Below are 115,343 nucleotides of genomic sequence, written 5' to 3'. Positions count from 1 at the left end.
TCTGTTCTTCGTGTAATTGAGCTGGTTAGAGCGCATCACAAGCTCATGAATTCTATCAATCTCTTCAAGGCAATTTCTGTTTATGCTTATCCTTATATCACTGTCATACAAAAACTTTTCTTCTGACTCAGAATTTATTTTCTCTTCATTCTTTCTTTCAAGAAGCTTGTAACTTTCAAGTCGCGTATGCTTTTCATCTCTTGCTTTCGTTCTGGCAAAATAAGTAGAAAGATATGGTATGATCTGCGGTCCCGCCGTCATAAGCCCATCGCAATAATACCTTGCCTGCTCAAGATTTCTTACATTATCATCTATAAAAAGAACATTCTCCGGCCTGAGATTCATAGTCTCGATTTTGTTTTTTATTTGAATTCCTTTTTCATCCCAGTTAATATTGTTAAATACAAACAGATTTGAAATACCCGCTTTTTCCAGTTCATCAATGACTTTTTCTTCGTCATTTTTAGATGATATGCTATTTACAACACCATGATCGGTAATGCTTTTAATCAGCTCAACATTTGACATGGGTAAAATAACTTCACCTTCCGAAAGTATCCCCTGCCAGAAGGTATCATCCATATCCCAGACTATCATCTTGATATTTTCATATGGAAATTCCTCAAGCTCACAATCTTTGATAAGAACTATGCAGTCTTTCATGAGTATTCCTGAAAGCTTTTGCTTTAATTCATCACTCATTGCCTGAAGATCATTTTTTTCTATTATCATTATATTGATAAAAGGTGCAGGACTATTGCTCAAAAGTTCATCTGCGGAGCTATATATTTTTTCAGTTGCTTTCGCAATGTCATACAGTTCTTTTTTTGGCTCTATTCCAATACATTCGCTGTTTGGGAACAAGCTTCTTATAGCCTTTAGTTCAGCTCCCAAGCCGCATCCATAGTGAAGTACGGTAAAAAATGCATTTTTTCCATATGGAATTTGAGAAATCACTGTTCCATCGGCATATGCATACTTCATTATGTCAAATTTATATTTCTCTTTAAAAAGGGCATAGTTTTTTTGAATAATACTGTTATAATCAGTTTTTATAAAACTCTCTGAACCCGCATGATAAATAAAACTATTCCTTACTACTTTCATGCGGTAGCCACGCCTTAGTATTTCCATTGACAAGGCATCATCTTCAAAGTATCCGGGAACAAAATCTTCATCAAATCCGCCGACTTCATCCCACACTTTTCTTTTTATGAGCATAGAAAATCCCGACAGCCTGACTCTTTCCAGACAGGAATCTTTCATCGGTACATTGACTTTCTCTCCATAATCTATATACTCATCAACCGTATCAAATTCAACATCAATCATTTGCTTGTTTCCGGCATAATTTGATACACTACCAACTGCTCCAACATCTTCTGCTGAATACAAAGCTTTTTTTAAGAAGTAAAGTGCATCAAAAACAAGTCTGGTATCGTTATTTAAAAGAAATACATCATACTTTTCATATTCGGTTCCGATTGTAGCCTTTACAGCCTGATTACACGCAGGACCAAAACCTACGTTTTTCTCATTGCGTATATAAATGATATCTTTCTGCTCCGAAAGATATTTATCCACTCCATCAGTTGAACCATTATCAACAACAACAATTTTATAACTGTCATCCGGAAGACATTTCCGTATACTTTTCAGATTTTCCTGCATAAAGAACATAGCGTTATAAGACACCACTACTATTAGTGTCTTATTATCATTCTCACTGCTCATATAATATCCGCCTATTTTTACATTGGCTTTTGAAATATCTTCCGTATCATCTTCCCATACTTCTTTATATCCATCGCGGTATTCCATCTGAGCTATCTGTAACATCTTTTTTGCAGACAATTTTTGTTGATATTCCGGATTATCAAATAGATGACGATTGGTTTTTATTTCATCCTGTCCCCTTTCAAATGAAATGGCATCAAAATCCCGCCCCAGCCATTCAAAATCTCTGTCACAAATGGTATTAATATCAAAAAAGCTCCCTCCAAGTCTAAAGGAATGCCATTCTCTAAGTTTGTACACTTCCGGAAACTTAAACGCAACATAAGTTCCATAGGTTTCAAATTCACTAAACGATGAGTCATATATTTTCTCAGGTTCTATTGCATTAATTATTTTCTCCCAAAATGTATTCCCCTCTATTGAAGAATTATTCTCTATATCTGCAATGAGATTCTGCATTATATCTTTTCTTATCAGCATATGCTCGGAAATAAATGATCTCTCAATAGCCTTGCGAAATCCCGGTAATATCTTTGCAAGTGTATCAAAATATTCAGGATGATATTCGTGCTTAAGATCAAGATATGGCTGTCCGCTGTCTTTGCTAAACATATTTATTGTTCTGCAAGGCACAGTATCTCCATCCCATACCATATAGTAATCATCCTCGCAGCTTGATGAATACTGCATTTTTAAAAACTGCTGATAATACCAGCCTGTGACTCCTCTTGGAAGTTCCTGACCATTTAGCTGATCTTTTAACCGTCCAGAAATATGGCTATGCACTGCATCAAAAGGAATAACATCATCTTCATTTATCCACAACGCTTTTTGACTTAAGTTTTCATCCTCACCTATAATATCTTTTACACCTTTAGTTCCTATAAAGCATATTTTTCCATATTTGAAACAATCAATTAGTCTTGGATAAAGTGGTAAAAGACGTTTACAATCACTAGGTGTAACAATTATCAGAGCATTAAAATGAATTTTACTATTCATACAGTTTCAATCCTTCTCATCAGATAATCCCTGCTATACTAAACATTTTGTATAATTTATCCTCATACCTGAAGTTTTTCTTAACATTTTCATATCCGGCTACAGCTATTTTTCTCCGTTCATCGTCATGTTTTAAATAATAGCCGGCTAAATCGAGTGCTTCATCAATACTGTCGAAAATTACAACTTCCTTTTTATCCTCAAAAAACTCACAAATCTCCGGTTGGGGATTAGTCATCAAAAAAGCTCCGCATCCCATAATATCCAAAGCCCTTAATGGTATTGCACTCTGAGCCGATCTTAGACTACTGTTAAGATTAATCTTACTTGACTTAAACATAACCGGCATTTCATTCTCATAATCTACTGCGCCGTGTCTTTTAACATTCTTTAATATTCTTTTCTCCTGTTCACCGTAATCAAGTGTGTACAAATGAACCTCAAATCGCCGCCCGAGCATTTCAAGAAGCATGGTTCTGTCCATCCATGTAATATACTCTGCAATCGTATAAGATAACTGCTGTTTTACCAGTTTTAAATTATTGCCGTTTGCTTCATATTGTCTGTTTATTTCATCAATAATGGGCTGCGTGATCAGATCATCCACAATCCATTTGTCCTTCATTTTCCTTTGGACTTCAATAACTTTATCAATATACTCATTTATTTCTCCGGACAGTCCCTCTTTGATATATGCTATTTGTGATCTGTAAAGTTTCCCCATGAAAGAAATATCAGCCTTGTACTTTTTATCCGGTGTGAATATGTCATACTTCGTAGTATTTACAGCCAAAGGCATATGCCAAAATCGGTCATAACCGTATTTTTCATACTTCTCTACCTCTTTTTTATCAAAGTGAAATATATAATTTGTCTCATATCCCATTTCCTCACAAGGAAGAACATTCATTGGCGCATCGTATGGCCATGAAATATATTTAATTCTCTTCTCATAACATATCCTGGCTATCACAGGATAAAAAACCGTAGACATAGCAACGTCATATTTTAATGTGGTCAGTCTATTTTCAAATTCAATGTTAAACTCCTCATTTACATAAATATTTTTCCCCTTAAAGTCATAGTAAAGTTCATCTACAGAACTACTCCCAAATATCTTTTTAAGAAAAAAAAGCATATCCTTATTTACGAATGAAGCTGATTTCACCATTAAAATCTTCACGTTGCGTAGTTCTCCTCACTAATATAGTCAAGTAAAAGCCTTGCTCTTTGCCCCCATGTGTCCTCATTTTGAGCTCTTTGGTAGGCTTTATCTGCTATCATTTTTCTTTTGTCTTCATCCTTTAAAAGTTCTTTTAATCTTGCCGGGAGTCCGGAAATATTATCAAGCTTAAATAATATTATTTCTTCCCCATTACTATATTGTTCCTTAAGACATGTACTCATATCACTTACTACAACACTTCTGTTGAGCATACTGTTCGCAATTCTTTCAGTAAATCCATCTTTATGCCATAACATGATATTTAACGACAATTTAGATATACTGTACTCATAAAGGCTTTCCTTTGGAGTTACCGCTGGCTTAATCAAAAGATGCTCATTCCCATAAAACGGACTACTCTCCCAGCTATTACCATAAACGGTCACATCTATATCACTTTCCAGCAATGTCCTTATGACCTTTTCCCTATAATAATATGCAATACATTTCACTATTATTTTCAGGCTGTCCAACACTTCAATAAACTTTTCATCGTCATATTCAATTTTTTCTTCATCCAATACCATTTTTAGGTTTTCTTCGGCAGTCTTATTGATATTATGTTTCAGTTTGCATAAGAATGAGCATGCTAAATGTTTTAAGGCTTTATCACTTTTTCTTATTACAGGGAAAATATTTCTATAATTTTCATATGTTCCCATAAAAATAATGTCTTGTTTCTTCTCTTCTGCTGAATTTTCTGATTCCGTTCCTCCCGGTGGAAGTAAATACACCCCGGCAATATTTCTGTAATATTTTCCTATGAACTCTGCATAATTCCTATCATGTGTGAGAACATAATAGTTTAGCGGAACATTTTTCAGCTGCCTGCTCAGCCAAATCGGATGGTCAAAACAAAAATTAAATTTAGGGCCTTCTATCAAATCATGAAGATAACAATTTTTTGATTGAAGATAGATTTCAAATATTTTTGTTTGAAAGCCTATTATCGCAACATATTTTTCTCCTATAAGATCAGTAATTGAAGACAATCCTTTTTCTATGTCATAGTAAGTCACGCTAAAGCCCATGTATATAAAAGCATTTCCTAATTGCTCTGCCATGTGATCCAGTATGTTATAGCAAACATCCGAACCTTTGTATATCAATACCTTTTCGTTTGACATTGTGCCTCTTTTTTACAAATCACGAGATTTTAAACTCAATAATAGTGTATAATTCTCACCTACTTAATAATCTCACACCAATCAGCAATATCTTCTTTTTCTGATTCTGAAAGATACTCATTTCGGTTATAATCAGAAAAATTATCTTTCATATAATTAACTAATAATTCTATGTTATCCATTGGCAGTTCTTTGAATTCAGCTGAAACATAAAGAATAATGTTTTTAAAAACTTTTATGTAATATGCGTATTCTAGTTCTCTATAAAGTGCATTAAAAAGATTCAGCTCTTTGTATTTGTCAACAGCCATAGCAAAAACTTTAAATACATCCATATAATAGTCCTTTATAGCTGAAGACTTCATTATGCCTTCACTATTCTGATAGTATAAATAGCCATTATATTTAATATGTAGCCAGAAGTCTGCTTTAGCCACAACTGTGTAAGTGAATAAGATATCCTCCATCCTATACCCTTCCGGAAATAAAAGGTCTATATCACCTTTTAAAAAATCACGATTAAACAATTTAGCCCAGGCTGAATTAAAAAATAGATTATCTGCCAAAAGCTGTCTTCTATCAAATTCACTTTCAACAACTGTATAATATCCCTCCACATATGCTTCATCCTGTTTAGTAGGAAGCTTATCATCAAAAATGTCAAAATCGCATGAAACTACGTCAGTCTTATAACATAGTGCATTCAACAACAGCTTTTCCAACATATCCGCCCTAATATAATCATCCGAATCAACGAATGAAATATAGTCTCCAGTAGCATATGTAAGCCCTATATTCCTTGCCCTGCTCAAACCACCGTTTTCACTGCAATTCACCATACATAATCTATCCGGGTATTTCTTTTCATACTTTTCCAAAATATCTATTGTATGATCCGTCGAACAGTCATTTACAGCAATTATCTCTAATCTTTCCAGCCCAACAGTTTGATTAATAATACTGTCCAGACACCTACCTATATATTTTTCAACATTGTAGCAGGGCACTATAACGCTTATTCTATCTTTAATGATTGGTTTTAATGCACCTAATTCATGTGACACTACTCTTCTGCCATTTACAGCGGCATATATTTTGGCATAAAAATCAAATAGTGCAATTTCATCTTTATAGTCAAATACGGATTCCCGACACTTTTTTTCTGACGCAAAAGTTATTCTTTCATTTGCTATATCATCAAGAATACAAGCCAAGCCCTCTATATCGTTATCCTCATAAAGACATCCTGTTTCATTTTGTATTATCACTTCTCCTACCCGGCTTGAATGGTTTGCTATTATCGGAAGTCCGCAGCTTAGCGCTTCAATAGCTACAAGCGGAGAGCCTTCAAACATAGATGATAAAACAAGCGCAGTTGTACCCTCTGCATATTTCCATGGATCATCAGTCCATCCCATAAAACTAATTCTATTTGCTACGTCAAATTCATTGGCAAGGTTTATAAGTTTTTCTTTTTCATCCCCATCACCAATTATATCCAGCTTCCATTCTGTTCTTGCAAGTGCTATTGCACCGATAATTATCCCGATATTTTTTTCTTCAGATAACCTTCCTACAAAAAGTAATGTTCCTTTATTTCTTCTCTCAATAGGGTGAATTTTGGATAAATCAACCGGATTGTTTACACGATAGATAATTCCATCAGGATCTGCATTTCTTATAGCCCCGGCTATTTCATTACTAATTGCAAAGTGAAGATCAGCATACTTTACATAGTCTCCCCCTCCAAAATTTGATGCCTCATACATACTTAATGGTGCATGTAGCCAAGATGCAACAATAAAATTTTTATTTAGCTCTTGAGATGTCCTTTTAGCAACATATGACATCATCGGCCATGCAGTTGCTAAAACCAGATCAGGAGCACCATGATGCTTAATATAATTAGTATATTCTGATATAAAATCATGCAATTCGTGATCTTCTCTGGAAGGAAAAATAAAACTATATTCCATGCATTCATCTGCCCACTTCACTCCCTCATATATCATCTGTATGACTCGAACACGGAAGCCTTTTTGGCACAAGTATTTGCCAACCATATTAATGCAGTTTTCCCCTCCACCTCTGGCTGCTACTGCAACAAGAACATCTATTACCGGTTTTTCAATCGTCCTAATATTCTGTCTCATTATGCACCATCCAATAATATATCTATAATAAATTATAATCTATATACCGTTTTTATGCTATACTAAAAAGTGATAAGTGATATTTGAGGAAAAGGCCATGAAAATTATTTCGGTTGACAAATCATCTTTGTTGACTATCCGTAATCAGCAGTGTAGTCAACTATTAAAAATTGCTATATCTAATACTAATGGTCAAACTGTTTTTGACTATTCTAACGAGAATGATGTTAATAAAATAGCGGAATCAATAGACTATATACTAACTTATTTAATAACAGGTGACGTAAATATTACAGTTACACTTAAATAAGTGGAGAATATGTAAATGAATTTTTTTGAGATTACCGGTGGTTTAGGCAACCAAATGTTTCAATATACATTCGCAAGATATGTGGAATCATTAACAGGTCAGGCTTCTGTTTTATATCTTAACTTCTATGATTACGTCAAAAATGATCCTGCCTTAGCCAACAGAGATTTTGACCTATCAAAATATAATACAGACTTTATTTCAGTTAAGGGAAGCGTTGGATACAGACGGCTTATTTATGAACCTGATCTAACAGATATTTCAGATGATTATTTCCTTGATTTTTTTAAAGGATACTGGCAAGACAAAAAATTCCTTGAAACAATCTATCCTTCAATAAAGAAAGAACTAACTTTAAAAGATAGCTTTATTACTGATGAACTCAGACAAATATCTTCAGATATGCAAAATACTTTATCCGTATCTATGCACATAAGGCGAACAGATTACCTGCATAGTGGAAACTTTGAGATGTTTACTCAATTGTCCCCTTTGTATTATGAAAAAGCATTAAACATTCTTTCTGATTTTGTAGGAGACGATATTATCTTATATATTTTTTCGGATGATCCTGATTATGTAGCAGAAAGCTTTCAATTCATATACAATTACAATTATTTTCTCATGCCATTAAGAAAAGCATACCAGGATATGTACCTTATGTCCCACACAAAATATCATATTATAGCAAATTCAAGCTTTAGTTGGTGGGCTGCGGCCTTATCAGTTCATCCTGAATCTATCACAATAATTCCAAACAAATGGTTTAACAACGCCCCTGCGCCTGACATCTGTCTTAGAGGCTGGATTTCGATTTGATTTTTACATAAGAAATTGTACGATTTTTATCATATCGTGAAAAAACGACTCCGGAAAATCCGGAGCCGCTTTTGGTAGTCGCAATGTATGCATCAGAATGCTTAATACTACGAACCAATAAATTAGCCGAGAAGTGAAAGTACTCCCTGATTTGACTGGTTAGCCTGTGCCAGCATTGACTGTCCAGCCTGTGCAAGGATGTTGTTATTTGAGTACTTAACCATCTCTGCAGCCATATCTGTATCACGAATCAGTGATTCAGCTGCTGTTGTGTTCTCATTGACATTGTCAAGGTTCTTGATTGTGTGCTCAAGTCTGTTCTGGATAGCACCGAGATCTGCTCTCTGGCTGGAAATTGACTTAATAGCTGTCTTAATAGTATCAATCGCAGAACGTCCATTAGATCCGTCTGAACCTGTTACCTTAATGTTAGATACACCGATTGTATCAGCAGACATATTAACGATAGAAACTTTGATATAATCGTTAGGTGACTGGTCTGCACCAACCTGAATTTCTTTTGCTGTGAATGATCCATCAAGAAGTTTTGTGTCGTTGAAACTTGTTGTTGTAGCAGTACGTGTAATCTCAGAAAGAAGGTTATCTACTTCCTGCTGGATGTAGTCACGATCCTGAGACTGAAGTGTATCTGTACCAGCCTTAGTTGCAAGTTCATCCATTCTCTGAAGCATATCATGTACTTCAGTAAGTGCTCCTTCAGCTGTCTGTACTGCTGAAATACCATCCTGAGCGTTAGCAGAAGCCTGTGTAAGACCTCTGATCTGACGTCTCATCTTTTCAGAAATTGCAAGACCTGCTGCATCATCTGCTGCTCTGTTGATCTTGTAACCTGATGACAACTTCTCACTTGACTTTGCCTGAAGTCCAGTTGTGATACCAAGCTGTCTCTGTGCATTCATCGCTGTTACGTTGTGTTGTACTACCATATTATTATCCTCCTTGAATTTGTACGGCAGCATCCTTGCTGCTCGTTTAGTAGTTTCCGAAATGACTTTAACGCTGGCTTAAAATCATTCCTTTTTTGTTACACTTTTATTATCGACTATAATTCTAAAAACTTTACCCCTAATTTTATAAATAAAGTATTAATTTCTTCTCGAAAAAAGAACCTTGAGAAAATCCCAAGGCTCTTTAGTAAAATATTATATTATTGAAGTAGTGACAAAACTCCCTGATTTGTCTGATTTGCCTGAGCAAGCATTGACTGACCAGCCTGTGCCAAAATATTGTTATTTGAATATCTAACCATTTCAGCGGCCATGTCGGTATCACGAATCTGTGATTCTGCTGCAACTGTATTCTCATTTACATTATCAAGATTCTTGATAGTATGCTCAAGTCTGTTCTGAACAGCACCAAGATCTGCTCTCTGACTTGAAATTGATGTCAGAGCAGTTTTAATTGTATCTATTGCTGATCTTCCAAGAGAACCATCCGTACCTGTCACCTTAAGGTTAGATACGCCAATAGTATCCGCACTCATATTTACAATTGATATCTTAATATAATCATTAGGTGACTGATCTGCCCCGACCTGAATCTCCTTATTGGTAAAGGTTCCGTCAAGCAGATATGTATCATTAAATTTAGTTGTTGTAGCTGTACGGGTAATTTCTGAAATAAGATTGTCAACTTCCTGCTGAATATAGTGACGATCCTGACTCTGAAGAGTATCTGTTCCGGCCTTAGTTGCAAGTTCATCCATTCTCTGAAGCATATCGTGAACTTCAATCAGCGCTCCTTCAGCTGTCTGTACTGCTGAAATACCATCCTGGGCATTTACCGAAGCCTGTGTAAGCCCTCTGATCTGTCGTCTCATTTTTTCAGAGATTGCAAGGCCTGCTGCATCATCTGCTGCTCTGTTAATTCTGTAACCGGATGAAAGTTTTTCACTCGACTTAGCCTGATTGTCTGTTGTAATGCCGAGCTGTCTCTGTGCATTCATTGCAGTGATATTGTGTTGTACTACCATTTGAAATTCCTCCATGAACGGGCGCCGCATCCATGCTACTATCCGTTTATTTTTCTCAGCGCTGTTGGACTCCCTTCCATGGCTGCATTACTATTGTCTTTACATTACTAATATCGGCTCTTTTTTTATTAACTTAACCTCAATTTAACTTTTTTTCATTTTTTATAAAAAAAATGATTAATTATTTCATTTGCCTTTTCAATATTCCCTTCAAATCTTGCTTTTTCTTTAATAGAATTAAGATACACATCCAAAATCCCTATATCTGCAAGCTCACTCTCATATTTAGAAAGAATAGCACATCTTGCAACATAGTAAGAGTTGCCTTGTACTGACAGACGATCCGGTCTTATGGCAGCATCAACAGACACAAGTATTTCATCTAAATATCCAATTTTTCCGATTATGGAAAGTCTTACTGCCAAGTCCCAGTCCTCTAGCGCAGGTAACGATGTATCGAATCCACCTATCTGCAAAAAAACTTTTTTCTTCATAAGAATAGTTGGCGTACCAATTGTATTTTGGTTTAAAAGATACAAAAACGTTTCTTGTCCGTATTCACTACTGCTAATAGGTTCTACCGGAGCTTTAATAAACTTTTTATCGTTAAGATTTTCTTTCATGGCATAGGCACAATACACCAAAATATCATCTTCATGTTCATTCCAATATTCCATTTGCCTCTGTAATTTATCCTCATGCCACAAGTCATCACTATCGTTAAATGCTATGACATCATATCTTGAATGTTCAACTCCAAAATTTCTGGCATATGCTACTCCGTGATTACTTTTTAGTCTATAATACCTTAATCTTATATCTGAAAAATCATTAAAAAGAATCTCTGTCCCATCTTCGGAACCATCATCCACCACTATAACCTCAAGATTACGGTAAGTCTGATTTAATACACTATTTACAGAATTTAATATATAGTTTTTACGATTAAAGGTAGGAATGATAACACTAATTCCATCATTTAGCATAATACTACCTCACATTTTCAAACTTAAGAAGGCTATTGCAATAAAACAATGCAACAGCCTTCAGTTTCTTAATTTTTGTTATCCATAAACTGTGGAGGAATATCCTTAAAATTATTCATCGTTCTGTAATAGTTGAATGCAGCTGCAGATGTCTTTCTGCTATAGTTCATTTTTCTCCTGGCTGCACTAAAATACTCCTCTGCCAGTTTTTTATTTCTGCGCTCCTTTACTTCTATTGAAGCGCTTTTTGAAGTAATTGTCTTTATATGATCCTGCATTCGTTGTATCTGGTCTTTATGTTCCATCTTGCTTTCTTGAAGTGATGCTTTTACTTCGTCAAAAAGTGATTGGAATCCATCATCCAAATGAAGAAGCTTATCAATAAGTTCTCCCTTTTCATCAAGAGTTTCATCAAATTCCTTGTCATCAACCAACTCAGGATTTTTTAGGATTTCCTCCTGCTTATTATTTAGTTCCTCAATTTTTTCCATGACTTCTATCTTTTTTATAAGACTATCTTCCAAAATATCAAGACTTGTTGAAACCATCATTACCCCCGTTTATGCTTCTTTCACATATACATTATTCCTTTTCATCACTTCAATCCAGTTATCTCTTATAGCATGCATGTGACCATTAATTTCAGTGACTATCTCTTTATCTTTTGTCATATTGGCCTCTACCAGCCTTCTGTCAATGTATGAATACATATTCTCAAAGTCTTGAGCAACGGGATATTTCATATCCAGCGTATTTCTGAGATAATCTATTATTTTTTCAGTTTTAATAATATTCTCATGAGCCTTTTGAAGATCACCTTTTTCAATAGCAAATTCAGCAATATTTAAAAACTTAATAGTCCCGTCATATAACATAAGTGTGAGTTCCGGGGCAGTTGCACTCATTATCTTATTGTTTTTATATTGAGCATAAGCTTTTTGCTGTGGGCTGATTACTGGCATATTTTATCCTCTCATTCTTGTATTCTATTATTAGTTTGCTCCAAACATACTGGATAAAGATCCGCTGGAGCCATTTATTTTAGCTAAAGCTTTTTCCATCGCAGCATATTTGCTATATAACTTATCCTGAGCAGCAGTCAGCGCTTCCTCCGCATCCGATATCTTGGTATTATATGCGCTGTACTGACTTGCCATAAGTTTGTCTTCATAGATAGTGAATGAACTGCTGTACTCAGTTCCTCTCATAAGATCCGACATTTTGCTGTACATCGACCTTGAAAATTCGATGAAAAATCCCTGTACTGCTTCAGGATCAGAAGAAATAAATGCTTTAAGAATATCAGTATTTCCACTTGTAAGTGAATCATCCGTATCGCCGTCAATATGAAGAGCATCCCTCTCATTTTCATCTGTAGCAAAATAACTGCCTGTACCTATTCCAAAATCAGAAAGGAACATCTTCTTCACGGTTCCATCCTTTAATGTTACATCAACTCCGGCTGTTGTAATACTCTTTAAACCACTTCTTACACTCGCTATAGTTTCGTCTCCGCTAAGAAGCCCTTCCTTTATTTTGGTTTCCCATTCTTCAACTTCATCATCGGACATTTCTTCTTTTTGATCATCAGTGAGCATCTTATACTTAGTTGCTTTGTCAGCATTGTATGCTGTAGCAAACTCCTTCATAAGATCGTTGTACTCTTTAAGCAATTTCTTTATATTGTCATATACGCCACTTGTATCCTGTTTTGTACTCAATGTTATTCCAGAGGCAACTTCATTTGCAGTAATAGTTAAACCATTTATTTCAAATGTATTGGTATCACTTGTATAGGTAACCCCGTTTAGTTCAATTTTCGCATTGGTTCCTTCGACATAGTTAGCGCTGTTAAAGCCTAGTGCACTAGAAAGTGTTGATGATACAGCCTCAAAATTATTTCCTGCTCCGGCATTTTTAGCAGACACGAAAAATCTGTTGTTGTTCTCATCGTAATTAAAGTTTAGACTTGTTCCGGTTTCAGAAGAGGTAGCTGCTTTTAACTTATAAAGAACATTCTCAATCGTATCTGTTGAATCAACACTTACCGATAAAATATCAGTATCACTACCGCCAATTTTAAACTCAATGGTGCTTGTTTCAGTTACCCCAAGTTCAGACATTGTAGTAGTTTTTGTTGCCCCGCTTCCATCTGTTGCAGTAACGCTGTCACCAGTCAAAAAAGCAGATGTTGCCAAAGATTTTATGTTTAAGGTCTGGTTTGCATTCATCGCACTATCACCTGTTATAACAGTTACAGCTGATGAATTTGAGGCAGTTGTAGTCTTCTTTGTATATGCAGTTGAAAAGCGCATATTTGCAAGTGTTCCATTATAGAATGCAGTAGCCTTTTTATTAAGTTCTTTCCACTTGTCCTGTTTCCAAGTCAGTTTTTTCTGATTATTCTTATTGGTATCTACCTTGTCCTGATAGCGCTGCGTCAAAGCAGTTATGATACTTTCTGTATCAAGTCCTGAATTCATTCCTGTTATTCTGATTGGCATATTCGTTCTCCTTTCTCAATCCGTGAGCCTGTTGCATGGAAATCCATTTCCAACATCATAAAACTTATCTCTTTTCATCCACCATGATTCCGGCAATTTCCCAAACCTTTGCAATCATATCAAGTGTCTCTTCCGGTGGAAATTCTTTGATGACCTTTTTCGTCTCTTTATCGATCATTTTTATTGTAACTCTGTTTGTTTTTTCATGAATCCCAAATACCGCCTCTGCACTTGATTTGGCGTTGTTAGTCATCTCTGAAATGGCTTTTTTTATTTTTTCATTATCTGCCTGTATTTGCTCTTCTGTTGCCTCCAGATGTTCACGCCCTTTTGAATAGCCTAAGTTTCCACTTTGAGAATCACTTTTAGAACTGCCTGAATTATCACTAGCCTCCACCTTAAGTTCAACATTTTGAAATGCATTACTCACTTCAGAATCTGCTATCTCAGAACGCGACTGACTCTGATCCTGAATCTGTGTTTTCACCTGCGGCTGAGTCTGCTGCACAAGCGGACTAAAGCCATTAATAGCATCCATTCCCATGACTACACCTCCAAAATAAACAAGGTAATCAACCTCTATATGTGCCTGTAAAATTCATTAGTTATCGAACTTATTTATCACATCTTATATCGGTTAATCCTCCTTTTTATTTATATGCCTAAGATATAAAAATTGAGATTTAATAAAAATTTAATAATTAAACAATCAAAACTATGATAAAAATAACTTGAAGTTGGTTTTTGTGCCATAAACTGATAGAATAATAATGTAATATAGCATATCAAAATAGCAAGGGGAAAAAATTTGATTATTGACTTTATTTTTTTTGTAGGTGGAAAAAGCGGCTTTGAGCTGGCACTTAACAGAACTGCTGATTATTTATCAAAACATTGTCATACTGTACGTTTTTTTCAACTAAAAAAAACCGGGATCAACTGGGCCACAAAAAATGCACTTTTCACTTGCTTTAACTTTGGATCTGACATAAACATTGAAATAAGTTCCAAATATTATGCTGAATATATTTATAATCATAACATTCCTGACGTTATTATTGCATCAGGCATGCCCGCGATAATATATGTTGCCAAAAAGGCTTTAATAAAACTATCAATATCCACTTGTCCAATCATTTGTTGGCCTCATAGTGACATTTACTTCTACGATGATGATGTTAACAATACCATCAATGCCATAAAACTGTCAGATATTATTTTTTCAATGAGTGATAAAATTGCTGATACAATTGAAGATCATGGTGTAAATAAGGTTTTATATAGAGTTAATAACACTATAGAAATCAAAAACCTAGTATACTCAAAGTCAAGAAAGTCTAATAAATTCGCCTATGTAGGAAGACTTTCCAAAGAAAAAAATATTCCTTTGATCCTCAAATCACTAGCTCTTGTAAAACATAATATATCATTGACCATTATTGGTGATGGTCCGGAAAAGGACACCCTTTGCCAACTATGTGATACTCTTGGAATTACAGATAGAGTTTTTTTTACAGGATGGGTAGACAATCCCTGGGCTATTACTTCTGAATACAGAGGGCTTATATTTTCAAGCTGTGATTCAATTGAAGGGTCACCGCTTACTTGTATTGAAGCATTATCATGTGGTCTACCGGTAATCAGTACTCCTGTAGCTACAATTCCAGAAATTATTTCCCATGGAGTTAACGGCTACATTTACCCTTTTGATGATCCGGATGCCCTTTCAGATATTTTAGACAAAATAGTAACAGAGGATTTCAATCCTTCAACTTCAGAAGCCTGCCGACAATCTGTTGCAGATTTTATGCCTGAAGTTGCTCTGTGGGACTTTATGTGCAAAACCATAGCATCAAGCCGTCTTATTGGGCTTCCTCAAAGAAATTGGAAGGATAAAGATAAAAGACTGATAAAAAGTAAAGCATCTGTACTGATATCTAATGTGGGAATTTCAGATTCTTTTTTCATAAAGCAGTTGAATAGCTTGTGCAAGCAATCTATTGAACCTCGCTATTATGAAATTGTTATTATTTACTCAAAAAGTTCAGAAGATACAGCAAGCCGAGTTCACGATTATGAATCAATTCATCCTGACAACATTATTCTCATAGAACTTACGGAAACATCAATAGATAAAAAAGAAGCATACGAAATTGGACTTACGTATGCCTCCGGCGATATGTTATTTTCACTTGAAAATATAGATTATATATTATCATCTCATCAAGTTGAAAACTGGTACATGGATAAAATTTGCAGTCTTTAGAATTATTCAGCTGATCGCACTCTTATCTTGACGTTTTCATTACATCAGCATATTGCTTCCAATTTTATGATTTCAAATCTTAGAATAATGCCGTAAAAAATGAATTCCAATAGGACATTATACTATTTTTGTTGTTTTTGTACTTGTTTGCCCCAAAATAATCTTTTACCTCATCCTTCACTAAACTCTTATACTTCCGTTCCACCTTCATCAAGTATTATAGGCAGTAGCTTTGTATAGGCAAACTTCTCAAAAACCTTTCTCTGCCCATTTAGCGCAATCTGTTTTCTCTCCTCATCATGCTCAAGATAGTATGCAGTCTTTTGAATCATATCATCCGGAGTATATGCCATAACCAGATCAGTCCCATCTTCAAAAAACTCCGCAATTTCAGCCTGATAATTGGTAATAAGAAATCCGCCTGCTGCCAGAATATCAAGAACTCTGAGGGGAACTCCCGAAATAATTGATCTGAGAGTGATGTTTAAATTAACTTTGCTTCTATGAAAAACTCTCGGCATCTTCTCTGTATAGGATGCAATTCCAAGGTTACACACTCCATCAATTGGTTTTGTCCCGGGCATGGTATAAAGAACGGTATCAAAACGCTTTCCCATTTCTGCAAGAATATCATAGCGCTCATTAACAGTAACTTTCTTACGCAATATGTCAATCATTACATTGTCGTAGTCAATTTCATAATTGCCGGAATTTTCAAAGTTAATATATTTTCTTAGTTCCTTTAACTTTTCCTGTGGATAAATTGATTCTACAGTAAAAAAATCCTGTCCAAAAACCTGCTCCTGAGCCTTGATAATTGCGTCAGTATAACCTTTTAATTCAGGAGGAAGAAAGCCTACCTGATCGTAGAAATTAAACTCATTATCATAAAGATTTCCCAAAAAACTCACATCATGCTCATAGATGATTTCGCCTTCGGTCTCTTCATCAAGACTTTTGCACAGTTCAGTTAATCTCTTGTCATTGACACCAAGTGGTGAATATCTTACGGTAGAAACTCCCTTCCCCAGCATTTTCTTATAGAGCACAGAATCAAAAACAAATATCCTGTTCACCGGGTTATTGGTAACATGAGAGTCCAGCGTATAGTGAGGGCAGTCAAACACCCAGCTCACATAGGACATTTCGTATTTTTGGCATGCCTCTGAGATATTCGGAAAAAAGTCAAAGCTAAATAAGAGGTCATAGAATTTTCTGCCATCATCGCCTTTTTTCTCACACAGACCTCTAATCTTCTCATCCATCTCCTGTGTCAGGTCAAATCCATGCATATCAAGCTTAAACACGTCAACCTGATGTCCAAGCCTTCTCATTGCATCCCTGCAATCCTCGCCATTAAATTCGTCCCAATCATAATAAAGAATTCGCATATGTGCACTCCGCGCAATAATCATTTAAAGCTACATAAACGTTCTATTATTAACATAATTCTCTATATTTTAAGGGTTCTTAGCCTATTCTTAAACATATCTTTTATTTCAACTCTATCACCAAACCAATCATAATCTATCTCTTTGATCTGATTTAACCCTATCTTTTCAACAGCCTCAAGCGCTGCCTGTTTTTGTGATATGTGCCTTGGCAAAGTGGTTTGGCACAATGCTCCGTCAATATTGTCATAGGATTTAAATGATTGATTGAAATCCATAAGATCATGCAATCTAATTATACTTCCGGTATTATTATCTACCAAAAAGCCCCAATTCTCCCAATGCCTGTCAATATTGCCAATCAGATAATCCAAAATATTCATCATATAATAGCCATTAGCATCAATCTTTATTATTTCTTCTATTGGATCAACTTCATGATTAGCCGCATATATATCGAAAGCAGCGCGTGTTACAATACTATTTGACAAATCTGTGATAATTTTGCAGGAAGAAACTATTTCTCCATCAAATTCATCAAGTGAATAGGTTACCTGATTACAATTAAAACAATTACAGATTTTACTTGCCAAAACTTCATTTTTGACGTTATCAATTGAACCGTCTTTCAAAAGATAAAAACCATCATCTTTTCTTAACCACGCTTTTGGAAAAACTCCACCGGTTGAGATATTGTCTGCTATAAGGTAAGAATTCTCTACTGTCATGGCTTTACCGCGTAAAGAAATATCCACAAACGCATTGCTAAGATGATTATCATATAAATTTATGTCAGAAAAGCTTACATCTTCTTCGTCTTTTTTTACCCAATATATATCAGTAAGCGTGAGACAATGATATGTAAGTGCTATTTGAGCTCTATCTCTATCAGTTTTCCCCTGTGAAGCCCCTATACTATTTAATATTTCTTTGGCATATTGGCGATCAAGAGTAAGTACCCTATTTGCGCACCAATAATTAAAGTTGGTGATATTGTTTACATAGGTATCAATATCATCATCTTCATCAAACCACAGATCATATGGCATAAACTGAGGCTCAACAACCTTTGCCTTTCCATTTTTATCCATGGTAGCAATTATGTTTTCACCATGCATTATGCAATAAGTAATAGGCATCCTCCATTATCTCCCTGTTGTCAATTTTTTCCCTTTTCTTTTGCCTTATCCAAACTTATCAATCTTTATATTAGTATAGCCGAATTGGCAACAGCATACAAAAAAATTTCCCACTCTCATTTGCATGTAGAGAATGGGATTACAATTCACTTTTATCACAACAATTTCTTAAGTTCTTCAATTCCGGCAACATCCGTTGCTTCTTTATTCTCATTCTGAATCTGGATATAGACTTCTTTTCTGTAAATCGGGATTTCCTTTGGAGCAGAGATTCCCAGCTTTATCTGATCACCTCTTATATCCAAAACTGTAATCTCGATATTATTGTTAATGATGATTGCTTCATTCTTTTTTCTTGATAATGCTAACATTCGCTATCCCTCCATGGTTTTGTAGTTTTGCAGGTTTTAATTCTCCCCACCCTGCTATTATTTTAAGTAGCTAAAATCATGCCTTTTCTTTATTTTTTTGAATAATATCGTAAATAGGGAACTTCACCGGATATTCGTCATTATCAATAATTGTCTGGGAAGCCTTCATATCTTTTGTGTTAATAATAAAAGGTCCCTTTAGATTGACTGTCATCTTGGTAAGATCATGCGGAACAGTAACAGTAACAAGAACCAGCATATCCTGCTCATCAACTTCTTTAAGATATTCCAGCTCATTCTTATCTACCATTGGCTTGTAGTCCGGGCAAACAACAAGAGGATCTATAACAGGCATGGCAAAATTCGGCTCATCAACAGACTGAAGCCATTTTATAGTATTTGATCCCTGCTCCTCATCGTACATCAGAGTAAATTTCTTAAGGTCCGGAAATCCTATGATACCGTTAGGAAAAACAATTATTTTGCTGTCATCAATTTCAACTTCTCCGAAAATCCTTGTTGTTAATTTCATTATGTAACCTCCATGCTATCATATTTACATATGTATATTGGTGTCACGATGATAAAGATTTCTCTCCTATCACCATTAATTATATACGTTATTTCGTTGCGCCGCCACAAATAATTGTATTTACCCGAAATATTCTGCTTCATTAGATATAATTCATCAGACTTGTCTGACTTATCTTGCCTGTAGCCATAAGACTCGCCTCATATGTAACCTGAGCTGAAGTAAGGTGCGTGATTGTTTCTGCAAGGTCAGCATCTTCATTTTCTGACTTTAAAGTCTTAAATGTAGTTGTCTGTCCCATAAGTCTTGTACTTATAAGATCAAGTCGTTTTGACCTGGTTCCATTATCTGTAACTGCTATATTAGCTGTATCCAAGGCTTTCTGCATAGAAGTAATCTTATGCTCAAACTCTTCCTGAAGCTGACTTCGGAAATAATTATAAGACTTCTCTGCAGCACTTATCTCCTTTTTAATATTATTGTATTCGTCTGTATCCTTTGTTTCTGCCGCAAGCTTTCCTTCCAAAGTAGTTATAGTTCCGTCAATTTGCTTTAATTTATTCAGAATACTGTTTAAATCATCAATATCTCTTTTGACATCGGTAGTAAACACTGCATCTGCCGTAGTATTAACTACTACAGACTGCGCAAATCCAACATCATAAGCTATCGTATGAGCTGCTGAACCTTTGTTATAAAGTATCTGCTTATCCTCACCGTTTGTATCCTGATAATTGTAGGTGCAATTAAAGAGATTTTCAGGTCTTATATCTCCTGATTCCCATTCTTTTTTGTCATATACAACATCCATACTGTTGGCATTTATAATATCCGGAAGTACAGATAGTTTGTCCTGCAGATACCCATTTAAAAGAACTTCTCCTGTAGCTGCGTTGAGATATGCTACGGCTGTTTCAGAAGTGTCTTCTGAAAGAGTTGTATATATAGCATCTATCTCTTCCTCAGATGTTGTGGAATATATGATATTGTCTGTCGGAATTTCCAGACTATACTCCTTATAGGATGAATGTATACTGCCGTTAGATGTAACATTTACCACAACATTGCTGGCGGTACCATTATCTTCAGCTGTGGATGTTGTTGTTTTTACAGTATATGTCCCGTCACTGTTGACTGTAGCTACATGAGCATCATCAAGGGTAATAGAATATGTCTGCCCAATAACCGCTAAAAGAGGTATTGTCACAGATGTCTGAGTCCCTGCTGTGCCATTTGTATAAGTAATTGTGCTTTCACTTACTGAACCGATAGCTGTTGATGCAGACTGAATATAGTCTGTAGTTGAATTTTCCTCATCATATACACCATTTGCCGTAAGTGCAATTGTACAACTATTTCCGTCTCCATCTGTAAAATCAATCTTATATGTTCCATCATCATTTTGTGTTGCCGTATATGTTATTCCGTCAATTGTAACTGTCTTGGAAGTAGTATCTGTATCACTGTATGTGTCCAATGGAACTGAGATATATTTAGTTTCTCCGGATGTATTTTTATAAGTGGCATTTATTACATTAACCGTTCCGTTTACAGTACTTGTAGCCGGCTGAGTCAGATCTTCTCTGTATTTCAAAGTCGCAGTATTGCCATCACCTGATATATAATTCAAATTGTCATAGGAAAGTCTTATCCTTCCGATTGTACATTCCGTAATATCACTTTCAACCGGAACTTCCGTAGCAGACGAAAGTGCAGAAGAATCAAGCAGATAATTTCCTAAAACTCTTTTTGAACTTCCCACATCACCTGAATTAAACTCATCATTTATATCTGTATAATCCGAAGTCGTTGTCTTGGAAAAAGAAAGAGCTGTATCTGTTCTATATCCTGTAAAAACGTACCTTCCGGCATAATCCACGTTTCCTGTTGAATAATACTCCTTTGAAAGAGCATCCATCTGGGTGACAATAATTGACAGATCATCCAAAGTAAGATCCATATTTGCACCCTTTGTAGCCTGCTTGACAGCATCAGTAAGCACATCCGTAACAGTTGAAAGAGAATCTGCCGTTACATCAAGCCAGCTCTCTGCATCTTTTGCATTTTTCTCATAGTACTGTGAAAGCTGAGTCACATTACTTCTAAGACGAAGTGCTCTTATTGCGATAACAGGGTCATCTGACGGCCTTGTGATGCGCTTTCCGGTTGACATCATAGCATTCAGCTGATCCTCTGCGACTTTATTATTATTGATATTGTAGAGGGAATTATTCTGCATTATCTTATTTGTTATACGCATCACGAAACCTCCTGTTTTATACTCCGGTCTGTAAAATCAACCTGTCATAAACCTCTGTCAGCGTCTGAATCATTTTCGAAGAAAGATTATATGCATTTTGAAATTTAACAAGATTTGAAGCTTCTTCATCTTCATCAACGCCCGACTCTGAAAGTCTTTGATTTTCTATGGTATTTTCAAGGGCTGTATATGTCTTTTCCAGGGTATCTGAATTATTACGATTCAGTGCTATATCAGCCAGCACTTTGGTCAAAAACTCACCGGAAGTAGCTCCTCTGAATATTTCCTTATTGTTAAACATATCATTTAATTTTGTGAGATTACCAAACTCCGATTCACCCTCGGTTATGTCTGATTTTGTGGCCATTCTGTCTGCATTTTCCAAAACTACAGTATTTACTTCAAAATTTCCTGCAGTTATATTGTAATATCCCTTGTTTTCAGACAGTGAAGTCAGCTCTTCATAGCTATACTGTGCTGCCGAATTGCTACTCATTGATCCGGTCAAAAGATATATACCATCCAGTGAATCTGATGTATAGCCACTTACCATTATCTTATTCACTTCATCAGAAAACTTCCTGATCCATTCATTCATCTGCTCCATATAATATGGTAATCCCTGATAATTATTGTAGTAACCTACAGAAACTGATCTGTTATCATCAGGTATGCTGGTAAGTGAGTCGGGATCAAGCGTAAATGTATAAGTTGAACCACCATCATAACTCCAGCTGTCATATTTATAGAACTTGGCACCTATATGAATCGTTCCGCTTACCGGAAGTGTACATTTTCCCATATCCATAAGGTATGATGATGCGACATCAACCGTTATTGTGCAGGAATCAATTGATTCTACGTTTCCATCCGCATCATATGTAACTCCCTCCGGATTTACACCATTTCCTACTCCGCTGAAATACTGCCCGTTATTTCCATCTCTTATCGCTAAAAGTCCCTGAAGTTCTCCGCCTATAAGTCTTGAATCAAGCGAAAAATCCGCAAGTTCTTTTACATCATCACCATCTTTAAATCTTGAGTTAGCCCACTTTAAATCAAAAAGTCCGCTTATATCGTTTTGATTTACAGCCTCATCTTCCTCTCTAGCCACACAAACCATCTGCTTGTACTCATACATATCTACAAGCTCATAGCTTCCGGCAACCCACACCTGAAATCTGGTTGCGCCTGTATCTCTGTCCGGCTGTGATTCATCGATTACTTTCGATTCTTTTGTTTCAATAGAAACAATTTTTGACAATTCATCAAGAAGTACATCTCTTTTATCTCTGAGATCATTTGCTGTAGTGCCTGTCATTTCTATAGTATTTATCTGCTTATTTATAGAAGCTATCTCAGTTCCTATTGCTGTGATTCTATCTGCACACAGCTTTATTTCTGCATTTACATCTGATTGAAGATTCTGAAGGCTTGTATATACATTGTTAAAATACTCAGTGATACTCTTAACATTTGACACATATGTCGACTTGGTTTCCGTAGTGCCTGCGGCAGTCATTACAGACTGAAGTGAAGCCTGCATCTTGGTAAACAATGTCGAGAAACCTGTTATTCCGTCGTCATCTAAATATTGCTCTATCATTCCATTGTAATAATTCTTTTGAGCAACATTTCCTAACAAGGCTTCATTATTTCTAAACTTGACATCGTAAAAGCTATCACGTATTCGCTCTATTGCTATAGTATCAACACCGGCACCGGCACAGCCATATGTAGTAAATACTCTTAAAGCATTGCTTGCCTGCTGTTCTACTGCCTGTCTTGAGTATCCGTCAGTACTTGCATTTGAAACGTTATTGGCAGTTGTATTAAGAGCTGCATTTGCTGCTCTGAGTCCTGAAGCTGCAATATTAAGACCAAAAAACTGTGATACCATCTCTTTCTCCTCTAATAACTCCAGTTTATTATCTGACATAGTCCGGTTGGATGCGGATACCGTAGCTTGGTAAAATACGCCGCAAGCGGTATCATGCTCCTTTAAAAAAACTAAACTTATGATCCAAGAGTTGTCACCAAATGTTCAAGCATCTCACTTACTACATTGATATATCTGCTTGACGCATTATAAGCATTTTGGAACATTATCATAAATTCCAGTTCCTCATCGCTGGAAACTCCGACGATCTGTTCTCTGGCAGACTCTACCGAAGAAACTGTCTGCTCCTGAGCACTCTTTATGCTGTTATAAACATCTCCTGAATTTGCAACCTGCGACACCAGGCTGTTATAGTAACTTACGAAGCTGTTTTTTGTTGCAACATTTGGATTTAGTGTATATTTTTCAGCGGTAAATGCCGCCTTTAATTTCGTGGTAGTTGCGTTATCTTCACTTCCGTCTATAGTTCTGAAAGTAAACAGCGTAGGATCCTTCAAAAAAAGTGGATTGAGCTGAGTATTGGCAACAGTAAATCCGGTTGTAACCGTTCCTGCCGGATAATCTTCTCCGATGTCATAAATCAGTGTATCTTCCGGATTGGCTACCACAAAAAGTGTGAAATCCGAAGCATCTCCCTTGGTCGGATCAAGAATCGCCGGGTTACTTCCCGCACTCTTCATTATGTCATTTATTGCAGTTGTTATATTGTATATCATCTGATCAAATTCGGCTTCCACATTCATTATGACCGAATTTGCAATACTGCTGTTATAGTAGTCAGTATCTTCACTTATGTCATGGTAGGTGGCATTATGATCACCTCTTGCAAGAAGAACTGATTTAAGCTTACCAATATCAGTATTTATGGCTGTTGATATAGTCTGTGTCAGATCATATACATACGCACCTTCGATAGAGGTTACAACTTTATTGCCATTTTGATCAACTTCTGTCTGTGCAGCATATTCCCAATATGGTGTGGCATAGCCCACGCTGCTTCCAAGTTTTACATCAACACCTATATGGTTGACATGATCGGAAGTAACAAATGATGAGCCTTCAAAAAGAATTGTGACATTTCCAAAGATATCTTCCTGATAATCAATCTTTCCATATGCACCAAGCTTGTCCAGCAAAAGATTTCGCTCATCCCTAAGGTCATTGGCATGTTCCTGTTTACCTGATTCTATCTCGACTATGTCCTCATTAAGCTCTCTTATTCTGTCTCCGATGGAATTTATATCATCAACCATTGTCTGAACTGTTGAATCTAAATTGTCCTGATAAGCAACCAATCCGTCATATACACTTTGTGCTCTTGCAATAAACTCATTGGCTCTTGTTACGAGTGCACTCTGTGTAACTGCAGAACACGGATCCTTATCCAGTTCCTGAACCGCTACCCAAAGATTATTTAAAGTCTGAGCAAACTCATAACCATTCATTTCCTGAAGCTGATCTTCAATTTCTTCAAGCGCTTTGGTGGATATGTCATAAAATTCATATCTACCGCTTTCCAATCTGTATGCTTTATCCAGAAAAACACTTCTTACCTGCTTACAGTTGTTATAATTAACGCCATTGCCTATCTGCGTCCATGATATTCTGTCAGTTCTCGTATCAAGAGTATTATAAAAACTGGTTCCCTGAGAAACCTGCTGTCTGGTAAATCCCACTGTATCCATGTTGGACAAATTATGTGCTGTTGTATTTAATGCATTCTGGGAAGTTGTCAGTCCTGATGCACCGACATATAGATTTGCCATTAAAGCCATATGCTGCCTCCTAAAAAAGGGTACAAAAAAGACACTACCGTTGTTTCACGGCTTTCACACGAGTTATCTTCTTGCGTTATCCCCCCGAAGGGGGAATTATTTATTGCCTTGCATCGAATCCGCCCGGTGTGTAACCTAAACATTCGCCTGTAGTGTCTAAAGCTTTTGAATAATTAGCCGTCTGTGGAGCGCTTTTTGACGCTTGGATGATGTTCATTTCAAATTGAACCATTTCCAATGAGCTAAGAAGTAGTTCCTGATTTTGGTCGTTCACACGTCTGACACTATCTGCAACAGTAACGAGCTTGTCACGTCTCTCTGCCAGATTTTTCTGTTCCTCAGGTCTTTTCTCCAAGACCTCTATCAGATCGAACAGTTTCAATGAATTAACATCCTTGTTAAGCACGTTTGCAATATCCTTCATCGCTGTAAGTCTTCTCTTTTCGAGGGACTGGATATCACCAATTACGTACTGCTCCTCATCCGTGATTTTCGCAAGTGCTTCCAGATCACCTTTTATTATGATCGGGGTCTTTCTGCTTGATAACTCCAGTAATTTTTCGTACATAGTACATTCCTGATCAAGTATACTGATCAGATTTTCCATAAGACTTGCCACTGGAATCATCCTCCTAAAATATATTTAATTACGTAAGCCCATTGGCTTCATCATATTTAGCCAGTAATTTATCTGCAAAAGCCTCTCCACTCACGTCATAAGTACCATTTTTAATAGCTGCCTTAAGCGTTGCAACGACATCTTCCCTGACATCGGAAGCAGCGTTCACAGCCTGTTTAGCAACCTGAATATCTTTTCCGATTGAAGAAAGCGATACAGTATCTCTTGCATTTTCTGTTTTCCTGGTCGCTGCGGTCTTATTAACTTTTGTTGATGAGTAAATCTGCTGAACCTGACTGTATGCATCTATTCGCATATATTTTTCCTCCTTCCTTGGAGTATTTTTTTACTTCTACTTCATTTATCGGTAGAAGTCACCATTTCTTTAGTGCTTTTAAAAAAAATATTTCCCCTGACATTTTCCCGAAGAAATGGTATTGCCCCTCCAAGGTTGTAACACTTTTACGTTTTCCAATATACTTATCGACAATAAATAAAAAAACTTTAGAGTTATTTTATTTTTTTTTAAATATTTTTTTCATCAGACAAATTTCTTTCTCTGGCCCCATCAACTTCACCACTTAAGAAATGTCTGCGGCAAAGAGATACATAGGATTCATTCCCACCCATCATAATCTGCTCACCGCTTCTTACTATTTTGCCATTGCTTACTCGGGCGTTAAAATGAGCTCTTCTTCCGCACCAGCAGACTGTAGGAACTTCCTCAATATAATTGGCAATTTCCATAAGTCTTTTGGATCCTGAAAATAAATGGCTTGTAAAATCTGTTCGCAGACCATAGCAGATAACCGGAAGATCATATTTATCAACCACTTCTGCCAACATATCAACCTGTTTTTCTGACAAAAACTGCGCTTCATCAACAATGACGCAGTCCAAATCCTTCCAGCTGTCACTTTTTCCTGTAAACCATTCATTGGTTACTTCTTCCAAAAAGTCTTCTACAAAAGTACATTCTGCCGAAAGACCTATTCTTGATTTAACAGTTTTTTCGCCATCTCTGTCTTCGGCTTTAGGTTTTAACAGTATTGCCTTTTGTCCCTTCTCAAGATAGTTGTAACGCACCATCAGTGCATTGGCAGTTTTCGAACTCCCCATTGCTCCGTATCTGAAATACAGTTTTCCCATTACTTCACCCCTTAAAACGTTTTTCTTTTGCTAATGATAATCATTCTTTTCCCTGAATCAGAACCAGCTTGTTGTACGGAATTTCAATTCCTTCTTCATTAAATCTCTTCATTATTTCAATTCGTGCATCTGAACATGCCCCCGGATTATCCTTGAAATCCTCCGTTTCCACAAGAGCTCTTAATGTAATACCGCTATCATCACAACTCTTACACAGTACTACAGGTCGAAGTCCATAGTGCTTGGGATGACTAAAAATAGCATCAGCCATAATATCCATGGCCTTTTGCATGTCAGTACCGTATGCAACTGAAATATCTATAGGATAAGAAAAAGATTTTTCCTGAGTGTAATTGATTATTGTTGCTGCGCCGACTGTTGAATTGGGAATATAAATAATCTCATTCTGATAGGTCTTTATGACAGTATGCCTCAATGTAATGTTCTCAACAAAACCCGGTTCGTAGGAATCAATCTTTATCCTGTCTCCGATATCAAAAGGCCTTGAATGGGACGCTGAAAGAGCTATGCCTGCAAATACATTGGCAAGTGTTGACTGAGCTGCAAGACCAAGTACCACAGCTGCGATTCCTGAAGATGCAACCGCTGTCTCCCATGTTTTTGAAAAAGCCGGTACTCCGCTTAATGCCGCAAGAGCCGCCGACGCCCATAAAATTGCTATGATTATGCCTTTTAAGAAAATAAGATGAAGCTTTCCTCTTAGCATTTCCTTACTTAAAAATTTATTCATCAGAAAGCTTAACAGATAAGCCACCATAAAGGGTAAAATATACTTTAAAAAGATATCAAGTACTTGTGTCATAATCTCTCCATAATGTGTATTTTTCTATATTTAACCACTAAAGTATACCATATATGGAGGGTAAATAAAGCAAAATTCACCTGCACCACAGTAAGGTGCAGGTGAATCATCATTACTTATACTTGATTTTACTTGTACTATTTTTTATTTGTACCAGATTTTACTCGTACTATATTTTACTTGTACCGGAGTTTAATAAATTTCCATGTTTTACAAAGCTGCCATATCAAGTTGATGAACTGTTCCCACGCCGCCGCTCTCTCGGAGGAACACGCCTGTTGCCTTCATTTTACCTGATACCAGAAAACTGCTGTTTTGATGAGTAAATTCAGTCGCCGCGCTTCCCAAATAAATTGCTCCTACATCTGCCTCTTTTAACGTCATAAGATGATCAATCCCCTCTTCATCACGTATCCATATGCGGAGAGCCTCGTAAACCTCATCATTCTCATCAATCCACCCATTGTTATCTTTGTCATATAATCCCAAATCTTTAAATCCATCCCCGCTCTTTGTTCCAAACAATTCCGAGCCATCATTGATTTTTCCATCTCCGTTTTTATCAAGAGCAAGAAATCCGCTTCCTGAACTGAGAGATGATATTTTTTCCTCTTCTCCGTCTGCATTGAGATCAAAATAAAAATGCTGGTCAGAAATAGATGTGATATCGCTGCCTACATTGATAACAAGCGGATCAATCAGCTTCACAGCACTTGCAACACTAATCCCGGAATACTGACATAACCTTCGTGACAGTGAAAAGTCCACATTAAAATCAATGGTTCTTCCATCTTCCGTCAGTGCTGTTCCCTGTCCGGAAAACATAGTTTCCTCTTCCTCCTGATGCATCATTTCTACGGTAGTTACCTTAAGGAATGAATTGCTGGTCAGCATATTTGCAGTATTTGAAATTGTCTCATTAAAACTTCTGCTTTGCTTTTCACCTCCGAGTATTTGCAATAAACTCAAGATTCTTTGTAAAATCGAATTTCTAAGCTCAGCAAATTGCTGTTCAAGGGTAGATTCCTGAGTGCCAAGATACTCTGCCCTGGATGACTTAAGTGAACTATATGATTCACTACTCATAGCTTTGTTATCATCTAAACCGCCTGTTGTGATTTCAAGGCTGTCCTTCTTCTTTTCCTGATTATTTAAACTCTCAAGAAAAGAACTTCTGGTCATGACGCCACTGTGTACGCTGACAGTATTTTCTTCATAATACCGGTGGCTCGAAGCCATGTTTACCTGCGCCTGTGCAATTTTCATGGTACCTCCTTTATTGGCATGAAGGCTCATTAAATTCCTTTATCAGAGCCCAAAATGAACCTTCATAAATGAAGATATTAATCATCCATGAAGATTCACGCTTTCCATAGCTATGTCATAAGCAGGCTGGCAACTGTTTAGGAACTGTAACTACGGTTCGTTACTTTTGATGCAGCAATTAAGCTATTAACAATATCGGAATAATGCCATGAATTATTAGGCAAACGAAAGAAGACTAAATATTCAGACTTCTTCATCATCTAATTCATCATCCATCTCTTCAAAAGCAATGATGGAATCAATGATATCTTCAAAGTCCTCTTTAAGTTCATCTAAAGTATCGCCTTCATATGTATAGATTCTGCCGTCTATTTCGACTTCACCTGTGTAAAAATCACACTTCTCATCATACTCGACTGTACCCTTGTATCCTTCGTATTCAAGTTCTTTTTTTTCCATAAAAAATCTCCCACGGTTGTTTGCCGTGGGAGATTTAAACATTGAATTATCAGTCTTTAACTTCAATTCTTGCCGCTTCTTCCTTCTCAGGAATTGCCTCCTTCTTGGGAAGGGTAACAGTCAGAACACCATTTCTGTACTGAGCTATAATGTCTTCAGGCTTAAGTCCTTCCACATTAAAGGATCTCTGGTAAGATGAACTTCTTCTCTCACGACGGATGTACTTACCATTATCATCTTTTTCATCCTTATTTTCGCTGTGAGAAGCACTGATTGTCAAGATGTCATTCTTAAGATCAATCTTAACGTCCTCTTTATTGAATCCCGGGAGCTCAGCTTCAAGCTGGTAGCAGTTGTCTTTTTCAATTACATCAGTTCTCATAAGACCTGACATGTTATCGAGCTGTTTGCCTGCGCTCTTGCCATAGTTGCAAAATCCATTGAAGAATCTGTCGTTAAATAAGTTGTCCATCTCATCAAAAATATCATTGTTACTCCAAAGCATAGGCATTAACATAAAACATCACTCCTTTACTGTTTATATTTTTATTTAGGTTGTAGTAGTTTGTGCAGCCAATTAAGATTGTTTAAAATCTAATTAGCACTCTTTTGCGTTGGCTGCTAATTTCTTGTTACAAGTATGTTATAGAACATGTAGCACAAATTGTCAACACATTAATTTCTAAAAAAAATATAAAGTGCTGCCACACCTTGTATGACAGCACTTTGTACTCGATTAAGTATTATATTTCTATTTCAGGAAATCTTCTGAATTGCTTTCTTTGGACACTTTTCTACACATGTACCACAATGTGTACACTTATCCTGATCTATAGAAGCCACATTGTTTTCCACAGTAATCGCGCCAACAGGACAATTCTTTTCGCAGATATGGCAGGCAATACATCCAACCTTACAATATCCGTTTACAAGCTTACCCATATCCTGTGATTTGCATGCAACTGATTCCTCAGCAGCATATGGAATGAGATCAATAAGATGTCTTGGGCAGATCTCTATACACTTTCCGCATGCCTTACAGTTGTCTTTATCCACAACCGCTACACCGTTAACCACATGAATCGCATCAAACTGACAAACAGATACACATGAACCTCCGCCAAGACAACCATATGAACAGGTCTTGGACCCGCCGCCCGGAGCCTGCGTCTGAAGTCTGCAATCAGATACGCCTTTATACTCATACTTCTGCGCTGCATTTTCACAGTCACCGTTACAATGGACGAATGCAACCTGCCTGGCTGTTTCAACAGCTTCTACTCCCATGATCTCAGAAATTGCTGCTGCAACCGGCGCTCCACCTACAGGGCACTGATTAACCGGTGCCTCTCCCTTTGCTATAGCTGCCGCACAACCTGAACATCCCGGGAATCCGCATCCACCACAGTTATTACCCGGAAGTGCTTCTAAAATAGCTGCTTCCTTTTCATCCACATCAACATGTAGTTTCATGTCAGCCAGACCAAGAATCAGACCGATTACAATTCCCACGCCTGCGACGACTACTGTTGCAATGATAATCCCATAAATCATAGTCTTTATCTCCTATTTAATATCATCCGCGATATACGCATAACTCCGCTTACGCTCTCGTTATGCTCCGTCCATTCGGAACACGATATGCTCATTACATTCGCATATCTTTATTCCTCATGTACGTTCGGTCTTCAAGGTCATATGCTGCCATATGTAAACATAGCAGCATATGACTTTGAATCCCTATATCGCTCACTTCAGAGCCGAAAAACCGGTAAATGCGATAGCCATAAGTCCTGATGTCAAAAGAACCATTGGCATTCCTTTAAATGGTGCAGGAATGTCATTGTACTCCATCTTCTCACGAAGACCTGCCAGAATAACGATAGCAATTGTAAATCCAACAGCTGTGGCAAAACCGCAAATGGTACTCTCAAGAATTGTATATCCATCAGTTACGTTGTTGAGCGCTACACCAAGAACTGCGCAGTTTGTTGTGATAAGAGGAAGATACACGCCAAGTGCCTGATATAAAGACACGATGTACTTCTTAAGGATCATCTCTACGAACTGAACCAGCATGGCAATTACAAGGATGAATACAATAGTCTGAAGATATGAAAGATCCAGTGGATTTAAAATAAACTTATAAATTATGCTACAAACAAGTGAAGCCAGTGTGATAACGAAAATACAAGCACCACCCATTCCAAGAGCTGTATCAGTCTTTTTTGAAACGCCAAGGAACGGACAAAGTCCAAGGAACTGGCTAAGTACTACGTTATTAATAAGTGAGGCTGAAATCATCAACCCGATTAAACTAAGTATTGTCTCTCCCATGGCACCTTACTCCTTCCCCTGTGCTATTTTGTCAGCGGCTTTTTCTTCCGCTGAACCGCAACATCCTTCGCCAAACTTGGAAGTATCTTTGCCCTTCTTTGCCATATTTGACTTAATCTTGTTCATAGTTGCAATCAGGAACGCAAGAACAAAGAACGCGCCTGCCTGCTGAACGAAAATGCTGATAGGCTGATATTTTGAAAGGAATGCGCCCACAACTCCGGGAACAACTGTGCCTTCGCCAAGGATCTGAACATCAAATGCTGTGCCTGCTCCGATGAACTCACGAACAAAACCGATTACTGTGATCGCACATGTAAAACCAATTCCCATTCCTATTCCATCAAAGAAAGAAGGAACGATTCCGTGCTTGCTGGCATAGGCTTCGGCTCTTCCAAAAATGATACAGTTAACAACGATAAGCGGAATATAAACTCCAAGTGCGCTGTTAAGTGCCGGTAAATAGGCCTGCATAAGAAGCTGAACCAAAGTAACGAATGAAGCAATAACAACGATAAATGAAGGAATCCTGACTGTTCCGGGAATAACCTTCCTAAGTGCAGCTATAACTGCATTACTAAGTGCCAATACAAATGTTGTTGCAAGTCCCATTCCGAGACCATTTATAGCTGATGATGTTACAGCCAGGGTAGGGCACATACCGATCATCAGAACAAGGGTAGGGTTTTCAGCTACAAGGCCGTTAAAAAATCTCTCTAAAGGAGTATCTTTTCTAAATCCTAAAGCGCCCGTTTTTACATCTGCACTCATTACTGACCTCCTTTCAAAACACTCTCAAAATAGTTCACAGCGGCGTTAACACCATTTGTTATAGCTCTTGAAGTAATTGTTGCACCGGAAATTGCCTCAATCTGTGTGGCAGAATCAGTCATCTGACCATTCTTAACAACTGTAAACTGTTGAGCAATCTTGTCTACGAACTGTGGAACAATAACTTTTTCAGCATTCATTCCAAGTCCCGGAGTTTCAGCAATGGAAATAATTGAAATACCATTTACATTGCCTTCATTTGTAATACCTACTGTGTAGGTAATGAAATCGCCGTATCCTTTTGCCTTAACCTGAATCACATAACCAAGAGCTGTTCCTGAAGCATCAACCGCCTCTTTTACACTCTCAATTGTCACGCCTGTTACCTCGGCTACAGCTGCACCTGCTGCGGTCTCATCGACTGCCACCTCATTGAAGGTTGAAGCATCTGCAAATACCGATTGATTAGCCTTATCCTGAGCAAGCTTTTCCTGATAGGCAATAGGCTCTTTTGTCACCTGATAAACAATTCCGAGAAGAACACCGGCAACCAAAGTAATTGCAAAAAGGATCAGGGCGTTTTTAATCATGCTTTTTGTATCGTTCATGTTATTTCGCCTCCTTTTTTGCAACTTTTTTAATACCAAAGGCTCTCGGAATAGTAAACTTCTCAATAAGCGGAACAAGAAGGTTTGCAATTACGATAGCAAATGAAACGCCTTCAGCATTTGCTCCAAATATACGGAATATTCCTGTCAAAAGACCTAGTATAAAGCCATAGATATATCTTCCCTTAGTAGTGATCGGACAAGTTACATAATCAGTTGCCATGAAGAAAGCTCCCAGCATAAGTCCGCCACCTGCAAGATGCGCTGAAATATATGACCAGTTAAATCCATAACCACCAAAAAGACCTACAAATATAATGAAAGTAATGATGTAGGTAAATGGAATAACATAATCTATAATTCCTATAGCAAAAAGAATCATGGCACCGATAGCGATGCAGAGCATTGATGTTTCACCAATGGTACCTGCTGTTCTACCGATAAGCATATCCATTACATTAACTTCCACGCCATTTTTCAAATTCGCAAGTGGTGTAGCACCTGTATAAGTATCTGTAACGAAGTTAGTCATAATCGCAGGAAAAGAAATTACCAAAAAACATCTTCCGCCAAGTGCGGGGTTCATAAAATTCTGACCAAGTCCGCCAAAAAGCTGCTTAACAAGTATTATTGCAAATATTCCTCCAATGACAGGAATCCAGAACGGAACTGTTGAAGGAAGGTTCATTCCAAGCAAAAGTCCGGTTACTACTGCGGAGAAATCTCCAATTGTTATCGGTTTGTGCATTGCCTTCTCATAAATGAATTCGGAAAGCACGCAGGAAGCCACCGATAACACCAAAATAATTAGTGCATCCAAGCCAAAGTTATAGACACCAAAACCTGCTGCCGGTAAAAGAGCTATCACAACCCACATCATGATATTGGATGTAGTGGTTTTGGATCTCACATGGGGATTGGATGATACACTTCTTAAATCACTCATCTTTATCGTCCCCCTTACTTCTTTCTTTTTCCAAGCTGTATTTTTCTCATGCCCTTAATAAGCTGAGTAAGTTGCCTTCTTGCAGGGCAAATATAGCTACAGCATCCGCATTCACAGCACTCCATTCCATACATGTCGAGGAATGCCTTCTCATTACCATGTTCAACTGCATCTGCCAGATTCTTGGGAATAAGTCTCTCAGGGCAGACCTCAACGCAACGTGCACAGTTAATGCAGGCGCTTGGCTCAAACTCAGAAACTTCATCCTTTGTAAGACATGTAAGTGCTGACGCAGTCTTTGTGGTTGGAATGTTAAGATCAAAAATGGCAAAGCCCATCATAGGACCACCGGAGATGATCTTGGCAGGCTCTGTCTTAAATCCGCCTGCATCCTCCAAAAGCTCCTGATAATTAGTACCTATTCTTACCTTATAGTTTCTGGGATCAACAACTGCATCACCTGTAATCGTGACAATTCGCTCCATAAGAGGACGTCCTTCTTTTACAGCTCTGCATACTGCACAGAGAGTATCAACATTATCCACGATACATCCCGCATCAGCCGGAAGCATCGAAGAATTGATCTCTCTTCCCGTAACTGCATAGATAAGCATACGTTCAGCACCTTCAGGATACTTGGTCTTTACAGGTTTAACGCTTATCTTTTCTTCATCTTTTGTTAATTCTTTGAATTTGGCGATTGCATCCGGCTTATTATCCTCTATTGCAAGAATTCCTCTCGCATTAGGAAAAATACTTACCGCAATCTTAAGACCTTCCAACAACAGCTCAGGTTCTTCAATCATACGTCTGTAGTCAGAAGTCAGATATGGCTCACACTCAGAGCAGTTTGCAATAACATAGTCAATCTTGTCCGGCTCTTTTGGCGAGAATTTAACAGCAGTGGGAAATCCTGCTCCTCCCATACCAACAACACCGGCCTCACGAACAGCTGCGATTTTATCCTCCGCAGTCATCTCCTCGTAAGGCTTAAGCGGCTTAAACTCTACTTCTTCATACTGGCCATCGTTTTCCACTATGATGCTCTCGCACATAGCTCCTGTTGCAAGCCGTCTTGGCTCAATTGCCTTAACTGTACCTGAAACAGTGGCATAGATCGGTGCAGAAACAAAGCCACCTGCTTCTGCAATCTTCTGTCCTGTAAGGACATGATCTCCAACAGCAACGATTGGTTTAGCCGGTGCACCTATATGCTGCGATATCGGATACACCAAATCCCCTTTTGGAAGCACTGATTTGATGGGCTTATCCTTAGACAGTTCCTTACCTTCGTAAGGATGGATTCCGCCCGTAAATGTACCTCTTGCCATCTCCTACCCTTCTTTCATTTTTTGTTATTAGTGAAAGTACTGGGGGTTAATTTTCCCAGTACTTTATACTACATATATACAATTATACTAAATTATGTACAAATTTGCTTGATTAATATCAAAATAATCTGTCAATTTTAATGGTTTTATTTAATTGTAATATACTATATTTGATTAACTTAATTGACTAAAAAAGAACCGCAATCTGTACCGACCTCCCAATCGTTAGATTTTTGGTCTAACTTTTGGGGGTCGGTACATTAGCGGCTCTTTTTTTACTTCATTGTTATATAGATTTTTGCACCTATTATTAGAAATATTTTTTATTATTTCCTTACCCACTATGAACATCCTACAGTTCAAGCACATGTGCGATCACATGACAAGCGTACAGGCTCATTGCAAATCTGCTCTTTTTCATATTCTCATTAAGGTCAAAGAAAATATTCTTATCGTTATAATCTGATTTAAAAAACGGCGCAAAGCACAGGTTCCATTCCTGTAAATACTGTCCCTCTTTTTTGGTGTAACAATTCTCAGGTGACGCCTTTACTCTGTAATCTTTGTCCACGAAGCTGGCAATTGACTTATGCAAAGCTGTGTCTTCCTGTGGAAGATAGTAATAGTCCTTATAATTAGAATAAAAATACTTCAGTGTTGTTTCATATAATGGAACTCTGAGAACTGCTTCAGTTCCATCAATCTTGAAATAACATCCGTCAAGATTTCCTGAAAGTGAAGAAGGAAGAGGCTTCGGAACTGACAGTTTCATGTAGACTTCCTTTTTCTGCGTTCCATCTATGTCGTTATAGTAGTTGGCCTGAACTTTTTTAGCGCGAACAGGCAACAGCTCAAGAAGTTCTTCTGATGAAGGAATCTCTGCGTCAGTTCTGACAGCTTCTTTAGGAAGCTTTGAAAAAGAGTTAAAGAACTCTTTATACTTAAGCATTGTAAGAACATCAAACATTCCTTTGACATCTTCAAAATTGTGAAGCATAAGGAGCTTTAACTTTTCAGCATCTTTGGAAACAGTATAGTCCTGATAGATAGGAATAAGCTTCCCTCCATCATACTTATCTTCTCTCTGAATTCCCAAATAAAGCTCAATTGTCTTTTGCTTACAGTCAAGAAGCCCCAACTGCTTTTTATAAGGCTTTACCTCCTTATAAATATCAAGGGAACTCATATGCGCAAACGGATTTGGAAGTCCATACTTTTCAAATTTGGCTAAAAGAAATGGAATATCAAATCTGTCACCGTTAAAGTGGATGAGTATCTTATACTCCCTGGAGAATTCAATAAACGCCTCAAGAATTTCTTTTTCCTGATCAGGTGTCTCAGCAAAAAACTGACAGACGTGCCAGTTACCATTATCATGATAAGCACATCCAATAAGGTATATATCAGCACTCTTGGGAGAAAGACCTGTTGTTTCAATATCTATAAAAAGTAAATCCTCAGGCTTACAATTTAAAAGATCCGGAAGTCTTCTGACAAAATGATCTCCGGAAAGAATAATCCCCTCGCTAGTCTTAATCATACACGTTCCTTCTTTCGTAAAAAAAATCAGCCTTTCAGCCAAATAGCAATACGAAATCTCCTCTGAGGATAATTTTATCAAATCCCCTTAATAAATAAAACACTTAAAAGAGCGACCGCAAAACTTTTGCAGTCGCTCTTATTAGTATATTTATCTATATTGTCTAATTGCCTGAAGCTGTTGATGTATCTGTAGATGCTGCTGATGTCTCACCGGCAGGGGCCTGTCCCATTGGTGCCTGACCGCCAGCAGGCATCTGTCCCTGCTGGCCGTTCATCCGGCCTCCTCGACCGCTCATTCCGCCGCCGGGGCCCATTCCCATGCCGCCTGTGCTGTTGGTAGCATTGACTGAGTCCGCAGTAATCTCACCTGACTGGTCGCCGGCTGTAAATGTATAAGTCTCTCCTGAAACCAGATCTGCTGATGAATATGTAACTGCACTTGCACTCTTGATAAGTGTAAAGCTTGCTACTTCATTTCCTGAAGAATCTGTTACTGTAATAACCGTTCCTTCCTCAAGTTCCTCGTCAAATACATAAGTAATTGTCTGCTGTGTTGAAGACTCATCAGCGTTTTCAAGCATTCCGGATGAACCTACAGCTGTTACTGTTCCTCCGTTGATTACAAAAATTCCCTGATTTTCCGTTCCGATATCAATAGCAGAATTCATATCTTCAGAAGGACCATCAACATATACTGTCCCTCCGTTAATAGTAAGGTTCTTATTGGAATCAAGTCCATCTCCATCAGCGTTTACATAGACTATACCGCCATTTATCGTGATATCCGGATCTGTTAACGTTGTAGATGCATTAAATCCATCATCTGAAGATGTTACACTTACTTCACCATCATTTATTGTAATGACTCCCGCTTCTATTCCTTCGTAACTGTCTTCTACAGTTATTGTTCCTCCATTGACAGTAAGATTGGTCTCTGCATGTACTCCGTCATCTCCCGAAGAAATTGTAAACGTACCTGAATTTATGACTACATCTGAATTTCCATGGATTGCATCATCAACTGTATCCATGATAAATGTACCACCATCGATTGTCATAGTTCCTTCAGCTTTGATACCCTTCTGGCTAACGCTGTTCGAATCTGAGTCAGTGGAATCTGCCATGTCATCCATCATTCCACCGCCAAAACCTCCGCCGTTGCCCATCTGAGGCATTTCACCATTTTCCATCTGCATAGCATCTCCGCTTGCCATCTGTGGCATCTCACCTTGAGCCGTCTGTGAAGCATCTCCACCTGGCATCTGTGGCATCTCGCCTTCAGTCGTCTGCATAGCTTCTCCGTCTGGCATCTGCGGCATCTCGCCTTCAGTCGGTTGCTGCATATTTTCACCGGTCATACTCCTGCTCTCGCCCGATTCAGCCTCAGATGAACTGTCTGTGGTGGTTGTCTGATTCTGCAAATCCTGCATCATTCCACGGCCGCCGCCCATTCCACCGCCACCGGGCATTGCTTCGGATTTCTTTTGAGCTGAAGCTGAACCGTTACCTGTATAAATATCAAAATATCCGTCTGTTATATTAAGTGTCCCGTCTGACTGAATAGCATCTCCATAGGCATCAATATCATAAGTTCCTGAAAGAATGTTAAGCTCTGTTCCTGCTTTAATTCCGTCATTGGCTGAAACCAGTGTCAGATTAACATCGCCTATTGTCAGTACTTCTTTTGACTGAATACCATTGTTGATATATCCATTTACTGTAAGTGAGCCGCTTCCTGAAACTGTAAGACTGCACTTAGCCATAATAGTTGCCTTCTGGCTATTGCTAAAGCCTTCATCTACAGTTTCCTCACTATCGGTACTTTCTGTAGAACTGCTCTCAGATGCGCTATCTGTTGCTTCATCTGTGGAGCCTGTTTCTGATGCGCTGTCACTGTTCTCTGAAGTCTCAACTACCTCAGTAGTCTCAGTTGTAGTTGTTTCAGTAGTACTATTGGCTTCGTCAATTGCAGCTTTAGCTTCTTCATATGTCGTTTCTGTTCCGCTTGTAAGCACATTCTCGGTGCCTTCCATTACATAAACGGTTGCGCTGTTTGCATACTCGATATAAATTGCATCCTTCTCGCTGTTGGTAATCGTCACGCCGTTAAGAATGATTGTTACATCCTGTCCTTCTGCCTCAACCTTGATTCTGCCTTCATTTAATGTTCCGGTAAAAGAGAATGTTCCTCCGGATGTGATCACAATATCGTTATCTTCTACACTTGCTCCATTTCCGCTTACCACACTTCCGTTATCCGAAAGTGTAATGACCGCTGTAACATCACTTACATCTATACTTGTATCAGTACTTGAAACTACTGTTGCATTTCCTGTTTCTACTGTTGTATTTGTTGTCCCACATCCCGATACCATAAGTGCGATAGCAAGTGCCATTGCAACGCCGATACTCATTCTTCTTTTCATATTTTTATTAATCATCTTTTTTCTCTCTTTCTTTTTCTGATGCCTTTAGGCTTTTCTTTTTATACTCTGTCTTCTTATCTACAATGCCATTCTAAAAAAAAAACCTAAAATCAGCCTAAAAAAGTTTTAAGAAAAAAATAAATTATCAATAATTCATTTGCATTTTCCCAATACAGATTGGATTTATCGGACTAAACTTACATGTCAAACGACATTTCTCTTGCCTTGGCTATTACGTCTTCCATAATATCCTTTGTCATACCGCCGGGAATATATCCTAGTACATACCCATCCGGATTTATTAAAAATGTGGTGGGAAACGCTGTAATATAGTAAGGAAGCTGTAATGTTGCACCTTCATCCATAAGCACCGGGTACGTATAACCATTTTCTTTAAGGAATCCGGTAATGCCCTCTATATCTTTTTCATCGCCATAACTTGGAAATGCCACTGCAAGAATTACTACATCTGAATCTTCATCCTGTGAATACTGCTCATACAGTTCCTGAATATAGGGCATTTCTTCTCTGCATGGCGGACACCAGGTAGCCCAGAAATTAAGAAAAATAATTTTTCCTCTGTAGTCAGACAAACTATGAGTTTTACCATATTGATCAACCAGAGTAAAATCAGTTGCTGCAATCAGCTCATTATCCGAATCTTTCTCTTCTTCAGAAATTGTATCTGTCGCTTCATTTACAATATCTGACGCTGAGTTTTCAGTGTTACTTTCTGAATGAAGGCTATTTGAGTCTTTTCCGGAATCAGACTCTGCGTCTATCTGAACTCCTGCAAATTGTGACAAATAGCCGGAAATACTGTTCATCTTACCTGTAAACATCAGAATTCCCATAAAAATCATGAGTACGGCACCGATTTTTACAGTATACTTCACAACACTTCTATGTTTTCCGATAAACTCAAGCAGAGATGTCGTAAATACTCCAACCAGCAGGAATGGAATCACATATCCAAGAGTATATACTCCAATGAGTAAAAAACCTGTAGCTGTTGAATCGGATGAAGCTGCCATTATAAGCACGGAAGATAAAACAGGCCCTATACACGGACTCCATGCAAAGCTTATAACAAATCCCATGATAAGAGCAGTAAAAGGAGACATTGACAACTTGCCAAGATCAACAGGAAGCCGTACATCTTTACTTAGTATCCGGCTATTTCCAAATATTCCCAACTGATACAGTCCAAACATTATAACTATAATGCCACCAATTCTGACAAACAAAAGCTGATTCCCGCTAAAGAATCTGCCAATTACACTAAGCCCCATTCCCAGCAAAAAGAAAGCAAAGCTTATTCCTATAACAAAGAATAAAGTATTCACCATCACTTTCTTTTGGTCATAATATCTGGAACCATCAGATTTCTCCCTCAAGGTTCCACCCGAAAGATATCCCATATAAACCGGAATAAGCGGCAATACACATGGAGAAAAAAAGCTCAATAGTCCCTGAAAAAATACTGTAATAAATGTAATATTCATAGTTAATACCTTTCAAATTCATTTTGTGCAATATAATCACATCATATCATTTTATTCTGTTTTTGTAATACCTATTATCAAAATTAATGAAAAGTTGCATGTATGTTGAAGAAATTGTAATATTATGCCTGATATTACTCTGTCAATTAAGTATCACCGGTGTAGCTGTTTTTATATTTCTCTACTATATTGCTTAGATATTCAAATAATAATTACGATATTTAATGACCATAGTAATATAACCTAATGTTTTACCAATCCGGAGTGGTTTTTAATGAATATTTTAAATATAGAGAATGTTTCTAAATCATATATGTCCAGGCCTGTTTTAAAAAATGTTTCCGTAGGAATAGCAGACACAGACAAAATAGGTGTCGTTGGTACAAACGGAACAGGGAAGTCGACGCTTCTTTCAATTGTGGCAGGCGCAGTTGAGCCGGACAGTGGTCAGATTGTAGCCGGCAATGGCATTCGTATTTCATATCTTCCGCAAAATCCTGTATTTGATATAAATAAAACTCTTTTGGAAAATATAGCAGATAAAATATATGCCGGCGGCGATTATTGGGACAAGCTTGGAGAAATTAAGGCAACTCTTGCCAAGTTCGGAATTGATGATCCGGAATGTAATCCGTCTGTTTTATCCGGTGGTCAAAAGAAAAGAGCTGCACTGGTAGCTGCAATCATGACTCCTTCGGATTTTTTGATATTGGATGAGCCAACTAACCATCTTGATTCCGATATGATAGAGTGGCTTGAGGATTTCCTGCAGCATTTCAGAGGCGCACTTTTAATGATTACTCATGACCGGTATTTCCTTGATGAAGTAACAAATCAGATTCTGGAAATTGATAAGGGAAATGCATACCGCTACGAGTCCAATTATTCGGGATTTTTGGAGCTGAAGCAGCAGCGCCTTGACTATGAGCAGGCTGCCGAGCGAAAAGCAGCTTCTCTTTACAAAAAAGATCTTGCCTGGATGTTGCGAGGTGCAAGAGCCCGTTCAACCAAGCAGAAGGCTCATATACAACGTTTTGAGGCTCTTCGTGACAGACAGCGTCCGGAAGAAGAGCGACAGGTTGAACTTAGCTCACTTCCTACACGAATGGGAAACAAGACTATTATAATAGAAGGCATTTCCAAATCCTATGATGGCAAGAACCTTTTTAAGGACTTTTCATATACCTTCAATAAGCTGGACAGGATCGGAATCATAGGACCTAATGGCTGCGGCAAATCAACTCTTTTGAAATGTATTATCGGAGCAGTCTCTGTTGACACAGGTTCGGTAGAGATAGGTCAGACTATAAAGATTGGATATTTTGGACAGGAAAATGAAGCTCTGGATGAAAATAAACGAGTAATCGATTACATAAAAGATACTGCAGAATTTATCCAAACCGCGGAGGGGCTGGTTTCTGCCTCTGTTATGTGTGAGAGATTTCTTTTTACTCCGGAAATGCAATATGCGCCAATATCCAAGCTTTCCGGCGGTGAAAAGAGAAGACTGTATCTGTTAAGAGTGCTTATGGAACAGCCAAACGTTATTATATTGGATGAGCCCACAAATGACCTTGATATTCAGACACTTAGAGTATTGGAAGATTATCTTGACGGATTTGCAGGAATAATCATCACTGTAAGCCATGACCGATATTTCCTTGACAGAATTGTGACCAGAATATTTGCATTTGAAGCAGATGGAAGTCTTTATCAGAGTGAAGGAGGTTATTCGGATTACATTGTTCATAAAAAAGAGGCAGAATCCACTGAAACAGTAACATCTTCCGCCGATAATAAATCTTCACAGTCAGAAGAAAAAACTTCTAAGGGAAAATACCGAGCCCCAAGAGAAAAAACAAAGCTTTCTTATAATGAACAAAAGGAATATGACAATATAGAAGCAGAGATTGAAAAGCTGGAAAAACGCGTCTCTGAATTGGAAGATGATATAGTAGAAGCAGCTACTGATTATCCGAGACTTCTAAAACTCAGCCAGGAAAAAGATGAACTTGAGGCTGAGATTGAAAGAAAAATGGACAGATATGTTGAATTGCAGGAGTTGGTGGATAGTTTTAATAAAAACTGAATTTATTACTCCGGACATAAAATGTCGCTATATATTCAAATAATAATTGCGATATTTAATGACCGGAGTAATATTTTCAATACATTAAATCAGAGATATAATCTTACTTTCATGAGCATCTACCTTACTTCTCGTCTTTTTTCAAGAAATCCGTCCGCCTTCCATCGCCAGAATCTCATCCGCTATCCTCATGGTGGATTCTCTGTGGGAAACAAGCATGATTGTTTTTTCTTTGGTCTCTTCTTTTAAAGATTTCAGAATTATCGCTTCATTCAAACTATCGAGATTACTTGTAGGTTCATCCAGCAGCATTAACGGTGCATTATGAAGAAAGGCCCTTGCAAGCCCGATTCTCTGCCTTTCTCCACCGGACAATGTGCTTCCCAGTTCTCCTACTTCTGTTTCATATCCTTTTGGAAGCGTCATAATAAAGTCATGGATAGATGCTTTCTTACAGGCTTTAGCAACCTCTTCGTCGGTTGCATCAAGCTTGCCGATACGAATATTATTGGCTATCGTATCCTTAAATAACTGAGTCTCCTGTGTCATGTAACTTTCCATATCCCTAAGATCATCAGTGTTTATCTCTGCTATGTTTCTTCCTGATACAGATATCTCGCCACTACCGGCTTTCCAGAATCTCATGATAAGTTTTAAAAGAGTTGACTTTCCGCATCCGCTTTTTCCGACGATGCCAATAATTTTCCCCTTAGGCACCTTAAGTGATACGTTATTAAGCACATTTTCTCCCAAGTATGCAAACGATACATCTTTTATTTCCGCCCCGGTAAAATCTACAGACGATTTCCCGGTTATGTCTTCTGTTTCCGGCTCTTCGTCAATTATTGCGAGGACTCGTGCTCCTGAAGCTACTGTATTTTGGAGCGTTGTACCAAGCGCTGCAAGTGCTGTAACAGGCCCAAAAGATGACATGAGCGATATCATCGGAATCAAAAATCCGTCAAAACCAACCTGACCGCTTTGATACAACCAGGTACATATAAGCAGCATCACGATATCAGAAATCAGAATAAGCATATTCGCTATCGCCATATTGGTTCCGGTAAGCCTGCTTAAATCTTTTTGTCTCTCTGACAAGATATTCGTTTTATCGCCTATCTCCTTTAGTCTCTTTTGTCCATAGGAATATTGAAGTGTATCATCTATCCCTCTTATACTTTCCAGCATATGTGCCGAAAGCTCCCCTGACTGTGCCCTAAGCTCATCCCCTGCTGTTCCGCTTCGTTTTGAAATGATCACCGGAAGGATAACCCCCACGAAAACAAACGAAATAAGTGCTGCTATTCCCAGCAACGGGTGAAAACTTCCGATAAACAGGCACATTATCGTTTCTGAACAAACCGCAATGCATATCGGGGATATCGTGTGTGCATAGAAAACTTCCAAAAGCTCTACATCAGATGTGATGAGCGATATCAGATCTCCTTTATCCCTGCCTTCCAGCTTAGCAGGGCAAAGTCTTCGCAGTGCTTTAAATACTCTGTCTCTTATTATTGCCAACAGAGTAAATGCAATATAATGATTGGTCCTCTGCTCAGCAAGGCGGAATATTGCCCGAAGTATTGCAAAAGCCAGCAACAACAGTACAAGCATGTTCCAGGATAATTTTGTCCTGAATCCAAGACCTATCAGAATAGCTTCACCGCCAAGTATCGGTATAAACTCTGCAGTCAGGAACCCGAGTGTTCCGAAAATAACCGCAAGAATCATATATCCTGACAGTGGTTTTACCAGCTTTAACATTCTGAAAAGAACAAGTGCTTTATTTTGTTTCTTCATATCAAAGCACCTCCTTTCCATATTCCTCAAGTTCTTTTTGTGTATTCCATAGCTTCCTGTATACGGCATCTTTTTCAAGAAGCTCCGTATGTGTTCCTTCTCCTGAAACTCTACCGTTTTCCATACAGTAGATTCTGTCTGCGTCCACCACATTCATAAGTCTGTGTGTTATCATAATAATCGTTTTGGTCTTTGCAAGTTTCTTTATTTCAGAGAGAATCAGTTCTTCACTCTCGATATCGATATTACTGGTAGCTTCATCAAAGATATAAACCTTGGCATCATGAAGTATTGCCCTTGCAAGTGCAAGCCGTTGCTTCTGACCGCCTGATAAATTCCCTGCATTTTCCGCAAGAATTGTATCAAGTCCCTTTTCTTCTTTAAGAAATCCGTTGACATTGCACTCTGCCAGCACATCCCAATAAACGATGTTGACGGAAGTCTTATCTGTTCCTTTTTTATAAATACTCCTTTCCAGAAAGAAACAATTTCCCAGTGTTGGGATCATAAGAAGGCTCTAAAGAAACAGCTTTTTCCCTGAATTCTTCAAAAGAACCATATTCCTTTTTACTTCCACAGATAACCGCAAAAGCTGATTCTCTGGAATAAAATCTAAGTTCACAATCATACAGCATATCGGAATACTTGTATGGTTTTTCGCTGCACCAAACAGCAATATAGCCATCTGCTTTTCTTAGAAACAGCCATGTTCCGCATGCCTTTATATTTTTTATTCCGGCATCACCATCATTGCCCGCATATAATGCACCAATCCCGCTTCGAATGTCCTCAAACACAAATACATCATCAAATCTCTTTTCCGGGAGATACATGTGAACAAATCCCACAGGATGTTCCTCCGGAATCCTGTATATAGCGCCAAGTACATTGCTTTGCTGACGAAGAGCCGGCATGACACCATTTCCATTCCAGTAACCGGGTCTCATTCCGGAACCTTCTGCCATACACCCCGGATGATTGATAAAAACAAGTGCTTCTCCTGACAGCGCTGCATACCACATATGCTGCTGATAGCCATCGGTTCCGGGCTCAAAATATGTAGTTCCGTGGAAGCATTCATTGGCACTCTTAAGCCATTCATGAGTATCAATGTCAAAATCCGCCTTTTCATTTTTCCATCTTTTAAACCCATCACATCTTGGAGACTGTACAGATGTGATACAATAGTCCTCTGTCTTTTTTATATTTATAAGCGCATTGCCTGTACTATATGACGTATCCAGAGGCTTTTCCATCAACTCTTTTAATCTTTCGTCAAAAACGTACTTACTGGTTGCCACATAAGAAAGCCATCCTTCACCGCTTATTGACGGAGCATCATTGTTAATCATGTGCACCAGGCTCTGAACACCTTCTCTAAAAGGATATATTACGCCGCGATACACCCTTCCCATTGGTGCAATCATAGTTCCTTTAAATGAATGCATGGCAATCTCTTCAAGCATCCTGTCACACAGCTTTGACGCCCGCTTGGATATAGATTCATCAGCAAAATCCACAAGGTTTAATAGAGCTCCAAAAGTAACATTGGTATATGTGGCACTAAGAAACTCTTCAAATCCATACTCTTCAACATCCTTAAGCCATTCCAAAACTTTTCTCTCACCGTATAAAGAAAGCTCTTTTCCGGTCATCCCTGATCTTGTAAACACATCATCACGGTACATATTTCCGGCAAACATCATGCATGAATAAAACATCAATGAATGGTTTTCGCTCCAAAAGCACATTCCATCGCTGCCTTCCATATTCATCCAATATCTGAAGTTCAATAATACTTCCCGAATTCTCGCTGACAGCGCTTCATCAACTTCATAATTCTTTATATATCTGATAATCCCGCATAAAAGAAAATCCGCACAATCAACTCTTTTCTCCACAAGATCAAGATCATCAAAAAATCTCTTCCTGTCTAAAGGATCATCTATTCCCAAAGCTTTTCTTGCAAGAATATTCATAATGGAAAAACCAAATTCTCCGCGGTTTGCAGACTTTACCTCTGCTATTGTCTTTAAATACCTCTGCTTATCTGCTTTTTCTTCCTGAGTTTCTTCAAGGGAACATATTCTGTCGGAAAGTTCAATAGTTCTTCCTATTGTGTACGAAGCTCCTCCCACAAGGTTTTCACAGGACACTCTCACAGATTCTTTGCCATCGGGAATTACAAACTCTCCTGTTCCCTTAACACTTTCATCCTCGCTTCCATCTTCATAGTCACTCTTCCATTTTGGAAAAGAAATTGTGTATTCTTTTAAGCCAAGATAAAGCTTTCCGTCTTCATATTTCAAATTTCCCAGCTCATTTAAGTTTTCATATACTTTTTCCCTGATCCTTTTGTCAGGCAAAGTGACACAAATCTTTTCTCTTTTATCAAGAACCTGTACTCCGACAATATTTCTGGTATCCCTAACCCCTAAGTTTAAGCACTTGATAAGAACTTCGTTTTCACCTTTATTAAGCTTTACTTCTACATCTTTGTAGGTAATGGGCTTATAAACGGGCGTATCAGTACCGCCTTCATAATTGCCATTCACGAATAAGGCCGCAGCCATATATGACCATAGGCTAATTGTAGTCCTTGTACTTTCTGATGCTACCAGAACTGTTGACACCTCAAGTTCTATTTTCTTTAAGGTCGAATAAAACGCAGACTTATCTATAAATCCATTCCCTAAAGTTGCTGCTGTTTCCCACTCACAGCCAATATCTGACTTTTCGCCGACCAACGCTTTCCCACTGCCAATATCAATTCCTGCGTCATCTTTTATTATCAGGTTCCTGGCAATCTGCTTTCTTAAGCGTTCCTCTAATTTAAACTGATCTTCGTCAACAATATCCGATTCATAATCACTTACCTTTGGTCCCGAAACCATGTACTGGCAAACAAAGCCTTCGTATCCAAGCTCCCATCTGTCCATAGCTGTCTTCATCTCCTCTAAATAATGCATTCTTGAATCAAGAATTTATGACTTTTCCGTTCTGATAATAGTCACGAAAAAGCCGCAGGAATTACCCTGCGGCTTTCTTTAACCCTTAACGGCTCCGCTTGTCATACCACTCATAAAGTTTCTGCTGAATATACAATAAATCACCAACATAGGAATTATCGCAATGGTTGCTCCTGCAAACATGATATTCCAAGCTGCAGTACCATCTCCTGCATTCTTTAACATATTGACGCCAACTGTAAGAGGTCTCTTGGCATCGTTGGTCATTGTAAATACTAATGGCAGTATATATTCATTCCATCCCTGCCTGAATGATAAAAGAGCTATCGTTCCCATTACCGGTTTCAGAAGAGGAAGAATTACCATATAGAATGTCTGAAAAAAAGTACATCCGTCTATCTTTGCTGCTTCATCAAGCTCTTTCGGAATAGAATTTACAAATCCTCTGCTTAGGAAAATGTATGTTGCCTGTCCACCACCTGCGGAAATCAGAACAACCGCCAGAAGAGAAGTGTTAAGGTGAAGTTTTATTGCAAGTTCATACATCGGGCGAAGTGAAACAGATCCCACATTTATAAACATGAACATTACAAAAAGTGAATAAACCAGTTCTTTTACCTTAAATTTACTGCGGGAGAAAACATAACCTGCCATACTTGCATTCACCAGAGAAACAATCATTACTCCAAGCGCAAGAAATATACTGTTCTTGGTATATACGGCGAAATTTGCCTGATTCCACGCAGATATATAGTTATCAATAATCCACTTTTTAGGGAATATATTGCTTCCACCTACAAGAAGTTCGGCATTTTCCTTAAATGATCCGAATACTACATATAGAACCGGGAAAATAGTAAGTACTGCCAGAAAAAGAAGCAGTATCCATACTATTGTATTTATTATCTTACCTTTTGTTGATACAACTGCATGTCCTTCCATCTTTTCTCGCCTCCTTATACTACATCATCCAGTTTTCTTGAAATGAAAAGATATATAGCAGTCACTATACCAACGATTATTGCAGCCACCACTGATAACAGGGCACCATATCCAATCTGCACTGCGGCCGTTGAAGTGGCAGAACCAAATATCATTCTGTAAATGTAAAGGAACATAACCATCGATCTGTTACCCGGGCCACCATCGGAGAGGACCATAATTGCCTCATAATCTTTAAATGCTCCTGTAATTGCAAGCATCAGAACAACCTTAAGTACCGGAGAAAGCATAGGAAGTGTCACATAGAAAAATGTCTGAACACCGTTTGCTCCATCTATTTTGGCTGACTCATATACATCATTTGAAATGGAATCCATTCCTGATGTAAAGTACAGCATGTAATTACCAAAGCCGCCCCATATAGCCAGAATCGTCACTGCCGCCATTACGACATTGGTTCCGGTGAGCCATGGAATCGGCGATGATACAATATGCAAGGATTGTAAAACAGAATTTAAAATGCCGTTTTTAGTTGCAAAAATAAATGTGAATATCATGCCTGCAATTGATGAACTGATTACAGTTGGCATGAAGTACACTCCTCTGAAAACATTTGATCCCATAATCCTGGTATGAAGAATGACCGCGATTATAAGCGCCAAAGGAATAATAAACAATAGCTTATAAAATGCATACTCAAAAGTATGGACAACGCTCATCCAAAATGTCTTGTCTGAAAGCATTCTCTCAAAGTTTGCTGCCCCTGTATATGTGGCAGTAAAACCGTTGTAGTTATAACAAATATATCTGAATATCCATATGAAAGGATATATTGAACAAACTATTAAAAAAATGATTGCAGGCAGCAACATCAAAAAAGAAGCTAATCCCTCGTGAGAACCGCCTGATCTTAACTTGATTCTTTTTTTGCCTCTTCCATCATTACCAGCCATACTAATGCCCCTTTTCTCTTAGAAAAAGGGGACCTTAAAGATCCCCTTTTATTTTTTTACTTCGTATTACTCTGAAAGATATTCAGCAGTTCCCTTACTTGGGTGAAGCGGATCATAATCTTTGATCACAAGTCTCTTGACAGTTCCTGATGCAACGTCAGCTTCAAGTGCTTCGTTATAACGGGTATTCAGATCTTCGATAGCTTCATCAACATCCACATAACCCATTACGGCATTCCAAAGAACGGTTCCGTAATCATCACCTGTGAGGTTGATTGAAGGTGTCGGAGGATATACATCTTCATAATCCTGTGTTGCAAAATCTACCATTCTTCCTGTCTGTGAACTGTCGATGATACCAGCCATGTAATCTGTTATAGGAAGGCAATATCCATTCTCAAGGTAAGACTTCATAACTTCCTCTGACTGAAGGTAAGAAATAACCTTCCATGCTGCATCCTGGTTAGGGCTTGATGAAAGAATGTAGTAGCCCTTCTGAGGAACCATGTTAAGCGCACCCTTTACTGTGCCATCAAGTGTAGGAACTTCAGCAACACCCCACTCAAAACCTGTTACAGGAATCTGGTTTGTAAATACTGAAACCTCCTGAGAAGCGTTGCTCCAAAGAGCGAACTGACCTTCTGCGAAAAGAGCTCTCATGTTATCAACACCCTGCTGATCAGGATATGCTGCAGCTACAAGTCCCTTACCGGCTTCTACGATTTCTTTGAATCCTGAAAAATCAAATTTACCGTTTACATAGTCGTATGGGTAAATTCCTGACATCTGAGCTGATGCTTCAAGAAGTCTTCCAAAAGGACCTGATGATGTAAGACCGATTCCATAATACTGACCTGCGCCTTCATCTGTTACCTTCTGAGCAAGTGCTACATAATCCGAAAGTGTTGAAGGAATTTCTTCTGTAATAAGAGATGTGTTATACTCAACTCTTACACCTGAACGAACTCCCGAATATACGCTGTAGATGTTTCCATCCTTTACGTTATAGCCTTCATACATATGATTGTATGGGTCATTGACCTTCTGATATTCTTCATCTGCTGAGATGTAATCGTTAAGAGGAATAACGATTCCTGTATCTGCAAAATTGTTGATTGAAATATCAGAACCGTTACCTGTTACAATGTCAGGTGCTGTTCCGCCCTGATATGCAAGCTGGATCTGATTGGCATAATTGTCAGTTACCGTCTGGAACTCTACCGTAATACCATCTGTATTGGTTGAGTTAAATGTATCAATAGCTGACTGAATGTAGTCCATGTCATGACGGTCATTTGTCCACATTGTTATTGTGATGCCGTCTCCTGATGCTGTCTGTGTTGTGGCAGCAGCTTCAGTAGTATCTGCTTCAGCAGTCTGTGTATCACCTGTCTCAGTTGTAGTAGCAGTAGTGTCAGATGAAGCGCTTCCGCAAGCTGCAAGCGAAACAACCATTGTTGCAGCCAAAATGCTGCTTAAAAGTTTCTTTTTCATTTTTCCCTCCTGTTCACTGTAAACATTTGTTATAAAAAAATGTTATCATTCGTATTTTTTTATCTAAAGGACTTTTTCAACTCACTATGTAACACTTTTTTCATATAAATGATAGAATAAAATATCTATTGGAGGAAAAAAAATGGAGGATTACAAGACCATCACTGCCATTCTGGTTGATGATGAACAGTCAGTTTTAAACGGATTACAGGAAGTAATAGATTTTGACCGATATCAGATAAAGCTCATCGGAACCGCCATGGACGGCGTAGAAGCATTAAAGCTTCTTCTTGAATGGCAGCCGGATTTTGCCATCGTTGATATTAACATGCCGGGAATGAGCGGTCTTGACATTATTCGCGAAGCAAGAGCCAACAAAATCAGGACAGATTTTATTATCCTTAGTGGCTTTGGGGAGTTTTCTTATGCGCAGGAAGCCATTTCCCACGGAGCCAAAGCATATCTTCTTAAGCCTGTAAATGCCGAGGAACTTAATAACCAGATCGGACAGATATGTCTTGAACACTCAAGACACAGTCAGATGCCAATAAATCAGAAGTATACGCAGCATCTTATAGACAACAATTTCAATCGTCTGATAGATGGCAAATATACTGATTCCTCAGCAATAAGCAGTTTCCTTCAGAGCCTTGATTTGTCAATCGGTATGGGAAACTGTTACGTGATGGTCATTCAGACCAACATTGAGCTTACGGAGCCTGAGAAAATGTTACATAAATTAAATGAGACATTTTCAAACACTAAGCATGTTTTCTGGCAGATTGATTCAATTAAGCTCGGAGCAATTTTTAATATCACAGAGGAAACTTCTTTTCGCATTGCCATGAAAATTGTTGAGGTAATGTCAGAGTTTTGCCCCGGAACCACTATAGGAATCGGTGACATTGTAAACCAACTGACAAATGCTTCTTACTCATACGGAAGAGCCATGACTGCCCTAAGCTACAAGCTGTTTGACTCAGCATCAAGAGTTTTCCCAAGTGATATCATATGTACAACTCCTCCCACTCTGAGACTACAGGAGATAGACTGCCTTCCACTTGTCCAGTTCATAGTTAAAAGAGACAAAGATTCAATACGCAATTTTTGTAAAGACTTTTTTAACAGTCTCTTATATGTAAAAATGCCTCCGCCAAACTATGTTTTTAGCATGTGTTACGCGCTCTTTGCCCAAATACAAAAGGAATTCTCCAATTTTCTTCAGGAGAATATAACTGATTTTGCAGGAAGTCAGGAGCTGTATCAGTGTACAAATACTGACCAGATTATCGACTGGCTCAGCAATACTTTTTGTAAACTATCAGACATGGTTGATGCCATCTACGGCTATTCCAATCCGCAATCAGAAAAGCGCGTGGATATAAGCTCTGTTGAAGATGACATTATTATCGCTTCCCAAAAATACATCAAAGATAATATTGCAAAGCGCATAAAGCTTGAAGACATAGCAAGAAACGTGCATCTGTCCCCTTCATATTTTGCGACTTATTTCAAGGAAAAAACCGGGGCAAACCTTCGTGATTTTCTGCTTCAGACAAAAATGGAGTATGCGGCAGCTGCCCTTAGAAGCGATAATCAGACTGTAATGGAAGTCGCAGACTCACTCGGATATAGCGACTACAGATCATTTTCCAGAGCCTTCAAAAATATATACGGATGCACTCCTTCTGATTTTCAGAGCAAATAGTTTATTATGGAGAAAAGATGAAACAGAAATTTCAGGATCAGCCTTTATTCAAAAAATCAGTATCTATCTATTTGGCATCACAGTGATACTTATATCTCTTATGACATTCTTTTCCCTGTTCATATATGCTGCCAGAACTAACAAATGGTTCATTCAGGAGTCTGATTCTCTTGCCTCAAATGCTTCATATTCACTTGCAATGCACTATGAAGTTATCACAAGGCGCTTTGTCTCGATTTTCGGAAACGAGGATTTTGCCACTCTTTTAAAAAGAGAACATAATGAAGAAAATACTCTAAAGCTTCAGCAAAAAGATCTTCAAAGCTATCTGGCGGACCTTCAGGTATCTGATTACATCATAGACTCTGTTATGGCAACTTCCACCAAAACCGGAAATATTTTTTCTTATAACTGGTCCGCTACTTTGGCTGAAAATGCTTTGTTTACCTCTGATGATCTTTCTCAGATCAAAGGCATAACCTGGCTTTCAAAAAGGTCAAGTCCTCTGCACAAGAGCACTTCAACCATTCCTATAGTCTATCCTCTTAGCACTGATTATAAGGATTATGTCACTATAACAAACAACATTGACTACACAGACATTTTTGTAATCGTATACCTTGATTATGCTAAGCTTTCCTCTGCCATAACCAATCAGGACTTAGATCAGCGAGCTACTGAAAGTTCTGAATTCTTTTTATTCTCGACAGATAATGTAATACTTAATCCGCCTGAAGATGCGGATTATATGCTTACTGTAAATGAAAAGCTTTCAGAATTATCAGATAGTACCACTAGTGTCAGCAATGTAAGTGGCGATGATTACTGGTACTACTCACCCGTCAACAATTCAAGACTTTTTTTATTGTACCACACAAGCCCCGCATCATTTCTTTCTGCAATCGGAATAACATCCAATACCTTTTTACTTTTTGGCATTTTAATTGTTATGATTCTGGGAATTGTCTCTGTACTTATGTCACGCTTTATCAGTAGGCCTATTCAAATTCAGGCAGGAATAGTAAAAGAAATAGAGCAGGGAACCTATAATGTAAAAAGAGAATTTAAAACCAATGATGAAATTGGGCAGCTAAACAAGGCAATCAATCAAATGTACGACACTATACAGTCTCAGATTGAACAGATAAAAAAGGAAGAATCAGAAAAATATGTTGCTCAGATGCTAAGGACCTCAGAGCAGGTAAACCCTCACTTTCTGTACAACACGTTGGATGCCATCCAATCAGAAGTCAGAAAAGGAAACAGCGAAACTGCTGCTGACCTCATTCAATATCTCTCTGAATATATGCGCATCGGCTTGTCATATGGAGATGACTTCATTGCTATACCGCAAGAGATACAACATGCCAATGCATATATTCATCTGATGGAAAAACGATTTGGAAAAGATATTAACTTTATCTATCAGGTTTCACCCGAGTTATCCACTTTCAAAATACCAAAAACAATATTACAGCCTCTTTTGGAAAACAGTATCCGTCACGGATTTGGTATTGACAGCGAAGGAATTCCCGTTCAGCTTCCTACTCTTGAAGTCAACATTCTTTCAGACAGAGAAAATCTGACAATTGAAGTTGCAGACAATGGCTCCGGATTTGATATAGAAAAAACCGCTGCGATCATGATAAACGGTAAAGATGATCAGCAGCGGCATATAGGACTTCACAATGTCTATTACAGATTTATAACAACTTATGGAAAAGAAAACATTGATATCTTGCTGGATTCCATTCCATATTACAGAAACTCTATAAGAATAGTTTTAAAGAGTTACAGAAACAGTAATTATCTCAAAGGGACTGTATGATATTTCATCAGTCTCTTTTTCTATATCTTCAAGCATGTTCATAATCGTAACCTTTCGAGGAAGTTTTACTTTTCCTCTACATCCGTTCTGCTCTGAAAGTCTTATAACAAAGCTCTTTCCGTCTTCTGAAAGCTTCATTGCCTGAAGAATAAGCCCATCAAAAAGCTTAAGTTCCGGAATGATTTTGCCTATAGAAAAGTTCTTTTCCACTTTTATAAGTGGGTTGTTGTAGCAAAGCGCCTTCTCATTTATCTTTGCCTCAATGTGGCTACCTTCATGCGGAAGGATCACATAGGAGAAGTGATGCTTTCCGATATCAGAGTTAACGTCAGGTCTTATGTTGGACCTAAGAAGGCTAAGGGACATTCCTTTCTCTTCAACACCAAGCCCATACTTACCCTCATTTATAATTGCGACGCCTGCTCCCTGTTCCGCAAAGTCACACCATTTGTGAGAGCAGACTTCAAATCTTGCCTGCTGCCATGTTGTATTTTTGTGAGTCTCTCTCTTGATATATCCGGCACTTGTATCACAAATAAGCTCTCTTGAGAGTATGTTGCAGGAGAATTCTGCTTTAACAAGCCTGTGCTTTTCATCCCAGTCTACGTCATGCTCAACTTCAATATAAGGTGAGTCCTTGAAAAATCTAAGGATAACTCTCCAGGTACTCTTTCCCTTCGCTGGGGAAAGCTTTGCCTTGTTTTCCGGAGTCTGTAAAACCGTCTTGAATTCAGCAACAGTAGCATTTGAAAAAGTGAGTTTTAAAGGTTCTGTTACTGTGAATTCATACTCAACATCTTTATAATTGGGCAGAATATCCCACGCATCATACATACCCGGTACATCCTGATAAAGGTGGAGCTTATTAAAGTTTCCGTCTACCCACTCTCTGCCTGTTTTTACATCTACAAGACTTCCAAAACTTCCATCTTTGTTAAGCTTTGCTTCATAGAATGGAGTTTTTAACTCAAGGACTCCATCTGCGCGTTGGTTAATTGTAATCCATTTTCCGCTGCAATTTTTATTATCATGCTCATTGGAACCGGCGTTATTCTGTGCATTATTTTCCCTGACAGCACCATAATTGTCATTGGATATAGGGCTGTTTTTTAAGATATCTTCTGTTTTTTTGCTTTCAAGTCCTTTAATTTCAGGATATGCAAAAAATCCTCTAACGCCTTCTCTTGTGATATCTCCTTTTTCATCGGGAATAAAGGTCACCTGATCAAAGGGCACATTAAGCGTGTTTAAAAAATACTCTCCGTTCTCATTGATGATATTATCAAGAGTTTTATCAGCTTCCTCATAATCCCTGATTGCATCCTTAAATACAGGATTTATATGGCTTCCCGGAAGGATATCGTGAAACTGATTTACAAGCATCTTTTTATAAGCTTTGTCAATTTCGGTTTTGGGATATTCTTTTTTATCAGTAATCATACGCATCAGAGAAAGGATCTCTGCTGCTCTTATTTTGCTTTCCAGTTTTCTGTTATATCTTTTCAGGATGGACTTGGTTGTAAACGTTCCCCTGTGCATTTCAAGGTACAATTCACCATCCCATGTGGATAAGTTATTATTTCCTTCAAGATTTCTGTGGAGAAACTCATGTGCTGACATATGCTCAGTTTTTGGCATTATCGATAGTTTATCAAAGCGGTGCATAAGTTCGATCATTTCTTCTGTGGCGCCGCTTCCTCCGTCGCCATATCCGAACATACTTAAAGTCTGTCCTCCGGTTTCTTTATCCTGGTACGCATTCCAGTTTTCCATTATCTGACTTGGCATGTTCCAGGTAATAAAATGTGTAGGCGGAACGCTGGCATAGACTGATGTTCCGTCAATTCCCTTCCACAGGAAGTTATTATGCGGAAATCTGTTCGTATCATTCCAGGTAGACATCTTATTTGATACAAAAAAATCCACTCCACTCTTTTTAAGAATCTGCGGAAGTATCCAGCTGTTTCCGAATACATCGGGAAGCCATGCATTATCGGAAGTTTTCCCGAACTCTCTTCTGTAAAACAGTTGTCCGTAAAGGCACTGTCTGATAAGGCTCTCTGCACATGGAATATTGCAGTCAGGCTCAACGTACATCGCGCCTATTGGCTCAAACTGTCCGTTTTTGATTTTTTCTTTTAACTCCTCAAATAGTTCGGGGTAGTTCTCTTTTAAAAGTTCATACACATAAGGCTGTGTGTGGGCATACTTAAAATCAGGATACTTGTCCATAAGTCTCATCTGAATGAGAACTGTTCTGGCGTTCTTCTGCACAACGTGCATTCTGCGCCAATAGTACGCAATGTCCAGGTGAGAATGACCAACCAAAGCTACATCGCCACTTGATCTGAAGTCTTTGTTCTGATAAATATGCTCATCGATGTATTTAAGGGCATCTGCGGCGCCTTCATAGGTATCAAAATCCACAAGGTTCAGAGCTTCGTTAAGCTCTCTGTTTAGGAACGACCTATAGTCCTCGTCAAACTCTTCTGCCCCTGCAATATCCAAAAGAAGTGTCAGATCATAATAAAGATCAAGCATATCCTGATTCACAGTACAGATAAATGCCCCTTCAAAAATCTGGCGGCATCCCCTTGAATCCATTGCGTCAGGATTTCTTTCATCATCCGGCTTTGATCTGTTGAAGCCTTCAATTTCAAATTCAAAGCTCCCATCTTCACGAATCCATCTTGAAAGTTCAATTCTGTCTCTGTTTGGGTCAATTCCACCTGCATACTTACCGTTTATCTTGACGATCATTTCTGCCGCCGTATGCAAAAGAATATAGGTTTCTTTTCCCAAAAGTTCAGCCGGTACTTTCCCTTTTCCTCGAATGAAAGCCGTTCCATCCGGCGTAAAATACACATCTCCCTGCTTCAATGGTCTGTAATCGTTGTCATATATATACTCGTTTTCGCTGATCTGATGCGCATCCCGAACTTCAATATCCGTGATTTCCAGCTTTTTATCAATAATAGCTTTTTTTATCCATCCATATCTCAGAGCAGTCCATTCCTCAGGACGCATGCTTCTTCTTACTACTTTTACAAATGCCATATCATTCTCCTCAAAAGGCTTTATTTGATTTAGGAATTATAACGAAATAACTTGAATATTCTGCAAATATCGTGCTTTCTATTTCATTCTGCGCAGCTTATGTTTCCCAAAAGAAAGGTTTCTTCCTTATTGCCTCTATTTCCACATTTTGTCCAATATCTTCTGCAATTTTGTTTTTTATCCAATTGCAGCACCTGTCCAGAATGAAGCACTTTGAGCACTCTGCCCTGAAGAGCAATGTGAGTTTGTTATCTTCAAATGAAACATACTCTACCCATCCTCCGTCTCCTTGTATCATGCCGGCTATTGTTTTTCTGATATAGTCTTCCATAATCTTCACCTCAGAATCTCTGGTTTTCATGTTACTAACAACTTCTGGCCAATAACATTTTCATCTATGTACTCCCCAAAACTTACATTTCTCCCACGAAAAAAAACTTCGCTTTTATATGATGCTCCAAATTATATTGCTATCTCAAGGACACTTTCCTATGAACGATGTGGCATTTTCTATTTTGTTAAAAATGTAAAATATGATAATTGCTTAATATTTCTATGCATTCTTGCGAGAGCCAAAATAAAATCCATTTATGCTCATAGTGTGATATGATGGTGGGGTACTTAAATTCACGTCACATATCTTTTGGAGACAGCAATGCAGAACATCGGAATTGTTTTTGGTTGTTTCATACCTATGCACAAGGGACACGAGTCCCTTATCAAAAGAGCTCTTTTAGAAAATGACAGGCTGATACTGGCTGTATGCGGATATCAGGCTGACAGGGGCAAAGATTTTCTGGACTTTTCCACCAGATTCAAAATCGTCACAAAAATGTTTCGGGATGATCCGAGAGTGATCGTTGTAAAAATCGATGATAAAAAGCTGGGGCTTGATGGCACATTCACCCACGAAAACTGGGTTTTATGGGGAAACGAACTGTTTAAACAGGCAGAGATATCGCCGGATAGTGCACACTTTAACTGGTACACCGGAGAGCCATCTTATGTAGATAAGCTTGGAAAAATTTACCCAAATCACACATTCAATCTTGTAGACAGAACCGTCATTCGTGTATCCGGAACTGAGATTCGAAATAATCCCACAATCCACGCAGATGACATCAATGAAGCCTTCAGAAATTATCTCAAAGAAACCGGCATGCTCAAATAAATCACATTATATCGACAATACGAATCAATAAATCAAAGCGTAGAGTATTAATAAATCAACATACAATATAAGTAAATTAAAATACAATAACAGTCCAAGACATAAAATAAAAAAACTACCTTCTTAGGAGAATTCACGATGCAAAACATAATTGAAAGTTTACTTGAAACAGATCTTTACAAATTTTCTATGGGGCAGGCTATTTATCACAACTTCCCTGACTATACAACAACCTGGTCATTCAAATGCAGAAATACTGATGTGAAGTTCACACCTGAAATGGTTGAAGAGATCAAACGTCAGATCTACGCTTACTGCGATCTCAATTTCACAGAGGATGAGCTTACATACCTTGCAGGCATCAAATGGATAAAAAAATCCTATGTGGATTTCCTTCGTTTATGGCATCCAAGATATGAGGATTTCACAATCGGAACTGACGCTCCGTGCGGACTTTCAATCGAGACGAACGGAACATGGCTCAACACGTCCATGTATGAGATTCCAACTCTTGCCATAGTAAATGAAGTGTACTTCCGCATGGCTTATGACTATGACGAGCTATTCTCATCATTTGAAGAGAAGCTTGATGAAAAGATCTCAATGCTAACAAGCGGCACCTACAAGATCGGTGCCTTCAGTGAATTCGGTCTCAGAAGACGCCTTTCTGCTGAAGCTCAGGAGCTTGCTGTAATGAAGCTCAAAAATGCCAAACTCGACGGCTCAATCTTTGTAGGAACTTCAAACGTATATCTTGCAAAGCTTCTTAATGTGACTCCTGTCGGTACAATGGCTCACGAGTGGATCATGTGCGTAGGTCAGGGCAATCACAAACACAATCCGGCATACTCCAACTGGTACGCCCTTGATTATTGGGTAAAAGAATATGGAATCCTTAACGGAACAGCTCTTACAGATGCAATAACAACAGATTGTTTTCTTCGCGACTTCCAGCTCACATATTCAACTCTTTTCTCAGGTGTAAGACACGATAGTGGGGATCCGTTTGAATGGGGTGAAAAAATGATAAAGCACTATGAGAGCCTTGGAATCGATCCCAAGACAAAAACTTTACTCTTTAGCGACAGCCTTGATTTTAAGCGCGCTAACGATATCTTTGCTCACTTCAACGGAAAAGCTAAGGTTGCTTTCGGAATCGGCACCTACATTGCCAACGACACCAAAGTTCCTGCCCTCAATATCGTAATGAAGACAACAGCCTGCAATGGTCAGGATGTTGCCAAAATATCAGATGTGGAAGGAAAAGGAATGTGCAAAAATCCTGCATACGTCGATTATCTTAAGAGATGCATCGACTGGAGAATGGAAAACGAAGCAATCTGATCACTCATTTTAATAACAACACGAACAATAACATGTAATAGAAGTAAAATTATATTTATAGGTGGCAAACATGAACAATAAAATGAATGACTTTGATGCAAAAAGAGAAATTGAAAATATAACAGCCTGGATCAAAGAGTGGTTTGGTAACAACGGTCCAAAAGCCAGCGCTGTCATCGGATTATCAGGGGGAAAAGACTCAACAATAGTCGCTGCTCTCTTAGTAAGAGCCCTTGGAAAAGACAGAGTTGTCGGCGTTCTTATGCCTGACGGAGAGCAAAAAGACATTGATGATTCCAAAAAAGTCGCTGAAATACTCGGCATAAAATCCTACATCGTGAACATTCATCCTGCTGTTGAAGGTGAAAAGAAAGCTTTGGAAGCAGCAGGGGTAATTCTTTCAAAAGATGCCCTGATCAACACACCACCAAGAATCCGCATGGCTACACTTTATGCCATTGCACAGTCTCTTCCAAACGGTGGTCGTGTTGCCAACACCTGCAACGCCTCAGAAGACTACGTTGGCTATTCAACAAAATATGGCGACGCCGCAGGAGATTTTAGCCCATGCTCTGACTTCCTTGTATGCCAGATGAGAGCCATAGGCGATGAACTTGGCCTTCCTTCAAAGCTCATTCACAAGACTCCGTCAGATGGACTTAGCGGAATGTCAGATGAGGACAAACTTGGATTTACCTACGATATTCTTGATAAATACGTCCTCACAGGCATCTGTGAAAATGAGGAAATAAAAAAGAAGATTGACCACCTTCACGCGATCAACCTTCACAAACTTCAAACCATTCCTACATATCGCCAGAAATAAGAAGTCAATTGAAAGTCATGGTTGACGGTTCAAGTTACAGGAACCTTCAACCATGACTTTGCATCTGCAGTTAAAATTCTTTTTTACCTTATTCCAAAGCCTGCGCGATGTCTGCAATAAGATCTGCAGAATCTTCAAGTCCACAGGAGATTCTGATTAATCCTGCAGGGATACCTGCTGCCTCAAGCTGTTCATCAGTAAGCTGACGATGCGTAGATGTTGCAGGATTAAGGCAGCATGTTCTGGCATCAGCTACATGTGTCTCAATAGCCGCAATCTTTAGCTTCTTCATGAAGCTTTCTGCTGCCGCTCTTCCACCTTCAAGTTCAAAAGAAACAACTCCACATCCACCATTTGGAAGGTATTTTTTTGCAAGCTCGTGGTACTTATCAGATTCAAGTCCCGGATAGTTAACCTTAACAACTTTCTTGTGTCCTTCAAGGAACCTGGCTACTGCAAGACCATTCTCTACATGCTTGGGCATACGAACATGAAGAGATTCAAGACCAAGGTTAAGAATAAATGCATTCTGTGGAGACTGAATGCACCCAAAGTCTCTCATAAGCTGTGATGTACATTTTGTGATAAACGCACCTTCTTTACCAAACTTCTCTGCATAAACAATTCCGTGATAAGACTCATCAGGCTGTGTGAGCCCCGGGAACTTATCTGCATGAGCCATCCAGTCAAACTTGCCGGCATCAACAATAGCTCCGCCAACTGCTGCTCCATGTCCATCCATATATTTTGTTGTTGAATGAGTAACAATGTCAGCCCCCCACTCGATAGGTCTGCAGTTTACAGGAGTTGGAAAAGTATTATCAACAACAAGCGGCACTCCATGAGCATGTGCAACTTTCGCAAATTTCTCGATATCAAGAACTGTAAGAGCAGGGTTTGCAATTGTCTCTCCAAACATTGCTCTGGTATTGTCTTTAAAAGCAGCGTTTAATTCATCTTCATCTGCATCAGGCGAAACAAAAGTAACTTCAATTCCCATCTTTGCCATTGTTACAGCAATAAGATTGAATGTTCCTCCATAGATTGATGAAGAGGCTACAATGTGACTTCCGCACTCACAGATATTGAACAGTGCAAAAAAGTTAGCTGCCTGACCTGAAGATGTGAGCATTGCTGCGCTTCCGCCTTCAAGAGCTGCAATCTTGGCTGCTACATGATCATTTGTAGGGTTCTGAAGTCTGGTATAAAAATATCCTGAAGCCTCAAGGTCAAATAACTTGCCCATATCCTCGCTGGTGTCATACTTAAATGTTGTTGACTGAATAATAGGCACCTGACGAGGCTCGCCGTTTCCCGGCGTATATCCTGCCTGTACGCATCTTGTTCCAATTCCCTGGTTGTTCATACTTCTCCTCCTAGAATTACTCTAATCTGTTTATCTGATTTAAAATATTCGGATGCTGATCCCGTAGTTCAGCAAAATACGCTTCAAACAATATCCCATTACTGTTTTCCAAAATATTTAAATGCAAGCATTGTTATGTCGTCGAACTGCGGTGCGTCCCCCACGAACTCATCTGAATACAGATCATCAATCAGCATATCCATGGCTTCTTATTTTCCATGGTTTATACCTTAAAGTAGATGTGCTCTAAGTTCTTCACCACTTTTATCTGATAAATATGCAGGTGGAATATCAAGGATTGTCTTACATCCTGTCATTCCTTCATCATTCATTCTCTTTGCAGCTCTTGCTACAGCAACTAAAACGCTTGTTGTAAATTCAGGATTGGAATCAAGCTTTAAGCTGTATTCAATAATATGATTGTGTTCTTTGTTGGCTCCGGTCTTGCCGCTTCTGAACACGAATCCGCCGTGAGCCATTCCGCTGTGATTGTGTAGCAGTTCCTCTTCACTGATAAAATGAACAGTTGTGTCATAATCAGCAAAATAGTTTGGCATTTCTTTAATCTCTTTTTCTACTGCTGCTGCATCTGCACCATCTTCAAGAACCACAAAACACTCTCTTGTGTGCTTCTGTCTTGTTGTAAGAACCGGATTCTCCCCATTTCTAACTGCCTCAAGAGCACTCTCTACAGGGATTGTATACTGCTTGGCATTTTTAACACCTTTAATTCTGCGGATTGCATCTGAATGTCCCTGTGAAACGCCCTTGCCCCAGAATGTGTAATCATTGCCATCAGGAAGAATAGCGTTTGAATAAACTCTTGCAAGTGAGAACATTCCCGGATCCCAACCACATGAAATAACTGCGACCTTTTTGCTCTCTTTAGCAGATGCGTCAACATTTGCAAAATGCTCAGGAATCCTTGCGTGTGTGTCAAAGCTGTCAACTACATTGAAAAGCTTTGCATATTCAGGTGTCTGAACAGGAAGGTCTGTTGCACTTCCGCCGCAAAGAATCATTACATCAATCTTGTCCTTGTAAGATGCAACATCATTAACAGAAACAACAGGAACTCCCTCTGTTGCAATCTTTAAAGAAGACGGATCTCTTCTTGTAAATACTGCTACAAGTTCCATATCAGGGGCTGCCTTAACTGCAAGCTCCACACCTTTACCAAGGTTTCCATACCCAAGAATTCCAATTCTAGTACTCATATACTCCTCCTGTGATATCAATTTTTATAAGTTGTACAAAACCGATTATACAACAATCAAAACTCCATCCAAAGATATTTTTTTCCATCGTTTCCAAAAAGAATACATTTTCCGATTGTTTCACGACCTTCAAGCTGCTCTTTCCAATATTCTCCAAGAGCATCAATAAGCTCGTCAGGCAGCTCACTTACTGAAGCTCCCGGTAAATACAGCGTAAACTCTTTGCCCCCATCATCAATTCCCGGAGGAGTTACATAATAGGTATGAGTCATAACTCCGGTTTTGGTTTCTTTTGTAACTTCGGTACCGGCTTCGTATTTAAGCTTCACATCCGATAATGTTACTTCAAATTCATCATCATTTATTTTCTTCTTTAAAGAAAACTTACCTGTAAATTCATTCTTTTGGGACTCATTGCCGTTTTCGTTTGTATAATCAGATGCATAATAAGACCCTTCAACTGTTCCATCGGCATTTATATGAAGAGTTGTGCTGGCATCCTCTGTATTCCTGAGAGAAAGATATATTGGGAAAAAGGCATCGCTCTCAATGAAATTATCATCATTGTAGGTTTCAATATCAGGCTCAAATAAGTATTCAAGCTCCTGCCATTCAGCATCCCCTGCATTTGCAATCTCAGGTGTAAAACCCTCCGCTTCCGCTTTTTCGCTTATAAGTTCACCCACTTCTTTTATAGAAAGAGTTTCAATTCCAACCTGATCATAAAATTTCTTTAAGGGATAATCTTCATCATATATTCCATCATCAGCCAGCAGCTTACAATAGAAATATCCTCCAAGGCCATTATCGCTTTCATAGTCGCCGCTGTACTGAGCATAACTAAACACATTATCGTTTTCATCTTCGGTGTTATTAAAGTCAAAGCTAAAGAAAACAAAGCTTCCGGGAAGTGGCATTTCAAGGTTCACGTGCTCGTCTCCATTGCCCCAGATATCTCCGGGATACTCAACATCGGAGCAATCAAAAACTGTAGTCTCATCACCGTAAATATAGTGCCATTTTCCGCCGGCATCTATATAGCTCTTTTCAAAATAGTGATTGGAAGCTCCACCTGAACCATCCCCATAAATATAGCCATACTTGCCAATTCCCACATTACTTCTGGACCAGGCTTCATTGGAATATATACATTCAAGCTTTCCGTTCATTTCTTTTATAATAAGGTATTCAGTCCAGTCATCAACGGAAGGTGTGTGAATGCAAACTGCAAGCTCTGCATTACCGTCATTGCCGCAGTCAAGGTATGCATATTCAATGCCTGTAAGCTCAATCTTGGAGCCTTCAAATTCTTCAAGGTAACTGTCAATGATAGCATTTGTAATTTCTTCAAGGGTAAGATTAAGCTCTTTATCTTTCTCAAAAGAAAAGTATGTTCCAAAGTCCATGTCCTGATTTATGTGAACTTTAGCCTTGTTTGCAAGGAAATTTTCATATGTGGCTGCTACGTCACCGGTCTCTTTTCCCTCATCGGAAACATTGGCTGTGTCTTGCTGAGCGCTATCTGAAGCAGATGCTTCAACGTCGTTTTCATTTGTTGAAGAGTCGCCGCCAACATCAGCTTGATTATTTCCGCACGCAGAAATTAATAGTGCACAGGCCAATATGACCATAATCACCTTTTTCTTCATAATTTCCTCCTTGCAATCGTTTCCATCATTTTTGTTAAAATCACTGTTTAACGTAGCCGACAGCGTAGTACCGACTACTGATATTATACTTCCTTTAATACGTTATGGCACCATTGAATAGATGAAAAAAGTGTGATAACATTCAAAGACGTTACTGCTCAGTAACAATGTAATTTTGCGTTAAAAATAATAACTCACAGACAATTTACTGATAATTATTTTATAGGTAGAAAAATATGATTTATACAAAAACAATCGAAGAAATGATCGAAGATACCAGAGATAAGCTTGTTTTTGATGTCCGCGAAGAAAGTGACTATATAAAAAGCTCATATCCCGGTGCCCGGAACATACCATGGCAGGTTTTTGCAGACCACGAAGGCGAGCTTTCAAAGGATAAGCCAATTTATCTTTTATGCTATTCAGGAAAACATTCTATAGAAATATGCGAAGAGCTTACTCCAAAGGGCTATGAAATCTATAGTATTGAAGGCGGAATCTACAGCTACTACAGATATACGATTGAGCATCAGCTTTCTGATGAGGATGAAAGAAACGACAGATGCAAAGATATAGAGCGAAGCATCATTAAAAAATTCAGACCGCAGCTTTGGAGCCAATTTACAAAAGCCATCAATGTTTATGATCTGATTCAGGACGGCGATAAAATAGCTGTCTGCATATCCGGCGGAAAAGACTCTATGCTGATGGCAAAGCTTTTTCAGGAGCTTGAAAGGCATGGCAAAAAGAACTTTGAAGTTGTATACATGGTAATGAATCCGGGGTACAACGACATCAACTATACCAATATAATCAACAACGCAAAGCTGATGCAGATTCCAATAACTGTATTTAATTCGGATATTTTTGACATAGTCGATAAGGAAACTTCCGGCTCACCATGTTATCTCTGCGCCAGAATGAGGCGAGGTGCTCTTTACAGCAAAGCCAGAGAACTTGGCTGTAATAAGATTGCACTGGGGCATCACTACGACGACGTAATCGAAACCATTTTGATGGGAATGCTGTATGGCGGACAGATACAGACCATGATGCCCAAGCTTCACAGCACAAACTTTGAAGGTATGGAACTTATAAGGCCACTTTATCTTATCCGGGAAGAAGATATCAAAAAATGGATGAACTACAACAATCTTCGTTTTATCAATTGTGCCTGCAGGCTTACTGAAAGCTGTGCAAGCTGCGGTGGTACGGATAAGGGAAGTAAGAGGGCTGAAATAAAGTCGCTTATTTCAGAGCTTCGGGAAAGAAGCCCCTATATCGAGGCCAATATTTTTAAGAGCGTTGAAAACGTTCATCTCAACGCCCTTATAGCATATAAAACCTCTGATGGAAAACGCCACCACTTTCTTGATAACTACAGCGACTACTCTGAATAATATGAGCTTTGATATCAAAAATCCGTTTTGTCTTCAGAAGATGAAGCTTGAATATATGTGAGCATTCTGATGAGTGTTATCAATTTCCAAAACTTTATTAAAGGAGTCCATTGCTTTTTGTCTTTCTCCAAGGCCAATGTATCCAAGGCCGCAAAGATAATGGCAGTGGGCTTTATTTTTTTGATCCATATCTGCATCAAATACTGACATATCCGGCATTGATACAGCAAAATAGTCCATTTTAAACTTGTCATTTAAATGCTTTTGTCCATAATCAAGAAGCTTATAAAATCTTGAATTGGCTGACTTTTTATCTCCAAGCTTTTCAAAGGCAAGTCCCTGATACAATATCATATCTGCAGGCTGGTCATAATAATACATCATCCCGGCTACTTCCATAGCTCCAAGTGTGGCTTTTTCAAAGCATTCTTTTGCTCTGTCGCTCTGACCTGAAAGCTCATAACATAATCCCAGATAGTAATAGATATGATTATCCTTTGTTCCTTCAAGTCTTCCCTCTCCCAGGTTTTCAGGATATGAAAGTGCCTCAAGGAGCATTTTTTCTGCGTCCTGTGCCTTTCCTTTTTTTATCAGTTCTTTTGCCGGCTGAAGCAAAGACACTTTAAATTGAGTTGTAATCTTACCTTCTGCGCCCTCCCAGGTTCTAAAAGAATGCCCGGTTATTTTCTTGTGAGCCTCTTCATTCATCCCCAAAGTATTTAAAAGAGTTACATATTCTGTATAGAGATCGTCTCTTTTTTCTATCAGGGCGATGTTCTCATTGTACTTTTCAAGTCTCCTTGTAAGCGGCACATTCAGTTTCTGATAAAGCTGATCAAGCTCAAGGAATACTCTTGCATCAGTCCTATCAAGGTAAAAGGCTTTTTCAAGACAGGTAAGTGCTTTATCTTTTTCACCTCTCTTATTGTAGTAAGCAATTGACAGGTTTCTAAAAACTGTCGGAAACGTGTCGCATATTTGTAAAGAAGCCTCGTACATCTCTATTGCAAGGTCAAACTGAAGCTTGTCGTAATACAGACATCCCAGATAATATCTTGCTTTTGATCCCTTGTCATCAGCAGCTATTGCCTTTTTTAACACAGCTATATCTTCAAGCTTATTGGGAAAACACAAATAAGGTGAAGATGCTTCTGCTTTTTGGTACTCAGATAAAGCGCCTTTATCATCCCCGATGTTTTCTTTGTAAGCTCCAAGATAGTAATGAATCATGGGGCTGTCGCCCTCATATAGATCAAGGACTTTGATTGCCTCCTCATAAAAACCACTTTCAGCCATATCTCTTGCCACATAAAGATACGTCTCATGAAATCCCCTTGTAAGTTTCTTAAATTCATTTATATTCTCATCAAAGTTCTTGCCGGTGCTGCTTATAGCCTTAATAAATGCCGATACAAAATCGAAGGTATCCAGCTGAAGGTTCTCTTCTATAAATCCGGCTGCATCCTTTTTTTTACCAAGCTTATACAAAATTGCAGCCTTTAATGCCCTTGCTTTGGTACTATGACTGTTTTTAATAAGCGACTGCTCTATAAATTCAAGAGCATGTTCATATTCTCTATTTCTGCAGGCAATTGCAGCAAGGTAATAGAAAGACTTTTCCTTTTGCTCATCAGTCCAGGTTGCCTTATAAAAAGCATCAAAAGCTTCGTCATATTTTTCCTGATAAAAAAGACTAAGCCCAAGGTTATAGAAGCTCTCGGAATCATATGGGTTTGGATGCATCCTTGTGAGCCTTTTTATTGCTTTTTTGAAGTACTTTTCCGAAAGCTCAAACCTTCCCCTTCTGAATAACAAAAGTCCGTAGGCGTTATTGATCCTGATATCACCCTCATCGCGCTTTAGTCCCTCAAGATAATACGGATCCGGTAAAAATGTTGCATGGCGATACTGCTCAATATGTTGACCTGCAAGGAAAAGTTCCTCATTGGTCTGAATCTTTTCCGGAGCATCAAGAGCCTTTGCTGGCTCTGCAAATTCAGGGTCTTTTTCTGCAAGTATCTTGTAGGATACGATTTCTTTTCCTGTATTTTCATCTGATAAAGTAACTTTAATAAGGCTCTTTTCAAAGGCTGTCTTCTCATCATATAAAGCTTCTTTGATAAGCTTTTTTAGGTTGAGTTCACCTTCATAGCACTTAACAGGCGAAATACAGATATCTTCTGTATAGATTATTGTCCCATCGTAAGAAATAAACAGCTTTGCTCTGTCATACTGCTCCGTGGCATAAGCACAGATATAAAGCTTTTCTTCATCTCTCACCTCTACATTCAATGCCCCATGGATACCGGCATTTTTAACCTGACCGACCTTTTTGTAGGGCATGAAATACTGCTTAAATGTCTTTTCCTCATAAGGTTTGAGCCATGAGAAATCAGGCTGGTTGTCGCAGAACATACCGGTCATAAGCTCAATATATGGGCCATCCTCATCTGTGAGATTTCTGTCCCATGCCTTTCCAAAATCGCCGCAGCCCCAGGTCCACTGCTTCTTGCCAGGTGAAACATGATGATCCGCAACATGCAAAAGGCCGGCTTCTTTCTTGTAGTCATAGCCGCCTACAAAGTCAAAATCTGATTTTTCAGCCATATAGGAAGTAGGAACCGGTATATTTTTATATCTTGAGATATCAACACCTTCGCTGTAATCGTGCTTGTAATATTCCCCCGTAGCAATCGGAAATCTTGAGACAGCCCTTTTTCCATGGTCGTAAACATTACGAACATCGGGCGGAAAAATTGACTGTGTGTAATCATTTACTGAAACAGCCGGATTTGCCCACCAAAGGAAAGTCTGCGGGAGAGGGGTTCTGTTATAGAGCTGACCTGTAATCTCAATGAAGGCTTTGCCGGGATATAGCGTGAACTTCGTGATTTCTTTTGTTCCATACATCTGATCCACGTCACCTGTTATGAGAGTCACACTTCCATCATCACCTTCAGTAATCTTATAATCCACAGGAGAATATGTAGTCGGCCTGTGATGCTGTGGCCAGTTAAATTCTATTCCTCCTGAAATCCATGGTCCTGTGAGCCCTACAAGAGCAGGCTTTATCACCCTGTTATAGTAGACAAAATCATAGTCATTGGTCTTGTCATAAGCTCTCTGTATTCTGCCTCCAAGCTGCGGAAGAATCATTACTTTTATATATTCATTTTCGAGAAAAACTGCTCTCCACTCCACGTCCTTTTTGGTTTGACTGATTTCATTGGTTGAAGGATACGGATATATTTTCCCTGTGCTTCCCTGATAAACTCTTCTTTCCAAAAACATCGGGTTCTTATCAGGCTTTCCAACTTCATATGTTGGAATTGTTACATTTTCTTCCCATATTTTTGCTGTTCCCATTATCGCTATCTCCTATAATAATGCCAGTTTATTATCTTACTTACTCATTTTTGACCTTAGAAAATTTATTATCAAGTGAAAAAAGTGATAGCTTTTTATAAAAATATTGCTCTATTGTATACATCTTTTCACGGTGCTATAATTCCACTAAACATGAAGATGAAGTTTTTTTATTGGGAGTTTTAATGAAATCAACAGAAAAATATGTATCCAACGATTCGGAATACTATTTTCATAATGCATCTGCCCTTGCACAGACTCTGTATTTTTATCCTGTGGCCGCCGGTAAATTCACTTATCTTCCGGGTTATGAACTGAGCCGTGAGAGATATGACAGTTTTCTGCTGATAATCCTTGAATCCGGCAAACTTGATGTCAATATTCCTGGAAAAGAGCTAACTGTATATCCCGGTCAGATTTTATTGATAAATTGCTACGAGCCCCACTCCTATAAAGCTCACGAAAAAACTACTATTTCATGGATACACTTTGATGGAAAGATGTGCACAGACTTTTATAATGCCGTGCAAAGTTCTAAAGGAAATGTGCTCACGCCCCAGAACCTGCAGTCAATAAAGAGTAACTTTTCACGAATACTAAGCGCCATGAAGGATACCAGACATGAATGTTCCGAAGGAGAATATTCCATAATGATACACACTCTCTTAAATCAGCTCATATCCTCCGAAAATACTGAAATTATCGGAAACAACGAGAATTTCCAAAGAGTACTTAGCTATATAAATGAGCATTTTACGGAAAATATTTCGCTGGATGATCTGGCAGGCGTAGCAGGCCTTACAACCTACTATTTTCTTAGAACTTTCAAGAAAAAAACAGGCGTTACGCCGCACCGCTTCATTATCGACACACGGCTTTCATCAGCAAAATATTATCTTTCCTCGACAGATATGAGTATTAGTGAAATTGCAGAAAAAGTCGGATTTAACGACGAAAGCTCTTTTTGTCAGTCATTTAAAAAGAAAAACGGCACGACACCTTTGAAATACAGAAACGGAGCATGATACTGTCCGAGGCATCTTTTAACGGGTTACAGTATCAGCTTACAACCGGAATGAGTCAGATATAAACAAGCATTCAAAAAGGAGAACATTTATGAGATACGATCTGAAAGGTAATTGGAAAATCACTGCTGATAGAGTCACCAAGGATGAGGGAATTCTTCCGGGAAGCCTTGATACCAACTGTATCGGAAATAGCGACAAAGTTGCAAAGCCCTGGCATCCCGATGTTGAAGAACGCAACAAAAACATGGATAAAGACGCCGAAACTGATCCAAGGATTAACTCAAGATTTACCAGACTTTTTACCTATGAAGGAAAGGCTTTTTTTGAGAAAGTTTTCGATATAGAGCCGGCTTCAGATAAAAGGATCTTTATTGTAGCAGAAAGATCCAGAGCTCTTTACCTAAAAATAGACGGTAAAGATATTCCGAGTGCAAGCGGATGCCTATCCACTCCATATGTTTTCGAGGTGACCAGGCTTCTTCACAAGGGTAGCACCATCACCTTTATCTGCGATAACTCATATCAGGGACTTCCATATAAAGACATAGTTTTTTCTTCTGCCGCCACAGATGAGACTCAGACTAACTGGAACGGCATAATAGGTGACATATACGTAGAAGAAAGAGACAATATCTTTTTATCCGACGTAATGGTCTGTCCCCACGAAGGCAAAATTGATGTCCGTATTGTAATAGATTCAGGTGAAAACATTTTCCCGAATGACGGCAATTATAAAGTTATTTTAAGCTGCCCGTACCTTGCTGACACAATAGAATCCGAGATCACAATTGACCCTTTGGATGATTGCACAGTCGTTGAACTCACAGACCTTGAACTTTCCGATAATTATTCAAGTCATCTATGGGACGAAGGAACAGGCAATCTCTGCGATCTTACGGTATCTCTTTTAGCCGGGGATAAAGAAGCTTCAAGGAAAAATGTAAGATTCGGAATAAGGGATTTCTCTTACGATAATGAGGGAAGGCTTACTATAAATGACAGGAGATTTTTCCTGAGGGGTGAGGCAAACTGCGCAGTATTTCCGGAGACCGGCTTCCCACCTATGGATAAAGAGTCATGGACAAAGATTCTTAAAACTTACGCATCATATGGTGTTAACTGCATGCGTTTCCACTCCTGGTGTCCACCGGAAGCTGCTTTTTCCGCAGCAGATGAACTGGGAATGATGATGCAACCTGAACTTTCTCACTGGAATCCCAGAGATGCTTTTAAGAGCAGCGAAAGCAGACAGTATTATCAGGCTGAACTACTTGAAATACTGTGGTCATACGCAAATCACCCGTCTTTTGTAATGCTTACTTTGGGAAATGAGCTGATTACAGATGATGATGGAGTTTCTTTTATGCATGAAATGCTTTCTATCGCCAAAGAGACCGATAAAACCAGACTTTACGCCTGGGGCTCCAACAATTTCTACGGTGCAAATGGCGTTGATAAAGAAAGTGATTTCTTTACCTCTGCCCGCTTTAAGGATAAACACATAAGAATGTCCGGAGTAAAGGGAATCTTCAACCGAACCTATCCCAATGGGCAAAATAACTTTTCAGATATACTTAAGGATTTAAGAAAAGAATATAACAAACCGGTTTTTGGGTTTGAAGTCGGTCAATATGAGATTTCACCTGATATGGATGAGATTGCTAAATTCAAGGGCGTAACAAAGCCTGATAATTTCAATATTGTAGCAGATAAATTAAAAGCCCTCGGCATTTCAGAAGAAGAATGGAAAAGACGCATTGCAGCTACCGGAGAATTATCTCTCATTGGATATCGCGAAGAAGTCGAATCAATCATGAGAACCCCGGAGATGTCAGGTCTTTCCCTTCTTGGCCTTCAGGATTTTCCGGGACAGGGAACTGCGCTTGTTGGAATGCTTGATTCTCATCTTGAAGCCAAAAACTTTCCTTTTGCCAAGCCTTCAAGGTTTAAAAGCTTTTTTACCGATCAGGCTCTTTTAGTGCTACTTGATCGTTATACATACAATACCGGAGATATGCTCAAGGCAGATGTTCTTTTTGCAAATTATGGTAAAGACGATTACCTTACGCCGCTAAATTATAGGCTTGTAGAGTCCGGAGCTTTAGACGCAGTATTTTGTCCTGCAGGTAGCCTCACAAAAATAGGCCACCTTGAGCTTCCACTTGATGGCTTTGATAAAGCAACCCGCCTTGATCTGATTGTAAAACTTGAAGGAACAGAAATTGAAAACAGTTATCCTATATGGATTTATCCTGACAATAAACCTGTTTGCCCTGATGATATTTATGAGACTGAAAGTTTTGATGAAAAAGCTGTACAAATCCTGAAAAATGGCGGAAAGGTATATCTTACTCCCCATTCAACAATTGAAGCTCTGCCTCATTCAGCCAAAGCTCAGTTTTCAACTGACTTCTGGTCTGTCGGAACATTTCCAAATCAGGAAGGAACCATGGGACAGCTTATAAAAAAAGACCACCCCATATTTGAAAACTTCCCGACAGAGGAGTTTACAAATTATCAATGGTGGCCGATGGCATCAGAGCGTGCATTTATTCTTCCGTCTTACATGGACACTATTGTTACAGAAATGGATAGTTACGCAACTCTGCGCCCTATGAGTCAGCTGCTCGAAGTGCGCTGCTTTAAAGGGAAACTTATGATTTCATCCATGGGACTTCAGGATCTTCAGCAGTATCCGGAGGCCAGGGCTCTTCTTCACAGTATCTATACTTACATGGCTTCAGATCAATTTGAACCGACTATTGAGCTATCACCGGACGAAATACGTAATCTGTTCTAAGTCGTAATGCATATTATAAAAAATGCTTCATAACTAAATACTTTTAAAGTAATCAACTACTTTAATAAGATCATCACAAATAACTTCGGATAGTTCCATCATCTCATCATCTGCAGGAATCATGTCAGGGACCATGATTGGTCTCATTCCTGCAGCATGAGCAGCGCGTATTCCGTTGTAGGAATCTTCAATGGCAAAGGCATTTGCCGGAGCTATCTTCATACGACTACAGGCAAGTAAATAGATTTCAGGATTGGGCTTTGAAATTTTTACCGCATCTCCTCCGACTATTTCCTCAAAATATTCAACAAGACCTGCATCTGAAAGTTCCTGCCTCACAACAGCTTCACGGGTAGAAGACGCAACTGCACATCTGATTTTTTCTTTTTTCAGATACTCCAAAATATCTTTTACTCCAAGTTTTACAGGAAGTTTACCACCGTCATATTTCTCATGGAAAAGTCTGCTACTCTCTGATAATATCCTGTCTGAAATACCTTCTCCGAATTCTTTGGCATAAGCTTCTTCGACAATCGCTCTTGTCTGATTATTATTAGTACCAATGCATTTATCAAAAACTTCACGAATATTCTTCATTCCAAAGGCATTTGCTGCCTCCGTCCATGTATAGAGACATGCTCTTTCAGAATCGAATATGACTCCATCCATATCAAATATAACGCAATTTTTTTTATTCATCATGCGTTCACCTTATTAAGAGCATCAGTAACAATGTCAGCATGATCAAAAGCAAGCTCATCCAATGTTATAGTCTCATTATCAGCGGAAAATGAATAAGTATCGCCGGTTTTAGAAATGGTAAACCACTTGGCATCAGCAGCATCATCAGCGGCTATAGGCTTTACCTTATCTGCATCAACAACTGCAGCGAATGCAACCGAAACGGTCCAGCCCCTTGGATCTCTCCCCGGCTTACTGTAAACCCCCACAAGCGTGAGTTCTTTTGCATCCATCTTTATGCTTGTCTCCTCTTCAAGTTCCCTCGCAGCTGTATTTTCAATACACTCTCCCTCTTCAGAAAAACCTCCGGGAGTTGCCCACTTGCCAAGGCATGGGTGATTTCCTCTTCTTATCAAAAGTATTTTCTGCACATCCCCAGCCTTTGTAATTATGCAAATATCTGCTGTCAAAGATGGCTTTTTCCATCCATCAGAATTGTACTGTTTCAAAAACTCTTCTTCCGTTAATCCATTCTTATCTCTCAATTCACTCATTGTGCTTATTGTTCCTTTCAATCATACATATTGTCTAAAAATACAACATAACAATAATAACACATTTAAGCCTTCTTATTTCTTTTTATAAACGCATATACATATATTCCAAAACAAACTAAAGAAAAAAAGACTCCTGACGGATATGCTACTTTACTTTCAATGGAAAATCCTTCTTTTGCCATGAGAATATAGGTCATACTCACTGCTGACATAAAAGTTGCCGGAAGTGCAGTGATAAGTGTATAGTATCTGTTTTCCGCATAGATCAAAAGATATGCTGTTGCAATCCAAAGACTTATCATGGCAAGAGTCTGGTTGCTCCAAGAGAAATATCTCCACAATACATTGAAATCGAGCTGTGTTAAAAGAGCTCCTATGGCAAGCAGTGGAATTGTGATAATAAGACGGTTTTTTATGTTTTTTTGATCAAGACCTGTCATTTCCGCAAGAATAAGCCTTGCGCTTCTAAAGGCTGTGTCACCTGAAGTGATCGGGCATGCAATAACGCCTACAATTGCAAGAATTCCGCCAATTCCTCCAAGCATTCCTGTTGAAATATCATATACAACTCCTGACTGCCCAAGAGATGACAATGCATCATTTAATCCCTTGGTTGTTCCGTAAAATGAGACACCACCTGCTGCCCAGATCAGTGCAATAACTGATTCAGCGAGCATGGCTCCATAAAAAACTTTTCGCCCCTCCAGCTCTGAAGATATACACTTGGATATCATTGGTGACTGTGTGGCGTGGAAACCTGAAATAGCGCCGCACGCAACTGTAACAAACATATATGGCCATACCGGAAGACTATCCGGATGAAGATCTGCCAACACAATTTCAGGAATGTGGTAACCACCTTTTATAATCCCGACATATATCCCCACCGCCATGGTTATGAGTACAACGCCGAACACAGGATAGAGCTTTCCTATTATCTTATCTATAGGCAAAAGAGTTGCCAGTACATAGTATAAAAGAATTACAATTATCCAAAAATTTTCTCCGAGAGCTTTAGGCGTAAGACGTGCAATTAGAGCCGCAGGACTGTTTACAAAAACTGTACCCGTGAGAAGCAAAAGCAAAATTGAAAATATCCTCATTCCCCATTTGGCAGGCTTTCCAAGTCTTTAACGGTACAAAATCCACCCCGTCATTTATCCTGAATGCAGGAGTTTTTCTTTCGTCCGGTGAAAAAACTCTTTCAACAATTATTCCGTAAGTACAGTATCCCAAAATAAGAATAACAAATGATATCAATAATGATTTCATCTTTTCTATACCTCGTGTTTTCATAATGATCTTTATAAAACATCCCAGGTACTGTTTCCAGCTCCTGGGATGCTACAACTGTGCTATTAGCCTGGGAACTGTAACCAAATAGACTGAAAATGTACCTTTCTACAGTTCCCAATGTTTAAATAATTCTGAATTCATCAAACTGCGGATCTTCTATGAAGCCCTTAATGAGATTTAAAGGCGTTAAGCCTATTGCCTCATGATGGATCTGCTCTTTGATAACCATTTTTTCGTACGAAGATAATTCTGAATATTCAGGGTGTGCTTTTTCGTACTTTTCATTCAGCTGATCAAATAGATTGTACTCCGGATCGCCCCACGCAAATACTTCGGCTGTCTTCAAATTTGGTTTGAACGGAGAATATTGCAGCTGGCCGTTATTCATAAGCAAGTCGCTCCTTTCTCTGTTTTCATTTTAGTCCAACAATTGAAGTCTTTTTTTGAAGGATACGATTATCCCTCAACAATATTTTATCATTAATTTAAACAAAATTTCATTTTTTATTTAGATAATTAATATAAAATTTCAATTTATAATTATGATACTTTATGCCTTTAAGTTTCGCGTCTCTTACAGTCAGAGCGCATCAATTGCAAGTTTTACTGCTCCCATAATTCCCTGATCGTCATTTAAACTTGCAGGAACGATATATTCATCAATATTTTCAATTTCTTTTGTATTGATATATCCCCCAAGCTGCTCTAAAACTTTCTTCCTGATAAGCGGAAAAAGCTGCATCTGGTGCATTACTCCTCCGCCAAGGATTATAATCTGCGGACTTAAGGTCAGTATGTATGAACAAAGAGCCTGAGCTATGTAGGCACTTTCAAGTTCCCATACTTCTTCTCTATCAGCAAGTTCAACTGCTTTTTTACCCCAGCGCTCTTCTATGGCTGGTCCTGCTGCCAGTCCTTCAAAGCAAGTTCCGTGATACGGACACTTCCCCTTATATGTATCATCTTTTTCAAGTGCAAGCTTTATATGCCCCATTTCAGGATGAAGCATTCCGTGAAGAAGTCTGCCATTGGTCATGACTCCTCCTCCGATACCTGTTCCGATTGTAAGGTAAATGGCATCTGTTTTATTCCTCGCACATCCCCATGTTATTTCTCCAAGAAGTGAACCATTAACATCAGTATCAAATCCCACAGGCACGCCGAGAGCTTTTTGGAACTCTCCGACAATATCATAGTTCCTCCATTCAAGCTTTGGTGTAGATGTGATATATCCATAGGTTTTGGACTCTTTATTAAGATCTATAGGTCCAAAACAGGCAATTCCAAGACTTGCAATTTCTTTTCCTTTAAAAAAGTCAATCATTTGAGGCATGGTCTCTTTTGGCGAAAGTGTAGGAAATGATGCTCTTTCAAGGATATTTCCGTTCTCATCACCAATTGCAACTATCATCTTGGTTCCACCGGCTTCGAGTGCTCCGTATTTCATGGTAATCCCCCTTATTTTTCAGACATTTATTATATAAACTTTTTCTATTTTAGTTTTTTAATATAAATCTCTTCAATTACATTTTCTGCTTAATTTATGGCATTTCTGACAAAGCTGCAAGTACCATTCCCTGGCCCCATGGATAATGTCCATATGTCTGATAGTGTACTCCAAAATCATCACAGGAACTTAAAGCATCCATCACTTTACCGCCTGATGTATGTGCCAGCATGCATTCCCTCATTTTATCAAATTTTTCTGTAAGGTCATCAGCTATAAGGCCTGCGTTATATCCTCTGGCTATCGAATATGCTATCATTCCGGTTGCTGACATATCGATATGCCCTTCAACACCTTGAATCTGCCAGCTCCATCCACCGTCAGGACGCTGATAGTCAAGAGCCGTCTGGCACATTCGCCTGTACAAACCTGTGACATTAAATGCCGAGTTCATAAAGCAGCGTTTCTTTTCCGGACAATCCTCACTGCACTTTGAGTTTTCATCTTCCATTGTACTGTTAACTGCAGTAACAGCCGTCTCTGCCACTCCCATAAAAAGCCAGCCGAAGGCTCTTCCCCAGCCAAGAAGACCTTTTTTCTGATTGTCCGAAAGTGAATATCCGTGGTAATTTAAGCCGCTTTTTTTATCTACACCCATTTCAAAAAAATTCTTGATCTGTTTACTGGCATCAAGTCTTGAACCTGAACTTATTACAATATCGCTGTCCGGAAATGCGCTCATGTACGCTGCCATAAACATAGATACCTGTCCTATTCCGTCTGCAAATATGTTAGCCAGATTTCTGCCCGGATTGTAAATTATACTCCCCTGATCATCTCTTGGAGCGGTAAGGATAAACTGTGCTATTTTATCAGCGGCCTCTTTATATTTATCTTCATGAGTCATCTCATAAGCTTTTACAAAGCAAAAGCCTGACAGGGCATCATCCACAAAGCCTATCCTGCTCTCATAGCCATTCACCCACATATCAAGATGTGCGGATATTGTTGCAAGACATTTGCTCCTGATATCTGCGCTGTTATCAGAGTCTTCCTCATCCTCATTGTTCTCATTATCTGATTTTAATTCACTGACTGTATCACCCTTATATCTGCTCATTCGACCTGCTGCGGATACAAGCCCCAAAATCTGTGCCCCGGCAGGCCAGAAAAGGGGATCTTTGGTACGGACCGAACGTCCCATGATACTCTTTACAACATCTTTAGCCTGCTGAGCCAGTGAAACGTCCATAATGCCAAGTAGCTCCTCACAGGTAACATCAACAATCTCTTTATAGAATTCCATGCCACTATCCATTCTCAATTACCTCGTAGTGTTATAAAGTCGGAATATCAGGCTTTTTTCTTTATTTTTGAAACAACCTTGCCATAGACATATTTAAACTCATCAGTCCTGCCATATAGCAGATAGTATGCTCCGTTAAATATGACTGTAATAATCACTGCCATAACAAGGAAAGTTAATATATTAAGGTCAGATAAAACCTTAGTACTGATAAAGTTACAAACCAAAAAAACAGCTGTCAGACTTGCCAAATACTTACAGGTATCCACAAAATAACTTTTTGCCCCCATATCAAAGCAGGCCCGATAGATGATGATCGGTTTGGTTATATTGGCAATAAGTCCTGAAATAATTGTTCCAATATAGATTCCTGCAAGTCCAAGACTTGTCTGTACAAGAGCAATTGAAATAACAAGGTTAACTGCCCCCTGAATAAGAGCAAGATATTTATCCTGCTCAAATACTCCTGCTGCTGTCTTGTAGTTACTAAGGACAATCCTGTCGCCCTTAAAGTAATAATCAATCAAAATACAATAAATGACCATTGGCGCAAGTGCCCAATAGTCGCCATACATTATCCTGATAAGAGGTGTTAAAAGAATCATAAATCCGACAAAGGAATAACCATATACCCAGGATGCAAAAAATCTGTAGACCTTGAACATCTCGTATTGTTTTTGCCTGGACTCAGTGGCAATCAGGTTTCCGAAGCTTGAAATAACTGAATTAAAAATGATATTTACAAAATTGGATACTGAGCTGATGACCATGTTATAGTTATCAACAAATCCGGCCATTTTTACTTCGATAAAAGAAGATATTATAAGAGCATCTGTCTGAAGTCTTGCCACATCTCCAATCTTATGGAAAACCAGAGCCTTTGTCTTCTTCCATACTATATCACTTTCTTCTTTTGAAAGAGGGATGATATCTTTTTCCGTAAGATACGGATACATTTTGTTCAGGTATCTTGATACAAAGATTTTCTGAAGCAGCTGAATGATTGCATCCGTACTAAGAAAAAGATAAAAATTCCCGGTTACAATGATAACGATTATCTGGAAAAATACTGTAACAACCTTAGTGATTGTAAGTATGTTGGTCTGAACATAGTTTTTCTGTTCAGCATTTACAAGACTGTATTTGTAGGCAACAAAATAGCTGCTGACTGTATTAAATAAGAAAATGAAATAGTAGAGAGTAAGATCTCTTAAAAGAACTCCGTCCGGCTTTTTTACCAGATATTTAAGGAAAGGAGCAAGGGCAGTACCCATAACAGCTACTACGAGAGCAATGCAGTAGTATGCTTTGCGATACATCTGCATGTATGACTTTATTTTTTCCTTCTCCCCCCTTGAAACCGGTCCATAGAGGCTAAAGTTAAGTGCTGTTCCAATTCCGAGCTCCGCCATATTAAGGATTGAAAGAATATTTGTGTAGGTACTGTTTATACCAAGCAAAGTCTCGCTCAAATGGATAATAAAAATCTTGCGCAGCACAAAGGACATGATCATGGTTGCAACCTGACCAATGTATCCAAATGCTATATTCCTTGTAGCTGACTTAACTCTACCCATTTAAACAATTACTCCGTTCTCATCTATGAGAATCCAGTTTTTCCAGTATTCATGCATAATTTCAGGCTGTGCTTCCTGATTATTTCTCATTTTGAGAGTACGCACAAGTTCCCTGTCCGGGCGCTTATTAAGTCTTGCTCCCCAGAAACTGAATGTGGAATTGGCGCATATGTTGCCTTTGCAATGGCTCATAAGCATAAGATCCTGAAGGCTGTTTTTTCCGGTATTCCAATCTATTATGGTGTACCTTGATTCATCACTGTAATGCTCTCTTGCATACTCGTGATCGCTGGTAAAAATATAAAAATGTACATCCGGAGCTTTTTTCAGGAAATAGTTCATAGCGCTCTCATAATATTTATCTGAAGCAATGTTGCCCAAAATCTCTACGTTTTCGGGACTAAGGTAGTCCCCGCGTCTGATATGTACACTTACAGAATTTTCTTTATCCATCCTTGCTGCAAGAACTGAATTTCTTTGGTCAAGTTCCGGTATAGAGTGAGACGGGAAAACGAACAGCTCCTGAAGCTCTCCCATCACATCATCATAGTAATTCTGACAGGCAAAGTAGCCTGTTATGTAGACATCATCCAGATCAAATATTTCCTCATGGAACATTTTTGTTTCAACAAAGACCTTAGGGTTTGAGCTGGCACTTCGACCGAGCTTCTTGGTCATCTTACCTATTATCATCTGAAAAAGATTCTGCCTGATAAGTGCATTCTTCTCTTCTTTTGTACATTCATCATAAGGCAGTCCCTTGAAAAGAGGCAATTCGAACTCACGAGGAGCCAGCATATTTTTTTGTACTTCAGGTCCAAACCATGAAAGATCAAGCTTAACTTCTTTTCCGCACTTTAAAAGTTTCCTGTAAAGTGCATACTGCTGCATTTGGTTCCCCAAACCACCGGATATCTGCAATATAATCATTTACTCATCCCCAATATCTTTTTTCATATATTCTTGACTCATATTCTCACGAAATCCGCAGTTTATGCGGATTTCGTTCATGAAGTCATACCAATACATTTTTGTTTTTTATCACTAATAGACCGTTATTTATTACTCTGTGCCATAATCCATTCATATCCATTGATTAGCGCCTGGGGATCAGACAATTCCTGAACAGGCAGACAATAATTGTCATAGCTTCCAAAAAGGTCTGTGGCAATGCCACGGCTTTTTACCGAATATCCTATAACAAGTGTCGGAACGCCGCTTGAATAAGCAGCTATTGTACTGTGAGTCCTTGCTCCCACAAAGAAACTGCACTTTGAAATGTAAGCCTTTAAATCCAAGGCGGACATATCCCCAATCAAATATACTCTTTTACTATCCTTAAAGGCATCATAAAGCTCTGACAGCGGCTTTCTGTCGTCATTACCGGTCCAGACAACATGCGGTATCAGCGCTATCGACTTATCTGTGTTATCTAAAATGTACTGAATAAACCTCTTATAATTTTCCATGGTAATACCCGGAATTTTCTCCTTGGCAATTACCATGGGGCTTAGATTTATTCCGATATATGCTCCCTCAATCTGAAGCTTTCCGTCTCCCGGTGTTTCCAAAAAATGCGATGTTTCAAGCTCAAATGCAGGATCTTTTCTAAGCTCCAATTTATCGGCTGATATTCCTGCGTTTAAAAGACCATTGTAGGATATTGACTCTCTTGCATATATCCTGTCAAAGTTCATCAGGTCTTTTAAAAGCTCCGGGTTTTTTAGGGAATCAGGTTCAATTGAACATCCCCAAAGAACTGTTTCAAAACCTCTTTTTCTGAAATAATCGTGTGCCAAAATAAGGTCCGAAACCATTTCCGGATAACAATAATTATCTCCACCTATTGAAATGGCAAGTGGTGTGTTATTTACTGCAAGGCTCTCATCTGTCGCGGTATCAGTTTGTTGGTAATCGCACCTGTTATGTTCGCTAATGTAAGCTTTATAGCCAAGCTTAAATCTGTATCTCATAAAAGACTGCTTATCACCGGTTATCTTGCGCCATCCGTAATAAAAAACATGGGCAAAAAAATCCCGGTCAATATGTCTTTCATCCGCCAAAATGCACAGTCCCTGCTTTTCCAAATCTCCAAGTGAATATCTTCTATCTTCATTGGCGCTGTTGGATATAACTACCGGAATCGGAGTTTTTTCCATATCGCATCCCTGTTCTATCCGTTTTTTGTAAATAAGCTTAAGAGTGCTGTTGGCAATCGCTTCACAACCGTGATTGCCACTACCTGCGTGATAATATAAAACTATTGGTCTGTTAAGATTCATAAAGGAATCTCCTTAACGCTTTTGTAATAAAGTCCGTAGACTTCTCACCTTGACTTATAGCTCCCATAAAGTTTCAGGTAAAACCCGGGGCTAAACTTAAAAATCGTAACTTTTATTTTGTATCCCAATTCAAGAGCTGCAAAAGCCCCGTTCACTTTAAGGGCATGCTTTACCTGCTCCAAAACTTTTGAGATAACAATCGTTTCTAAATTCTTATCTCTATCCTTTTCGTCGATTCCGGATAACTTCCCTGCCACCAACAAAGCAGTCATTATCTGGCTTACAGCAACGCTCACAAAAGAGTATTCCGACAGATAATCTCTTGCAGCCATTAGCTTATCCTCTGCTTCTCTCCAGCAGACAATCTCATCCATATAGCTTTCTCTGAATGCTCTTTTCATTGCACCCTCCGGGTTATCCACATAAACGTAGCCTCTGTCCCCAATACATCTGACAGTTTTTTTCTTTCCCTGTAAAAGAGCTATGTCAAGAAGGAAGAGCAGATCTTCTCCGATAGTCAAACCTTCTTTAAAACAAATTTGATTTTTTCTGAGTACATCCAGTAAAAAGAGTTTTCCCCAAACATGGGTATTTCTGTTAAGTATCGAATTCTCAATATATTGATATCCGCTTATGCAAAGTCCATTCAGGCATAAATCCGTAGAATCCACTATTACAGCCTGAGATGATAAATTGCCTGTGTCACCCAAATAACTGTCTTCCGGATTTTTATCCACATTTTCAGCGACAGCCAAAAGGTTTTCCACAAAGTTTTCCAGCACATAGTCATCTGCATCAACGAAACAGATGTATTTGCCCAAAGCTTTCTCCATACCTATATTTCTGGCATGGGATACTCCGAAGTTTTCAGTGTGGATAACTTTTACAATTTGACTTTCTTTTGTGGATTCAGGCTCTTCGTTTTCCATATACTTATTGACTCTTTTGGCAATTTCATCGGCAAGAGCACCGCTACCGTCCGTAGAACCATCATCAATTAAGATAACTTCCAGTTCATCTTTGCTTATACCATTCTGAGAAAGGCATGAATCCACACATCTTTCAAGAGTTGCTGCTGCCTGATAAACCGGAACAATTATACTTACCTTTTTATCCATCAGTACTCAGTCCAGTCCTCTCTCTCAACACCCCAAATAGCATCTATACCGTAGTGCTCGGCGTAAAAAACATTGATCCAGTTCTTATAATCTTCAGTGATATCTGAATCATAGGCAAAGGAAAACCTGTTTTCCCAATCAGGTCTTAACATAGGCGCGTAAATATCTATCTCACCATTTGCGACCTGCTGCCAGACATAAGCATCTCTTTCTGCAAATTCCCTCTTAATTCTGGCAAGATTAGCTCCCTGTTCAATATATGTAAACATAAGAACAAGTCCCCAAACCGCCACCAGTGAAGAAACCGCTGTTTGAAGAATAGTGTAGGAAAGCCCCTTTTCTCTGTCGGATGCACTTCCTGACATAAACATGGTATTTGCTACAATTCCAACTCCGTTTAATACAGCCATCATCATAAAAAGCCCTGCTCCATAGTAGGTGCGCAGCTGTGATGATGGCACAGCAATAAGTGAAAACGCTGTCATTAAAGCCACAAAAGCGAGTATTCTCATGTACTTTGTAGTTTCGAGGAATTTCTTTTTATCAGCGGACATATAGTAGATAAACAGCAAAAGAACCACAAAAGCTGCAACAAGGACAAAGTAGTTGTCTCTGATATTTATAACTATCTTCAGGAACCTTGCCATTATAGCCAAAAGTCCTGTGTGCTCTTCATCTGCAACTTCTGCTCTTCCAAAATTGCCGGGTGAAAGGATCATTATTCCAAAGCCCAAAAGATTTGCTGCAAAGCCTGCTATCATCCAGGGTTTGATGAATCCACATTTTCTGTTGTTTTCAAGCCACTTATCCACAAAAAGAATGATACAAAAGAGGATTACACCGCCTGAAGTATTCTCATTGCACCATCCGGCCAAAAGTCCCGATATGAACATTCTGATCATCAATGAAACAGTGTTTTTGCTGTCAAGATTCAGATGTTTTCTAAAGAATGTGCAATAGCCAACAGCAATGGTTCCTGTAAAAAGATAATTGCATGCTCCTGTTTCCCAGAAAACAGTATTGCTGATGGCAGGATCAAGAAACCACAAAAACAGCAATACCAGGCCATAAAGCCTGTAGTCGTACTTTCTTTTACAATCTATGTTCTCGTACATAATAAGCGACAGGCAGGTAAAAACACCGGCCGCAACCACATTGAACACACTCTTTGTCTTCATGAACAGGAATACTCTAAGGATAAAATGGGCTACATTCCTCCCACTATGAGTCATATAATGTTCGAATTCCTGGGCAAACAGATCAAAGAAGTTTGTTGCCTTAGCTACTGTATCTCCATAAATTATGTCATCTGACATATTCGGAGTTAAAAACTCATACACAGCAATCATCAAAAAAGTAGCTGCAATCATTATGATAAAAAGATTTTTCTTCTTGTTTTCTGCCATTTAACAACTCCCCAAATAATAGGTCAGTCTTTTTCTTTAGGAACTATGTTCAAGTTGTTTTTCTTAAGTTCCTTAATATTCTCAATACTTTATGATATGCTTTTCTGCAAAATCTTCCCGCAGTAATATCAAGATAATGATATCCCCTTGAAAGCATAGTCACTTTAGGCATTACCAAATGACTATACTCAGCAATATGCTCCCTAAGGTATGTTGGATATGTGTCGTCGATTTCACATCGCTCAAAACGCGCATTCCTGCCAAAGATATCGTGTCCCAGAATCAGATGATCCATGGTCTCCGCCAATACTTCTCTGTCGTTGTACTCCTGATGAGCTGCTGCTTTGACCTTTACGCCAATCCTCTTTGTGGGATTTTTCTCCCCATGTCCACCCATATATCCAAAATGCCATCCACCATCGGCCACCCTGACAGAGCGCCTGTCACAAACTGAAACAAGGTCCCGGAGCCTTACGATTCCTTCCCTTGGGATATTATCAACAGAAGTTACCTTAGTCCCCAGCCACTTTCTGGAAGCCTTGGGAATATCAGGAAATTCGCCGGTTATCGACATAAGAGTTCCTGACTTTTCCTCATTATTCATGTACACATAAAAGTTTCGCTGAGCCAGATGATAAACTTTAGTCTTGTCAAAGTTATCCACTATTTTCTTAAGTACCTTGGGATTGGGAATCTCATCTGCATCTCCGAATATAATCACATCGTCAGATGTTGCTCCCACCTGCTCAAGCCCCTGCTTTAGATGATTTTTCTGAAAGTAATCTCTCTCGTGGGTAACTTTAAAATCCTTATCCTCATCCACAACAATATAAATAATCTTATCAAGATAATCTCTGAACAATTCTTTGTTTTTCTCAAAGCAAAGCTCTTTGGGCTCTCCTGAAAAGGTTGTGGTTGCCTCCTCAATAATAAACTTGTCTACATACGGATCAAGCACCCCCAGGCGAAGCTTTAATATATCTATCTCATTAAAAAAAGGAATTAAATCGTAAACCATGTTTTACCTTTCACTTTTTCTATGGTTCTTTTTTAAAGCTCGTTTTACCGAATGCTTTGCCCTGTATTTCAGTGCTGATAAAAAAAGCTTCTGATAAGCCGCAGTCGAAAGCTGAAGCTTGTGTACCAAAACACTTTCTTCAGGTGCCCAATCAGGCAGCGGCATCCTGCTGTAATGCCGGTAAAATTCACTTTTAAAAATATTCTCAAGTTCGGTCTTTACTATACTGATCGGTTGGTCGGAATAAATAAGCTTGGATAAAGCGATACTGCAGGTAAGAGATTTTCTGAGCTCAACCATATTTACAAACCTCTCTCCGCCCCATTTTTTCACATAGCTGTCAAACTTATTCCACGCAGTTTCCTGATTTGGAAGATATTCAATATGATATCCGCCTGTCAATCCCTTGTCATTGGGTCTGTATATGTAAAGTATCTTGTCCAGATACACTATGCCCCGGGCTTTATCCAAAAAAGCTGCAGTCTGAAGAAGGTCTTCTCCGTAATTAAGGAACATGTCCTTATCCTGAAGCAGTACCTCTATAGCAAGATCACGCTTTATGCATTTGTTCCACATGGCATTAAGCGAGTCTCCTTCACACATGGTTTTGTAAAAAGAGTCTTTTAATGCACCGCTATATACTTTATTCTCTTCAAAAGGAAATGCAAATTTCCTCTTTGAAGGAGCTTTGTCGGTAGCAGCATTATACAGCACAATATCAAAGGGCTTATGTGCTATGGATGCGTCTGTAAGAGCCCTGCATATGTCCTCAATTGCATTATCCATTAAAAGATCATCCGAATCTGCAAAAATCAGCCATTGCCCCATGGATTTTTTTATTCCTTCTTTGCGGGCAGCATAGGCACCGATTTTGCCAAAATGATAGCTATAGACAAAAGGATTGTTAGCCGCATATTCGTCGCAAATAGCAGCACTTTGATCAGTCGATCCGTTTTCGATAAGTATCAGCTCCGCATCCATCCCCTCTCGTCCGAGCTGTGGAATAATACTGTCCAGCATTTCTTTTATGTACTTTTCCGCGTTATGAACCGGAACTATAACTGAAAAGATCATATGCGCCTCTTCCATATACTATCTATATCTGTCATCACTTAATCTGTTATTCCATGCTTTTCTTTCCAATTCTTACTTTTTCTCCAGAAAAGGAATGGTCTGACTGCCATCTTAATTCTCTTTTTGGGGCTGTAAAACCTGGGATAATCCGCATTTTCTCCCCACCATTTATGAAAGGCAAATGGCTCTACTCCCTTATTCTCCGGAAGGGGATGCTCTCTTCCAAACAAAGCAGCCACCTCTATCGGAGCCCACTTCATGCCCTCTTCTTCCATGGCATTTTTGTGATAGCAGCAAAGAAAAATATCCTCATTATAAAAACCATCATAGACTTTTTCCCACTTAAGGTTGTGGGCTGCCGGATATTCCAAAAGCCTTTTTGACCTGATGGATACGCTGTTTCCAACTCTGCAGATTTCACCCTTTGAGTCCCTGTAAGCGTAATCATTTTTGGGAAGTGGCCAGGGCGCTCCAATATAGTCATACTCAAGGAACTCATCACGCCAGTTTTCAGGATGAATTACAAATCCATCAGCGTGAACCACCATGCAAAAGTCTGTATTTATGTGGTCTTTGAGTTCATAGACCATCTTGTAATTAAATTTATCGATGCTGTCAAGCTTGGAGGTGTAGCTGAATCTTATGTTCCCCGGCAGATAGAAAGGTCTTTTATCTGAAATAAGAACCGCATCTCCAAACTCAATCTCCCTCATGCTGTACTTCATGGCCTGCACAGTCTCATAAACGTTGACACTGGTCATGGCACAGAGCGTAACCTGTGGGAGCTTTATTTTTTTCTCCATTTTATTCCTCGAATCAATATTTAAATCTCTTTATCAGCCCTATTCTCTTTTCTATGCTCCTAAGAATTTTCCTGAAATAAAAAATTCCATAGAGGAACTTTCTCCTGATAACCTGGCAAAAGAGTCTTATCTGCCCCGGTCTTTTATTTTTTGAGGCATAGAGCCGTGACTTTTCCTTGTACTTTTCAAGCTCTTTCCGGCACTCATCCGCCTCAAAAATTCTTCCTTTTTTGTCCTGATAATGTAAAAAAGTGTAGATGTTCTGTTCTGAAGACCAAAATCCATCTGATATATTGTGCCTTGCCCAATATTTTGGAGCTATGGCATATTTAAGCTCCGTGCTTGACATAACAGGCATTATTGAAAAAGAAGAATTGGACAAGATAAGATATCTGGCATTTTTCACTGTCACATAGTCCTTACCCATATCAAAATGATGACACTCATATTCAGGAAGGACTTTCCTTGCAGCCTCTTCATCCTCTGTAACAACCATAAACTTCATGGCAGGATTTATTTTCTTCATATTCTTTATGGCATTTAAAAAATACTTTCTGTCAAGGTAAAGCTCCGGATGGTTTGTATACTCTCCTCCACGGATATTTATAATACAAAGGTCATCACTGGTGTACTCATAGGACTCATACTCATCCTTTACATGAAGCCAATCCTTTATCTGGCTTCTGTATTTCTCAAAATAGCTCTGATCCTGAAGATTACCATAAATCAAAGTGTTATCCTCAATTTCAAAAAGCTTTGGGTCAGGACCGCTTATATAACAGCCATTCGTCATGTCATGTTTAGAATTCCCCATGTACAGACGGTCATCCTGCTCTGTGAATATTGTAAATTTATCTTTGTCAGACATCGGTATTTCTTTTCCCATATCAATGTCCATAAAGTACATACCCTTATGGGACTGGGCTACATTACCGACCTGCCCCGGATTGATAAATCCATATTCCACGCCCTTTTCAAGGGCCATACATCGTGTAACTATATAAAAAAACAACTGATTGCCCAGACCATAGCCGGGGATGAATTCGGTACCTATCATAAGTGCTCCATAAATATTCGTTACTGTTCAGATTCTGAACAGTAATGTTCACTTTAGTGAATTATTGTTCTACCTTTCAAAGAGGTCTCTGTTATCTTCTCATCTTTAACTTCATAGATAATGTCGCAGTTCTCTATAGTATTAAGTCTGTGAGCAATGATAATCATTGTCTTTTTGCCATGGAAGCTGTTGATAGCCTCCATAACCGCTGCCTCCGTCTCGTTGTCAAGAGCGCTTGTAGCCTCGTCAAATACAAGTATCTCCGGATTATGATAAAGAGCTCTTGCAATACCGATACGCTGTCTCTGCCCACCGGAAAGTCTGACACCTCTGTCACCAATCTTGGTATCAAGTCCCTCTGGAAGAGTCCTGATAAAGTCCGCAAGCTGGGCTTCTTCACATACTTCCCAAATTCGTTTGTCATCAATCAAATCTGCATCAATACCAAATGCTATATTATCTCTGATTGACTCATCTACAAGGTAAATAGACTGTGGGATATATCCAATCTGTGCAAGCCATGAATCATAGTTGCTGAATATATTGCTTCCATCGCAGAGGATTTCTCCGCTCTTAACATGCAAAAGTCCAAGGAGAATGTCCACAATTGTAGATTTTCCGGCACCTGATGGTCCAATGATTCCCACAGATTTGCCTCTCGGAACCATCATGTTTGCATCAGTAAAGATATTCTCATCTGAATCCGGATAATGGAAAGTGATATTCTTAAGCTCAATTTCTTTTTCCAGATGAAGCTCAGGTCCTGCAACCTTGGCCCTTTCAGCTCTCATCTCTTTTTCCATCTTCATAGACTCAGTAAGGTTATTGTATACAAAATCCAAACTAAACTGGTTATATGCTATCTGAGTTAAATATGTATTTATCCTGTTTACAGAAGGCATGATCCTGATTGCCGCCATACCAAATGCCGTAATCTGCGGCAAAAGAGATTTGGCATCTCCGCCATTTATCAGATATAGCAGTACATACAAAAGAACAACTGCAATGAATACTGTCTCAATAAGAAGTCTCGGGATATTGTTCATAACAGTATAATTTCTGTCAATGTCAGCTCCGATTCTTCCTGACTCATAGTAGTTACGTATAAAGAAATCCTGTCTATTTAAAACCTTGACATCCTTAAGTCCGTAGATTGCCTGAATTCTCCACTTGGCAATCCTTGACTGCGTCTCCTGATTTTTTCTTCCGATTACATTAAGCCTTGGCTTTAAAACCTTGGTTATGATAAGTGTAAGAATTACGAGTACCACAAGGATAAGAGCCGTCATCTGCCAGTTAACCGCAAGAAGTACTATACCAAGGCAAATTGAAACCACCATCTCTGTTGCCAGTGATAAAAGTGAGAGCATAAGCGTAAATGTCTTGGGAATATCGCTGTCGGTAATTCTAAAGACTGTGGGGATATCTGCTCCAAGATAGTCCTCGTAAGGTCTGTTCAAAAACTCTCTCATTACCCTGCTTATCATATCGTTTCTGGCTCTGGATATAAAAGTGTTCTGCTTGTAAACCAAAAACAGCAGATACAGATTCTTAAAGATAAATAAAAAGATCAAAAGAATAAGAAGTGCACTGGCAAGCTTCAGGTCAGTATTAAGCCCCAGGAAATTAATCAGATTTTTAAGCACTGCATATTTCTCAATCTGTCTGTGAAGAGACTCAGGGCTTAAAATCACTGAGATTACAGGAATCATCATTGATACACCCAATGTCTCAACAACACCACCAATCAGTATAAGGACAGCTAATATAACCAGCTGTCCCTTTTGCTTTTTGTCAAAAATGTAGTTTATCTTGGCAAGCAGGCTTACCTTCTTTGTACCACTCATTAAATATATTCCTAACTTCGACTTTATATTTTATGTCAACTTGATTTCTTAATAACTATATTGCAGTACTTCTCTTACAGAGCAATCTTCGTCATTCGCTCCGTATATATATCATCCATGTCTCTGTTGTTGATCCACTTTTCAGGAGCGATAACAATCTTATCAGGCGAATCATTAAGCCATGCTGCCCACCAGCTAAATGAACTGTTGGCAATTATGTGGTGCTTGCATCTGCTCATAAGAGTCATTTCAGCGATATCAGTTCCATCGCCTTCTTCAAGCTCAACGACTATGAAATTAGGTCCTTTAAAATGCTCTCTGCACCACTCTTTATCATCGGTAAATATAAAGAATACAGCAGAAGGATATTTTCTCCTTATTCTGTCAATTGCATTTTTATAATACTTTTCCGTACAAATGTTGTGAATATTGATATGTTCTTCATCAATATAATCTGTTCTTCGAACGTGCAAACTAACTGATTCGCAGCACTCTATCTGCTGAAGTGTTGACCAGCTTGAAGCATCAGCCATTAATTCCTGTGGTTTTCTTTCAAAAGCCTCTTTAAGCTCATTTATAACTTCTTTATTATCAAAATATCTGTCACACTGCCAATAGCCTACAAGGTACGCCTCGTCGAGATCCAAAATAGAAGGATTGAATTTCCCCGATACCTCATCTATTCTATGTGTTTTTCTACCTGTGAGTTTTCTTCTGATGCGACTGAATAAGTCCATTTTAGAATCAGTTAAGGCAACAACTTCCTCGTCGGTAGCTTTTTCGTATTCCAGCCCCCACCTTGAAAGCACCGGCATTCTGAGTTTGTCGTTTACAAATCCGGTCTTGTCGTCAATCTTAACTTGTTTACCGCGATTCAATAAAGATCTATACAAAGCGTACTGAAACATCTGATTTCCCAGTCCGCCCTTGAGCTGAATGATTATCATAACTCCTCCAATTATGTAGTGCCATTCTTTCAAAAAGAGCAAAATTTGCATTAAAACGCACATTTAATGTGCGAACCGTAACAATTCGCTCAAAGTATTATATCATAGTTGCAAAATCAATAAAACAATCCACCCTGCGGCAGCCTTTACTCGCCTTCCTCAAGGTCATAATAAATTCCGTTTTCAGCGTTATAAAAGACTTCTTCACTTCCCTTTTCATAGGCTTCAAGCCAGAGGTTATAGGCATCATCCCAGGATTTATATTTTGAATCTCCGCGATGGTCATTATAATTTGAACTTTTTCCACTTTCCATGTTTTTGCTCATACTGTCAGCCAATCCAAAAGTTCCCTTATCAACATAGTTCTCTTTTAAATACTCTTCAAAGAACCTTGTGACCTTGTAGGCTCCTACGATATTGGTATGAGTACCATAGTCTTTAAAGTCAACATCATAATCAAGTCCAATCTCATCCACATACTGATCCATATCAAGGAAGTTATAACCTGCAGCCGTAACCATATCACTGATATAGTTTATCTTTTTCTGTTCATCCTCCTGAACATCATATGGAGTGATGACAAATAACGCATTTAAGTTTTTCTCTTTTAGATAAGCCAAAAGATCTGTTAAGTACTCCTCCTGTTCTGCAGGAATGGCCTCTCTTTCCGTTATAGCGGCGTTATTTGTCTTTGGTGCAGGTCCAACCGTTGAAAACGGTACAAATCCCTTATAATCATCGGGATATTCATATGTAAAGGTTCGCAGCTGCTCCCATAGAGCGAGTGTTTTCCAGTTTGAGTGATACTTAAAAATATCAAAATAATAAGAAAGCCTCTCTGAAGGATCCTCAACCATGGCATTTATGGTTTTTATCCTATTGAGTGAATACTTCATATTATCTGTAACTTCTCTTGTATGCGCCATATTTCCAAGTAGATTTTCATCCTCTGCTGTCCACATGCGCATTTCAAAAATGAAAAGATCGGGACTCTGGGTCTTTAATGCCTCTTCCACAAGATATTTAGTGGCAACAGGTCTTTGCATATTTGATGCCAGCGGATACAGGGTAATTCCCATATCACCGTAAATCATAGGACCGGCAATGCATGGATATACCGGGCTTGATCCAATAATCACAGCATCAATTGTATTATCTTTCTCGGAATAAAAGCCCACAAATCTGTCTTTAACATCACCATTAGTCCTTATGCAGTAAGTCACATGCACAAGAAGCCACAAGACGATCAATATAAAAATCAAAATTTTTGCAACTTGTTTTTTAGTCATAAATTATTTATTACTCTTTGAATTAAAAATCCTTGTATATAAACTCCGCAGCGCTGTATCCGGGGCCATACTCAGCAATGAGAATGACCATGAACAAAAACGCCATATAGATGAACCATCTAAGTACTATTGGTCTTTCAGCAATATACTCGCGGACATTACAAAAATCCGAAACTTTTTTGGAAGTTCTTTCATTCTTTGAATCACCGTCTGCCTTAGGTACTGCCTTGCCATTCTCCATTTTGTACTGCATAACCGATACGCAGGTAAGAATTACAAGTGAAACAAGGATAATTCCCCAATCAACTATATCTATACCCAGATTCAAAAGACTTCCATCCACAAAAATCTGAGGATTAAAAACCGTAACGCTTTCTTTTAACATGCGAAGTGCGTGAGGAACATTATCTGCCCTAAAGAACAGATCACCTATGCATACAAGGATAAATGTACGCACTACTCTTACACAGTCAGCAAATTTCCCTTTCATATTTATGTGCATTTTTTCGGCAAAAAGCCATGTGAAAAACGGAAGCGATATCTCGCCGATTACAATATATGCCCAGTGAAGAAGACCTGATCCGATGACATACTTCATCTCTCCGCCATGCCACAAGCCTACTGAAAACCAGAGAATAAACATTGCCACATATGTGGTGTACTGCTTACCCTTCTTTTTACCAAACCTGCCCTTTAGTGTCTTGCCAAGTTTAGTGATCATCCCGGTTCTAAGAAGTGGATAAAAGACATTTTCTCTCATCCAGACACCAAGAGTAATGTGCCATCTTCTCCAATATTCGCTGATACTCCGGGCAAAAAACGGAGTTGTAAAGTTCTCAGGAAGAATAATTCCAAAGCACTGCGATGCTCCGATTACTATATCCATACAACCTGAGAAGTTGGTGTAGAGCTGGAGGGCAAATCCCACTGTTCCAAGCATTATATAAGCGCCTGGATATGCGGTATCATTGTTGTAAATTGTATTTACTACAACAGCAAGTCTCTCTGAAATAACAAGCTCCTTAAAAAATCCCCAGAGCATTCGCTGAGCGCCAAAGGTGATGTTTTTATAATCGAGCCTGTGTCTTTCAAAAAACTGTTTTCCGGTTTCTCTTATCTGAAAAATCGGACCGGAGATCATTACGGGAAAATACATTCCTATGAGTACCGTCTTAAAAAAGCTCTCATTGGAATCTGTAAGACCGTTGTATACTTCTATGAAATATCCCAGAAGAATAAATGTATAAAAGGAAAGTCCAAGCGGTGTTGCTATGCTTCCCCCATGGATCAGCTTAGTATATTTTAAAGCTATTAAAATACCAAGAAGAGCTGCAAGTTCAAGCAAAAGAACAATTCTTCTTTTTTTGGCGGCAGTATCATCCGATTTTCCATCTGCACTCCCTGATACTTTCTTTAATGCCTTTAATAATCCCCATGTAGCCAGGGATGCAAAGAGCGGATACAAAATAAGCACTCCGTTACCTGATAAAAGGTAATAGATAATACTTGCAATTAAAAGTACCACCCACTGTCCTCCTTTAAACAACAGAGGAACAGTATAATAAAAAGCAACTGTCACTATGAAAAATATCAAAAAGCTGAACGAAGTAATTCCCATAAAAATCTCACTAAAATCTTATTATTTTATGGTGAAAAACAAATATATTTTGTCTTTCACTGTAAATAATCACTTTCATACCACTGCTGGAACATCAGAATGTACCATATCTGTACACGATAAATCCCACGCTCTGTGAAATCTGTCCAGATTTTCTCTACAACATCAGGGTTCAGAAGTCCCTGCTGCCTGATTTTATCCTTATCCAAAAGAGCTTCTGCCCAGTCTCTTATATCTTTATCAAGGAGCCAGCTCTTAATAGGAATTGAAAATCCTTTTTTTGGTCGCTCCATCATATCACGAGGAACATATCTGTACAACACATCCCTCAAAATAAGTTTCCCCTGATTGTCATTTCTGAGGTATTCAATCGGCAGACTCCAAGCAAATTCCAATACGTCCCTGTCAAGCATAGGTACTCTCGTTTCCAGGGACACTGCCATTGCTGTTCTGTCCACTTTAACAAGGATATCGTCAGGATGATAAAGGCACATATCCATAAGCATGGCTTCGTGATTTACTTCTCCGAGAAAATCTGCCGGAAGATCCATACATTTGTATTTAGCATTTCCGGCTTTAAGTGCAATTTTTTTGATCAGAGGATCGCTCTCATGCTCCATTCGATGTACTTCGTATGGAGACTTGGCCCCAAAGTAAAGAGCCTTGGCATAGCCCATGGGATTTTTCAGGTTAAGCTCACTGTCAAGACCATAAATATTTGTAAGAAGGGAACTTACCGGCTTTCTGAGTGCATATGGAACTTTTGAAGCCTTGCCCCATACTCTTGCAACAGAGTTATAGGACTTATATCCGCAAAAGAGCTCATCTCCTCCATCACCTGAAAGAGAAACCGTCACGTGTTCTCTTGTCATCTTACTGACAAGATATGTTGGTATCTGCGATGAATCTGCAAAAGGTTCCCCAAACATAGCTGAAAGCTTCGGAATAACAGCCTTGGCATCAGCCTCCCCTATGTAGAGCTCCGTGTGGTCTGTTCCAAGGCAAGATGCTATTTCTTTGGCAATAACTGCTTCATTAAACTTCTCATCCTCCATACCGATTGTAAAGGTGCGGACTTTTCCGGGGGCTATGGACTGCATCAATGAAACTACGGTGCTGCTGTCTATTCCTGCCGAAAGGAATGCTCCAAGGGGAACATCTGCAACCATCTGCCCTTTAATAGACTCTTTTAAAAGTCTCTCAAGCTCATCTGCCGCCTCTGTCCTGCTTCCGGTAAATTTATTCTTCTGCCCCTTCCTTGCAGTTTCCTGCATAGACCAATACTTTTCTGTTTCACATTCAAGTGTGTCAACATTTACTTTAAGGATTGTTCCGGGCTCAAGCTTTTTTATTCCCCTGTAGATTGAATAAGGAGCCGGGATATAGCCCTCTTCAAAATACATGTCCAGAACATCAGTATCTATCTCATTATCAAAACCGTCAATAACGCGCAAACACCCTACATCAGATGCAAAAGCAAAAGCACCTGCCACATTTCCATAGTAGAGAGGCTTTTCTCCGACTCTGTCTCTGGCAAAAGAAACTGTGCCATTTTCCATATCGTAGACTGCAATGGCAAACATCCCCTTGCATAAAGAAAGAGCTCTTTTCATGCCAAAGTGCTCTATGGCCTCAACTAAAACCTCTGTATCTGATGTACCGCGAAAAGCACCGATTTCAGCGCCTTTAGAGGCTGCATCTTCAAGTAAACTTTTTTTCACATCAGAAGCGTTATAAATTTCGCCATTATAAACAATGACGCTCTTCCCACTATGTGAAATCATAGGCTGAGCGCCATTCTTTGAAAGGTCAACAATAGCAAGCCGCCTGTGACCAAAAGCGACCTTGCCATCATCACTTATATATATTCCGCCGTCATCCGGGCCTCTGTGGAGCATTCGCTCGTTCATTCTGTGGATATTTTCTTTTGTATCTTTCTTAAACTGTATTAGTCCTGCTATTCCGCACATATTTTGTCCTTATAATACACATAATTCCTTATTTCAGATATGCGAGCTTCATTTAAGATGTACATCTATAAAATTATTTTTATTCGTATATTCCTGATTTAAATCCAATTTATACGTCCTGTTTCCATCTTCATCCTCAGACACAAGATCAAAGCCCTGTCCGTCAAAGAACTCTTTTACCATCTTGTTCTTGGCTGTTGGATAATAATAGCCATAAATTGTCTTAACTCCGCGCTCCAAAGCCTTCTTAACCAGCGCATCCATCATGGCAAACTCCATATCGCGCTTTAAAACTCTACAACTCATAAGCCACAGATCAATGTGAAGCTCAGCACCGGAGCGGATATTTCCAATAACAAGTGATACGATTCCGTTGTCACCAAATTTATCTTTTAGTCTGCCGTAAAGTGTTATGTTACTGTCATCTGCGGCAGTTTTCTCGATGTCATCCTGTGTATAGCGCTTGGTTGTCAGGTTAAACTGATTGCTCTTATTGGTAAGCTGGGCAATTCTTGGCATGTACATTTTCTCAAACGGTGCAATCTCTGCCTCCATCTCAAGAGACTTAAGATATTCGCCATAATCTGCAAAGCTCTCCTCAAGTTCATTTCTCTTTTTGTTGGCCATATACATTTCATTGCGTTTTCTATCATCATCAGATACCGATGTGGCCTCAAAAAATCCTGCATGATCAATGATTCTGATGTAGTGCTCAGGACTGTCTATTTCAGGAACTGCCGCTCCCTTTATCTGTCCCTCAACAATGGCCCTTTCAGCCGGATTATCATCCACAAACACTAAAGACTCAGGGAGAATATTCAGCTCTTTTGCAATAGCTTTCATATTTTCGCTTTTAGGATCCCAGTTGGCCTTTATTGCCACAAAATCATCCGGCTTTAGCTTTCCGTCCGGGTGATTTAGCCCTGCAATCGCATTTTCTTCGTCATTTTTGGAATCAACTGTCAAAAGAACTCCGATGTCCTTTTGCATTTTCACATAACCTTGAAACTCTGAATAAACCTGTCCGAGATTGGTTTCCTGACCGATTTCTATTCCATCTACACCGTCGTCACCGACAACTCCGCCCCACAGGGTGTTATCCAGATCGAGAACAAGTCCCTTTTTATTTTTGCCATATATTGACTTTATAATGTTGGCAACGTTGAAACTCAATGTTGGAATAGCCTGAATGCAAAGGGCGTATTTGTACATATGCCATGCAAGTGGGTCTGACCACTGATCAAGTCCATAGCAGCTCGAAATATAATTAATATCGTTGATAAAAAAGCTCTCTGCCGAGTCTGATGCTTTTCTTGCGTACTCTGCAAATTTTTCGTTAAGTCTGTTTATAAATGAAAGGCGTCCATGAATATCAAAGAAATCCCTGTTCCCAAGAAGTCTGTAAAATGGTGCCTCGAAATTATTCTGAATAATCGGACAATGATATGTGTCCGAAAGCTTTTTCCACATAGTTTCAAAATGCTGATAGGTCTTTTGAAGCTTCTCATCTACCATCTCAGTGCTGTCATCCATTGTGGGAAAGTCATTGATATTGCGGTTTGATGTGTGAATGTAAATAATATCGGGATTAAACTCAGATAATTCTCCCGGAAACATAGCATCCTGCCAATACTGACCATACTCTGACTCATAAAATTCAGGCTCAATTCCGTAATTAAGCAAAAACAGCTCCATAATTCTTATAATGTCATGGGTTGTTGAGCCGCCAAGTACTGCGATTTTTTTATGTATTCTGTCTGTGCCGTCAGCAATAAGAGCCTTTTTAAGGCTCTTTGATTTTTTCATTATATAGCTGCTATCAAAGGGATATTCTAACTCTTTCACCGTTTGCTCCTATTTATCAAAATACGCATATATTCTGTGCTGTATTTAAACATCAAAAGTATATAACACGGACTTTTTGTGCCTTTCGTTCCTACACTTCCGTTATCATCGCATTAAAGAATCAAAGTATTCTTTCCATTTCTGATTTGTCACATCAGGACTGCACTTCTCCTGGATTTTAACTGCAGCACTTCCGATTTTATCAGCATAGTCTTTATCAGTAATAAGCTTCTCAATTGAGCTGACAAGAGCTTGTCTATCGTCAACCGGTATGAGAATACCATTTTCTCCGTTTGTAATAAGCTCTCTTGGACCTCCGCAGGGACAGTCTGTGGAAATACACGGAAGTCCCAAAGACATGGCCTCAATAAGGGAGTTGGGCATACCTTCCTGTTTTGAAGCAAGAATAAACATTGATGCCTTTTCAATGTGCTCTGCCACGTGCTGTACACTTCCCTTGAACTCAACGTTTTTATCTATTCCCAGCTTAACAGCCATGTTCTGAAGCTTTATTCTGTCCGGACCATCGCCATAAAATGCAAGACTGTAATCTTTATAGCCTTTTGCAAGAATTTCTTTAAAGGCTTCAAGAACCATTGCCTGATTCTTATTGGCATCAAGCCTTGCCACCATGACAATTTTCTTCTCCCTCTCTCCTATATAACGCTTTCTGATAAAAGAAGGATTTATGGCATTTGGAAGTATGGTGCATTTCTTTTGTATGTAGCCCGGAAACTTCTCTTTTGCCCCCTGAGACTGAACAACAACTCCTGCTGCCCTTCCAAAAAGAGCAAGCATTGAGCTTTTCATGGAAAAAGATGCATATTCTCTGTCGGGATCTGAACGCACAGAAACTACTACCGGGATATTCTCGCCGGTAGCAGTGGAAAGTGCCATAATATTATTTTTACCAATAAAACTCAGGATAAGATCCGGATGAAGTTCTTTCCAGATATCCTGAAGCTTTTTGTGCCTCATACGAAGATTGTATGCTCTGCCCTTTTGTTCACTTTTTAAAAGAGCTGAGAAAACACGCTCAATTCCACCTTCTTCTCCACCTTTTGGATCTATCCAGGCGGGATTCTCATCAAGGTCAGCTACAAGTTCAGCTCCGGGAGCCCCCGCAGGAACTTTTTTCCAGGCTGCGTGCTTAACTTCATATTCATTGTCCGCAAGGTATGTTGTAACAAAGGTCACTTTGTAGCCCTGCTCAAAAAAGAAATCCGCAAGGTTTGACATGACTCTTTCGGCACCGCCTTTTTGAAGGGAGCCTATATACATTGCAATGTGTTTTGGACTGCTTTTATCTGACTCCAAGGGACTATATTCCTCCTAATGTAAACAAAAGTTTATATCCGGCTCTCACATTGAAGATATCTCAAATCAGGTGATATATGATTTGAATCATATTTCCACAAGCTCTATGATTCCCATGCTGATATTATTCAAAAAAGCTACTTTCTTACCTTCAATGCATGACGCAATATTGGGTTCCTGAATTACGGTATAATGTTTATCCCCAAGATCGCTTATGGCATCATCTATGTTCTCCACTTCATAGCAGAGATGATACGGGGTATTTTTGTAACGTTTAAGAAGCGGATACATTGGAGAATCCTCGCCCTTTGGTTCAATAAGCTCCACTCTGTAATCACCGTTTACCAAAAATTCGATATCAATATTTCTAATCTCATCAAACTTCGTAGGGCTTTCAATCTCATATCCAAGTTCAAGGAACTTTTTTTCAGTTTTTGATATGTTTTTTACCAGATAACCTATGTGGTGTACTCTCATTTTATCCTCTTAAACCTGCTTGTTTCTACTACTAAGGCTTTTATCAGCCAAGCTTAGCGATAATAAGGTCAGCCATTGCTCCTACATTCTTCATACCAACAATCTCACCCATAGTAAACTTAATATCAAATTCCTGTTCCATGGCGTTTATCAGATTAATGTGTTCAAGTGAGTCCCAATCATCAATGTCGTCTGCTGTTGTCTCATCTGTTACTGTGATATCGTCATCTTCAAAAACGTCTCTGAAAACTTCGTTCATTTTCTCAAAAACTTCTTCTCTTGTCATAATTAACCTCTTTCTAATTGATGTAGTAATCATACCACTGCTGGAAGATAAAGAATGACCAGGCTATTTTACTAAAATTAGCTCCTGTGGCGGGACCTGCATCTCCATTTACTGCATAGTTGTTGATAAATTTTGATACGAAATCAGCATCAAATAATCCCTGATTCTTTAAAAAGCTTGTACTGCTAAAGTCCATGAGACGGTCTTTTAACGGACCTCTTAGCCACTGATCCATCGGAACTCCGAATCCTGTCTTTGGACGATTAAGCAGCTCTTTTGGGATATAGTCATAGGCAATATCCTTTAAAATATGCTTCTTGTCGCCATTAAAATATTTGAATTTATGAGGAATCCTGAAGGAATACTCCATCACCTCTGTGTCCATTATAGGGCATCTGTTCTCCAGAGAATACTTCATGGAAGCTCTGTCCATCTTGACCAGAATATCATCAGGAAGATAAGTATCCATATCAAGAAGCATTCTTCTTACCTGAAAATCTTTTACACCGTAAGATGACTCTATCGGGAAAAGAACCGGCTGCTTATCCCCTAGTACAAAGGCTCTTGCTGCATCTATATATCCCTTTGAGACAAGCTGAGTTTTGGTCTCTTTGTCTCTGTTACCGGCAACAACCCTGACTCTGAAAGGCATCTTATCAAGAAGCTTGCCACTTCCCACGGGAATCTGCCCAATAGCATTAACTATTGCTCCCGGAATTTCCAGCTGCTGAGCCTGTCTTACATTATCGTATATATTGTATCCACAGAAAAACTCATCTCCGCCGTCACCGGAAAGAGCCACTGTTACATCCTTTTTTGCAAGCTTACTTACAAGCATTGACGGAATCTGCGAATTGTCTGCGAATGGTTCATCATAGTATTGAGGAATGCTGTTCACCAGATCAAACATCTCTTTTTCGGAGATATAAAGCTCAGTATGCTCACATCCAAGATGCTTTGCAACTTCCTTGGCATACTCTGCCTCATTGTAGCTGGGAACACCAAATCCTATACAGAAAGTTTTGACAGGTTTGTCAGAAAACTCCTGAGCCATAGCTGTTACAAGGGATGAATCATACCCACCTGAGAGAAAAGTTCCAAGAGGTACATCTGCAATCATCCTGTCAGCAACTGCCTTTTTTAGGCGCTGCTTCAACCCTTCTTTTGCTTCTTCATAGCTCTCAATCTGATCTCCGGACTTTTCTGCGTAGACCTTTTTTACGTCCCAGTATTTCCACTTGGTTATTTCTCCAAGATGAAACTTTAACACGCCACCGGCTTCAAGTTTATAAACATCCTTAAATATTGTATCAGGAGCAATTATATACTGCTGATAAAGGTATCTTGAGATAACATCTGTTCTTATTTCTCCCTTAAAACCCGGGCACTTCATAATAGGCTTTAGTTCAGAACCAAAAATAAGATTCTCACCATCTATCCAGTAAAAAAGAGGTTTTTTACCGATCCTGTCTCTGATGAGGTAGACATCTGAAGTCTCTCTGTCGTAAATGGCAATGGCAAACATTCCGTGAATATGATTCACCATGTCTATTCCCCACTTAAGGTAAGCTGCGATTATGACTTCTGTGTCACAATGAGACTTGTATGGATAGTCTGAAAGCTCCTCCTTAAGTTCAAGGAAATTGTAAATCTCTCCATTAAAAACAATTGTTATTCTGCCGTTTACCGAATGCATCGGCTGATGTCCCAATGGCGAAAGGTCCAAAATTGAAAGTCTTCTCTGGGCCAGTCCCACTGAATATCCGTCCTTGTCCTCATAGACTGATACTCCGCTATCATCAGGTCCTCTATGGATCATTGTATCGTTCATAATCCTCAGATTATCTTCACTTATTCTGTTTTTGGAAATGTATCCGCAAATTCCGCACATTATTTATAAGTATCCTTGTTTCAAAGTGGTAATTTATCAAAATTGTCGCGAAGTGGTCCGAAGTCCTTACATTCGTTGTCAATAGAATCAATCAGTTCCACATACTTCTCATTGATAAGTGTCCTGTAGTTTTCCTGATTATCATATCCTTTTTTAGTCCATGCAAAAGGATGGGTTAAAATCTGGATCTTTTTATGCTTTCCTATAGTTTCTGCATCAGGATATCCATATCTCCAGATGTGGTTTGCATCTGACATGTACTTCACTTCAAGATGTGACTCCGGTGTAGCCTTGGGGTCAAAAGAAAAGAAATTATCCTGATAGGCATTCAAAATTCCCGGAATCTTGATGTTCTCAGCCAGAACATCAGGTGACGGTCTGTGGATTGAGAATGAATTAATCTCAAAACCAAGCATATTGCTGAGCATATCTATTTCCTGTCTGATACGCTCTCTTATTAGCTTCATATCTGTCATTCCGTTAAGAGCAAAGTGAAGCCCGATCCTCTGTCCTCTTTCGTGCATATCTGTAAGAATATCTCTGTTCTTTCTTGAGAGAATATTGTAGGAGTTGTTGGTCCACTGGAAAAAGAATGTAGACCTGAAATCCATGCTTTCTTCAACCTTTGAAAGTGCATATGCTCTTTCTACCGAGTACTCTACATCATGCCTCATGATTATCCATGAATCTCTCTCAAGAGCTTCCTCATATGTTGCGTAAAGTCCTGTTTCCTTAATTGCTCTAAGTATTTCTCTGTAATCTTCAAATGAAAACATCTTTTCTCCTTGTCATCTGACTACATTATTCATGCTGGATTCACATCGAATGTGTATGAATATTACATATTTTTCTTTTTATTGCTTATAACCTCTTCGAGATAATCTCTCCACTGAACAAATACCGCGTCGCCGTTTGCTATTTCCTCAATTTTCGCAGCTTCTTTTCCAAGGCGTTCTGCAAGCTCCCTGTCTTCGATAAGTTTGCAGATACCCTCTGCCATCTTATCTTCATCCTTTATAGGAACTAAAAGACCATTTTCTCCATCTCTCATGACAGTTCTCGGACCACCGCATGGACAGTCTGTAGCAACAATGGGCATTCCCATTGCCATAGCCTCAAGGAGAGAATTGGGCATTCCTTCCCAGTCCGATGAAAAAGCATAAACAGCACCCTTGGGAATCTGCTTTTCAAGTTCATCACTTCCGCCCATGAGAAGTATATAGTCTTCTGCATGGTTATCAGCAATTATCTTATCCAGAATCTCTTTTGTTCCGTCAAAAGAATCCGGTCCATAAATCTTAAGCACATAATCAGGGTGTTTTTCGTGAACCTTGATAAAAGCTCTGCAAAGCATCGGCTGATTTTTGAAGTCCACAAGCCTTGCATGGTGTACCACCGCCTTTTCCCTTTCAGTCACCTTGGGAAGTCCAAAGTACTTGGGATTAACAGGGTTTAAGATAATTCTGGAATTGTCCTGAAGATATGGCTTAAAGAACTCCTTTTGACCTGTAGTCTGGAAAACGCATCCTGCAGCTTTTGGAAAAAGCCACTTTATCTGCACTTTGTCCGAAAAAGCGTCGTAGTGCCCAACCGGGTCTGTCCTTATGGATATAACTACCGGAACATCACTGTTTCCTGCCGCCATAAGTGCTCTGTAATTGGCTCTCTGGGCAAATGCTATAAGAACATCCGGATGATATTTTTTTACGAATTCTTTAAGATATTTTATCCTTAAAAAGAACTTGGTAATTCTGTTTTTCTTTTCATCGCCCTCACGAAGTCCCACATGAACACGGGTAACTCTCTCATCAAGGGCAAATTCATTTTCATCAACCCATTCAGTAGCAACGTATACCTTGTAGCCTTCACTTGCAAATTGATTGGCAAGGTTAGAAACTACTCTTTCTGCGCCTCCCTGAACGAGGCAGTTTAAATGAAATGCAATTGTCTTCATATTACTTAAGTACCATTCCTGTGGATAATTCCACATTACTATCAAATCTGTCTATTCTGATGGAACCGTCAACAGTTCTTACTATCGGTTTCCCATCAAACATGTCCACGATTTCTCCCGGACCGAAGGCAGAAAAATCTATCATCTCGTCAAAAGGATGAGCCTCCCAGACTGTTACCTTGTGATCATCATCCTCTTTATCTGCATAACAAAATGCTCCCGGAAAAGGAGCTGCCACTCCGCGGATAAGGTTGTAGATGTTTCTTGTTCTTTCGTGAAAATCTATCTTACCGTCTGCCGCTGTACGTTTATTGTACCATGAATCAAAATCCTTAGAATCTGTGCGGATTTCAATGGTACCTTTCTCCAAATATGTTTTAACCAGTTTTCTGATGAGGTTCTTGGAGCAGATCATGTTTTTATATTGAGCTGTCCTGATATCATCATGTTCATTTATCTGGAACATCTCTGTAGCAAATACATTAGGTGAATCTGCGTGCTCATCATATCTGAAGAGATTAAGATTAAATCTCGTATCTCCAAGGATCATTGACCAGTTAAGGGGACTTCTTCCTCTTCCAAAGGGAAGATATCCACAGTTGCCATGGAATCCGAATATTCCGCTGTTGAAGGCATCTAAAACTTCTTTTGGAATAAGTCTCTGCCATCCCATAACAATACCAAGGTCAAATGTATTTCCTGAAATGAATTTTCGAGTCTTATCATCATTTAAAAAGTAACTGTCTGCTTCAAATACAGGGATTCCGTATTTCTCTGTAAGAAAGCCAAGTCCCTTAAATCCTGAGACCTGATTCTTCTCTGTGACCTTAGGTGCAATGGTAATAACAAGGTCAACAGGACAAAGCTCTCTTTGTATAAAATCTATAATATTCTCTGACGTATCTTTTACGCCAAAAACCACAACTTTGTAGTGCATTTGGTAGTGGCTCCTTTCGTGGGTTTTAGCACAACTTGGGGATATATGGGGGTGTCGTGTTCGTGTGAGTATGTTTTTGCGGACGCTTTCGCTCCGTGAAAAACGCAGCGGTACTAAGGTGCCTAAAAACGCCACCTAAGTACCGGCGTTTTTCAAGGCCGCAAAAGCCATACTCGCACTCACACTCCACCACCATATATCTCCCAAGTTGAATCTACGTTCCTTCAAAAATGTACCCGCCTCAGCACATTTCTGGGGAGTACTATATGTGCAGCAGGAAGGTTACATTACTCATACAGTCTAAATATATCATGAATGCTGTCACGGTATTTCTCAGGAGTGTAGTTAAGTGCTCGCTCGAAAGCTCGCTCTGAATACTGTCTCATAAGCTCTTCATCGTCTAATAGATCGCAGATCTTATCAGCTAGTATCCGCTCTCTATCAGTAATAGTCTCTGGGTTCATATCTACTTTTTCACCCATATCAGGTATTAGTATACCATATTTGCCGTTTATAGGTTTCTTTATGCTGTCACCGCTTGGAATCTCGGTAATAAGACTGTTATACTGTTCATCATCAAGAACTATCTCACGGGGACCGGTTTTGCAGTCCGCTGAAATCAGTGGCTTTTTAAGAGCCATAGCTTCAAGAACAGCATTAGGAAAGCCTTCATGGTTGGAGCTGCAGACATAAATGTCTGATTTTGCCACATATGGAAATGGATTTTTTCTGTTGCCGGGGAGATATATTTTGTCTGATAGTCCCATCTTCCCTGCCATCTCTTTATATTCGTCCCAATTTCCCGCTCCAAGCACAACGAGCCTTGCTTCAGGATGCTTTTTTTCAACAATGGAAAAAGCTTTTACAAGATGCCATATACCCTTTATATAGTCGTTTCTGCCCATGCAGGCTATTACTTTGGTATCTTTATCAAAGGGAAAATCTGTTATCTCTTCTTTTCCTTTTTTCTGAATATCTTCCGTATCAAGCGGATTGTAAATATAGGTGCTTCTGTCGTAGTTAAAATCTTTTTTTAGCTGCCTTACGATTTCTTTTGAACAGGACAGAACCTGATCCGATTTTTGACAAAAAAGATTAACCTGACCATGATTTTCCATATCAGTCTGACAGCGCAGGCCGGTCAAAATTTTTTCTTTTCCCCTTGAAAGAACATTGACATAGTTGGAGGAACTGCCAAAACTGTAGGCAATATCTATATTTAATTCTTTTTTTATCTTCTTAACTTTTTGAACGCGCTTTAGCACATTTATAATCTTATTGATTTTCCCCTTTTTGGCAGGGACATCAATGTCAATCACATCAAGACCGGTTATATCAAAATTAATGTCTTTTGAGCTGAAAATGAGAATATGAACATTGTAAAAATCCTGCATTAGTCTGGCAGTTGTAACGCACACTCTCTCAAAACCGCCCTGATGAAGCATGGGAACCATAAGAAGGAGGTTCTTTTTGTTGTTATCCTGCATTAAAAATGTCCTCTCTCATAAAAATAAGTCATCATCTTGGCCTGATTCTTCACATCAAAGCCTTCGTGACGAAGTTTGTTTAAGACATAATCCGAAGATTTATTTCTATCGCCCAAAGAAAACTCTTCATTGCGGCGATTATAAGTCTTTTTTTCTGACGGAACGTTAAGCTGTTCAAAGCCGGTGTTCTTGTCAAGCACATCAAAATCCGGCGTATCATCAGTTTCAAACACGCTTTCTCTGCGCTCTCCTGCGATTGCTGTAAATGTCTGATTCAATTTAATCTCTTCCATGAGCAGATCACTTTGGCTATTCTCTCTAAGCAGCAGATCATCAAGTATTTTTCTTGCCCAGTCTATTGGATCTGAGGTTATGCTCATCATGGAAACCAGCTCCGTCACATTAACTTCAGGTGTCACAGCATCTGACACAAGGCACTGAAGACCTGCAGCCTGAGCCTCTATTACGCTCCCCGGAAGTCCCTCATATCTTGATGGAAAGCAAAAATAATCCATTGCCTGATAATATTCACTGGCATTGGATTTATTTCCCGCAAAGATACATCTGTCATAGACATGAAGCTTTTCAGCCTTGTTCTTCATTTCATCCATGAGAGGTCCCGTACCGAGCATAAGAAGTCTTATTCTCATTCCATGAAGCATGCTGTACTGATTGTTATCATCATTGTCAAGAAGTCTGACAAGCTTAGCAAAAACATCCAGGAGGTATTCATGATTTTTGGCATACCTAAAGCTCCCTACATGCCCTATGACTAAAGCATTAGAAACTCCAAGCTCCTGTCTTATCCTGTCTCTTGTCTGTTCATTGTACGCAAAATGCTTAAGGTCAATGGCATTAGGGATGATCCGAACATTGCCGGCATCTACCATGTTCTGCCCAAAAACTGAAATTCCGGCCTCCCTTGAACATGCAAAGCTATAATCAGCTATTCCTTCTCTGTGAAGCGGCTTTCGCAAAAATCTCGTAGCAAGACCTTTTACTCCCTGATCAACTCCTGCGCTTCTGGCATGAGCTATACAGATCGGCACACCTGCCTTTTTGGCAATAGGAAGGTAAATTGAGGCAGTACTTGTCATATGTCCCTGTATAACTTTCCATTCACCCGGATGCTGTTTAAAAAACTCTTTAATAGCCTTTTTATATTCAACAAGATTGGTTCCGACAAATTTAGGAAGGCAAAAAATTCTGCCTCCCAGTTTTTTTACGCTAGAATCAAAATAGTCCGGCTCTCGAACTGCCATGAGTTCATCAGAAGTCGGACTCTTTTTACCTGTTTTTTCCGGAGAATAGTGTACAAGAAAATCAAATTGAATCTTGTCTCTATCCATGTTGCGATATAAATCAATAATACGGCATTCTGCGCCGCCTACTCCAAGTCCCCCAAGAACATGAAGCACTCTTATCTGTCCATATCCTTCTTCCATATCGGCTCCTGTGCGGATATATGATTGTATGAAACATTCCGGGTTTGCTCCGTTCCAATCTGGCGGCACATAAGCTTCTCAAAAAGTGCCAACCACAAAATGAAACCGCGAAATTGCATCACACATATTCCAATTTCTATTCTCTTTAATTACTGTAATTCATAGTTCTAACTGCAATATATTTCACTTTTGCAATGAGATACTCACATATGTTTTCTGCTACATTCCGACTTCTTACATTATACTTTGAAAATTCGGAATAGGAAACCACATTTGCTTTGTCAAAAAGTTTCTCAAAATTTTCAAAATCCTTGTCATCCATTACATTGGGATGATACACAAAGGTTGTGATTCCATCTCTTTTAGAAGCTATACTCCTTGATTTACGAAGAGATATTGGATAAAAAATAAGACCGCTTCTTTTATAAGGCGCATTGCCAAAACCATCTGTCAATCCGGTAAACCCATTAGCTTTTAATGCCTTAAGAGTTATTTTGTCATAGGAATGGGAAGGAGCCATAAATATTTCTGTAGTTATATTATGGCTTTCAAGTATTTTTTTTCCACTCTCTATCATTTTAAACTGAGTCTTATAATCATATCCTGCAAACTCTGATTTTTTATTAAGCGGAAACAAACCACCTTTACAAGTAGTATAAAGATGATTACATCCATGCATAGCAATTACCCAGCCATCATTCTGAAGTCTTTTAACGTACTCCCAGAAATCCTCCGGTTCATCAGAAATCTTAAGTTTGCTGTCCTTATTCTCAGGAATTACTCCGATAATCGGCTTCACTCCATGTTTATCCAAGATAGTCTTGAATCTGCCAAACTTTCTCCAATCTATCTCCGGGGCTATATCGTCAATTCGGATCGTTATTTTCATATAAAACCTTTTCTATGTAAAGATACAGGCTATGATGATATACTCATGACTCCGCTTTGCTCTCATCATGCTACAAACATTAATAAAACGATGCACTCATCATATTTGTGCATCTTGTTTCTCATATTTGCTTTATCTTCAAGGTCAGGCATATTATCATGCAAGCATGAAATATGCTTGACTTTGAATCTCTATACATTCTTGAATCAACAATTCAAGAATGCATCAACCAAGCCAATTTGAATCGACTTCGTCGATGAGGCTTGGTTGACTCTTTACTCATATTCTCACGAAATCCGCAGTATATGCGGATTTCTGAAATTTAGTTCAAGAAATCATATCATCATAAATTTTCTTTGTACCAGTCGATTGCAAGCTTAATTCCGGCCTGGAAGTCATAGGAAGGATCATATCCAAGATTCTTTCTGGCCTTTGAAATATCGGCGTTGGAATCCCTAATATCACCTGCACGTGGTGGTCCGTAAATTGGCTCAACGTCCATACCAAGTGCCTCTGTAAGATGATGATACACATCAATAAGGAATTCTCTTCCACCTGCACCAATGTTGTAAGCTTCACCGGCTGCATCTGAAGAAGCAAGGCATGCACGAAGGTTACCTTCAATGACATTATCCACATATGTAAAGTCACGAGACTGCTTACCATCACCGTTGATTGTCGGTGTCTCGCCATTCATAAGCTGACGAAGAAACTTAGGGATAACAGCCGCATAAGCGCCATTAGGATCCTGTCTTCTGCCAAATACATTAAAATAACGAAGTCCGTATGTATCGAGATTATAAAGCTTTTTGTAGAGCTTGCCATATTCTTCGTCAGTCTTTTTTGTAAGAGCATAAGGAGAAAGAACATTGCCTTCCTGTCCTTCCTTTTTAGGAAGAGTCGTGGAATCACCATATACAGATGAGCTTGAAGCATAGACAAACTTCTTAACACCGTTCTGTCTTGATGCTTCCATCATATTAAGTGTTCCTCTGATATTGATTTCTTCATAAAGAAGTGGCATTTCGATACTTCTGGGAACCGATCCCCATGCAGCTTCATTGAGGACGTAATCTACTCCCTTTGTAGCTTCCATACATGCATCAAGATCTCTTATATCTTTTTCGATGAATGTAAATTGGGGGTTCTCCATGAAAGGCTGTATGTTCTCAATATGTCCTGTAGAGAGGTTATCCATACATCTGACTGTGTAGCCCATATTAAGAAGGGCTTCGCAAATATTTGAACCGATGAATCCTGCTCCACCTGTAACGAGGAAAACTGATCCCTCCGGAAATTTTAATTCTTTATAACTCATTATAAAAAACTCCTTATTATCTATTACTTCACCTATAGTCCTGCGATAAACTATGATATACGGATTGCTCCGTTCCACTCTCGCAATCCTTCAAACATTCGGAAATCGCACTTTGTGCTTTTTTCCTCATGTTTGTTCGGTCTTCAAGGTTTCAAATATATGCATGTAAACATGCATATTTGAAACTTTGAATCCCTATATCATATTACAGCCTCCAATAGTCAAACTCCGGTGCTTTGTAATCGTTCATATCATAAATGCCCTTGAGATCCATGAATACCTTTGTGCTGTGTGAAGGATTAAAGAATCCTGCAATATCGGAAGGCTTGTAGCTCTCAAACTCTTTGTGTGCAACAGCAACAATAACTGCATCCATATCCTTAACTGCATCAAGTGAATCAAATTCTATTCCGTAAAGTCTCTTGGCTTCGTCTGAATCTGCTTCAGGATCTACTACAACCGGTGTAATACCATACTCTAAAAGTTCGTTGTAGATATCGATTACCTTTGTATTTCTGGTATCAGGACAGTTCTCTTTGAATGTGAATCCAAGAATTGCAACCTTAGCGTTCTTAACAGCGATATCATTGGCAATAAGTCTCTTAACGGCTGATTCAGCAATATACTTGCCCATGTCATCATTGATACGTCTTCCGGAAAGAATGATCTGTGAATGGTAACCAAGCTCCTCTGCCTTGTATGTAAGGTAGTATGGGTCAACACCGATACAGTGACCACCCACAAGACCCGGTCTGAAATTCAGGAAGTTCCACTTTGTTCCTGCTGCCTCTAAAACACTCTTTGTATCAATATCCATTTTATGGAAGATCATTGAAAGCTCGTTCATGAAAGCGATGTTGATATCACGCTGTGAGTTCTCGATGACCTTTGCAGCCTCTGCAACCTTGATTGACTGAGCCTTATATACGCCTGCAAGTGCCACAAGGCTATATACATTGGCAACCTCTTCAAGTGTCTCTTCATCCATACCTGAAACAATCTTGGTAATAGTATCAAGTCTGTGTACCTTGTCACCGGGATTGATACGCTCCGGAGAATAGCCAACCTTGAAATCAACTCCGCACTTAAGTCCTGACTCTTTTTCAAGAATAGGAACGCAGATGTCCTCTGTTACTCCAGGATATACAGTTGACTCGTAAACTACGATTGAACCCTTTGTGAGGTACTTACCAAGTGTGCGGCTGGCTCCCTCTACAGGTGAAAGGTCAGGTGTATGATCATCGTTAACAGGTGTTGGAACTGCAACAACGTGGAATTTACACTCCTTAAGTTTCTCAGGATCTGCAGTAAACTCTACAGAAGTCTCTTTAATAGCTGCATCTCCAACTTCTCTTGTTGGGTCAATTCCCTTTTTATAAAGATCAACCTTAGCAGCGTTGAAATCATATCCTACTACCTTGATTTTTTTGGCATAGGCAACTGCTATAGGCATTCCTACATATCCCAGTCCTACAAGTGATAACTTTTCCTCTCCAGAAAGGAGCTTCTCATATAAGCTCATGGTGTATCCTCCACACTAAAAAATATTTCAATTTAAATTTAATCTCAATAACATACATAGGTATTATACTACGGCTGTCAAATATGGCAAAAGGTCCCTTATCAAGCGGTAATCTCATTTATGTACGTTTTAATGATTTTTTTCCTGTCAAAATTATTTTCAACCCAGCTGCGACCATTTCGTCCCATTTCTTTTCTGGAACAGGCATCCAGCTGCATAAATCTATCGATCGCATCTGCAAGAGCCTCTTTGTTTCTGGGCTCCACCAAAAATCCTGATCTGTCTTTATCAACGATTTCCTTGCATCCATTTATATCCGAGGCAATAACCGGCCTTCCTGTGGCTGCTGCTTCCATCAGAACATTTGACATGCCCTCATGGTAAGAAGGGTGAACTACTGCGTCCGCTTCTTTAATATAAGGATGAATATCCTTTTGATATGGTATCATCTTAAGGATTCCTTTTTTCTCAGCTTCTTTTACCTGGTCTTCAAATTCATCCTCAAAGTAACCGATAGCAGAAAAAGAAACTTTATCTCCATATTTCTCATGGATTTTTTTCGCTGCATACAGATACTCTTCCGAGCCCTTTTCCTTCATAATCCTTCCAATATAAAGAAATCTTGTAACGTCATCGCTGTGGCCGGGGTATTCTTCAAATTTATGTTTATCAAGATTAACGCCTGAGCCATTTACAGTCACATGCTTTTTGGCATGTATGCCACAGTCTTCAAATATCTGCCTGTTGTTCTGATTCTGAAAAAAAAGGCATTTGCACCCCTTTAAGGAAGTCTTGTACATGGCGATTATCATTTTGAGCAAAATTCCGCCGCGCTCAAATGTGCTTCCAAGACCTGTTATAGTCGAAAAATATGGAATTCTTGCAAGTCTGCAGGCAAATCCGCCGTAAATATTGGGTTTTATTGTATAGGTCAAAACCACATCCGGGCGCTCGCTTTTTAAAAGCTTTCTATAAGCGCCAAAAAGAGCCAAGTCCTGTACAGGATTGACTCCGCGTCTGTTGATGTCAGTATGAACTACTCTGCAGCCTTCTGCAGTCAGCTCTTTTACCTTAAGATCATCAGGCAGGCTGATAACTATTTCATATCCTTCATACATAAGTCCCAGAAGAAGTTCATTTCTGAAATCATAGAGACCGCTTGATGAGTTTGCTAGTATTAACGCCTTTGGCATAATGTCACCTTTATGATTTATTTTGCTAATTTGTCCTCAGGAAGGATGCAGAGCTCGTTGTACTTCATCATGTACACGCCTTCCTGGTAATCACCGATGTTAACGGGATTTTCTTTACCCTTTAAGTTGTTGATGATGCATCTTGGGAAATTGACTCCACATGCATAGGCATGTGGGTATCCACCGCCAAAACGAGGATTTACTTCTGACAAATACCAGACATCTGTTGCATTGTCATAGAAAAGGTCGATGTCGATCATTCCTCTGTATCCAACAGTCTCAACAAAAGAAACTATCTGCTTAAAGAGCCTCTCATCCTTTACAGAAACTGATTTATCAGTTTCTCCGGCTCTCATCTTGATCTTTTCCTTGAGGAAAATATCTGTGCACTTGCCGGAAATAAGGTCAATGTATACATCAGCGCCGTACTCCTGGCCCCTCATGTACTCCTGAATGATAAGGTCATCAAAGTCGTGGAAAAGAGCTACAAGCATCTCTTTGGATTCTACGGCATTGATATTTATTGAAGCGCTACCGTTTCTGGGCTTTACAAAAACAGGGAAGTCTACTTCGCCAGCTGCCTTCGCTGTCTCAAAATCCTCTATTGAGAGATAACACTTTGCTGTAGGAATCCCCAGCTTAACAAGCATCTCGTACATGCGATATTTATCAAGGCTCGTCTCACAAAGCTCATATGAAGATACAATAGGTGTAATGCCTGCTTCAGTAAATCTGTCTGCGTTTTCTGCTATAAGAGAAAGCTCAGGATCTATAAGACTAAACACCCCATCTATGTTATTTCTTTTGCAGATTCCAAGAATCTCATCAATATAGAAGGGATCCTTGATTCTTGGAACAAGGATTGCTTCATCTGCTTCATATATAGCAGGGCCAAGGTTTGAACAGTCTGTTGCAAAGACCTTACCATTGTTGGCAAGCTCCTTTTTGAAAGCCTGTACTACCTTATTTCTGGTGCCTGCACTTAAAACAAGAATATTGGTACTCATGCTCTACCTCCGTATTTTATCAAGATCATCAAAAAACAACGGTGTTCCGCCTGTATGTATAAACAGGATATTTTTATCTGCTATATCATGATGCCTGATGTATTTTTCCATTCCAAGGAATGCTTTGCCTGTATATGTGCTATCAAGCGGCATTCCATACATAACAAGTGATTTTTGAATCACATCCTGGATCTCAGCATTTC

At 39.0% G+C, this 115,343-nt stretch carries 92 protein-coding genes and 1 pseudogene (2 of these 93 cut by a window edge); 11 read left to right on the top strand and 82 right to left on the bottom strand.

What is annotated here, in order from left to right; translation table 11 throughout:
* The 4 genes in view from J6O61_RS12970 to J6O61_RS12955 are tightly spaced (at most 59 nt apart) and all read right to left on the bottom strand, a layout consistent with a single transcriptional unit that may run on beyond the window.
* Nucleotides 1-2,739 carry the 5' portion of an HAD-IIIC family phosphatase gene (locus tag J6O61_RS12970; RefSeq protein WP_292214002.1) on the bottom strand. Its footprint begins 1,107 nt before the window's first position, so 2,739 of the gene's 3,846 nt are visible here — the first part of the coding sequence; its start codon is at nt 2,737-2,739; the stop codon falls past the left edge of the window.
* Nucleotides 2,740-2,758: 19 nt separating this feature from the next.
* A complete protein-coding gene (locus J6O61_RS12965; RefSeq protein ID WP_292213999.1) occupies nt 2,759-3,922 on the bottom strand; it encodes a CgeB family protein in 1,164 nt (387 codons plus the stop codon).
* Nucleotides 3,919-5,091: a glycosyltransferase family protein gene (locus tag J6O61_RS12960; RefSeq protein WP_292213996.1), complete on the bottom strand. Its 1,173-nt coding sequence runs from the start codon at nt 5,089-5,091 to the stop codon at nt 3,919-3,921. The genes J6O61_RS12965 and J6O61_RS12960 overlap by 4 nt, the downstream gene beginning before the upstream one ends.
* Before the next feature lie 59 nt (nt 5,092-5,150).
* Nucleotides 5,151-7,103: a glycosyltransferase gene (locus J6O61_RS12955; RefSeq protein ID WP_292213994.1), complete on the bottom strand. Its 1,953-nt coding sequence runs from the start codon at nt 7,101-7,103 to the stop codon at nt 5,151-5,153.
* 466 nt (nt 7,104-7,569) lie between these two features.
* Between J6O61_RS12955 and J6O61_RS12950 the strand changes: the two genes are divergently transcribed.
* Nucleotides 7,570-8,373, top strand: a complete 804-nt coding sequence (locus tag J6O61_RS12950; protein ID WP_292213992.1) for an alpha-1,2-fucosyltransferase — start codon at nt 7,570-7,572, stop codon at nt 8,371-8,373.
* A gap of 122 nt (nt 8,374-8,495) precedes the next feature.
* Here the strand turns inward: J6O61_RS12950 and J6O61_RS12945 are convergent, their stop codons facing one another.
* From J6O61_RS12945 to J6O61_RS12915, 7 genes are all read right to left on the bottom strand, one after another.
* On the bottom strand, nt 8,496-9,320 hold the full coding sequence (locus J6O61_RS12945) for a flagellin N-terminal helical domain-containing protein (protein WP_292213990.1): 825 nt from the start codon (nt 9,318-9,320) through the stop codon (nt 8,496-8,498).
* A 221-nt stretch (nt 9,321-9,541) separates the two neighbouring features.
* Nucleotides 9,542-10,366 (bottom strand): flagellin N-terminal helical domain-containing protein, encoded by an 825-nt coding sequence (locus J6O61_RS12940; protein WP_292213987.1) that lies wholly within the window; start codon nt 10,364-10,366, stop codon nt 9,542-9,544.
* A 155-nt stretch (nt 10,367-10,521) separates the two neighbouring features.
* Nucleotides 10,522-11,352 (bottom strand): glycosyltransferase family 2 protein, encoded by an 831-nt coding sequence (locus J6O61_RS12935; RefSeq protein ID WP_292213985.1) that lies wholly within the window; start codon nt 11,350-11,352, stop codon nt 10,522-10,524.
* A 68-nt stretch (nt 11,353-11,420) separates the two neighbouring features.
* Nucleotides 11,421-11,900: a flagellar protein FliT gene (locus J6O61_RS12930; protein WP_292213982.1), complete on the bottom strand. Its 480-nt coding sequence runs from the start codon at nt 11,898-11,900 to the stop codon at nt 11,421-11,423.
* Between the two features lie 12 nt (nt 11,901-11,912).
* Nucleotides 11,913-12,314, bottom strand: coding sequence for a flagellar export chaperone FliS (gene fliS / locus J6O61_RS12925; protein ID WP_292213979.1), 402 nt, complete (start codon nt 12,312-12,314; stop codon nt 11,913-11,915).
* Between the two features lie 30 nt (nt 12,315-12,344).
* A complete protein-coding gene (gene fliD, locus J6O61_RS12920) occupies nt 12,345-13,856 on the bottom strand; it encodes a flagellar filament capping protein FliD (protein ID WP_292213976.1) in 1,512 nt (503 codons plus the stop codon).
* Between the two features lie 64 nt (nt 13,857-13,920).
* Nucleotides 13,921-14,400 carry a flagellar protein FlaG gene (locus J6O61_RS12915; RefSeq protein ID WP_292213973.1) on the bottom strand — a complete coding sequence of 160 codons (480 nt, stop codon included), beginning with the start codon at nt 14,398-14,400 and terminating at the stop codon, nt 13,921-13,923.
* Between the two features lie 264 nt (nt 14,401-14,664).
* Between J6O61_RS12915 and J6O61_RS12910 the strand changes: the two genes are divergently transcribed.
* Nucleotides 14,665-16,122: a glycosyltransferase gene (locus J6O61_RS12910; RefSeq protein ID WP_292213970.1), complete on the top strand. Its 1,458-nt coding sequence runs from the start codon at nt 14,665-14,667 to the stop codon at nt 16,120-16,122.
* Between the two features lie 188 nt (nt 16,123-16,310).
* On the opposite strand, the gene J6O61_RS12905 is transcribed toward J6O61_RS12910, so the two are convergent.
* From J6O61_RS12905 to J6O61_RS12795, 23 genes are all read right to left on the bottom strand, one after another.
* Nucleotides 16,311-17,513, bottom strand: coding sequence for a glycosyltransferase family protein (locus tag J6O61_RS12905; RefSeq protein WP_292213967.1), 1,203 nt, complete (start codon nt 17,511-17,513; stop codon nt 16,311-16,313).
* A 62-nt stretch (nt 17,514-17,575) separates the two neighbouring features.
* Nucleotides 17,576-18,652 (bottom strand): hypothetical protein, encoded by a 1,077-nt coding sequence (locus J6O61_RS12900; protein WP_292213964.1) that lies wholly within the window; start codon nt 18,650-18,652, stop codon nt 17,576-17,578.
* Between the two features lie 155 nt (nt 18,653-18,807).
* Nucleotides 18,808-19,023 carry a carbon storage regulator CsrA gene (csrA, locus tag J6O61_RS12895; RefSeq protein WP_292213961.1) on the bottom strand — a complete coding sequence of 72 codons (216 nt, stop codon included), beginning with the start codon at nt 19,021-19,023 and terminating at the stop codon, nt 18,808-18,810.
* Nucleotides 19,024-19,099: 76 nt separating this feature from the next.
* Complete coding sequence (gene fliW / locus J6O61_RS12890; RefSeq protein WP_292213958.1) at nt 19,100-19,555, bottom strand: flagellar assembly protein FliW; 456 nt, start codon at nt 19,553-19,555, stop codon at nt 19,100-19,102.
* A gap of 142 nt (nt 19,556-19,697) precedes the next feature.
* Nucleotides 19,698-21,815 carry a flagellin N-terminal helical domain-containing protein gene (locus J6O61_RS12885; protein WP_292213955.1) on the bottom strand — a complete coding sequence of 706 codons (2,118 nt, stop codon included), beginning with the start codon at nt 21,813-21,815 and terminating at the stop codon, nt 19,698-19,700.
* Nucleotides 21,816-21,831: 16 nt separating this feature from the next.
* Nucleotides 21,832-23,754, bottom strand: coding sequence for a flagellar hook-associated protein FlgK (locus J6O61_RS12880; protein WP_292213951.1), 1,923 nt, complete (start codon nt 23,752-23,754; stop codon nt 21,832-21,834).
* A gap of 77 nt (nt 23,755-23,831) precedes the next feature.
* Nucleotides 23,832-25,490, bottom strand: a complete 1,659-nt coding sequence (gene flgK, locus J6O61_RS12875; RefSeq protein WP_292213949.1) for a flagellar hook-associated protein FlgK — start codon at nt 25,488-25,490, stop codon at nt 23,832-23,834.
* Nucleotides 25,491-25,590: 100 nt separating this feature from the next.
* A complete protein-coding gene (locus J6O61_RS12870; RefSeq protein ID WP_292213947.1) occupies nt 25,591-26,118 on the bottom strand; it encodes a flagellar protein FlgN in 528 nt (175 codons plus the stop codon).
* A 19-nt stretch (nt 26,119-26,137) separates the two neighbouring features.
* Nucleotides 26,138-26,425, bottom strand: a complete 288-nt coding sequence (gene flgM / locus J6O61_RS12865) for a flagellar biosynthesis anti-sigma factor FlgM (RefSeq protein WP_292213944.1) — start codon at nt 26,423-26,425, stop codon at nt 26,138-26,140.
* Between the two features lie 209 nt (nt 26,426-26,634).
* Nucleotides 26,635-27,258: a thymidine kinase gene (locus J6O61_RS12860; protein WP_292213941.1), complete on the bottom strand. Its 624-nt coding sequence runs from the start codon at nt 27,256-27,258 to the stop codon at nt 26,635-26,637.
* A 40-nt stretch (nt 27,259-27,298) separates the two neighbouring features.
* The gene (locus J6O61_RS12855) at nt 27,299-28,081 is read right to left on the bottom strand and encodes a mechanosensitive ion channel family protein (RefSeq protein ID WP_292213938.1); all 783 of its coding nucleotides are present in this window, start codon (nt 28,079-28,081) and stop codon (nt 27,299-27,301) included.
* A 210-nt stretch (nt 28,082-28,291) separates the two neighbouring features.
* On the bottom strand, nt 28,292-29,347 hold the full coding sequence (locus tag J6O61_RS12850; protein ID WP_292213936.1) for a hypothetical protein: 1,056 nt from the start codon (nt 29,345-29,347) through the stop codon (nt 28,292-28,294).
* A gap of 243 nt (nt 29,348-29,590) precedes the next feature.
* Nucleotides 29,591-29,806, bottom strand: coding sequence for a hypothetical protein (locus J6O61_RS12845; protein WP_292213933.1), 216 nt, complete (start codon nt 29,804-29,806; stop codon nt 29,591-29,593).
* Between the two features lie 49 nt (nt 29,807-29,855).
* Entirely contained in the window at nt 29,856-30,323 is a 468-nt protein-coding gene (locus J6O61_RS12840; RefSeq protein ID WP_292213930.1) for an Hsp20/alpha crystallin family protein, read from the bottom strand.
* A gap of 239 nt (nt 30,324-30,562) precedes the next feature.
* Nucleotides 30,563-31,360, bottom strand: a complete 798-nt coding sequence (locus J6O61_RS12835) for an RnfABCDGE type electron transport complex subunit B (protein WP_292213929.1) — start codon at nt 31,358-31,360, stop codon at nt 30,563-30,565.
* Between the two features lie 195 nt (nt 31,361-31,555).
* The gene (rsxA, locus tag J6O61_RS12830; protein WP_292213926.1) at nt 31,556-32,143 is read right to left on the bottom strand and encodes an electron transport complex subunit RsxA; all 588 of its coding nucleotides are present in this window, start codon (nt 32,141-32,143) and stop codon (nt 31,556-31,558) included.
* Between the two features lie 6 nt (nt 32,144-32,149).
* Nucleotides 32,150-32,914: an electron transport complex subunit RsxE gene (rsxE, locus tag J6O61_RS12825; RefSeq protein WP_292213924.1), complete on the bottom strand. Its 765-nt coding sequence runs from the start codon at nt 32,912-32,914 to the stop codon at nt 32,150-32,152.
* On the bottom strand, nt 32,914-33,522 hold the full coding sequence (locus J6O61_RS12820) for an RnfABCDGE type electron transport complex subunit G (RefSeq protein ID WP_292213921.1): 609 nt from the start codon (nt 33,520-33,522) through the stop codon (nt 32,914-32,916). Before J6O61_RS12820 ends, rsxE begins: the two co-directional genes overlap by 1 nt.
* 1 nt (nt 33,523) lies before the next feature.
* The gene (locus tag J6O61_RS12815) at nt 33,524-34,468 is read right to left on the bottom strand and encodes an RnfABCDGE type electron transport complex subunit D (protein ID WP_292213918.1); all 945 of its coding nucleotides are present in this window, start codon (nt 34,466-34,468) and stop codon (nt 33,524-33,526) included.
* Nucleotides 34,469-34,482: 14 nt separating this feature from the next.
* The gene (rsxC, locus tag J6O61_RS12810) at nt 34,483-35,799 is read right to left on the bottom strand and encodes an electron transport complex subunit RsxC (protein ID WP_292213915.1); all 1,317 of its coding nucleotides are present in this window, start codon (nt 35,797-35,799) and stop codon (nt 34,483-34,485) included.
* 352 nt (nt 35,800-36,151) lie between these two features.
* Nucleotides 36,152-37,339 (bottom strand): ribonuclease H-like domain-containing protein, encoded by a 1,188-nt coding sequence (locus tag J6O61_RS12805; protein ID WP_292213914.1) that lies wholly within the window; start codon nt 37,337-37,339, stop codon nt 36,152-36,154.
* A gap of 163 nt (nt 37,340-37,502) precedes the next feature.
* Nucleotides 37,503-39,767, bottom strand: coding sequence for a carbohydrate-binding domain-containing protein (locus J6O61_RS12800; RefSeq protein WP_292213912.1), 2,265 nt, complete (start codon nt 39,765-39,767; stop codon nt 37,503-37,505).
* A 197-nt stretch (nt 39,768-39,964) separates the two neighbouring features.
* A complete protein-coding gene (locus J6O61_RS12795; protein ID WP_292213910.1) occupies nt 39,965-41,272 on the bottom strand; it encodes a redoxin family protein in 1,308 nt (435 codons plus the stop codon).
* Nucleotides 41,273-41,546: 274 nt separating this feature from the next.
* Here J6O61_RS12795 and J6O61_RS12790 point away from each other — a divergent pair, with 274 nt between their 5' ends.
* Nucleotides 41,547-43,361 (top strand): ABC-F family ATP-binding cassette domain-containing protein, encoded by a 1,815-nt coding sequence (locus J6O61_RS12790; RefSeq protein WP_292213907.1) that lies wholly within the window; start codon nt 41,547-41,549, stop codon nt 43,359-43,361.
* Between the two features lie 141 nt (nt 43,362-43,502).
* On the opposite strand, the gene J6O61_RS12785 is transcribed toward J6O61_RS12790, so the two are convergent.
* The 6 genes from J6O61_RS12785 to J6O61_RS12760 form a co-directional block, all read right to left on the bottom strand.
* A complete protein-coding gene (locus J6O61_RS12785) occupies nt 43,503-45,161 on the bottom strand; it encodes an amino acid ABC transporter ATP-binding/permease protein (protein WP_292213904.1) in 1,659 nt (552 codons plus the stop codon).
* A gap of 1 nt (nt 45,162) precedes the next feature.
* Nucleotides 45,163-45,669, bottom strand: coding sequence for an ATP-binding cassette domain-containing protein (locus tag J6O61_RS12780; RefSeq protein WP_292213901.1), 507 nt, complete (start codon nt 45,667-45,669; stop codon nt 45,163-45,165).
* The gene (locus J6O61_RS12775; protein WP_292213899.1) at nt 45,620-48,130 is read right to left on the bottom strand and encodes a hypothetical protein; all 2,511 of its coding nucleotides are present in this window, start codon (nt 48,128-48,130) and stop codon (nt 45,620-45,622) included. The genes J6O61_RS12780 and J6O61_RS12775 overlap by 50 nt, the downstream gene beginning before the upstream one ends.
* A gap of 78 nt (nt 48,131-48,208) precedes the next feature.
* On the bottom strand, nt 48,209-49,072 hold the full coding sequence (locus J6O61_RS12770; RefSeq protein WP_292213897.1) for a carbohydrate ABC transporter permease: 864 nt from the start codon (nt 49,070-49,072) through the stop codon (nt 48,209-48,211).
* 14 nt (nt 49,073-49,086) lie between these two features.
* A complete protein-coding gene (locus tag J6O61_RS12765; RefSeq protein ID WP_292213895.1) occupies nt 49,087-50,025 on the bottom strand; it encodes a carbohydrate ABC transporter permease in 939 nt (312 codons plus the stop codon).
* Nucleotides 50,026-50,091: 66 nt separating this feature from the next.
* Entirely contained in the window at nt 50,092-51,519 is a 1,428-nt protein-coding gene (locus J6O61_RS12760; RefSeq protein ID WP_292213892.1) for an ABC transporter substrate-binding protein, read from the bottom strand.
* A gap of 142 nt (nt 51,520-51,661) precedes the next feature.
* Here J6O61_RS12760 and J6O61_RS12755 point away from each other — a divergent pair, with 142 nt between their 5' ends.
* Together J6O61_RS12755 and J6O61_RS12750 are read left to right on the top strand one after the other, a co-directional pair.
* A complete protein-coding gene (locus tag J6O61_RS12755; RefSeq protein WP_292213890.1) occupies nt 51,662-53,227 on the top strand; it encodes a response regulator in 1,566 nt (521 codons plus the stop codon).
* A gap of 82 nt (nt 53,228-53,309) precedes the next feature.
* The gene (locus J6O61_RS12750; RefSeq protein WP_292213887.1) at nt 53,310-55,055 is read left to right on the top strand and encodes a sensor histidine kinase; all 1,746 of its coding nucleotides are present in this window, start codon (nt 53,310-53,312) and stop codon (nt 55,053-55,055) included.
* On the opposite strand, the gene J6O61_RS12745 is transcribed toward J6O61_RS12750, so the two are convergent.
* Together J6O61_RS12745 and J6O61_RS12740 are read right to left on the bottom strand one after the other, a co-directional pair.
* Nucleotides 55,011-58,112, bottom strand: coding sequence for an alpha-mannosidase (locus J6O61_RS12745; RefSeq protein WP_292213885.1), 3,102 nt, complete (start codon nt 58,110-58,112; stop codon nt 55,011-55,013). The two genes, J6O61_RS12750 and J6O61_RS12745, sit on opposite strands and share 45 nt — an antisense overlap.
* A 97-nt stretch (nt 58,113-58,209) precedes the next feature.
* Nucleotides 58,210-58,473 (bottom strand): NifU family protein, encoded by a 264-nt coding sequence (locus J6O61_RS12740; protein WP_292213882.1) that lies wholly within the window; start codon nt 58,471-58,473, stop codon nt 58,210-58,212.
* A gap of 294 nt (nt 58,474-58,767) precedes the next feature.
* Between J6O61_RS12740 and J6O61_RS12735 the strand changes: the two genes are divergently transcribed.
* The 3 genes from J6O61_RS12735 (at nt 58,768) to nadE (ending at nt 61,453) form a co-directional block, all read left to right on the top strand.
* Nucleotides 58,768-59,283 (top strand): adenylyltransferase/cytidyltransferase family protein, encoded by a 516-nt coding sequence (locus J6O61_RS12735; RefSeq protein ID WP_292213879.1) that lies wholly within the window; start codon nt 58,768-58,770, stop codon nt 59,281-59,283.
* 138 nt (nt 59,284-59,421) lie between these two features.
* Nucleotides 59,422-60,627, top strand: coding sequence for a nicotinate phosphoribosyltransferase (gene pncB, locus J6O61_RS12730; protein WP_292213876.1), 1,206 nt, complete (start codon nt 59,422-59,424; stop codon nt 60,625-60,627).
* A gap of 70 nt (nt 60,628-60,697) precedes the next feature.
* The gene (nadE, locus tag J6O61_RS12725; protein ID WP_292213873.1) at nt 60,698-61,453 is read left to right on the top strand and encodes an NAD(+) synthase; all 756 of its coding nucleotides are present in this window, start codon (nt 60,698-60,700) and stop codon (nt 61,451-61,453) included.
* Nucleotides 61,454-61,541: 88 nt separating this feature from the next.
* Here the strand turns inward: nadE and J6O61_RS12720 are convergent, their stop codons facing one another.
* From J6O61_RS12720 to J6O61_RS12710, 3 genes are all read right to left on the bottom strand, one after another.
* On the bottom strand, nt 61,542-62,819 hold the full coding sequence (locus tag J6O61_RS12720) for an O-acetylhomoserine aminocarboxypropyltransferase/cysteine synthase family protein (RefSeq protein ID WP_292213871.1): 1,278 nt from the start codon (nt 62,817-62,819) through the stop codon (nt 61,542-61,544).
* 230 nt (nt 62,820-63,049) lie between these two features.
* Nucleotides 63,050-64,036 carry a diaminopimelate dehydrogenase gene (locus tag J6O61_RS12715; protein ID WP_292213868.1) on the bottom strand — a complete coding sequence of 329 codons (987 nt, stop codon included), beginning with the start codon at nt 64,034-64,036 and terminating at the stop codon, nt 63,050-63,052.
* A gap of 56 nt (nt 64,037-64,092) precedes the next feature.
* The gene (locus J6O61_RS12710) at nt 64,093-65,685 is read right to left on the bottom strand and encodes a hypothetical protein (RefSeq protein ID WP_292213865.1); all 1,593 of its coding nucleotides are present in this window, start codon (nt 65,683-65,685) and stop codon (nt 64,093-64,095) included.
* Nucleotides 65,686-65,921: 236 nt separating this feature from the next.
* On the opposite strand from J6O61_RS12710, the gene J6O61_RS12705 reads away from it, so the two are divergent.
* A complete protein-coding gene (locus J6O61_RS12705; protein ID WP_292213862.1) occupies nt 65,922-67,085 on the top strand; it encodes an ATP-binding protein in 1,164 nt (387 codons plus the stop codon).
* Between the two features lie 33 nt (nt 67,086-67,118).
* Here the strand turns inward: J6O61_RS12705 and J6O61_RS12700 are convergent, their stop codons facing one another.
* Entirely contained in the window at nt 67,119-70,451 is a 3,333-nt protein-coding gene (locus J6O61_RS12700) for a DUF5107 domain-containing protein (RefSeq protein ID WP_292213860.1), read from the bottom strand.
* 185 nt (nt 70,452-70,636) lie between these two features.
* Between J6O61_RS12700 and J6O61_RS12695 the strand changes: the two genes are divergently transcribed.
* Nucleotides 70,637-71,476 carry an AraC family transcriptional regulator gene (locus J6O61_RS12695; RefSeq protein WP_292213857.1) on the top strand — a complete coding sequence of 280 codons (840 nt, stop codon included), beginning with the start codon at nt 70,637-70,639 and terminating at the stop codon, nt 71,474-71,476.
* Between the two features lie 91 nt (nt 71,477-71,567).
* Complete coding sequence (locus J6O61_RS12690; protein ID WP_292213856.1) at nt 71,568-74,279, top strand: glycoside hydrolase family 2 TIM barrel-domain containing protein; 2,712 nt, start codon at nt 71,568-71,570, stop codon at nt 74,277-74,279.
* Nucleotides 74,280-74,312: 33 nt separating this feature from the next.
* Here the strand turns inward: J6O61_RS12690 and J6O61_RS12685 are convergent, their stop codons facing one another.
* The 36 genes and pseudogenes from J6O61_RS12685 to J6O61_RS12510 form a co-directional block, all read right to left on the bottom strand.
* A complete protein-coding gene (locus J6O61_RS12685; protein WP_292213855.1) occupies nt 74,313-74,978 on the bottom strand; it encodes an HAD family hydrolase in 666 nt (221 codons plus the stop codon).
* Nucleotides 74,978-75,514, bottom strand: coding sequence for an NUDIX hydrolase (locus J6O61_RS12680; protein ID WP_292213852.1), 537 nt, complete (start codon nt 75,512-75,514; stop codon nt 74,978-74,980). Before J6O61_RS12680 ends, J6O61_RS12685 begins: the two co-directional genes overlap by 1 nt.
* A gap of 65 nt (nt 75,515-75,579) precedes the next feature.
* A pseudogene (locus tag J6O61_RS12675) lies at nt 75,580-76,789 on the bottom strand (carbon starvation CstA family protein).
* 145 nt (nt 76,790-76,934) lie between these two features.
* The gene (locus J6O61_RS12670; RefSeq protein WP_292213850.1) at nt 76,935-77,201 is read right to left on the bottom strand and encodes a hypothetical protein; all 267 of its coding nucleotides are present in this window, start codon (nt 77,199-77,201) and stop codon (nt 76,935-76,937) included.
* Between the two features lie 192 nt (nt 77,202-77,393).
* Nucleotides 77,394-78,260 carry an ROK family protein gene (locus tag J6O61_RS12665; protein ID WP_292213849.1) on the bottom strand — a complete coding sequence of 289 codons (867 nt, stop codon included), beginning with the start codon at nt 78,258-78,260 and terminating at the stop codon, nt 77,394-77,396.
* A 94-nt stretch (nt 78,261-78,354) separates the two neighbouring features.
* Nucleotides 78,355-79,578: a glycoside hydrolase family 88 protein gene (locus J6O61_RS12660; RefSeq protein WP_292213848.1), complete on the bottom strand. Its 1,224-nt coding sequence runs from the start codon at nt 79,576-79,578 to the stop codon at nt 78,355-78,357.
* A gap of 35 nt (nt 79,579-79,613) precedes the next feature.
* Entirely contained in the window at nt 79,614-81,143 is a 1,530-nt protein-coding gene (locus J6O61_RS12655) for a lipopolysaccharide biosynthesis protein (RefSeq protein WP_292213846.1), read from the bottom strand.
* Nucleotides 81,144-82,073 carry an alpha-1,2-fucosyltransferase gene (locus J6O61_RS12650; RefSeq protein WP_292213844.1) on the bottom strand — a complete coding sequence of 310 codons (930 nt, stop codon included), beginning with the start codon at nt 82,071-82,073 and terminating at the stop codon, nt 81,144-81,146. It abuts the gene before it with no gap.
* 125 nt (nt 82,074-82,198) lie between these two features.
* On the bottom strand, nt 82,199-83,425 hold the full coding sequence (locus tag J6O61_RS12645; protein WP_292213842.1) for a polysaccharide pyruvyl transferase family protein: 1,227 nt from the start codon (nt 83,423-83,425) through the stop codon (nt 82,199-82,201).
* 44 nt (nt 83,426-83,469) lie between these two features.
* Entirely contained in the window at nt 83,470-84,543 is a 1,074-nt protein-coding gene (locus J6O61_RS12640; RefSeq protein WP_292213840.1) for a glycosyltransferase family 2 protein, read from the bottom strand.
* The gene (locus J6O61_RS12635) at nt 84,543-85,949 is read right to left on the bottom strand and encodes a DUF3329 domain-containing protein (RefSeq protein WP_292213838.1); all 1,407 of its coding nucleotides are present in this window, start codon (nt 85,947-85,949) and stop codon (nt 84,543-84,545) included. The genes J6O61_RS12640 and J6O61_RS12635 overlap by 1 nt, the downstream gene beginning before the upstream one ends.
* A gap of 49 nt (nt 85,950-85,998) precedes the next feature.
* A complete protein-coding gene (locus J6O61_RS12630) occupies nt 85,999-86,967 on the bottom strand; it encodes a glycosyltransferase (protein WP_292213835.1) in 969 nt (322 codons plus the stop codon).
* Nucleotides 86,968-86,970: 3 nt separating this feature from the next.
* Nucleotides 86,971-88,041, bottom strand: a complete 1,071-nt coding sequence (locus tag J6O61_RS12625) for a glycosyltransferase family 2 protein (RefSeq protein WP_292213832.1) — start codon at nt 88,039-88,041, stop codon at nt 86,971-86,973.
* A 38-nt stretch (nt 88,042-88,079) separates the two neighbouring features.
* Nucleotides 88,080-88,844 carry a DUF5672 family protein gene (locus tag J6O61_RS12620; RefSeq protein WP_292213829.1) on the bottom strand — a complete coding sequence of 255 codons (765 nt, stop codon included), beginning with the start codon at nt 88,842-88,844 and terminating at the stop codon, nt 88,080-88,082.
* A 13-nt stretch (nt 88,845-88,857) separates the two neighbouring features.
* Nucleotides 88,858-89,901, bottom strand: a complete 1,044-nt coding sequence (locus J6O61_RS12615; protein WP_292213827.1) for an alpha-1,2-fucosyltransferase — start codon at nt 89,899-89,901, stop codon at nt 88,858-88,860.
* 53 nt (nt 89,902-89,954) lie between these two features.
* The gene (locus tag J6O61_RS12610) at nt 89,955-91,748 is read right to left on the bottom strand and encodes an ABC transporter ATP-binding protein (protein WP_292213825.1); all 1,794 of its coding nucleotides are present in this window, start codon (nt 91,746-91,748) and stop codon (nt 89,955-89,957) included.
* A 74-nt stretch (nt 91,749-91,822) separates the two neighbouring features.
* Nucleotides 91,823-92,695, bottom strand: coding sequence for an alpha-1,2-fucosyltransferase (locus J6O61_RS12605; RefSeq protein WP_292213824.1), 873 nt, complete (start codon nt 92,693-92,695; stop codon nt 91,823-91,825).
* A 146-nt stretch (nt 92,696-92,841) separates the two neighbouring features.
* On the bottom strand, nt 92,842-93,984 hold the full coding sequence (locus J6O61_RS12600; protein WP_292213822.1) for an SGNH/GDSL hydrolase family protein: 1,143 nt from the start codon (nt 93,982-93,984) through the stop codon (nt 92,842-92,844).
* A gap of 22 nt (nt 93,985-94,006) precedes the next feature.
* Complete coding sequence (locus J6O61_RS12595; RefSeq protein WP_292213820.1) at nt 94,007-95,509, bottom strand: MBOAT family O-acyltransferase; 1,503 nt, start codon at nt 95,507-95,509, stop codon at nt 94,007-94,009.
* A 149-nt stretch (nt 95,510-95,658) separates the two neighbouring features.
* Complete coding sequence (gene asnB / locus J6O61_RS12590) at nt 95,659-97,572, bottom strand: asparagine synthase (glutamine-hydrolyzing) (protein WP_292213818.1); 1,914 nt, start codon at nt 97,570-97,572, stop codon at nt 95,659-95,661.
* Between the two features lie 48 nt (nt 97,573-97,620).
* Nucleotides 97,621-99,378: an HAD-IIIC family phosphatase gene (locus J6O61_RS12585; RefSeq protein WP_292213815.1), complete on the bottom strand. Its 1,758-nt coding sequence runs from the start codon at nt 99,376-99,378 to the stop codon at nt 97,621-97,623.
* A 144-nt stretch (nt 99,379-99,522) separates the two neighbouring features.
* Nucleotides 99,523-100,734: a glycosyltransferase gene (locus J6O61_RS12580; RefSeq protein WP_292213813.1), complete on the bottom strand. Its 1,212-nt coding sequence runs from the start codon at nt 100,732-100,734 to the stop codon at nt 99,523-99,525.
* Nucleotides 100,735-100,821: 87 nt separating this feature from the next.
* Nucleotides 100,822-101,211, bottom strand: a complete 390-nt coding sequence (locus J6O61_RS12575) for a VOC family protein (protein ID WP_292213812.1) — start codon at nt 101,209-101,211, stop codon at nt 100,822-100,824.
* Nucleotides 101,212-101,254: 43 nt separating this feature from the next.
* A complete protein-coding gene (locus J6O61_RS12570; protein WP_292213810.1) occupies nt 101,255-101,497 on the bottom strand; it encodes an acyl carrier protein in 243 nt (80 codons plus the stop codon).
* A 13-nt stretch (nt 101,498-101,510) separates the two neighbouring features.
* Nucleotides 101,511-103,388 (bottom strand): asparagine synthase (glutamine-hydrolyzing), encoded by a 1,878-nt coding sequence (asnB, locus tag J6O61_RS12565; RefSeq protein ID WP_292213807.1) that lies wholly within the window; start codon nt 103,386-103,388, stop codon nt 101,511-101,513.
* A gap of 20 nt (nt 103,389-103,408) precedes the next feature.
* Nucleotides 103,409-104,164, bottom strand: coding sequence for a hypothetical protein (locus J6O61_RS12560; protein ID WP_292213804.1), 756 nt, complete (start codon nt 104,162-104,164; stop codon nt 103,409-103,411).
* Nucleotides 104,165-104,226: 62 nt separating this feature from the next.
* Nucleotides 104,227-105,342, bottom strand: a complete 1,116-nt coding sequence (locus J6O61_RS12555) for a glycosyltransferase (RefSeq protein ID WP_292213801.1) — start codon at nt 105,340-105,342, stop codon at nt 104,227-104,229.
* Nucleotide 105,343: 1 nt separating this feature from the next.
* Complete coding sequence (locus tag J6O61_RS12550; RefSeq protein ID WP_292213798.1) at nt 105,344-106,279, bottom strand: methionyl-tRNA formyltransferase; 936 nt, start codon at nt 106,277-106,279, stop codon at nt 105,344-105,346.
* A gap of 287 nt (nt 106,280-106,566) precedes the next feature.
* Complete coding sequence (locus tag J6O61_RS12545; RefSeq protein WP_292213796.1) at nt 106,567-107,766, bottom strand: glycosyltransferase; 1,200 nt, start codon at nt 107,764-107,766, stop codon at nt 106,567-106,569.
* A complete protein-coding gene (locus J6O61_RS12540) occupies nt 107,766-109,211 on the bottom strand; it encodes a glycosyltransferase (protein WP_292213794.1) in 1,446 nt (481 codons plus the stop codon). The genes J6O61_RS12545 and J6O61_RS12540 overlap by 1 nt, the downstream gene beginning before the upstream one ends.
* A 145-nt stretch (nt 109,212-109,356) precedes the next feature.
* Nucleotides 109,357-110,100 (bottom strand): DUF2334 domain-containing protein, encoded by a 744-nt coding sequence (locus J6O61_RS12535; RefSeq protein ID WP_292213791.1) that lies wholly within the window; start codon nt 110,098-110,100, stop codon nt 109,357-109,359.
* A gap of 343 nt (nt 110,101-110,443) precedes the next feature.
* Nucleotides 110,444-111,418 carry an SDR family oxidoreductase gene (locus tag J6O61_RS12530; protein WP_292213789.1) on the bottom strand — a complete coding sequence of 325 codons (975 nt, stop codon included), beginning with the start codon at nt 111,416-111,418 and terminating at the stop codon, nt 110,444-110,446.
* Nucleotides 111,419-111,623: 205 nt separating this feature from the next.
* Entirely contained in the window at nt 111,624-112,940 is a 1,317-nt protein-coding gene (locus J6O61_RS12525; protein ID WP_292213786.1) for a nucleotide sugar dehydrogenase, read from the bottom strand.
* 101 nt (nt 112,941-113,041) lie between these two features.
* Nucleotides 113,042-114,133, bottom strand: a complete 1,092-nt coding sequence (locus tag J6O61_RS12520; RefSeq protein ID WP_292213783.1) for a glycosyltransferase family 4 protein — start codon at nt 114,131-114,133, stop codon at nt 113,042-113,044.
* A gap of 17 nt (nt 114,134-114,150) precedes the next feature.
* Complete coding sequence (locus tag J6O61_RS12515; RefSeq protein ID WP_022772694.1) at nt 114,151-115,140, bottom strand: ATP-grasp domain-containing protein; 990 nt, start codon at nt 115,138-115,140, stop codon at nt 114,151-114,153.
* A 3-nt stretch (nt 115,141-115,143) separates the two neighbouring features.
* A protein-coding gene (locus J6O61_RS12510) for a 1-aminocyclopropane-1-carboxylate deaminase/D-cysteine desulfhydrase (RefSeq protein WP_292213780.1) crosses the window boundary here: on the bottom strand, nt 115,144-115,343 show its end. The gene runs 748 nt beyond the window's last position; 200 of the gene's 948 nt are visible here — the last part of the coding sequence; the start codon falls outside the window, past its right edge — the gene reads right to left on this strand; the stop codon is at nt 115,144-115,146.

Source organism: Butyrivibrio sp. (genome assembly GCF_017635265.1).
Lineage (GTDB): Bacteria > Bacillota > Clostridia > Lachnospirales > Lachnospiraceae > Butyrivibrio.
The sequence above is the reverse complement of the archived record's forward strand: the minus strand, read 5'-3'. Positions and strand labels throughout refer to the sequence as shown.

Excerpts from the sequence above, each read along its gene's own strand:
- J6O61_RS12715 (WP_292213868.1), bottom strand. The coding sequence starts at position 64,036 with ATGAGTACTAGAATTGGAATTCTTGGGTATGGAAACCTTGGTAAAGGT.
- J6O61_RS12650 (WP_292213844.1), bottom strand. The coding sequence starts at position 82,073 with ATGATTATATTGCAGATATCCGGTGGTTTGGGGAACCAAATGCAGCAG.
- J6O61_RS12740 (WP_292213882.1), bottom strand. The coding sequence starts at position 58,473 with ATGAAAACCAGAGATTCTGAGGTGAAGATTATGGAAGACTATATCAGA.
- J6O61_RS12530 (WP_292213789.1), bottom strand. The coding sequence starts at position 111,418 with ATGAGTTATAAAGAATTAAAATTTCCGGAGGGATCAGTTTTCCTCGTT.
- flgK (WP_292213949.1), bottom strand. The coding sequence starts at position 25,490 with ATGGCTTTAATGGCAAATCTATATGTCGGTGCATCAGGACTGACAACT.
- J6O61_RS12610 (WP_292213825.1), bottom strand. The coding sequence starts at position 91,748 with ATGAGTGGTACAAAGAAGGTAAGCCTGCTTGCCAAGATAAACTACATT.
- J6O61_RS12615 (WP_292213827.1), bottom strand. The coding sequence starts at position 89,901 with ATGATAGGTACCGAATTCATCCCCGGCTATGGTCTGGGCAATCAGTTG.
- csrA (WP_292213961.1), bottom strand. The coding sequence starts at position 19,023 with ATGTTAGCATTATCAAGAAAAAAGAATGAAGCAATCATCATTAACAAT.
- J6O61_RS12685 (WP_292213855.1), bottom strand. The coding sequence starts at position 74,978 with ATGAATAAAAAAAATTGCGTTATATTTGATATGGATGGAGTCATATTC.
- J6O61_RS12600 (WP_292213822.1), bottom strand. The coding sequence starts at position 93,984 with ATGACTAAAAAACAAGTTGCAAAAATTTTGATTTTTATATTGATCGTC.
- J6O61_RS12635 (WP_292213838.1), bottom strand. The coding sequence starts at position 85,949 with ATGGCAGAAAACAAGAAGAAAAATCTTTTTATCATAATGATTGCAGCT.
- J6O61_RS12930 (WP_292213982.1), bottom strand. The coding sequence starts at position 11,900 with ATGGTTTCAACAAGTCTTGATATTTTGGAAGATAGTCTTATAAAAAAG.
- J6O61_RS12870 (WP_292213947.1), bottom strand. The coding sequence starts at position 26,118 with ATGATTCCAGTGGCAAGTCTTATGGAAAATCTGATCAGTATACTTGAT.
- J6O61_RS12855 (WP_292213938.1), bottom strand. The coding sequence starts at position 28,081 with ATGACACAAGTACTTGATATCTTTTTAAAGTATATTTTACCCTTTATG.
- asnB (WP_292213818.1), bottom strand. The coding sequence starts at position 97,572 with ATGTGCGGAATAGCAGGACTAATACAGTTTAAGAAAGATACAAAAGAA.
- J6O61_RS12800 (WP_292213912.1), bottom strand. The coding sequence starts at position 39,767 with ATGAAAAGAAGAATGAGTATCGGCGTTGCAATGGCACTTGCTATCGCA.
- J6O61_RS12690 (WP_292213856.1), top strand. The coding sequence starts at position 71,568 with ATGAGATACGATCTGAAAGGTAATTGGAAAATCACTGCTGATAGAGTC.
- J6O61_RS12535 (WP_292213791.1), bottom strand. The coding sequence starts at position 110,100 with ATGAAAATAACGATCCGAATTGACGATATAGCCCCGGAGATAGATTGG.
- J6O61_RS12880 (WP_292213951.1), bottom strand. The coding sequence starts at position 23,754 with ATGTCAGATAATAAACTGGAGTTATTAGAGGAGAAAGAGATGGTATCA.
- rsxE (WP_292213924.1), bottom strand. The coding sequence starts at position 32,914 with ATGAGTGCAGATGTAAAAACGGGCGCTTTAGGATTTAGAAAAGATACT.
- J6O61_RS12705 (WP_292213862.1), top strand. The coding sequence starts at position 65,922 with ATGATTTATACAAAAACAATCGAAGAAATGATCGAAGATACCAGAGAT.
- J6O61_RS12845 (WP_292213933.1), bottom strand. The coding sequence starts at position 29,806 with ATGGAAAAAAAAGAACTTGAATACGAAGGATACAAGGGTACAGTCGAG.
- J6O61_RS12745 (WP_292213885.1), bottom strand. The coding sequence starts at position 58,112 with ATGGCATTTGTAAAAGTAGTAAGAAGAAGCATGCGTCCTGAGGAATGG.
- fliD (WP_292213976.1), bottom strand. The coding sequence starts at position 13,856 with ATGCCAATCAGAATAACAGGAATGAATTCAGGACTTGATACAGAAAGT.
- J6O61_RS12765 (WP_292213895.1), bottom strand. The coding sequence starts at position 50,025 with ATGGCTGGTAATGATGGAAGAGGCAAAAAAAGAATCAAGTTAAGATCA.
- fliW (WP_292213958.1), bottom strand. The coding sequence starts at position 19,555 with ATGAAATTAACAACAAGGATTTTCGGAGAAGTTGAAATTGATGACAGC.
- J6O61_RS12570 (WP_292213810.1), bottom strand. The coding sequence starts at position 101,497 with ATGACAAGAGAAGAAGTTTTTGAGAAAATGAACGAAGTTTTCAGAGAC.
- J6O61_RS12695 (WP_292213857.1), top strand. The coding sequence starts at position 70,637 with ATGAAATCAACAGAAAAATATGTATCCAACGATTCGGAATACTATTTT.
- J6O61_RS12540 (WP_292213794.1), bottom strand. The coding sequence starts at position 109,211 with ATGGAAGAAGGATATGGACAGATAAGAGTGCTTCATGTTCTTGGGGGA.
- J6O61_RS12555 (WP_292213801.1), bottom strand. The coding sequence starts at position 105,342 with ATGAAGACAATTGCATTTCATTTAAACTGCCTCGTTCAGGGAGGCGCA.
- J6O61_RS12660 (WP_292213848.1), bottom strand. The coding sequence starts at position 79,578 with ATGGATAGTGGCATGGAATTCTATAAAGAGATTGTTGATGTTACCTGT.
- rsxC (WP_292213915.1), bottom strand. The coding sequence starts at position 35,799 with ATGGCAAGAGGTACATTTACGGGCGGAATCCATCCTTACGAAGGTAAG.
- J6O61_RS12520 (WP_292213783.1), bottom strand. The coding sequence starts at position 114,133 with ATGCCAAAGGCGTTAATACTAGCAAACTCATCAAGCGGTCTCTATGAT.
- J6O61_RS12850 (WP_292213936.1), bottom strand. The coding sequence starts at position 29,347 with ATGAAAATTGCACAGGCGCAGGTAAACATGGCTTCGAGCCACCGGTAT.
- J6O61_RS12790 (WP_292213907.1), top strand. The coding sequence starts at position 41,547 with ATGAATATTTTAAATATAGAGAATGTTTCTAAATCATATATGTCCAGG.
- J6O61_RS12760 (WP_292213892.1), bottom strand. The coding sequence starts at position 51,519 with ATGAAAAAGAAACTTTTAAGCAGCATTTTGGCTGCAACAATGGTTGTT.
- J6O61_RS12960 (WP_292213996.1), bottom strand. The coding sequence starts at position 5,091 with ATGTCAAACGAAAAGGTATTGATATACAAAGGTTCGGATGTTTGCTAT.
- flgM (WP_292213944.1), bottom strand. The coding sequence starts at position 26,425 with ATGCGAATAGATGCATACAGTCAGGTTCAGCAGATTTACTCATCAACA.
- rsxA (WP_292213926.1), bottom strand. The coding sequence starts at position 32,143 with ATGGGAGAGACAATACTTAGTTTAATCGGGTTGATGATTTCAGCCTCA.
- J6O61_RS12775 (WP_292213899.1), bottom strand. The coding sequence starts at position 48,130 with ATGCATTATTTAGAGGAGATGAAGACAGCTATGGACAGATGGGAGCTT.
- J6O61_RS12525 (WP_292213786.1), bottom strand. The coding sequence starts at position 112,940 with ATGAGCTTATATGAGAAGCTCCTTTCTGGAGAGGAAAAGTTATCACTT.
- J6O61_RS12820 (WP_292213921.1), bottom strand. The coding sequence starts at position 33,522 with ATGAACGATACAAAAAGCATGATTAAAAACGCCCTGATCCTTTTTGCA.
- J6O61_RS12805 (WP_292213914.1), bottom strand. The coding sequence starts at position 37,339 with ATGATTAAGACTAGCGAGGGGATTATTCTTTCCGGAGATCATTTTGTC.
- J6O61_RS12780 (WP_292213901.1), bottom strand. The coding sequence starts at position 45,669 with ATGATCCCAACACTGGGAAATTGTTTCTTTCTGGAAAGGAGTATTTAT.
- J6O61_RS12640 (WP_292213840.1), bottom strand. The coding sequence starts at position 84,543 with ATGGATAAAAAGGTAAGTATAATTGTTCCGGTTTATCAGGCAGCAGCA.
- J6O61_RS12950 (WP_292213992.1), top strand. The coding sequence starts at position 7,570 with ATGAATTTTTTTGAGATTACCGGTGGTTTAGGCAACCAAATGTTTCAA.
- nadE (WP_292213873.1), top strand. The coding sequence starts at position 60,698 with ATGAACAATAAAATGAATGACTTTGATGCAAAAAGAGAAATTGAAAAT.
- J6O61_RS12700 (WP_292213860.1), bottom strand. The coding sequence starts at position 70,451 with ATGGGAACAGCAAAAATATGGGAAGAAAATGTAACAATTCCAACATAT.
- J6O61_RS12680 (WP_292213852.1), bottom strand. The coding sequence starts at position 75,514 with ATGAGTGAATTGAGAGATAAGAATGGATTAACGGAAGAAGAGTTTTTG.
- J6O61_RS12560 (WP_292213804.1), bottom strand. The coding sequence starts at position 104,164 with ATGTTTTCATTTGAAGATTACAGAGAAATACTTAGAGCAATTAAGGAA.
- J6O61_RS12915 (WP_292213973.1), bottom strand. The coding sequence starts at position 14,400 with ATGGGAATGGATGCTATTAATGGCTTTAGTCCGCTTGTGCAGCAGACT.
- J6O61_RS12840 (WP_292213930.1), bottom strand. The coding sequence starts at position 30,323 with ATGTTAATGCCTATGCTTTGGAGTAACAATGATATTTTTGATGAGATG.
- J6O61_RS12670 (WP_292213850.1), bottom strand. The coding sequence starts at position 77,201 with ATGAATAACGGCCAGCTGCAATATTCTCCGTTCAAACCAAATTTGAAG.
- J6O61_RS12630 (WP_292213835.1), bottom strand. The coding sequence starts at position 86,967 with ATGGTTTACGATTTAATTCCTTTTTTTAATGAGATAGATATATTAAAG.
- J6O61_RS12515 (WP_022772694.1), bottom strand. The coding sequence starts at position 115,140 with ATGAGTACCAATATTCTTGTTTTAAGTGCAGGCACCAGAAATAAGGTA.
- J6O61_RS12625 (WP_292213832.1), bottom strand. The coding sequence starts at position 88,041 with ATGATCTTTTCAGTTATAGTTCCGGTTCATAACGCGGAAAAGTACATA.
- J6O61_RS12900 (WP_292213964.1), bottom strand. The coding sequence starts at position 18,652 with ATGCCTATTACTTATTGCATAATGCATGGTGAAAACATAATTGCTACC.
- J6O61_RS12815 (WP_292213918.1), bottom strand. The coding sequence starts at position 34,468 with ATGAGTGATTTAAGAAGTGTATCATCCAATCCCCATGTGAGATCCAAA.
- pncB (WP_292213876.1), top strand. The coding sequence starts at position 59,422 with ATGCAAAACATAATTGAAAGTTTACTTGAAACAGATCTTTACAAATTT.
- J6O61_RS12955 (WP_292213994.1), bottom strand. The coding sequence starts at position 7,103 with ATGATATATGAGGGAGTGAAGTGGGCAGATGAATGCATGGAATATAGT.
- J6O61_RS12935 (WP_292213985.1), bottom strand. The coding sequence starts at position 11,352 with ATGCTAAATGATGGAATTAGTGTTATCATTCCTACCTTTAATCGTAAA.
- fliS (WP_292213979.1), bottom strand. The coding sequence starts at position 12,314 with ATGCCAGTAATCAGCCCACAGCAAAAAGCTTATGCTCAATATAAAAAC.
- J6O61_RS12755 (WP_292213890.1), top strand. The coding sequence starts at position 51,662 with ATGGAGGATTACAAGACCATCACTGCCATTCTGGTTGATGATGAACAG.
- J6O61_RS12785 (WP_292213904.1), bottom strand. The coding sequence starts at position 45,161 with ATGAAGAAACAAAATAAAGCACTTGTTCTTTTCAGAATGTTAAAGCTG.
- J6O61_RS12605 (WP_292213824.1), bottom strand. The coding sequence starts at position 92,695 with ATGATAATCATTCAGCTCAAGGGCGGACTGGGAAATCAGATGTTTCAG.
- J6O61_RS12655 (WP_292213846.1), bottom strand. The coding sequence starts at position 81,143 with ATGGGTAGAGTTAAGTCAGCTACAAGGAATATAGCATTTGGATACATT.
- J6O61_RS12645 (WP_292213842.1), bottom strand. The coding sequence starts at position 83,425 with ATGAATCTTAACAGACCAATAGTTTTATATTATCACGCAGGTAGTGGC.
- J6O61_RS12885 (WP_292213955.1), bottom strand. The coding sequence starts at position 21,815 with ATGCGTATAACAAATAAGATAATGCAGAATAATTCCCTCTACAATATC.
- J6O61_RS12945 (WP_292213990.1), bottom strand. The coding sequence starts at position 9,320 with ATGGTAGTACAACACAACGTAACAGCGATGAATGCACAGAGACAGCTT.
- J6O61_RS12795 (WP_292213910.1), bottom strand. The coding sequence starts at position 41,272 with ATGAATATTACATTTATTACAGTATTTTTTCAGGGACTATTGAGCTTT.
- J6O61_RS12720 (WP_292213871.1), bottom strand. The coding sequence starts at position 62,819 with ATGAACAACCAGGGAATTGGAACAAGATGCGTACAGGCAGGATATACG.
- J6O61_RS12735 (WP_292213879.1), top strand. The coding sequence starts at position 58,768 with ATGCAGAACATCGGAATTGTTTTTGGTTGTTTCATACCTATGCACAAG.
- J6O61_RS12620 (WP_292213829.1), bottom strand. The coding sequence starts at position 88,844 with ATGGAGAAAAAAATAAAGCTCCCACAGGTTACGCTCTGTGCCATGACC.
- asnB (WP_292213807.1), bottom strand. The coding sequence starts at position 103,388 with ATGTGCGGAATTTGCGGATACATTTCCAAAAACAGAATAAGTGAAGAT.
- J6O61_RS12575 (WP_292213812.1), bottom strand. The coding sequence starts at position 101,211 with ATGAGAGTACACCACATAGGTTATCTGGTAAAAAACATATCAAAAACT.
- J6O61_RS12835 (WP_292213929.1), bottom strand. The coding sequence starts at position 31,360 with ATGATTTATGGGATTATCATTGCAACAGTAGTCGTCGCAGGCGTGGGA.
- J6O61_RS12545 (WP_292213796.1), bottom strand. The coding sequence starts at position 107,766 with ATGCAGGATAACAACAAAAAGAACCTCCTTCTTATGGTTCCCATGCTT.
- J6O61_RS12940 (WP_292213987.1), bottom strand. The coding sequence starts at position 10,366 with ATGGTAGTACAACACAATATCACTGCAATGAATGCACAGAGACAGCTC.
- J6O61_RS12905 (WP_292213967.1), bottom strand. The coding sequence starts at position 17,513 with ATGCGAATTCTTTATTATGATTGGGACGAATTTAATGGCGAGGATTGC.
- J6O61_RS12770 (WP_292213897.1), bottom strand. The coding sequence starts at position 49,072 with ATGGAAGGACATGCAGTTGTATCAACAAAAGGTAAGATAATAAATACA.
- J6O61_RS12860 (WP_292213941.1), bottom strand. The coding sequence starts at position 27,258 with ATGGGAAAACTGTATTTCAGATACGGAGCAATGGGGAGTTCGAAAACT.
- J6O61_RS12550 (WP_292213798.1), bottom strand. The coding sequence starts at position 106,279 with ATGCACTACAAAGTTGTGGTTTTTGGCGTAAAAGATACGTCAGAGAAT.
- J6O61_RS12710 (WP_292213865.1), bottom strand. The coding sequence starts at position 65,685 with ATGAAGAAAAAGGTGATTATGGTCATATTGGCCTGTGCACTATTAATT.
- J6O61_RS12585 (WP_292213815.1), bottom strand. The coding sequence starts at position 99,378 with ATGAAAAAATCAAAGAGCCTTAAAAAGGCTCTTATTGCTGACGGCACA.
- J6O61_RS12665 (WP_292213849.1), bottom strand. The coding sequence starts at position 78,260 with ATGAAATACGGAGCACTCGAAGCCGGTGGAACCAAGATGATAGTTGCA.